Origin of the sequence: Saccharothrix sp. S26, assembly GCF_021390395.1 — a bacterium.
GTDB lineage: Bacteria > Actinomycetota > Actinomycetes > Mycobacteriales > Pseudonocardiaceae > Actinosynnema.
This window is the reverse complement of the sequence record NZ_JAJUWT010000020.1, coordinates 57,672-173,014: the sequence shown is the minus strand read 5'-3', so window position 1 is coordinate 173,014 and position 115,343 is coordinate 57,672. Positions and strand designations below refer to the sequence as shown.

The following is a 115,343-nucleotide window of genomic DNA, read 5'->3' as shown; positions in this document are numbered from 1 at the left end:
CCGAGTCCTTCGGCCCGGCACCGACCCGTTGCGCCACGTCGTGCAGCACGGGCAGTTCGGGCAGCGCGGCCAGCAGGTCGCCCGCGTGCACCCGTTCACCGGTGGCGACCGGGTGGCCGTCGGACACCAGCTCGGCCAGCGGCCGCAGGTCGATGCCCGCGAACGTGGAGCGCGCCGTGTCGGCGACGGCCCGGCGCAGCAGGTGGACCAGCACCTCCTGCTCGCGGCCCTCCTCCCCGGCCTCGAACTCCAGCTTGCCGCGCAGCACCTCGGGCACCGACTCCAGGTCGACCGGCCGGGCGACGGGCGGGTTCTCGCCGATCAGCGCGCTGCGGCGCAGGGCGCTCGCGGCCACCGTCTCCGCCGCCGCGACCGCGAAGCGGGCCGACACGCCGGAGCGCTGGTCGATCGAGGACGACTCGCGCAGGTGCCGCACGAACCGGGCGATGACCTCCAGCAGGTGGTCGCCGACCTCGGCGACCAGGTGGGCCTCCTGGCGGACCAGGTCGATCTCCGCGCCGATCTCCAGCGGGTAGTGGGTGCGGATCTCCGCGCCGAAGCGGTCCTTGAGCGGCGTGATGATCCGGCCGCGGTTGGTGTAGTCCTCGGGGTTGGCGGTGGCGACGAGCAGGACGTCCAGCGGGAGCCGCAGCGTGTAGCCGCGGATCTGGATGTCGCGCTCCTCCATCACGTTCAGCAGCGCCACCTGGATGCGTTCGGCCAGGTCGGGCAGCTCGTTGACGGCGATGACGCCGCGGTGGGAGCGGGGCAGCAGGCCGTAGTGGATGGTCTCCGGGTCGCCGAGGCTGCGGCCCTGGGCGACCTTGACCGGGTCGACGTCGCCGACCAGGTCGCCGACGCTGGTGTCGGGCGTGGCGAGCTTCTCGGCGAACCGCTCGTCGCGGTGCTTCCACGTGACGGGCAGGTCGTCGCCGAGTTCCTTCGCGCGGCGCTTCGACTCGGGCGTGATGGGGTCGAGCGGGTGCTCGTTCAGCTCGGCGCCCTCGATCACCGGCGTCCACTCGTCCAGCAGGCCGACGATCGTGCGCAGCAGCCGCGTCTTGCCCTGCCCGCGCTCGCCGAGGAGCACCACGTCGTGGCCCGCGAGCAGGGCCCGCTCCAACTGCGGCAGGACGGTCCGGTCGAAGCCGACGATGCCGGGCCACGGGTCGCGCCCGTCGCGGAGGGCGGCCAGGAGGTTCTCCCGGATCTCGGCCTTGACCCCGCGCGGCAGGTAACCGGCCGCGCGGAGGGCGCCTGCGGTGGTGGGAAGGTCAGAGGTCACCCCACCGAAGTTACGCACTGACGGGCCTTCGGTCGACGTGGAGCCACTCCACCTCGCGTTTTCCACCGGAACTCCCCAACGGACCCGGAATTGTCGGACCTCTCTGGGAGAATGAGAACAGGGGTCCCCTGGGGTGTCCCTGGGGACTTGAACCCAGTGGCATCGCCGATGTCGAGCAGTACGCGGGCTGCGGTCGGCGGGCAGGGCTCCGGCAGACCGGGGTGTCAGCGGGCCAGGGTGAGGAGTTCGGTCCGGGCGGCGTCGTGGTCCAGGTGGGCGATGGCGATCATCGGGGCCAGGGCCCGGCACCACTCGTGCAGGCGGTCGGGGTCCAGGGACGCGGCTCGGGCGACGGCGGTGGCGCGGGCGGGTACGCCCTCGTGGCCCGCGGCGGCCAGGGCGTAGTCCACGACGTCGAAGCACGGGTCGCCCACGCACGGCCTGGGGTCGATGGCCACCAGCGTGCGGCCGCCGTCCAGGACGTTGCCCAGGTGGAGGTCGCCGTGCAGCAGGACTTGCGGTTGGGTGTCGAGCAGGGCGCGGCAGCGGTGCTGGGCGCGGGTCCAGGTTTCGGTGGAGATGTGGTCGGCCACCGAGGGCTCCGGAAGGCGGCGGCCGATTCGGGCGTAGGCCTCCTCGCAGCGGGCGCGCAGGGAGCGCCAGGGGTGGTCCGGGGCCGGGGCGGCGTGCAGGGTCCTGACGAGGTCCGCCCACTGCCGCGGTGACGGCGGGGTCGGCAGTTCGTCCGCCGGGGTGCCGGGCTGGACGGCTTCCATCAGCAGGGCGCCGTCGGCTTCGGCCACGACCGCGGGCACGCGACCGGACGGGGCGAAGTGCCGCAGCGCGGACGCCTGCTCGGCCAGGAACACCGGGTCCGGGCTCAGCTTCAGGGCCAACGGCACGCCGCCGCGTGCGCACGCCACCACGACCGACGACGCGCCCGGCGGCATCACGTCGCCCAACACGAGGTCCCAGCGGGCGGCGGCCCCGGCCGCCTGTTGCGGCACCCGCGCGCACCACTCGGCGACCGAAGGGCCGAACCGCCTGGTCAACCGCGCGGTGATCTCGCCGATGTCCACCGGTGTCACGGTAGGGGCGGCCGGATGAACGCCCGTAGGCGGCGTCCGGGGTGGACGCCGCCTACGGGTGTGCAGTGCTGTTCAGTTGTCAGTCACCCGATGTCACAGCGCCGGGTAGGCGTTGCGCATGAGCTCCTGGAACTGGGCCGAGAACCAGTGGCCCGACAGCGGCGCGTCGGGAAGGGCACCCGACGGGTTGTTGCCGTTGCGGACGTTGCCGCCGTAGGTCGGGTCGCACATCTGGTCGAAGCCCTTGCCCTCGTCGTTCGGGATCGCCTTGCTGGCACCGTCGGACTCACCCGGCGGCTTGATCCACACGTAGGCGTCGATACCCGGCTCCGGAGCGGCCTTCGGGCGCTCGCCCAGACCGGCACCGGCCTGGTTGCACCAGTTGCCCTTCTGGTAGCGGCGGTCGATGCGCGACTCGTTCACGTAGGTGTCGGGGTTCGTGGAGGTCGACTTGGCGGTGGGCCGGTTCGGGCCGCCCCAGCCGTTGCGCGAGGTGTCGATCAGCATGCCGATGCCGCTGTCGAAGCCCTGCTTGATGAGCTCGGCGCGCATCGCCGTGGCGAAGCCCAGCTCACCGTTGAAGTCGTTCCAGTCGACCCACTTCGCCTGCTCCTTCACCGGGCGGCCGTTGACGACGTCGTCGACCGTCCAGTACGGCTCCCTCAGCGCGGAGTAGTTCGCCGTGTTGGTGATGAAGCCGTGGACCTTGTCCTTGGTGGCGCCGTTCTTGCCCAGGATGGCCGCGAACTGCTTGGCGGCGGCGTAGAAGTTGTCGTACTCGGGAACCGTGTCACCCCACCCGATCCAGCCGTGGTGGCCGGAGTCGATGTAGTTGTAGACGTTGGAGATGGCACCGAGCTTGCCGACCGCGTAGGACACGCCCTCGACGTAGTTGCCGTTCGCCTTCATCACGTCGCAGTTCGGCACGGCGGTCGGACGCGGCGACACGTTGGTCACCAGGTTCGGCAGCGAGTCGATCTCGATGACCGGGACGATGCGCAGCTTCGCGTACTTCGGGTCGCTGACGATGCTCACGATCTTGTCGATGTACTCGGTCTTGTAGCGACCGATCTCTGTCGGGCCCAGCTCACCGTTCGAGGCCAGCGCGGCGCAGTCGCGGCCGGGCAGGTTGTAGACGACGAACTGGAACACCAACTGACCGTCCGCACGGGCCGCGCGCTGCTTCTCGGCCTCGTTCAGGTGGTCCGCCAGGCCCATGAAGCCGGTGGTCGGCGAGCCGTTGCCGGCGATCGCGCTGATCCGGTCCAGCCACACACCGGTCGGCTGGTTCGCGATCCGCGAGCCACCCGGCTCGGCGGCGGCGCGAGCCGACCACTGCGGGTTGACGTACACGCCCGCGCCCACGTACGGGTTGTCGACCTTCGGGCCACCCGGGTTGTTGCCGGTGGTGGTCGTGGTGGTCGTCGACGTGGTGGTGCTCGTCGTGGTGGTGGTCGTGGTGGTCGTCGTGGTGCTGCTGACGTTACCCGTGCACACCGTGCCGTTCAGGCGGAACGTCGTGGGCGCGGGGTTGGACCCGTTCCACGAGCCGTTGAAGCCGGGCGTGACCGTCGCGCCGGTGCCGAGGCTCGGGCTCCAGGAGGGGTTGCGGACCGTCACGCGGCTCCCGGACTGGGAGAACGTGCCGTTCCAACCCTGCTGGACCGTCTGGCCGGCGGCGAAGTCCCACTCCAGCGTCCATCCGCCGGAAATGGCGTCACCGAGGTTGGTGACCGTGACATTGGCGCCGAATCCGCCTTGCCACTGGCTACTGATCTGGTACGAGACCCGACAACCGGCGGCGGCGTTGGCGGTGGCGGTCGAAGCCACCACCCCGGCGACGGACAGGGCCGCCACCGAGGTCACCGCCAATGCCCCGGTCATTTTCCGGGAACGTACGAACGTGCGCAGACTCATGCATCGCCTCCTTGCGAGCAACCCGCCATCTGGGAGCGCTCCCAGCGAATTCGCCGGACCGGGTTCGACGCGAGACCGAAACGGCTGACTGGGAGCGCTCCCAGACGTACCGTAACGCACGACACCTCGTGTTGACGAGGGGTTGACCTGGACATAATCCGTCGCTATACCCGTGCACGTACCCTGCTCGAGGCCCGTTGACCTGCGGCAACAGTACTTCAGCCACCGATGGGATTGCTGGCGCGGCTTCAGACCGAATCGATTCGGAGCGCGAACGGTGTCCGCTCGGATCACCTGTTCAGCCGAAAGCCGGCACAGCCTCGGAGCAACCTCGCCGTCGAATATTCGACTGCGATTTGCGCAACCCGATCAGCGGCCATTTCGAAGATCACCGAATGCCTGTCGAATATTCGACGGCAGTCACCGCCTAATGGCGGCCGGCCCCCTGGTCCGAAAGGACGCGCACGGCTTCGTCCACGGCCGCGAGCCGAGCCCGCCGCACCGCCTCGGACAACGGCCGCAACGCCTCGTCCCGCGCCCTCGTCGCGGTCGCCGAGACGGCTCCGCCGGGCGCGTCGGACGCCGCCACGGTGAGGATCGCGGCGACCTCGGCGGCACGCTGGAGCACGCGCAGCGCCCGGGACGGCATCCCGGCGGGCCACTCCAGCGCGGCGTGCTCCGCGGACAGGGCGGCGATCTCGGCCCGCACGTTCGGCCGGTGCCGCGCCACGTCCAGCGTCACCAGCGCGGTGGCCGCCTCCCGCATCGCCGACGCCAGGCCGTGCTCGGCCTCGCCGATGGGCACGTGCTCGCCGGCCGGCGCGCCGGGCAGGTCGAACACCGTCCACCGCATCACGCCGTCGGCGACGAGCTTCGGCACCAGCCCCACGCCCACGTCGGGCAGCACGGCGGCCTGGCCCGCGCGCAACGCGGACTTGCCCAGCGGACCGTTGGCGCCCAGGCCGCGCACGTCACCGGGCACGGGGATGACCAACCGGGCCGTCGTGGCGGACGCGCGGCGCAGCGACGCCAGCAGCAGCGCGGGGCCCACCGGGGCTTCGTCGGGGCCGGGCAGGTCGAGCGCCGTCGCGGTGCCGTCGTCGTCGGCCACCACCTCGTGCAGCTCGGCCCAGAACCCCAGGGCGTCGAGGACGTCGTCGGCCGCGGCCGCACCATGCAGCCAGGCTGACGTCCAGACGACCAGCGTCGCACTCGCACAGGACACGACTGCCGAGGGTACGGGGGCCCTGCGGCGGTTCAGGCCGCCGGGCCGACGTGTTCCACCAGCAGGGAGCGGAACTTCCCGACCGCCTCGTCGTCGGCGAACGCGCGGTGCGGCACGGCGTACACGGCGGTCGTGCCGGTCTTCAGCACGAAACCGCGCGCCGTCTCCACCCAGCCGGGCAGCTCGCCCCAGCTCAGCTCGCTGCGGGCGGCCTCGCCGACGGACATCCGCAGCGAGTGCGCGTCCGCCGTGCCGGTCACCGTCTTCGCGGCGAGGGGGTGGTTGTGGAAGTTCACCGCGGTGCCCACCGGCACGAGTGCGATGATGATCACAGCCAGCACGAGCCCGAACACGCCCGCCCACGTCATGCCCATCACCAGCACGACGACGCCCAGCACGCCGAGCACCGCGGCGAACCACGGCGCCCACCGGTACAACGGCACGGCGGTGCGCAGCGCGTCACGCCAGTCAGCGGGCCGGGGCGACCAGCTGAAGTCCACGCTCACCGGCCCGCTCCCGGGCGTTTCGCCGGCTCGCAGCACCGCGTGGCGCAGAACGCGCCGTCGACCGTGCAGCCCAGGGCCGGGAAGTCGGACAGCTTGCGCGCCGGCGCGTCGGACACGTGCTCGGCGACCAGTTCCGCGACGAGCCGGGCGAACCGCGGGTCGTCGTTGGGCGTGGCCGCGCGGGCGTAGCCCATGCCCAGCTCCTGGGCGCGTTCGCGGGCCTCGGTGTCAAGATCCCACACCACTTCCAGGTGATCGCTGACGAACCCGATCGGGCAGACGACCACGTTGCGCACACCCTTGTCGTAGAGGGTGTCGAGGTGGTCCACGATGTCCGGCTCGAGCCACGGGATCTGCGGCGGCCCGGACCGCGACTGCCACACCACGTCGTACTCGGCCACGCCCGCGGCCTCGGCGACCAGGCGGGACGCCTCCGCGACCTGGCGCGAGTAGAGGTGGCCGCCGTCGTCGGGCGGCCCGGCCGCCTTGTCCGCCGACACCGGCACCGAGTGCGCGGTGAACACCACCCGGCGGTCCTCGCCGGGCAACCCGGCCGCCGCGGCGCGCACGGCGTCCGCGAACGACTCCACGAACAGCGGGTGGTCGAAGAACTGCCGCAGCTTGACCAGCTCCGGCGCGTCCGGCACCGCCGCGCGGGCGCGGAGGATGTCCTCGTCGTACTGCCGGCACGCCGAGTAGCCGCCGTAGGCGCTGGTCGGGAAGACGAGGGCGCGCTCGACCCCGTCGGCCTTCATCCGCGCCACCGCGTCCTCGACCATCGGGTGCCAGTTGCGGTTGCCGAAGTAGATCGGCAGGTCCACCAGGCCGCGCACGGCCTCGATCGCGGCCCGGTTGAGCGCGTTGATCGGCGACACGCCACCGAAGTGCTGGTAGTGGCGCTCGACCTCGTCCAACCGCTCGGGCGGGACACCCCGACCCCGGGTCACGTTCTCCAGGAAGGGGCGGACGTCGTCGGGTCCTTCCGGTCCGCCGAAGGACAGCCAGAGCAGCGCGTCGTAACTCACCCGGACATCCTCGCGCCGCCGCGCACCGGCCGCACAACCGGGTCGGCGTGATCGGACCCACGCCGACCCGGTCGTGCCACACCCGGAGCGCACGCCGGCTCGCGTCGATTTGACATGGGGCCCTTACGGGCACTCCAGGCAGGCCAAAGCACCCGAACCCATGTCAAATCGGCGCGAACCGGCTACCAGGCGCGAGCAGCCGCCTCCCGACCCCGACGCGAGCAGCCGCCTGCCCCCGGGCGCAGCAGTCGCCTACAGGCCCAGGAAGTGCACGCCGCCGTCCACGAACACCATGGAGCCGGTGGTGGCGGGGAACCAGTCGGACAGCAGCCCGCACACCGACTTGGCGACCGGCTCCGGGTCGTCCACGTTCCAGCCCAGCGGGGCCTTCTCGCCCCACATGGCCTCCAGCTGCGCGAAGCCGGGGATCGACTTGGCGGCCATGGTGCGCACGGGGCCGGCCGAGACCAGGTTGACCCGGATGCCCTCCGGGCCCAGGTCGCGGGCCAGGTAGCGGTTGATCGCCTCGAACGCGGCCTTCGCCGGGCCCATCCAGTTGTAGGCGGGCCACGCCTGGCGGGCGTCGAAGTCCAGGCCGACGACCGACGCGCCGCGGCCCATCAGCGGCAGGGTGGCCTGGACCAGCGCCTTGTAGGAGTAGGCCGAGATGTGCACGGCCGTGGCGACGTCCTCCCAGGGCGCGTCCATGAACGGCGCGCCCAGGCACGACGGCGGGGCGTAGCCGATCGCGTGCACCACGCCGTCGAGGCCGTCGACGTGTTCGCGCACGCGGTCGGCCAGCGTGTCCAGGTGCTCCTGGTTCTGCACGTCGAGCTCGACCACCGGCGCGGCCTGCGGCAGGCGCTTGGCGATCCGCTCCACGAGGCTCAGCCGGCCGAAGCCGGTGAGCACGACCTGCGCGCCCTGCTCCTGCGCGACCCTGGCCACGTGGAAGGCGATCGACGCGTCCGTGATCACGCCGGTCACGAGCAGCCGCTTGCCTTCGAGCAGTCCCGTCACTGAAACCCGTCCTCCGAGGTGTTGTGCTTGATGGTGGCTCAGTGGCCCATGCCGAGGCCGCCGTCGACCGGCAGCACGGCCCCGGTGATGTAGGCGGCGGCGTCGGAGGCCAGGAACGTGACGGCGGCGGCGATCTCCTCGGTCGTGCCGTACCGGCCCGACGGCACCTGGGCGAGGATCTGCCGGCGACGCTCCTCGGGCAGCGCGTCGGTCATGTCGGTGGTGATGAAGCCGGGCGCGACGACGTTCGCGGTGATGTTGCGCGTGCCCAGCTCGCGGGCGATCGAGCGGGCCACGCCCACCAGGCCCGCCTTGCTGGCCGCGTAGTTGACCTGGCCCGCGCCGCCGGTGAGGCCGACCACGGAGGAGATGAACACGATCCGGCCGTAGCGCTTGCGCAGCATGCCCCTGGACGCGCGCTGCGCCACCCGGAACGCGCCGGTCAGGTTGGCGTCGAGGACGCGGCTGAACTGCTCGTCGGTCATCCTCAGCAGCAGGGTGTCGTCGGTGATGCCCGCGTTGGCCACGACCACCTCGACCGGCCCGTGCGCCGCCTCGACCTCGGCGAACGCCGCGTCGACCTCGGCAGAGCTGGTCACGTCGCACTTGACGCCGAGCAGGCCCTCGGGCGCGCCGGACCCGCGGTGCGTCACGGCGACCTTGTCGCCCTGCGCGGCGAACGCCCGCGCGATCGCCAGACCGATGCCCCGGTTGCCGCCGGTGACCAGAACCGACCTCGACACGCTAGCTCCCATCGCTGCTGGTTGATGCGGGCGAGGCTATCCCGTACCCCCGAGCGCGCCACCATCGGCCGCCGGGTGGATCAGAATCGGGCCGTGACCGGTTTCGTCGAACAACTCCGCGCCGAGGTGGACGGTGACGTGCTCGCCGACCCCGGCGACCGCGCGCTGTACTCCGTCGACGCGTCCAACTACCGCCACGTGCCCGCGGTCGTGGTGCGGCCGAGGTCGGTGGACGGGGTGGTGGCCGCGGTCGGGGTGGCCGTCGCGCACGGCGTGCCGATCACCAACCGCGGCGCGGGCACCTCGATCGCGGGCAACTCGGCGGGCTCCGGGCTGGTGATCGACTTCTCCCGGTACCTCGACCGGGTGATCTCGGTGGACCCGGTGGAGCGGGTCGCGGTGGTGCAGCCGGGGGTGGTGCTCGACCGGCTCAACGACGCCGCCCGGCCGCACGGGCTGCTGTTCGGGCCCGACCCGTCCACCCACTCCCGCTGCACGCTCGGCGGCATGATCGGCAACGACGCGTGCGGCGCGCACTCCGTCGCCTGGGGCAAGACCAGCGACAACGTGCGCGCGCTCGACGTGCTGCTGGCCGACGGGCGCCGGTTCGACACCCGCACTCCCCCGCCGCTGGACCTGCCGGAGGTGGACCTGTCGTGGTTCCCCGCGTTGGACCGGCGGGTGTCGGGCTACCGGCTGGACGCGCTGCCGGACCTGACCCGGGCCCTGGTCGGCTCGGAGGGCACGTGCGTGACCGTGCTCGGGGCGACCGTGGCGCTGGTGGAGGCTCCGCCGCGCCGGGTGCTGGCGGTGCTCGGCTTCGACGGCCCGTACGACGCCGCCGACCTGGCCCCCCAGCTGCGGGAGCTGGACGTGCTCACGATCGAGGGCCTCAACGCCGAGCTGGCGCGGGCGGCCGGTGAGTCGCGGCGGCTGCTGCCCCGCGGCGAGAGCTGGCTGTTCGTGGAGGCGGCGGAGGACTCGGTGGCGCACCGGGCCGCCGCGCTCGCACCGCACTCGGTGGTGGTGACCGATCCGGCACGGCAGCGCGCGCTGTGGCGCGTGAGGGAGGACGGCGCGGGGCTGGCGACCCGGATGCCCGACGGCGGCGAGGCGTGGTCGGGGTGGGAGGACGCGGCCGTGCCGCCCGAGCGGCTGGGCGCCTACCTGCGGGAGTTCGACGCGCTGCTGGCCGGGCACGGGCGGCGCGGCATCACCTACGGCCACTACGGCGAGGGCTGCCTGCACGTGCGGATCGACTTCGACTTCCGGCGCGGGCACCGGTCGTTCCTTCAGGACGCGGCGGACCTGGTGGTGGCGCACGGCGGGTCGCTGTCCGGCGAGCACGGCGACGGGCAGGCGCGGTCGGAGCTGCTGCCGCGGATGTACCCGCCGGCCGCGATCGAGGCGTTCGGGCGGTTCAAGGCGGCGTTCGACCCGGGCAACCGGATGAACCCGGGCCGGATCGTCGCGCCCGCGAAGCTGGACGAAGACCTGCGCGTGCTGGTCGCGCCGCCGGTGATCCCGACCCGGGCGGCGCTCGCGCTGCGCGCCGACGGCGGCGACCTGGCGGCGGCGACGCGGCGGTGCGTGGGCGTGGGCAAGTGCCTGAACACCTCGGGCGGGGTGATGTGCCCGAGCTACCGGGTGACGAGGGAGGAGAAGCACTCGACGCGGGGCCGGGCGCGGCTGCTGTTCGAGATGCTGGGCGGTCAGGTGGTGCGCGGCGGATGGCGGTCGGAGGAGGTCCGGGACGCGCTGGACCTGTGCCTGGGCTGCAAGGGGTGCAAGCGGGACTGCCCGGTGGACGTGGACATGGCCACCTACAAGGCCGAGTTCCTGCACCACCACTACCGGCGGCGGGTGCGGCCTGCGGCGCACTACTCGATGGGGTGGCTGCCGCTGTGGCTGCGGTTGCGCCTGGTCAACCGGGTGACGGCGCGGTGGGGGCGGTTCGCCGGCGTGGCGCCGCAACGGCCGCTGCCCAAGCCCGTGCGGTCGTTCCAGTCGCGGTTCACGCCGGTCGGCGCGGGCGAGCGGGTGCTGTTGTTCCCCGACACGTTCACCAACTACTTCGAGCCGGGGATCGGGTTCGACGCGGCGGCGGTGCTCGGTCACGTGGGGCAGGCGGTCGAGGTGCCGCGGGGCGCGGTGTGCTGCGGGTTGACGTGGTTCTCGACCGGTCAGCTGGGCGTGGCGCGGCGGGTGGTGCGGCGGACGGCTCGCGTGCTGCGGCCGTGGACGCGCGACGGGGTGCCGGTGGTGGGGTTGGAGCCGAGCTGCACGGCGTTCCTGAAGTCCGACGCGCTGGAGGTGGCGGGCGACGACCCGGACGTGGTGCGGCTGGCGGAGTCGGTGCGCACGTTCGCCGAGCACGTGTCGCCGCTGGTGGAGCCGGTCGCGGGGGACGGGCGGGCGGTCGTGCAGCCGCACTGCCACCAGTACGCGGAGCTGGGCCTGGACGCCGACCGCGAGCTGCTGGCCAAGGCCGGGGTGCGGGCGTCGGTGCTGGAGGGCTGCTGCGGCCTGGCGGGCAACTTCGGGTTCGAGCGCGGGCACTACGACGTGTCGATGGCGGTGGGTGAGCAGGCGTTGTTCCCGGCGGTGCGGTCGGCCGACGAGGGCACGGCGATCGTGGCGGACGGCTTCAGCTGCCGCACCCAGGTCCGCCACGGCTCGTCGGCCGACCCGATCCACACCGCCACCCTGCTCCGCCGCCGCCTGGCCCTCTGACCCGCGAGAGTCCTACGCCCACGCCGCGTGAGTCCTACGCTCGCGACCCCCGAGTTCAACGCTCACGGGGGTGCAGGCCGGTCAGCGCCAGGGTGAGGAGGCGGTCGGCTTCGGCGGCCGGCGAGACGGCGTTCGCGAGGGTGGGCAGGTCCACGGTGGGCACGTCGTCCCGCACGTCGCCGCTCGCGCGGGCCACCCGCCTGGCCGGCCGCCACGGGTGCCGCGCTGATCACGGCGTTCCTCAGCGGCGGGTCTCGTCGGTGACCCAGGCCAGGTAGTCGGGGTTGCCGCCGAGGACCGGCAGGGCGAGCACCTCGGGCACGTCGTAGCCGTGGCGCGCCTTGACGAACTCGGTCAGCTCGTCCACCCGGTCGTAGGCGGTCTTGACCCACAGCTGCCACTCGCGGTCGTCGTGCACCTCGCCGTCCCAGCGGTAGACGCTGCGGACCGGGCCGCCGATCTGCACGCAGGCCGCCAGCCGCGCCTCCACGATGGCCTTCGCCAGTGCCGCGGCCGCGTCCTCGCTGTCGGTGGTGGTGATGACCACGACGTGGTTGTCGCTCATCCACCGGAGCGTAGCGCCGCCCGCGGGTGCGCGGCCGGTCGGCGGTTCGCGGACCGTCGAGCGGATCGAGGGTCGACGCCTACCGCTCGCCGGGAGCCTGACCGACCGCCGGGGCGAGGGCCGCGACGCCGAACCTCCCCAGCACGACGGAGTCGGTCACGGTCGCGCCGGTCAGCAGGTCGACGTGCGCGCCCGGCACGTCCAGCCGCACGTCGGCGACGCCGTGGTTGACCAGGAACAGCACGTCGCCCCGGCGCACCGCCTCCACCCCGCGCGGCGGGCGGAGCACCGGTTCGACGCCCGCCTCCGCGACCACGCGGGACAGCAGGCGCCCCATCGCGTCGGCGGACGGCCGGGTGCCCACGTACCAGGCCGTGCCCGCGCCGAACGCGTTGCGCAGCACCACGGGCACACCGTCGGCCAGCGACGCGACGACCTCCGCGCCCTCGGCCCGCAGGTCGTCGTACCAGAAGTCGGCGGTGAACTCACCCAGAGACGCCGACGTGCACGTCAGCACCTCGTCCGGGCCGAGCGGCACCATCTCCTCGACCCGCAGCCCGAGCATCCGCCGGAACGGCGCCGGGTACCCGCCCAGCAGCACGCGGTCGTGCTCGTCGACCACGCCGGAGAAGAAGCCCATCACCACCGTGCCGCCGCCTGCCACGTAGGACACCAGCGGTTCCGGGTCGCGCACCAGGTACAGGTTCGGCACGACCACCAGCCGGTACGCCGAGAGGTCCGCCGACGGGTGCGCGAAGTCCACCGTCACGCCGAGGTCGAACAGCGGCTCGTAGAAGTCGCGCAGCCGGGAGAGCAGGTCGAAGTCGCCCGACGGGTGCGCGTCGAGCTGCGCGGCCCACCAGCTCTCCCAGTCCAGCACCACGGCCACCGAGGCGGTCACCGACGCGCCCGTCACCGGGGCCAGCGCCCGCAGGTCCGCGCCGAGGGACACCACCTCGCGGAACACCCGGCTGTCGGGTCCGGCGTGCGGCACCATCCCCGAGTGGTACTTCTCCGCGCCGCCGCGCGAGGCGCGCCACTGGAAGAAGCACACCGCGTCCGCGCCGCGCGCCACCGCCTGCACGGACTGCGCGCGCAGCTGACCGGCGGGCTTGGGCGGGTTGACGCGCCGCCAGTTCACGGCGCTCGCCGCCTGCTCCATCAGCACCCACGGCCCGCCCGCCAGCGACCGCATCAGGTCGTAGCTCAACGCGCTCATCACGTGCCCCGTCGGGTCGAACGGGTCGGGGTACCAGTCGTGCGACACGACGTCCTCGTGCCGGGCCAGCTCCCAGTAGTCCATCGGCTGTTGCAGGCCCATGAAGTTCGTGGTCACCGGCACGTCCGGGGTGAACCGCCGCAGCACGTCCCGTTCGGCGAGGAAGCACTCCAGCAACGCGTCGGAGCAGAACCGGGCGAAGTCCAGCCGCTGGCCCGGGTTGATCAGGTACGGCGCCCGGCGCGGCGGGATCACCTCGTCCCACTCGCCGTAGCGCTGGCTCCAGAACGCGGTGTGCCAGGCCGCGTTCAGCTCCTCCAGCGAGCCGTAGCGCTCGCGCAGCCAGGACCGGAAGTGCTCGGCGGTCACGTCGCAGTGGCACACCTGGCCCAGCTCGTTGCCCACGTGCCACATCACCACCGCCGGGTGGTCGGCGTACCGCTGGGCCAGGTCGGACACCAGCGACAACGCGTGCTCCCGGTACACCGGGGACGAGGGGCAGAACTGGTTGCGCGAGCCGTAGGCCAGCCGGTGGCCGTCGAAGTCCACCGGCAGCGTCTCGGGGTGGCGGCGCCCGAGCCACGGCGGCGGCGACGCGGTCGGCGTGGCCAGGAAGACGTCGATCCCGCCGTCGTGCAGCAGGTCGAGCACCCGGTCCAGCCAGCCGAAGTCGCGCTCACCCGGTCGCGGCTCGAGGCGCGCCCACGAGAACACGCCGACGGTGGCGGTGTTCACCCCGGCCCGGCGCATCAGCTCGACGTCCTCGGCCCACACCTCCTCCGGCCACTGCTCCGGGTTGTAGTCGCCGCCGTAGCGCAGGCCCGTCATCCCTTGATCGCCCCCACGATCACTCCCTTGGTGAAGTGCTTCTGCACGAACGGGTAGACCACCAGCACGGGCACCAGCGCGAGCACGATCACCGCCATCTTGATCGCGAGCGAGGCGACGGGCCCGCCCGTGTGGTCCAGGGTGGAGTCGACCGCGCTCGCCCCCGGGATCGACTGGCCCTGCAACACGTACGTGCGCAGCACCATCTGCAACGGCCACTTCTCGTTGGAGTTGAGGTACAGGAAGGCGTTGAAGAACGCGTTCCAGTAGCCCACGCCGTAGAACAGCGCGATGACCGCCGTGACGCCCTTGGACAGCGGCAGCACGATCCGGGTCAGCACGCCGAACTCGCTCGCCCCGTCGATGCGGGCGCTGTCGATGACCTCCTGCGGCAGGTTCATGAAGAACGACCGCAGCACCACCAGGTTGAACGCCGCCACCGCGCCCGGCAGCACCAGCGCCGCGTAGGTGTCGAGCAGGCCCAGCGAGTTCACCAGCAGGTAGGTCGGGATCAGGCCCGGCCCGAACAGGAACGTCAGCAGCACCAGGAACAGCAGCGGCCGGTGCGCGAACGACCCGGGCCGCGACAGCCCGTAGGCGGCCAGCAGCGTCACCACCGTGCTGAACAGCGTGCCGATGATCGTCACGCCGGTGCTGACCAGCACCGACCTGGTCACCACGCCGCCGGAGAGCAGTTCGGCGTACGCGCCGAGGCTGAACCCGTCCGGCACGATCACCAGGCCGCCCGCCTCGGTGATGGCCGACGCGGGCGACACGCTGGTGACCACCACCACCCACAGCGGGAACAGCACCGCCAGCAGCACCAGCCCGACCAGCACGCCCTTGGCGGTCTGGCCGATCCGAGTGGGCGGCTCGTCCCAAGCCGGGCGGTTGCGCGCGGCCCCCGTGCGCCGCGCCGGAGCGGTCGTCGTCATCGCGAGTACACCCCCTGCTCGCCCACCATGTGCGCCACCTTGTTCGCCGCCAGCACCAGCAGCAGCCCGATCACGCCCTTGATCAGGCCCGCCGCGGCCGCGTAGGAGAAGTCGGCGTTCACCACGCCGGTGAAGTAGACGTAGGTGTCCAGCACCTCCGCCGCTTCCTGGCCGACCGCGTCGCGTTGCAGCAGGAACTGCTCGAAGCCGACGGTCAGCGCCTCGCCCAGGCGCAGGATCAGCAGCAGCACGATCACCGGGATCAACGCGGGCAGCGTCACGTGCCACATGCGCCGCCACCGGCCCGCGCCGTCCACCGCCGCGGCCTCGTACAGGCTCGTGTCGACGGTGGCCAGGGCCGCCAGGAACACGATCGCGCCCCAGCCCGCGTCCTTCCACACGCCCTGGGCCGTGACCAGCGCGATGAACAGGTCCGGGTCGGTCATGATGTCGAACGTCGCCGCGCCGTTGGCCCTCAGCACCTGGTTGAGCACGCCCGCGCCGCCGAGCATCTGCTGGAACAGCGTGATCACCAGCACCCACGAGAAGAAGTGCGGCAGGTAGACCACGCTCTGCACGAACATCCGCAGCCGCGGGCTGAGCAGGCTGTGCACCAGCAGCGCCAGGCCGATCGGGATCGGGAAGTAGAACACCAGCTGGAACGCGGTGATCACCAGGGTGTTGACCGTGGCGGACCAGAACTCCGGGTCCTCCATGATGCGGACGAAGTTCGAGAAGCCCACCCACGGGCTGTAGGCCATGCCCACGAACGGCGAGTAGTCCTGGAACGCCACGACGTTGCCCAGCAGCGGCACGTAGTGGAACACGGTGAGCAGCCCGATGGCGGGCGCCACCATGACCAGCAGCACCCAGTCGCGTCGCAGCCTGCGCCGCCACCCCGCACGCCGGCCGGCGGCTGCCGGCGTGCGGGTCCCGACCGTCGGTCGGTCCAACAGGTCAGCGCCCGGCATCGGAGAGGGCCTTGTCGTAGAACTCGCGCAGCTTGTCGCCGCCGGCCTTGCGCCAGTCCGCCGCGAGCTGGTCCACCTCGGACACCGGCTTGCGGCCGCGCAGGATGTCGGCCGTGCGGTCCTCGAACTCCTTGGGCAGCTTCGTGTACTCGGCGGGCTCCTCGATGCGCAGGCCGAACGTCGGCGGGCGCACCTGGTGCTCGTAGGCGTCGGCCAGCCAGGCGTGCTTGGCCTTGACGAAGTCGGGGTACTGCGCGTCGATGATCGTCTCCGGCGGGGCCGACATGAACCCGTAGGTCAGCGTGACCTCCTTGCGGCCCAGGTCGTTCAGGCCCGGTGCGCCGTTGGCGTCACGGGTGCTGTGCTTGCCCTCCACGCCGTAGTTGATCAGGTAGTGCTCGGTGGTGCCGACGGGCGCGGCGACGAAGTTCATCAGCCGCAGCAGCTCCTTGATCCGGTCGGGCGAGAGATCCTTGCGGAACAGCGTGACCATGGCCGTCGGGGCCGTGACGACGTAGCGGGGCTTGCCGCCGTCATGTGCGAACAGGGGCATGGCCTCCAGGCCGAACGCCGGGTTGCTCGGCCGCTGCCGCCGCATCGCCTCGCCCCAGTAGCCCATGCCGGCCAGGTGGATCAGCATCTGGCCGCCCTCGAACAGCTCGTTGATGCCGGTGTTGTTGCCGGCCACGATGGTCGGGTGCACGAACCCGGCCTCGAACAGCGAGCGGGTGAACTTGACGGCTTCCTTGTAGGCGTCGGTCTCGATCTTGTTGACGAGCTTGCCGGACGAGTCGCGGCTCCAGTCGCCGGGGTCGCCGAAGACCCGGACCATGGACCGGAACACGTCGCCGACCGCCCACCGGTTCGCGCCCGGGTCGTTGATCTTCTTGCACAGCGCGAAGAACTCGTCGACGTTCTTCGGCGCGGCCCCGCCGAGCGGCTCGACGATGTCCTTGCGCCACATGATCGTCTCGGGGAACAGCTCGCCGCGGAACGGCACGCCGTAGAGCTTGCCGCCGTAGACGCACGCGTGCCACGTCTCGCTCGGGATGTTGGCCAGCAGCGGGTAGTCCTTGACCTTGTCGCCGCTGAGGAAGTCGGTGAGGTCGGCGAACACCTGGCCCACGCCCTCGCTGAACCGCGGCGGGATGGTGAACGTCGGCATGACGGTGATCTCGGGCACCTGCCTGGCCGCCACCATCGCGCCCAGCTTGGCCTGGTAGTCCTGGCCCTGCACCTGCTCGAACTTGACCACGCCGCCGATGCGCTGGTTCACCGCGTCCCAGTAGGAGTTCTCGCCCAGGCCCGGCGGCAGGGGCCAGAACGCGGGCGTCATCGCGGTGACCTCGCCGCCGTTGAGGACCTTGTCCTTGACCGCGTCGACGAGGTCGGTGGGGAACTTCAGGTAGCCGGCCGTCGAGCCGTTCACCCCGGGCAGGTCGGGCTTGGCGAAGTCCACCGGCACGTAGGACGGCAGCACCTTGGCCAGCGCGTCCTCGCCCAGCGCGGTGCCGGTGTGCTGCGTGGCGGGACCGCCGCAACCCACCAGCAGCGTGCCGCCGGCCGCCGCCGTGAAGGTCAGGAAGCCCCTGCGGTTGAGAATCATCGGAAGAACGCCCCTTTGTGTCGGATCAGGGAAGTTGCGCGCCTTGGCGCACGAAGAGGGGGATGCGGTCGAGCGGTGCGTCGACCACGAGCGTCGGGCCGCCCTCGTGGAGCACGCCGGTCGCGCGGTCGGTCCACCGCGCGACCGTCGGCAGGTGGACCTCGCGGGATCGCCGGCCGAGCCGGTGGGCCGGGGCGACGAGGAGGTCCGGGCCGAGCTGGAACTGGTCGTCCACCTGCCAGGCGAGCAGGTCGTCTCGGAAGTCCGCGAGCGACGGGCGCGTGGCCGGCAGGCCGGTGCCGGGTCGCTCGTCGGGCACGTCGAACACGTCATCGCCGACACCGGTCGGAGCCGCGTGCACCCGGTTCGCGTCCGGCCCCCACGCCCCGGCGCGCGCCACCTGGTGGCCGTCGCGCCAGTGGAAGCCGTCGGCGAACCCACGCGCACCCATCGGTGTCCTCTCTGACATGTCGAAGCGCTTCGAATCCGGGCGCGAACGCGCTCCGGACGGGGGCGGTGGGTGGTCAGCGGGTCGTGCTGGCCCGTTCGGTGAGCCGGGGCGGCAACAGCGTCAGCGGAGGGGTGGGGGTGCGGTCGAGCTTGGCCATCAGCAGCGCCACGGCGTGGTGGCCCAACTGCTCGGCCGGCACCGCCACCGAGGTCAGCGGCGGCATCAGCCGTTCGGCCTGGTCGTCCGGGCAGATCGCGATCACCGCGACGTCGTCGGGCACCTTGCGGCCCAACGACCGCAGCACCTCGACCACGGACGGCAGCGCGGCCTCGTTGTGCACCACCAGGCCCGTGACGGCCGGGTGCCGTTCCAGCAGGCCGGTGATCGCGACCCGGACCGACTCGTGGTCGGGCTCGGTCGGCAGGGTGGTCGACGAGACGCCGCGCCGCATCGCCGCCGCGCTGAACCCGGCCATGGTGCGGTGCGCGAAACCGGTGTCGCGCTGGTAGACCGCGCGCGGCGCGCCGACCAGCGCCACGTAGGTGTGCCCGAGGTCGGCCAGGTGGTCCACGCACCGCGAGCCCGCCTCGGCGAAGTCGAGGTCGACGCAGGTCAGGCCGGCCGCGTCGGCGGGGAACCCGATGAGCACCGACGGGCGGTCCAGCTCGCGCAGCACGGGCACGCGCTCGTCGTGCATCTCCACGTCCATCACCAGCAGCCCGTCGACCTGGGCGCTGCCCGCCACCCGGCGCAGGCCCGCCGCGCCCTGGTCGGCGGTCACCAGGAGCACGTCGTGGTCGTGCCGGCGGGCGGCGTTGGCGACCGCGACGACGAACTGCATCAGCACCGGCATGTGCATGCCCTCGCGCATCGGCAGCACGAGCGCCAGCACGTTGGCGCGGTTGCTGGCCAGCGACCTGGCCCCCGCGTGCGGGTGGTAGCCCAGGGCGCGCACGCTCGCCTCGACCCTGGCCTTGGTGGCCGAGGAGATCGAGCGGCGGCCGGTGAGCACGTACGACACGGTGCTGGGCGCGACCCCGGCGTGCCGGGCGACGTCGGCGATGGTGACCACGTCAGCGCACCTCCCGCACGCGCACGCCGGCGGTCTCGGCGGTCAGCACGAGCGTCGTGCCGTCGACCTCGACCCGGGTGCCCGGTGGCGCGGACCACGACCCCGGTGTCACGTCGTGGAAGGAGATCCACGCGCCCTCGCGGGTGAACACGACCTCGTCGTCCACCAGCCGCACGCCGTCGCAGTCGTCGAAGTCCGGCGCGGGCAGCGCGCCCACGCGGGGCGCGATCGTCTCCCCCGGCACGTCCACCACCAGCCGGGACCGGATGTCGCGCGACGACGAGCCCGCGCACAGCTCGTAGCGCCCGGCCTCCACGACCCGGCGACCGGTGGTCACGTCCCAGTGCCACAACTGGTCGGTCCGCAGCCGCGCCACGGCCGTCTCGCCCGGCGCGAGGCGCACCCGCTGGAACGACTGGAGCTTGCGCACCGGCTGGCGCACCCGCGAGTCCAGCGCCGACGAGTACAGCTGCACGACCTCCGCGCCCGCCACGTCGCCGGTGTTGGTCACCGACACCTCGGCCACGCCGTCGGCCCACGTCAGCTCGGAGTACTCGAACGTGGTGTAGCTCAGGCCGTGGCCGAACGGGAACAGCGGCTCGCCGGTGAAGTACAGGTACGTGCCGCCCGCGCGGATGATGTCGTAGTCGAAGATGTCGGGCAGGTCGTCGTCGGAGCGGTACCAGGTCTGGGTGAGCTTGCCCGACGGGCAGAACGCGCCGAACAACGCCTCGGCGACCGCCCGGCCCTGCTCCTGCCCGCCGTGCGCGGTCCACACGACGGCCGGGAGGTGCTCCTCCTCGCCGTCCAACGCGTACGGGTAGCTGCTCACCAGCACCAGCACCGTGTTCGGGTTGGCCTCGCGCACCGCCCGCACCAGGTCCAGCGACGGCAGTCGCAGCGTCGTGCGGTCCTGGGTCTCGCGGCCGTTGATGTGGGGGTCGTTGCCCAGCACCAGCACGACGGTCTCGGCCCGCTTCGCCACCTCGGCGGCGGCCGCGATCCCGTCCACCACGCGTTCCATCTCGAAGGGCTCGGTGTCGGTGCCCTGCACCTTGTTGCGCAGCACGACACCGCCGTCGGTGAGCCGGGGTTCGAACAGCTCGCGCACGTCCCAGCCGCCGGGCGCGGCCGCGGTGGCGACCAGCGAGCCGTCCTCCGCCACGCCGAGGTAGCGGCGGGAGCCCACGTCGCGCAACGTCCACACGCCGTCGCCCCAGTCGAAGCGGTCGAACAGCGCCCGCTCCCCCAGTCCCACCACGCCGCCGCGCACGCCGAGGTAGCGGCCGTCCGCCGCGCGCAGCGCGATCCGGTCGGCGCCCTCGGCCCAGTCCACGGAGGACGTGAACTCCTCCAGTCCCCTCCGGACGGTCACCTGGTAGGGCAGGGTGCCGCTGTACCAGTCCTCGAACAGCGCGTCGGCGTGCGTGCCGATCACGGCGAGCTTCGCGCCGCGCCGCAACGGCAGCACGGAGTCGTTGCGCAGCACCACGACCGCCTGCCGCGCCGCCTCCAGCGCCAGCTCGCCGTGCGTGCCGATCACGTCGGACGTGATCGAGGCGTACGGGTTGTCGTCGGCGGGGTCGAACTCGCCGAGCCGGATCCGCAGCGCCAGCACGTTGCCGACCGCGCGGTCCACCACCGACCAGTCCAGCAGGCCGTCCTTGATCGCGGTGGTGACGCTCTCGATCATCAGCGTCGGGTCGGCGTCCTGGTCGGTGAAGCTGTCCAGGCCCGCGTTGAGCAGCGCCGCGTGCCCCTCGGCCTGCGTCGGCAGGTAGGCCTGGAGCCCGGCCACGTTCGACGGCGCGTAGGCGTCGCTGACGATCGCGAGCCCGTCCGGCGCCCACGTCCGCAGCTCCTGTTCGATCAACGGGCTCAGGTGCGCGGGCCGGCCGTTGACCAGGTTGTACGACGGCATCACGGCCACCGCCGCGCCCGCCTCGACCGGACCGCGGAAGCACGGCAGCTCGTACTCGTGCAACACCCGCGGCCGCAGGTCGGACGACGTGACGCAGCGGTCGTCCTCGTTGTTGTAGCCCAGGAAGTGCTTCAACGTCGGCGCGGTCCGCAGGTAACGCGGGTGGTCGCCGCGCAACCCCGTCGCGTACGCCGTGCCCATCGCCGCGGTGAGCGTCGGGTCCTCGGAATAGCCCTCCTCGTTGCGGCCCCACCTCGGGTCGCGCAACGGGTTGACCACCGGGGCCCACACGTTCAGCCCGTGCGCGACCGGGTCGCGGTGGTGGAATCCCCGCGCCTCCACGCCGACGGCCTCTCCGACCCGCCGCACGAGGTCGAGGTCCCACGAGGACGCCAGCCCCACGGCTTGCGGGAACACGGTGGCCGGGCCCAGCCACGCGACCCCGTGCAGGACCTCCATGCCGGTGTGGAACCCGGCCAGGCCCAGGCGCGGCACGGCGGGCTGGTGCTGGTGCAGCAGCGCCACCTTCTCCTCGTCGGTCAGCCGGCCGAGCAGGTCGGTCACCCTGTCCTCGACCGGCAGACCCGGATCGCGGAACGGCAGCGGGTCCACGGCACACCTCTCGCGCTCGTCGAATTGTTCGAAAGTGCAGCTCACTGAATCGAATCGTTTCGATCGCTGCGACAACGTCGCCGACCGGAGTCAGCGGGGCGGGGTGCCAGAAATGTGGCACAGCTCTCTCACCGGAGTCAACACCGAAGTTTCAAGGTTGTTTCATCCGCGATGTTCGCGTCGAACGCATTCGACATTTGAGACGGTGCGGGACACGCCGAACACCCCCCTCACCACGTCGTGAGGGGGGTGCCGGCGACCTTCTCAGGTCTACCCGAACAGCTCCACGTGCAGCTGGAACGCCGTGGCGATCTCAGCTTGCGCCCAGAACCGGTGGTAGGTGAAGGTCGGCGCGGGGCCGCCGTCCAGGTACGCCTGGACCTTCGGCCAGTCCTTGTCCTGCTTGAACATCGAGCGGATGTCCACGAAGGACACGCCCGGCTTGATCTGGTCGCCGTTGGGCATGGTGCCCGACCAGCCCGACGGAACGTACGGACCCTCACGCGTCGTCGAGTTGTAGACGTCGTCGAAGCGGTTGTAGTCCTTGCGCTCCTCCGGCACCGAGATGCCCTTGTCGTCCTTGTGCGCCAGCAGCGCCGTCAAGAGGCCCTCACCGACGGTCTTCGCCTGGGCGTTGCCCGACTCGGCCGCGTAGTTGAGCAGCGTCTTGGCGTAGGACGCGGCGATGCCGACGTCCTGGCTGTGGTTGAGCACCTTGACCCGCAGGTTCGCGTTCGAGCCCGGGTTGGTGGCGTTCCAGTTGTCCGGAGCGCCCGTCCACTCGAGGTCGTTCGGGATCTGGAACTGGCCGCCGGTGCCGACGGTGGTGTTCGCGATGGCCCAGGGGACCCACTTGTCGAGGATCTTCTTGGCCGCCGCGTTGCCCGTCTTCTCGTACAGGGCGGCGGTGCGCTCCATCTGCCACGCCTGGAAGCCGAACCAGCGGTTCGACGGCGGGTCGCGCCACACCGGGTGGGCGTCGTAGAACATGCCGTAGAAGGTCGGCGTGCCGGCGGGCGGCGCGCTGTAGGAACCCTCCCAGCTGTTCGTGACACCACCGGCGATGGCGCCGTCGGCCGACTGGAGCCACTGGAGCAGCTCCAGCTGGCGGGTCATCGACGTGGCCCAGTCCTGCTGGCCGGTCGCCGACTTCGGCTTCAGGGCCGGCACGTTCGCCAGCGCGTAGGCCGCGAGCGGGTTCTGGTAACCCTGGTGCGACGCGCCGTCACCGATGCGCCACGCCCAACCGGCCGACGTGTCCGTCGCGCCACCCCACGCGTAGTACCAGGACATCAGGTAGTGCGCGCTGTCCTTGCCGGAGCCGGCCGCGCAGCTGGGGCTGGTGCAGTTGCCGATCTTCTTGAAGTACTTGTCGAACATGGCGTAGCGGAGGTAGTCGCCCATCTTGGCGGCCTTCTCCAGCTCGGACGCGATCTCGCTCGCCTTGCCCTGCTCGGTCGCCCACTCGTTGGCCAGCATGGCCACCTGCACCGCACGCGCGTCGGCGTCCGGGGCGTTGGTGTACTTCCACTGCTTGGCGTAGCTGGCGTCCTTGGTGAACAGGTCGAGGAAGCCGTTGGGGCCACCGTGCTTGAACGTGTCGCAGGACGGCTGCGGGATGGTCTCCCACACCGACTCCGACGAGCCGCGCTGGTAGGTGTTGATGTACGCGGGCGCCGCGCTGGAGCCGTCACCGCACCGGCCGAAGCCGTAGGTGTTGTCGACGTCGAGCAGCCAGTGCATGCCGTAGATGTCGCTGGTGCCGTACGCCGACTTCAGCTCGGCCGCGATCGGGTCGCGACCCACCGGCACGCCGGAGTCCAGCACGGACGGGTACTGGTCCATCCGCGGGTGCTCGGGCGCGTACGTCGCGGGCTTGGACGCGTCGTACTTGTCGTTGGTCGGCTGGTCCGCCTTGGCCGGGATGATGTACTTCTCCATCGACGCCCAGGCCTTCTTGAACGGCGCCCAGTCGCCCACGATCTTGCCGTAGCTGGCCTCGAGCCACAGGTAGTAGCTGAACGCCTCGGACGTGGTCTGGTGACCGTGGTCCGGCGCCTCGACCATCAGCGTCTCGATCGAGTGGTACGGCACCTTCAGCCCGTCGGAGAAGGTGCGGAAGTAGCCGCTCGCCGGGTCGTTGATCTTGGCGTACTGGTCGAGGAACGCCTGCTCGAACGGCGAGGTGTCGGCGCTGGTCTCGCGGACCTCGACCGTCGCCGCGCTCGCGCCGGTGGCGCTCGCGGTGAACGTGGCCGTGGCGAGCGTGCCGCCGTTGGCCGCCGAGGTGACCGTGACGTTCTGCTTGGTCGACCAGTTGGTCGGCGTGAACGTCAGCGTCGTCGGGGCGGCGGTGAGGTCGGTGCTGCCGGCCGACCGGGCCACGGTGACCGTGACGTTCGAGGTCGGCGCGGTGGCCAGCGAGACGCCGAAGGTGCCGGTGGCGCCCTGCCGCACGGTCAGCGACGCCGGGCTGGCCTGGACCGCCTGGCCCGCGATGACGCGGATGCTGGCGATGCTGGAGTTGCCGATGCCGCCCTTGTCATCGGTGGCACGGGCCACGATCGCGTGCTCGCCCACGGCCGCGCCGGTCCACGAACCCGTGTACGGGGACGAGGTGTCGGTCGCGACGACGACGCCGTCGGCCAGGAACTCGACCTTGGACACGGTGCCGTCGCTGTCGGCCGCGGTGGCCGCCAGCGGGATCGCCTGGCCGGACTGGAACGTCTGCGCGGTCGTCGGCGACGTCAGCGTCACCGTCGGGTCGACGTTGACGTTCGGGCCGGTGCAGCGGGTGCCGTTGAGGGCGAAGTCCGTCGGCGGCCGGTTCTGGCCGGTCCACGAGCCGTTGAAGCCCGGCGTCACGGTGGCCCCGGTGCCGAGGTTGGGCGACCAGCTCGGCGCGGCGACGGTCACCGCGGAGCCGCTCTGCGTGAACGTGCCGTTCCAGCCCTGCTGCACGCGCTGGCCGTCCGGGAAGGTCCACGTGAGGCGCCAGTTGTTGACCGGGTCGCCCTCGTTGCGAATGGACACGTTGGCGCCGAAGCCACCCTGCCACTGGTTGGTGACCTGGTAGTTGACCGTACACGCGACGGCCGCGTTCGCCACCGGCGCGACGAACGGCATAACACCCGCGGCGGTCGCCGCCGCGGCTATCAGCGCGAGCGGTCCGGTGCGCAACCGTCCCGCTCTGGTGCGGTACCTCATGCGTCCTCCTCCTGCACGGATCAGCCATTGACCCGCGAGCTTCGAAGCGGCGTGGCGGAGAGTGGAGTCGGCACGGGGCGCCTGGGCGCGCAGAACGCCCCGTGCCGAGTCTGGGTCGCTCAGGGCTCGATGCCCCAGGCGAGGGTTCCGCCGGTGTAGGCGGTCACCCGGTCGAAGTCGGTCAGCGACGCGCTGACCCGGTAGCTGTGGTCGTCGGCCTGGTTGAAGGTCGACCAGTCGGACTTGGCCACCCGCAGCTGGATGTCGCCGGTGCTCGCGCCCGCGGCCAGCGTGCCCGCGGTGAACGTCACCTGGAGGTAGGCGTCCGCGCCCGGTCGGGCGTTGGGCAGCTTCACCACGGTGGCGCGCACGTTGGCGCAGCCGACCACCGCCCAGTCGCAGAACACCTGGTAGTTGGCGTTGGCCGTGTCACCGGTGAACCAGTACCGGAGCGTGACGGTGGACCGGTCGACCGCCGTCGTGCCGCGGTTGACCACCGTGAGCGTCGTGCCGATCTGGTTGGCCGTGGCCGCGCTGCTCCCGCGCTGCTGCACGGCGACCGGTCCGGTCGCGCCGGCCGGCGCGGTGCGGAACGTGACCGCCGTGCTGGGCGAGGAGATGTTGCCGGAGGTGTCCTTGGCCCGCACGGAGAAGGTGTACGCGGTGTCCGCGGCCAGACCGGTCAGCTGGTGGCTCAGCCCGGTCGTGGTGGCCGCGACCGTGCCGTCCGGGCGCAGGACCTCGTAGCCCGCCACGGCCTCGTTGTCCGTGGAGGCGGTCCAGGTGAGCGTCGCGCCGGTGCTCGTGATCGCGGACACCGACAGTCCACCCGGGACGGTCGGCGACTCCCGGTCGCCGTTGGTGTCGGTGGTGACCACGGTGATCGCGTCGCTCGCGGCGGACCGGTTGCCCGCGGCGTCCCTGGCCCGCACGGTGAACGTGTGGCTGGTGGCCGGGGCCAGACCGGTGAGCTGGAACGTCGGGGTGACCGGGGCACCTGCGACCGTGCCGTCCGCCCGCAGCACGTCGTAGCCGGTCACCCCGACGTTGTCGGTGGACGCGGTCCAGGTCAGCGTCGCGCTCGTGGCGCCGACGTTGGACGCGCGCAGTCCGGTCGGGACGGTGGGGGCCTCGCGGTCCACCACGGCCGGGCCGGGTTCCTTGCCCCACTGCACCTGGCCGTCCTGCACCAGCACCAGGCGGTCGGTCAGCGCGACCGTGTTGCCCGTGCCCAGGCCCTCGTACGACCAGTCGTTGGACGGGTCCCAGGAGCCGGAGCTGGTGATGCGGAACTGCACCTCGTGCTTGTGCGCGGACTGGCCGCCGGGGTACACGCCGGGGCACGGCACGTCCACGTAGTACACCGAGCCGCTGTGCTGCTTGGGTGCGCTGGGCGTGCCGCACTGGTTGTAGTTCGTGGTGACGGTGACCTGGTTCGGCGTGGTGGAACCGTCGAGGGTGAAGTAGTAGCGCAGCGAGCCGTTGAACATCCGGGCGGGCCACGCGGTCTTGTTCAGGACGAACGCCTTGATCTCGGTGAAGCCGGCCGCGCTCTGGTTGACCGAGGCCTGCACGGTCAGCTCGGGGCCGTCGGTGGCCTCGGCGACCGGGAAGTTCGCCAGCGGCGTGCCGCCGTACTCCTTGTACAGCCGGGCGAGCGCGCCGGTGAACGCGGCGTTGTAGTCCAGCGCGACCTCGTTGGCGACGAAGTCGGTGCGGTCGTCCTTGTACGCGTCGTTGTTCGTGCCGGGGCCGCCGACCAGCGCGCCGTACAGGACGTGCCTGCTGGTCACCGGGTCCTGCATGGTGTCGGCCCACGCGCCGTGCGCGGTGCGGTGGTGCGGGTTGCGCGGCGGGTTGGCGCCGAAGCCGACGACGTAGCTGGCGTTGCGCGGGTTGTCGCCCAGCGCGTAGTTGATCTGCCGCACGCCGAAGTCGTGGTAGGTGGCGGCCTTCGCGGCGTCGCGCTCGCGCAGCCAGTCGCTGTAGACCAGCGCGACGAACGCGGTGTTGGCCGCGTAGCGCAGGGAGCCCCAGGTGTCCAGGTGCGCCTGGCCGCCCGGCGAGTACCGCACCCGGTTTCCGTTGTAGCCGGTGGTCCAGTAGTCCAGCCACCGGTTGGCGTCGGCGACGTACTCGGCCTCGCCGGTCAGCTTGGCCAGCAGCGCGTAGGAGCCGTAGGACTTGTCGTCCCACGCGATCGTCCAGCGGTAGGAGCGGGTCGTGGTCTGCGGCTCGGTGGACAGCTTCGGGTACTCCGCCTTGGCCTTGGCCAGGTAGCTCGCGTCACCGGTGGCGCGGTACAGCCAGATCGCGCCCCAGACGAGCTCGTCCTGGTAGCCGCTCCAGGAGTTGTAGAAGTTCGCCGCGTCGGTGATGCAGGAGCTGTACTTGCCGCGGTAGGTGTCGGCGAAGCTGTAGAGCTGCTTGGCGTGGGTCAGCAGGGTCGCCGCGTAGGTCGGGTCGGTCTGCTTGAACACCATCGAGGCCGACGCCATCGCCGCGGCGTACTCGCCCGCGAGGTCGGAGCCGGGGCAGGAGGCGTCCACTTTGTACGCCGGCCGCGCCATCTGCATGACCTCGGCCGCGCCCCACCACTTGTGGTCGTCGTCGCCCTTGCCGACCTGCCCGTACACCACGTTCGGGGACGGGTGCGCCTTGATGATCCAGTCGGTGCCCCACTTGAGGTTGGCCATCAGGTGGCGCAGCTGGCCCGATGCCTCGTAGGCGTCGCGGTTCTCCACCGCGCCCCACGCCAGCATGGTCATCGTGGCGCCGAACGGGAGGCCGAACTTGACGTGGTCGCCCGCGTCGTAGAAGCCGCCCGACAGGTCCAGCCCCACGTCGCTGCCGTCGCGCAGCGCCGAGTCGCCGCGCCAGTTCACCCGGTTGTCCGCGGGCAGGTCGCCCGACCGCTGGGCGTCGTAGAACCAGATCGACTTCTGCAGGGCTTCGCCGTAGTTGAACGCGGGCGCGGCCGTGGCGGACGGTTGGAACGGCGTCAGCGTCAAGGCGCTGACCAGCACAGCGAGCGTGCCGGCCAGTGCTCCGGACATGCGTCGTCGCATGCGGTGCCTCCGAGGGGCAGGGCGGTGGAGGTTTCTGGGAGCGCTCCCAGTCGGGGACTGTAACGGCATCGAAACACCGTGAAAAGAGGGTTCAGCCACAAAGCCTTGACAAGTTCGGCTCGGCAGCCCCTGCCCTCTGGGCCGAACGTCGGCGCGCGATGAGCCGAATGACCCAGCGTGGGGGAGCGCTCCCAGAACGTGACCACGGTGCGGCGCTACCTCGCCCGGCAGGTCGGCTGGGGCAGGACCGCCTGGCCGCTCGCGGTGTACCCGAAGGATCCCGAAGCCCCCGGTGCGAGCGTGCCGTTCCAGCCGACGTCGTCCACGGACACCGAGGTGCCGGTCTGGGTGAGCTTGCCGTTCCACAGGGAGTTGATCGTCTGGTCGCCCGGCCGCGTCCAGGTGACCGTCCAGCCGTTCAGCCGGGCGGAGCCGGTGTTGGTGACGGTGACCTCGGCCTGGAAGCCGCCCTGCCAGGTGCTCGCGAAGCGGGCGGTGGCCGTGCAGCCGCCCGGCGGCGGCGCGGTCGTTGTGGTGCTGGTCGTCGTGGTGGTGCTCGTGGTTGTGGTGCTGGTCGTCGTTGTGGTGCTGGTGGTTGCCGTCGTGCTGGTGGTGATGGGGAGGTAGCTCAGGCCGTGCCCGAGCGGGTAGAGGGCCGCCTTGCCGTCACCGGCGTTGATCGGCTGTTGCGAGCCGCTGGTCATCCAGGTCACGGGCAGCTTGCCGGTCGGGTTGTAGTCGCCGAACAGCACGTCGGCCACGCCGCGCCCCTCCGTGCCGGGCAGCCAGGAGGCCAGCAGCGCGTCCCAGTCGTCGACCTGGCCCGCGATGTCCAGCGGCCGGCCCGACACCAGCACCACGACCACCGGGATGCCCGCCGACCGCAGCCGGTTGATCGTCTCCAGGTCCTCGCGGTCCAGCCCCAGGCCGTACGGCCGGTCGCCCTGGCCCTCGGCGTACGGGGTCTCCCCCACCACCGCGATCGCCGCGGTGTACGAGCCGTCCACCCCCGCGCCGTACCGGTCGTGGGTGATCGTCGCGCCCGAGCCGACCAGGTCGCGGATGCCCTGCAGGATCGTGGTGCCGGGGGTGACGTTGCCGCTGCCGCCCTGCCAGGAGATCGTCCAGCCGCCGCTCTGGTTGCCGATGTCGTCGGCCGACTTGCCCGCCACGAAGTACCTGCCGGACTTGGCCAGCGGCAGCACGCCGTCGTTGCGCAGCAGCACCTGGGACTGCCGCACCGCCTGGCGGGCCAGGTCGCGGTGCGCGGCCGAGCCGACCGTCGAGGTCAGCGACCGGTCGGTGAGCGGGCGCTCGAACAGGCCCAGCTCGAACTTCTTGGTCAGGATGCGGCGGTTGGCGTCGTCGATGCGGGCCGTGCTCACCCGCCCGGCCTGCACCTCGGCCTTGAGCAGGCTGGTGAACCGCTGGTAGTCGGTCGGCACCATGACCATGTCGATGCCCGCGTTGACGGCGGCGGCGACCTCCGCGCCGGTGAACCCGGTCGCGCCGTCGATCTGGTCGATGCCCGCCCAGTCCGAGACCACGAACCCGGTGAAGCCCAGCTCGGTCTTGAGCAGGTCGGTGATCAGGTAGCGGTGGCCGTGCGCCTTCACGCCGTTCCAGCTGCTGTAGGAGATCATCACCGAGCCGACGCCCCGGTCCACGGCGGCTTTGAACGGCGGCAGGTGCACCGAGCGCAGCTCCTGCTCGGTGATCCGCGCGTCGCCCTGGTCGACGCCGCCCGCGGTGCCGCCGTCGCCGATGAAGTGCTTGGCGGTGGCGAGCACGGAGCTGGGCGTGCCGCCGAGGGTCGTGCCCTGGAGGCCGTCGATGTAGGTGGTCATCGCGGTGGGGATCTCCGGCACCTCGCCGAACGACTCGTAGGTGCGGCCCCACCGGTCGTCGCGCGCCACGCACAGGCACGGCGCGAAGTTCCAGTCGATGCCGGTGCCCGCGACCTCCTTCGCGGTGGCCTCGCCGATGCGCTTGACCAGGGCCGGGTCACGCGTCGCGCCCAGGCCGATGTTGTGCGGGAAGATCGTCGCGCCGCGCACGTTGTTGTGCCCGTGCACCGCGTCGACGCCGTAGATCAGCGGGATGCCCAGGGGCGTGGACAGGGCCGTGCGCTGGAAGTTGTCGTACATGTCGGCCCAGGACTGGGGCGTGTTCGGGCTCGGCGCGGAGCCGCCGCCCGACAGCAGCGAGCCGATCCGGTAGGTGGCCAGGTCCGAGGTCGACTTGAGCGCGCCGCGGTCGACCTGGGTCATCTGGCCGACCTTGTCGTCCAGCGACATCCGGGCGAGCAACTGCTCGACCCTCGGGTCGGCCTGGGCCGCCACCTGGGCGGTCGCGACCGGGCGCAGGTGGGGCACCAGCACGGTGGCCGCGAGGGCGACGGCGGCCAGCAGCGCCGTCGTCGCGGCCACCGCGACCGGGCGGGAGGGAGTGCGCGTCATTGCGTTGCCTCCGGGGACGGGAGCAGGGGGTGAAGTCACGGCTGGGAGCGTTCCCAGACTAGGAATGTCCGGTTTAAAGCACCAGACTTGAGCTTTTCGGACCACTGCCCGCACCGCCGCACGGCGTAATTCGACAACTTTTTCGACATCAACTTCGAGCGCGCCGTGACGCGGATCTCACTCACCCGATCGGGCCAGTGCCGGGTCAAAAAGATGACTGACGGTGGCAAACACCCTGTTCATCGGCAGGCGACGGGTGTCAGGTGCGGTTCGTCCGGCGTTTTCTTCACGGACCGTATAAAGCGGTGCGGGTCACCGGCCGATCACGGCCTCTTTTCTTCACCGTTTCCCAGTGGCTACAGTCCTGCCACCTGGGAGCGCTCCCAGGTGGAGCCAGCCCCCGTTCAGCACCGACGCTGCGAGGACCTTCCGATGCGAGCACACAACACCCGCGACACCGGCCACGACGTCCCGCGTCCCCGGCACCGGGCCAGGCTGGCCACGGCCGGCGCGCTGTCCAGCGCGTTGGTGGCCAGTGCGGTGGCCCTGGTCCTCGGCGGCGGCGCCACGACCGCGCAGGCGGCCGACTCGGCGTTCTACGTCGACCCGAACACCTCGGCCGCGAGGTGGGTGGCCGCCAACCCCGGCGACTCGCGGGCGGCGGTGATCCGCGATCGGATCGTCTCGGTGCCGCAGGCTCGGTGGTTCACCACCACCAACACCTCGACGGTCCGCTCGGAGATCAACTCCTTCGTCGGCGCGGCGGCGTCGGCCGGGAAGATCCCGATCCTGGTGGTCTACAACATCCCCAACCGCGACTGCGGCGGTGCCAGCGGCGGCGGCGCGCCCTCGCACTCGGCCTACCGGGCCTGGGTGGACGAGGTCGCGGCCGGGCTGGCCGGTCGTCCGGCGACGATCGTGCTGGAACCGGACGTGCTGCCGATCATGAGCAACTGCCAGAGCGCGAGCCAGCAGGAGGAGACCCGGGCGTCGATGGCGTACGCGGGCAAGAAGCTCAAGTCCGGCTCCGCGCAGGCCAAGGTGTACTTCGACATCGGCAACTCCGCGTGGCTGAGCCCGTCGGAGGCGGCCAACCGGCTGCGCGCCGCCGACATCTTCAACAGCGCCGACGGCATCGCGTCGAACGTGTCGAACTACCGCAGCACGCCCGACGAGGTCGCCTACACCAAGAACATCCTCAACGCGCTGGGCGACGGCAGGCTCACCGCCGTGATCGACACCAGCCGCAACGGCAACGGTCCGCTGGGCACGGAGTGGTGCGACCCGGCCGGGCGCGCGATCGGCACGCCCAGCACCACCAACACGGGCGACTCCCGGATCGCCGCGTTCCTGTGGGTCAAGCTGCCGGGCGAGGCCGACGGCTGCATCGCGCAGGCCGGGCAGTTCGTACCGCAGCGCGCGTACGACCTGGCCATCGCGGCCGGACCGACCTCGACCACCACCACTACTACGACGTCGACCACCACTTCCACCACCACTACTACTTCCACGACCACGACCACCACGACCACCTCGTCGCCTCCAGGGGGCTGCCGGGTGACGCACCGCGTGGTGAGCCAGTGGTCGGGCGGTTACACCGGCGAGATCGTCATCGAGAACCGGGGCGCTGCGCTCAACGGCTGGACCCTGACGTTCTCCGCGCCCGGTGTGACCGTTTCCCAGGGCTGGAACGGCACGTGGACCGACAGCGGCGACATCGTCCGCGTCGGTAACGCGGCCTGGAACGGCGGACTCGCGACCGGTGGTACCGCGACCATCGGTTACAACGCGAGCTTCAGCGGCGGTACCCCACCGTTCACTTCTCCCACTCTGAACGGTGTGGCGTGCGGCTGACGCCGTAGTTCCGGCCCCGAAGCGGCCCCCCTCCCCGACTGGCAGTCAACGGGAGGGGGGCCGCTTCCCTTATATCCTGGTTCCGTGACCGAACCGATGACCGCGGCCGTGCGCGAGGCGCTGTCGACCGACCCGTCCGCGCCCGCCGAGGCGTTGGCGGCGCTGGCCGACGACCCGAGCCCGGTGGTCCGCGCGAACCTGCTCGCCAACCCGGCCGTGCCCGCCGAGCTGCGCTACCAGGTGCACGCGTCGCTGTCGGCGCAGGCCGCGGCCGGTGACCGTGAAGCGGAGAACGCGCTGGCGTGGGTGCGCTACGACCGTTCCGGCCGCACCGCCTGCGACCGGCCGGAATGAGCGTCCCCGGGATGGGCGCGAACGGCCGGTGCCCGTGCGGCCGGGGTGAGCCGTACGACGAGTGCTGCGGGCCGTTGCACGAGGGGCGGCGCAAGGCGCCGACCGCCGAGGCGCTCATGCGCTCCCGGTACAGCGCGTTCGCGGTGGGCGACGAGGACTACCTGCTGGCCACCTGGCACCCCAGCACCCGCCCGACCTCGCTGGACCTCGACCCGGACCAGCGCTGGACCCACCTGGAAGTCCTCGCGCACACCGGCGGCACCCCGTTCCAGACGACGGGCACGGTCGAGTTCCGCGCGCACTTCCGCTGGCGGGGTGAGCGTGACGTGCTGCACGAGAACAGCCGCTTCGTGCGCGAGGACGGCGTCTGGTTCTACGTCTCCCCCGCCTGAAACGCGGGCCGTCCGCCCGACGATCTACCCGACATGGTCGAGCACGCAGACGGCGACTTGGGGATCTACGACGCCTTCCCCGGTTACCGGCGTCCCTCCGAGGAGGAGCTGGCGGACGCGCTCCGGTCCGCGTTGGTCGTGGTGGACGCCAACGTGCTGCTCAACCTCTACCGGTACAACGAGTCGACGCGGGACGACCTGCTCGGCCTGCTGCGCCGGGTGGGCGAGCGGCTGTGGGTGCCGCACCAGGTCATGCGGGAGTTCTGGCGCAACCGGCTGACGGTCCTGGCCGGGCGTGCGGCGGCGACCGACCAGGTGCTCGCCGCGCTGGCCAAGCAGCAGCGGGCCGCCGACGACGCGCTGCACCAGTGGGCGAAGACCACGGCCGTGCCCGACGAGGTCCGCGACGACCTCGTGCGCAGGGTCGCCGCGCTGCACCGCGACCTGGTGCACGCCATCGGGTCGCACACCCCGCCGTCACCCGACTCGCCGGGTGCGCCGGGCCGTGAGCCGGTGCTCGACCAGCTCGAAGCGCTCCTGCGCGGCAAGGTGGGCGCGAGGCCCGCCCCGGACCGGTGGAACGCGCTGGTCAAGGAGGGCAAGCGGCGTGCCGCGGCCAAGGAGCCGCCCGGCTACCTGGACGCGGGCAAGGACGACTCGGCGCTGCCCGAGGGCGCGGCGGGCGACTACCTGGTCTGGGCCCAGGCGGTCGGCGAGGCGGCGCGGCGCGAGACCGACCTGCTCTTCGTGACCGGCGATGAGAAGGAGGACTGGTGGTGGCGCTACCGGTCGGACTTCCTCGGCCCGCGGGTCGAGCTGGTGGAGGAGTTCGCCACCACGGCCGGCAAGCAGCTCTACATGATGCGGCCCGTCGACGTGCTCCGGCGCGCGTCCGCCCTGGAAGTCGAGGTGCGCACCGAATCGGTGGACGACGTGGCCCGGGTGAGCGAGAGCCAGGAGACCCCGACCTGGTCGACCGAGGGTGTGGCGGAGCTGCTCCGGCACCTCGACTTCGAGGAGCGGCCGCACGCGGAGGTCATCCGTGAGGCGGCCCGACGGGGCGGGTTCATCGACAACGAGGCGGCCTACCGGATCGGCGGGCTCGACGACCGCACTCCGCCGGGCGGGTTCCTGAACCCGATCGTGCGCATCACCCGCATGTTGCAGGCCCGCGGTGTCGTCGCGCGGGGTGTCGAACAGGCGCTGACACCTGTTCCCGGCGAGGGGTTCACGATCCCGGACGAAGTGGTCCTCATCCTGGACGACGTTCCCGACTAGCGCGGGACGTTCTGGGAGCCCCGGACGCCGGTGGCGGAGCCGCGTGGGAGGGTGCAGCCGGCGGCGGTGTTGAACGGGCCGTCGGTGGGGTCGAGGCCGCTCTTGCGCGGTGTGCCCTCGTAGCCCGCGGTGCACGGCGGCGGTTCGAAGAACGTCAGGGCCAGGCCGAACCGCGCCTGCCCGGACCCGATGGTCGAGGCGGCCACCGACACCGCGTCCGGGGCCGTCACGAGCACTTCCTCCAGCGCGCCCTGCCGGGTGACCAGCACGTCCGCCGTCGTCAGCAGGTTGGCCAGGACGATGCCGAGGTTGGGCCCGGACTCCCGCAGCAGGGCGCTGACCTCCGCCGACGCGCCCGGCGCGGCCCCGATCAGCCGCCGCAGGTCGCCGTCGGACTCGCGCAGCCGCGACGCCACCAGCACGGCGCTGTCGGCGAACGAGTTGATCGCCGCCGAGTGGTCCAGCTGCGTCCGCAGCACGGTCACGGACTCGTTCAGCAGCCGCGTGGTCTGCGGCAGGTGCGCGCCGGCCGTCCCGATGAACTGCGCCGTGGCGTCCAGCAGCACCTGCAGGTCGGGCCCGGTGCCCCGCAACGCCTGGTCCAGCTCGTCCACCACGATCCGCAGCGACTCCACCGGCACCGAGCGCGCCAGGTCGTCCAGGCTGGTCAGCACCTTCTCCACCGGCAACGGCAGCGTCGTCCGCGCCCGCGGGATCACCGAGCCGTCACCGAGGTACGGCCCGCTGCCGCCGCGCGGCCGCAGGTCGACGTACTGCTCACCGACCGCCGAGCGGTTGGCCACCACCGCCTCCAGGTCCGCCGGGATCGGCGGCGCGCCCGCCGCGATGCGCAGCTCGACCTCGACCTGGCCGTCACCCAGCCGGATCGGCCCGACCCGCCCCACCGGCACGCCCCGGTAGGTCACCTCACCGCCGGTGAACAGCCCGCCCGTGCGGGCCAGCTCCAGCCGGACCGCGTACCCGTCGTCCACCACGACGAGCCCCGCGTACTTCGCGCTGACGTAGGTGACGCCGAGCAGCGCGACGACCGCGAACAGCGCGATCTGCGCCTTGATCCGCCGAGTGATCATCACCGCGCTCCGGGCTTCAGGGTCAGGTACGTGTTGAGGTAGTCGCCCTTGATGCCGTCCAGGACGGCGTCGGTGAACGGGAAGGTCAGCAGCATCTCCAACGACTGCGGCAGGTTCTGCCCGGACTCCGCGAGCCGCCGCAACGTCGGCTCCAACGCCCGCAGGTCGGCCACCAGGTCGTCCCGGCCGCGGTCCACCGTGCTCACCGCGACGTCGGACAGCGCGCGCAGCCCGTCGAGCAGCCCGACCAGTTGCCCGCGCTGCTCGTGCAGCACCCGCAGCCCCGGTTCCAGCCCGTCCAGCACCTCGCCGATGTCGCCCCTGCGGGCCTCCAACGACGACGCGAGCTTGTCCAGCCCGTCCAGAGCACGCGTGATCTCACCCTTGTGGGAGTCCAGCGCGCCCACGAACGAGTCCACAGTGGACAGCAGGGACTTCACCGCGGCCTCGTTGCCGGACAGCGCCGCGCTCAGCTCCCGCGAGATGTCCTGGATCTGCGCGATGCCGCCGCCGTTGAGCAGCATCGACATCGCGCCGAACACCTCCTCCACCTCGGGGTTGCGGTTGGTCCGCGTCACGGGGATCACCGCGCCGTCCGCCAACGGCGACGCCGACCGCTCCTCGGGCACGGCCAGCTCCACGTACTTCTCCCCCAGCAGGCTCGACTGCCGCAGCCGGGCCAGGGCGTTGGACGGCAGCAGCACGTCACCGCGCACCGCGACCCGCACCAACGCCGTCGAGCCGTCCTCGGACAACGCGATGTCCTCGACCTTGCCCACCGCCACGTCGTCCACCTTCACCCCGGCGTGCGGCACGAGGTCGAGCACGTCGTCGAACTCGACGGTCACCCGGTACGGCCGGTCGCCGAGGTCCGCGCCACCGGGCAGCGGCAGGTCGTACGCGCTCGGCATCGCCGAGCACCCGGTCAGCACCAGCACCAGCCCGACCGCCGCCGGCCGCTTCACCGCACACCGCCGGGCACGCTGAGCAGGTCGGTCACGAACTCGTTCAGGTTGGCCCGCGCGGTCAACGTCCCGGTCGCGGGGTCGTAGGCGTCGACCACGTTGTGCAGGGCGACCGGCGCGACCTCCAGCATCTCGGTCAACGAAGCCTGTTGCTGCACCAGAGTTCCCGTCAGCACCGCGAGATCCTCCACACTGGACTTCACCCGGTCCCGGTTGTCGTGCACGAACCCCCGCACCTGTTCCAGCGCGGTGGCCAGCTCGCCCAGCGCCGCGCCGAGGTCGTCGCGCTCGGCGGCGAAGAACCCGGACACGTCGGCCAACTGGTCCGCCAACCGCCCCACCTGCTCGTCGTTCGCGGCGAGCATCGACGTGAACGACTGGAGGTTGTCCACGGTGCCGAACAGGTCGTCGCGCGACCCGGCCAACGTCCTCGCCGCGTCCGCGAGCTGCCGGATCGACTCGCCCAACGCCGTGCCGGACCCGTCGAGGTTCGCCGCGCCGGTGTCCAGCAGGTCCGACAACGCGCCCTCGCGGTTCGCGCCGTTCGGGCCGAGCGCGGTCAGCAGCGAGTCGAGGCTGGCGTACAGCTCGTCCAGCTCGACCGTGCCCGCCGTGCGGGCGCTGGTGATCACCGCGCCGGGCGCGATCCTGTCCCCTCCGGTGTACACGGGCGTGAGCTGCACGTACCGGTCGGCCACGATGTTGGGCGACACGACCACCGCGCGGGCGTCCGCGGGCACGTCCACGCCGTGGTCGAGCTCCAGGTCCACCCGCACCGCACCGCCCTCGGGCAGCACGCCGACCACCCGGCCGACCTTCACCCCGAGCACGCGCACGTCTGAGCCCTCGTACACGCCGACGGCGGCGGTGAAGTAGGCGGCGACCCGCGTCGGCGAGGGCCGCAGGAAGATCCACCACACCGCCGCGGTGGCGACCAAGACCAGCACGAACACCTGGGCGAGCGCCACCACCAGCCGGCGGCGGCCGTGCGTCCGGACGAACATCAGCGGCCTCCCGTCGGGCAGTCGCGCCGCGCGCCGGGGTCGACCACGAGCCCGCACAGGTAGGTGTCCACCCACTGGCCGTTGCCCAGGGCGTTGTTGAGCACCCGGTAGTACGGCCCGGCCAGCGCGAGGCCGCGGTTGAGCGCGTCCTGGTTGGCGCGCAGCACGTCGGTGACGCGTTCGAGCTGTTCCAAGGCGGGCCTCAGCTGCTCGTCGTTGTCCGCGACCAGGCCCGAGAGCTGCCGGGACAGCTCACGCGTGCCGTCGAGCAGCCGGGCGATCGCGTCACGGCGGTGCCCGATCTCCTCCAGCAGCAGGTTGCCGTCGGTGATGAGCGCGGCGAAGTCCTTGTTCCGCTCGGCCAGCGCCCCGCTGACCTGGTTCGCGCCCTTGATCAGCGACGCGAGCTGGTCGTCGCGCGAGGAGATCGTCTTCGACAGCGACGACAGCCCGTCCAACGCCTGCTTCACGTGCTGGGGCGAGTCGCGGAAGGTGTCCGACAGCACCTCGAAGCTGTGCGCCAACTGGTCGGTGTCGATCGCGCCGACCGTGGTCGACAGCCCGTTGAACGCCTCGACCACGTCGTAGGGCGACGTGGTCCGCTCGACCGGGATGGTGTCGGTGAGCGGGTCGCGGCCCTCGTCGTCCAGCGCCAGGTACTTCTGCCCGAGCAGGGTCTTGATCCGGATCTCGGCGCGGGTGCGGTCGCCCAGCTCGACGCCGTCGACCCGGAACGTCACCCGCACCCGGCCCTCGTGCAGCCCGACGTCGGTCACCGCGCCGACCTTCAGGCCCGAGACGCGGACCTCGTCGTCCACGCGCAGGCCGGCGGCCTCGGTGAAGTCGGCGGTGTGCGTGACGCCGCCGCCGAAGAACGGCAGGTCCTCCAGGAAGAAGGTGAGCACGGCGGTGACCGCGATGACCAGGAGGCCGACGGCCCCCAGCAGCACCGGTCCGCGCGGCACCCGTCCGGTCGTCATCGGTGGCACCTCGATTCGGTGACGGGGATGCCGACGGGTGGTCCGCCGGGCGCGGGCGGCGCCTGCGAGGAGGCGAAGCACAGGTAGAAGTTGAGCCAGGAGCCGTAGGACGCGGTGCGGCCGATGGCCTCGAACTTCACCGGCAGGGTGCGGATGAACGGTTCCAGCTCCGGTGCGTTGCCCAGGTTGCCCGCGAGCAACCCGAGCGCGGCGATGTCGTCCTTGAGCGGTTGGCGCCCCTGTTCCAGCAACGACGCCGTGCTGTCGCTCAACGCGGCCAGGCCCGTGATGGCGTTGCCGATCGGCTGCCGGTCGGCGGCGAACCCGGACACCAGCCGACGCATCGAGGTCAGCAGCTCGCCGAACCGGTCGTCGCGCGAGTTCACCGTCTCCAGCACCGCGTTCAGGTTCGTCACGACCTTGCCGATCACGTCGTCCTTGGCGGCCAGCGCCGAGGTGAGCGAGGCGGTGTGCGCGAGCAGGCTCTCCACGGTCCCGCCCTCGCCTTGCAGCACCTGCACGATCTCGTGCGACAGCTTGTTGACGTCCTCCGGGTCCAGCGCCTGGAACAGCGGCTTGAACCCGTTGAACAACGTGGTCAGGTCCAGCGCCGGGGTGGTCCGCTCCACCGGGATGAGCCCGCCGTGCGGCAGCTTCTCGGCCATCCGCCCGGCGGGTTGCTCCAGCGCGAGGTACCGCTGGCCGACCAGGTTGCGGTACTTGATGGTCGCGGTGACGTCGGCCGACAGCGACCGACCGTCGACGAGGGAGAAGCCGACGTCCACCAGCTCGTCGTCCACCAGCTCCAACGACTCGACCTCGCCGACCTTCACCCCGGACATGCGCACGTCGTCGCCCTCGGCCAGCGCCGTGACGTCGGTGAACCGGGCGGTGTAGGCGGCCGTGCCGCCGGCCTGGCCGCCCGCGATGGTCGCGGCGAGGAACCCGGTGGCGGCGACCGTGACGACGACGAACACCAGGAACTTGGTCAACGGCGCGGCGACGTTGTTCATCGGACTCCCATCAGCAGGCCGGCCCAGTCGGGCACCCGGTCGGGCGCGACGGCGTTGGCCGGGGCCGCCGGGCAGTGCGGCCCACCGCCCCGGCGGTGCGCCGGGTCGTCCCGACCGGGCACGTACGCCTGCCCCGGCGGCACGACGGTGACCTCGGCGTGCACGCCCGGCTGGTCGGTGCCCTCGCCCAGCACCCGGTCCATCCGCGGCCGGATCGCGTTGACCGCGCTCAGCACGCACCCGAACTCGGGCGAGTAGGTGGCGAACAGCTCGAACGTCGGCCGCGACCGGTCCGCCAGCGCCACGACCGTCTCGCCGTTGTCCCGGAGGAACCCCGTCAGGTCGGCGGACGCGGTGGTGAGGCTGGAGTACACCGCGTCGAGGTCCGCGCGCTGCTCGGCGATCGTGCGGCTGACCGAGGTGGCGTCCGCCAGCGCCCGCACCAGGTCCGGTCCCGCGTCGGCGTACACGCCGGTGACGTCGGCGAACCTGCTGATGTCCTCCCGGAGCACCGGCAGCTGCGGGTTCAGCTCGCGCAGGTAGGCGTCCAGCTCCACGATGGTCCGCCCCAGGGTCGCGCCGCGCCCGTCCAGCGCCCGCGCCACCGACGTGAGCGCGGAGGACAGCTTGTCCGGCCGCACGGCCTGCAACGTGGGCAGCAGGTCGGCGAGCACCCGTTCCAGCTCGACCGCGCCGGACGTGCGGTCCTGCTCGATCACCGCGCCCTCGTCGAGCGCGCCGACCGGGTCGTCGGGCAGTTCGAGGCTGACGAACCGCTCGCCGAACAGCGTCTTGGGCAGCAGCCGGGCCGAGACGTTCGCCGGGATGCGGTCCACCTGGTCCGGGCGCAGTCCCAGCTCCACCTCGGCCCCGTCACCGCGCGACCGGATGGCCCGCACCTCGCCGACCAGCACCCCGAGCAGCTTCACGTCCGACTCGGCCTGGAGCTGGTTGCCGACGTGGTCGGTGCGCAGCAGCACGGTCACGCGGGAGGTGAACACCTTCTGGTACGCCGCGACGGACAAACCGCACAGCGCGACCAGGAGGGCGGCGAACAGCAGCCCCAGCAGGCGACGGCGCAATGCCACGGGTATTCTCCGGAAGGGTGGTGTGAATAAACCGAAATGACGTTACCGACGAGTACGTTACTAACGCGCGGCACACCGCACAAGGCATCCAAAAGGCTTGTCAACCACGTGACAAAACCTGTCCGCGGAACACTCACGCTCCTACAGGAACCCGATCGGAGCCTGGCGCGCCGCACGCGTTGCGGCTACCAATGATTGGCGTTGCCGAGCTTCGGGGGGTGCACGCGTGGCACGTTCGACGCACTGCGTCCGGGCGCTTCTCCGCGCCGGAACGGCCCAAGCACACCGGTCCGATCGGGCGTTGCGCCGGGAAGGCGACCCCGGTGCACTCCCACCGCCGGATTCCCGAACCCGGCGCGGTGGACCGGATGCCCGTCGGCAGCCCGCGGCCCGCCGTCGACGGACGCACCCCGCGCCCCGCGAGGGCCGACTCGCCGCGCGGGCGGCCCCGCCGACACCGTTTTTGTCACCCGGCGCACAACAACACTGGCGACTTTGTCATGCGAGTGCGCGCGGGTTGACAACTTTTCTTGATCAAAAATACAGTGTTCGGAATCACACCCGACCGTTTGGTGGTGGGCGAACAGTATGAACAGAACCGGAGAACTCCGCGCCTCCGAGTTACCGCTCATCGGGAACGCGGACCTGTGGGAGCAACTGCCCGCCGACCTCGCGCCGAAGTTCCGCGCCCGGGCCGGCGACGTCGCCGTGGACATGGTCCGGGAAATCCAGAACCAGATCTCCGAGTATTCGCAGAAGCTGGAGGGGATGTTCGGCCAAGTGGTGGTCGAGGGGGTGGAACAGGCGATCCACCAGTTCATCGACCGGATGGTCGACCCGACCGCGCAGCGCGAGGACCGGGCCAAGCTGTTCCGGCTGCTGGGCAAGCTGGAGGTCAGCGCGGGGCGCAGCCTGGACCTGCTGCAGACCGCCTACCGGATCGGCGCGCGGGTGGCGTGGCGGCGGATCTCCGAGTTCGGGCAGACCGAACGCGTGCCGCTGGCCACCATGTGCCTGATCGCCGAGGCGATCTTCGCCTACATCGACGAGCTGTCGCTGCGGTCCATGGAGGGCTACGCCGAGGCGCAGGCCCGGCACGCGGGCGCGGTGCAGCGGCGGCGCAAGCGGCTGCTGGAGCTGCTGCTGGGCGAGCCGGGCTACCACCCCAACACGCTCGCGGAGCTGGCCGAGGCCGCGCACTGGCCGTTGCCGGAGAAGGTGCTGGTGGTGGCGCTGGAACGGCGCACCGACCAGCACCAGCTACCGATACCGGCCCTGCACGAGGACATCCTGATGGACCTGGAGGGCAGCGAGCCGTGCCTGCTGCTCACCGACCCCGAACGGCAGCTCGTCGCACTGGAGCACAAGCTCGGCGGGTGGCGCGCGGCCGTGGGCCCGGTCGTGCCGCTGGCCTCGGCGCGGCAGTCGCTGCGCTGGGCGCGCCGCACCATCACGCTGATCCAGTCGGGCGTGATCGCGGACCGGCCGATGGTGGACACCACCGAGCACCTGTCGACGTTGCTGCTGCTGGGTGACGAAGACCTGCTGCGCGAGCTGGTGAAGCGGACGCTGGCCCCGTTGGAGGGGCTGACGCCGAAGCAGCAGCAGCGGATGCGGGAGACGATGACGGCGTGGGTGGAGACGCGGGGCAGCGCACCGGAGGTCGCGTCGAGCCTGGCCGTGCACCCGCAGACGGTCCGCTACCGGTTGCGGCAGTTGGAGGAGCTGTTCGGGGCCAAGCTGCACGACCCGGACGCGTTGTTCGACATGGGCATCGCGCTGCGGGCGTTGCGGCTGCTCAACGGTTCGGCCGAGCGGACCGGGCGGCTCGGGCCGGCGAACCCACCGGGGTTCACGGGATCCCCGGGAGCAAGGTCAGCGTGAGGTCGATCGCGTTGCCGGGCCCGGAGATCAGTCCGGTCAGCAGCGGGTCCAACCGTTCCCGGCCCTGGCAGCCGCCGAACGGCGGGATCGGGTAGACGCCCGTCATCCGCATCTTGGCCAGCTCGAACGGCCCTTCGAGGTCGATCGAGGCCGGTTCGACGGTCCGGCACGCCGGGCCGACGTCCAACGGCTGCTCGTTGACCGCGACCTCGCCGAGCCCGATGTCGAGCCGGGCGTTGGTCCGGACCTGGCCGTCCTTGATCGTCCCGGTCACCTTGGCCACCGGGACGAGGTCGGTGCGCGCGGTGGTGGGCATGAAGCCGAACACGATGAAGTAGCCGTGGCTGGGCGGCAGCCACAGGTCGCCCGTGATGGTGCCGCTGACGAGGTCGATCTCGGCTTCGAGCGTGCCCGGACCGATGACGAGGTCGGACTGGAGCTTGTGGATCCGGCTGACCCCGTCGACCTGGTAGTGGACCTTGATACCGGCCGTCCGCACCGGCGCGCGGACCTCGGCGTGGCGCACCACCCACGTCGGCGTCAGCGCCGCGCCCAGCAGCGCGGCGACGGCGGCGAGCACCGCCGCGATCCTCACCGCCCACCTCCGCTCATTCTTCGAAACTACTTTCCCGACCCAAGGCGGACAAGCGCCGGACGGCGATTTGTCATGCGGGTGACAACTCTTTCCGACGCTTTTGTCGCACCTCTGACACAGTCGGGGAAAACGTGAAAGAAATACTTGCCCGGACCGCGCGACAAAGCTACTTTACTGACGAGTAGCCTTCCGCCGCACACCGAACACCCTGCTTTCCGCACTGCTCTCGACGAGGAGACGCACATGCTGAAACTCACTGGTCGCACGGTCATCGGCGCACTCGCGGTCGCGACCGCCGTCGTCGGATCGGTGGCGTTCGCCGGCGCGGGCACCGGCATGGCCGCCACCAAGAGCCTGACCCTGGCGTACAGCTGCCCGTTCCCGTTGATCGGCACGCAGGACATGACGGTCCGCATCACCGTGGCCGACCTGGCCGACTCCGCGGTGGTCGGCCAGCCGGTCCCGCCGACGAGGGTGACCGCCATCGCCACCGTGCCGTCGAGCGCGACCCTCGGGCTCAGGCTGGTCGGCGCGACGACCGTGGAGGGCACCGCCGTCGCGAGCACCGCGGTGGACAACGCGGGCGCGGTGCAGGACGTCGTGGCCAACCTCGTGGTGGCCAAGACGAACATCCCCGCCTCCGGCTCGTTCAACACCATCGCCACGGGCGGCACGGCACCGGTCACCTTCACCAGGGCGGGCACGACCACCGTCCGGGTCGGCGCCTTCAGCACCACGTTGACGCCGCGCCGGGCCGACGGCAGCTTGACCGGCCTCGGCACCTTCACCGCACCCTGCACGCTCAAGCCGAACCAGAACACGCTGCTCCACACCTTCACCGTGTCGGCGGCCTGACCGTCGTCGACGGCACCGGGCAGTGATCCGACCGCGGGCGGGCCGGCGACGTCGCCGGCCCGCCCCGACGTTTCCGCCAGGAGGGATCTGACATGAGACTGCGGCACCGGGTGGCCGCGCTGGGTGTCACCGCGGTGGTGGTCGGCGCATCGGCCCTGTGGGGCGCGGGCGTCGGCATCGCGGCGACGGCGAGGCTGACCCTGGTCTACAACTGCCCGTTCCCGTTGATCGGCGCGCAGGACATGAGCGTCGAGATCGTGGTCGAGGACCTCCCGGACACCGCGGTGGTCGGCGAACCCGTCCCCGAGGCGCGCGTGACGGCGACCGCCACCGTGCCGGAACTGGCGACGCAGGGCCTGCGACTCGTCGGCGCGGAGACCGTGGAAGGCACCGCGACGGCGCAGACCGTGATCGACAACGCGGGGTTGGTGCTCGACATCGTGCCCGACCTGACCGTGGCCAAGACCGCGGTCCCGGAGTCGGGCGCGTTCGACACGGTGGCCACGGGCACCACGCCGTCGTTGAGCTTCCCCTTCGCGGGCACCACGACCATCGACGTCGGCGATTTCGTGACCACCCTGACCCCGCGCACCGCCGACGGTTCGGAGACGGGGCTGGGCACGTTCACCTCACCGTGCACGCTCAAGCCGGGCCAGTCGACCCGCCTGTACGAGTTCACGGTGCAGCCTGAGGGCACCACCACGACCACGACGACCACCACAACGACCGAGCCCACGACAACGACCACCACCACGGAGCCGACCACCACCACCGACTCCACAACCACAACCACGGAGCCGACCACCACTACGACGTCGCCGACCACCACCACCACCGATCCCACCACGACGACCACGACAAGTCCTACGGCAACCACCACCACAACCACCACCACAACCACCACGACGACCACTCGGCCGACCACCACGACAACCACCACAACCACCACCCAGCCGACCACCACGACAACCACCACAACGAGGTCGACCACAACGGTTCCGACGTCCACCACCACGAGCGCCGCCACCAGCACCACGACGTCGCCCACCACGAGCAGCAGCACCACAACGACGACGACACCGGCCGTCGTCCCGGTCGTGAACCACCCGGACGGCAACGGCAAACTGGCCTACACCGGCTCCTCCGTCAAGGGACCGCTCGTCCTGGGCGGCGCGCTCCTCGCCGTGGGCGCGGGCGTGCTCCTCGCCCTGCGCCGCACCCGCCGCCGCACCTGACGCATCCCTTGCCCACCAACCAGTTCGGCCCCCTCCGGAGGAGTTCCCGGAGGGGGCCGATCGCGTCACGAGCTCAGCCCGGCAGCGCCGGCAGCTCGCTGAGCTGGTCCGGCGCGGGCGGGGTGATGTCGACCGGCTTGCCCCAGTCGCGGTAGTTCGCGACCACCTGCACCGACTCACCGCCCTCGACCGGCGTGCGCACCTCGGTCTTCACCGGCAGGTCCTGGTCGTCCACCCACAGCTTGAGCACCGACGCCCGCCCGGCCGACGTGACGTTCGCGGTGTAGCGGACGGTCCGCTTACCCGACACCGACTCCTCGGCCTTCTCCACGATCGACGCGCCCTCGGGCAGCGCCTTGCGGATGTCGGCGGTGTCGCGGATGTGCACGGCGACCTCCGCCATGGCCCGCGCCAGCGCGTTGTCCGGGTCGTCGGGGTCGACGCGCAGCCACGGCTTGGCCGGCTCCGGGGCCTGGCCCCGCGGTATCCGCACGAAGATGCCGTCCGGCACCATCACGTACGCGACCTCCTCGGCGTCGGCGATCGAGATCCGGCACGACGCGGCGAAGTCGCCGGTGCGGACCCCGCAGCTGCCCTTGCCGTTCGCGGCGAGGTCGACGTCGACCGTGACCGACCCCTGGCCCTCGGCGGCCACCCGGTTCGCCTCGGCCAGCGCCTGCGGCGTGTCGAACGTCCTCATCGTCGACGACGGGTCGTCGGCGCACGCGGAAAGCGCCACGGCGGCCACGGCGGCGAACCCCGCCGCGGCGACACGGTTGGAACGCATGCTCCTCCTCGGGCCAGAATGGGGAAATGAGCTTTCACCCCGCACTCTAACCGCGGGTCGGAGCACCCGCGACGAACAATTCACGCCTGTTGCGGAAACCAAAATCCGAATTCGGGTTTTGTCAGTCGCGTGACAATCACGACCGTCTTCGCACCGACGCGAGCAGGTTGCGGGCGACCTCGCGCAGCTTGGTGTTGCGCTCCTGCGACTCGGTCACCAACCGGCTGAACGCCTCCTCGGCGTCGACGCCGTGCGCGGCCATGAGCACGCCCTTGGCCTGGTCGATCTCGGCCCGCGACTCCAACGCGCGGTGCAGGTGCTCGATCAGCCGCCGGGACCGCTCGTAGCGGCGGAACCCGGTGATCGCGGTGGACGCGGCGGTGACGAACAGCCGCAACAACGCCTCGTCGAACGGGTCGAACGCCCGCTCGTGCGAGCTGTACAGGTTCAGCGAGCCGAGCAGCTCGTCCTCGACCACGATCGGCGCGGACAGGTAGGCCACCACGCCCGCGCGCTCGGCGGCGGCCGCGAACTCCGGCCACTTCTCCCGGCCGTCGGTCACGGTGGCCCGCACCGGCCGCTGGGTCGTGGCCGCCTCCAGGCACGGCCCGTCGCCCGCCGCGTACTGGTCGGCGTCGATGGCGAGGACCTTGTCGTCGGTCGCCGCCACCGTGGACGCCCCGTCGGGGTCGACGGCGGTCACGCTGACGTTCTCCGCGTCCGGGATCACCCGGCAGGCGGACTCCGCCAACTGCTGGAGCGCGTCCCGCAGGGTCTGGCCGTCCGCCAGCACGCCCGCGAGCTCTTCCAACGCCTCGCTGGCCTCGTCCAGCATGACCGCGGGCACGTGCTCGTCAATGCTCACAGCCACTGTCTACACCCCGAACGCCATAATCGCCCCAACCAAAGGGGGTGGACGGGTGCGCGTGCTGCTCGTCGAAGACGACGACGGGGTCGCCGACGCCTTGGTCGAGGCGCTGGAGGCCAACGACCACCGGCCGACCCGGGTGGCCCGCGGCGCGGACGCGCTCCTGGTGCACCGCGACCACGACCTGCTGCTCCTCGACCTGGGCCTGCCCGACACCGACGGGTTGGAGGTGCTGCGCAAGATCCGCAAGGTGTCCCCGGTGCCCGTGCTGGTGCTCACCGCCCGCGGCGACGAGCGCTCGATCGTGCGTGGCCTTCGTCTCGGCGCGGACGACTACCTGGTGAAACCTGTCCGCCTCGGTGAGTTGCTGGCCCGGATGGACGCGGTCGCGCGGCGCAGCGCGGCGGCCACCGGGCCGAAGGACCGCACGGTGCGGGTCGGCGACGTGGAGATCGACCTGGAGGGCAGGCGCGTGGTGGTGGGCGACGCGGAGATCGCGTTGACCACCAAGGAGTTCGACGTGCTCGCGGCGCTGGCCAGCCGCGCGGGCACGGCGGTGAGCCGCCAGCAGCTCATGGACGAGGTGTGGGGCGACGCGTACCTGGCCGTGTCGCGGTCGCTGGACGTGCACCTGGCCGGCCTGCGGGCCAAGCTGGGCCGTCCCGGCCTGCTGACCACCATCCGCGGCTTCGGCTACCGGCTCGCCCCCGGCGGGGCCGAAGAGCGGACGGGGAAGTGAATGCGCCGCCGCCTGCTGCTGGTGCTGCTGCTGTTCTCCGGGGCGGCCGTGACGGCGTTCGCCGTGCCGCTGTTGTCCTCCACGGCGGCCGAGCGCACGCAGCGGTTCGTGCTGACCCGCACCGGCGACCTGGACCGGTTCGCCGCGCTCGCCCAGCAGGCGGAGACGACCGGTGACAAGGCCGCCCTGGAGGACGAGGTGGCCGCGTACGTGCAGCTGTACGGCGATCCGGTGGTCGTGGTCGACGCGCGCCGCCAGCCGGTCGCCCAGGCCGGTCTGACCGCGGCCGACCCGGCGTTGGCCGGCGTGCTGGACGCGGCGCTGCGCAACCAGCCCGCGTCGACGGTCCCGACGCTGGCACCGTGGTCGTCGGGGCACGTGGTGTTCGCCCGGCCGGTCGGCACGGGGACGCGGGTGGCCGGTGCGGTGGTGCTGCGGGCGTCGGTGGACCGTGCGGCGGCGGACGTGACGCGGCGGTGGCTGCTGGTCCTCGGTGGCGCGCTGGCGGCGGCCGTCGTCTCGGTGCTGCTGGTGCTGGCCGTCGCGCGGTGGCTGCTCAAGCCGTTGGCGGAGCTCGCGGTCGGCGTGCGCGCGGTGGCGGCGGGCGAGCGGCGGGCGCACGTGCCGGGCAGCAGCGGGCCGCCGGAGGTGCGGGAGCTGTCGGAGTCGTTCAACCGGATGTCCGACGCGGTCACGGAGGCGGCCGACCAGCAACGGCGGCTCATCGCGGACGCCTCGCACCAGCTGCGCAACCCGATGGCGGCGTTGCGGCTGCGGATGGACACGTTGAACGGGCAGGTCAAGCCGGAGGGCGTGCGGGCGTACGCGGCGGGCGTGGCCGAGATCGAACGGCTGGAGTCACTGCTGGACGGGCTGCTGGCGCTCGCGTCGGCGGAGAGCGCGGCCACCGAGGTCGCGGCGGGCGGGCGTGAACCGGAGCTGGCCGACGTCGGCGCGGTCGCGGTGGAGCGGGCCGGGTTCTGGCAGGTGCCGTTGCCGGAGACCCCCGCGTTGGCGGTGCTCGTGCGCTGCCCGGAGTCGGACCTGGCGCAGGTGCTGGACGTGCTGCTGGACAACGCGGTCAAGTACGGCGGCGCGGTGCGGGTCTCGCTGGGCGCGGACCGCGCGGCGGGCGTCGGCTGGGTCGAGGTGCACGACGACGGGCCCGGGCTGGGCGAGGAGGAGTTGTCGTTGGCCACGGCGAGGTTCTGGCGGGGGCGGACCGGGCAGCCGGGCACGGGCCTGGGGCTCGCGATCGCCGACCAGTTGGTCCGGGCGCGGCACGGCGTGCTGGAGCTGTCGTCGGTCGACGGGTTCACCGCCCGCGTGACGCTGCCGCTGGAGCCCGCGCTGTGAACCGGCGGGTGTTCCTGCTCGGGTTGCTGGCCGCCGGGTGCGGGACCGGCGCGCCGTCGGGTGAGGTGGTCATCGCGGCGGGTGAGCGCGGCGGCATGTACTTCGACTTCGCGACGCTGCTCGCCGAGCAGCTCGTCGACGTGCGCGGGCGCGTGCTGGAGACCGAGGGGAGCCTGGCGAACCTGGCGCTGCTGGCGTCGGGTGAGGTCCAGGTGGCGCTGACCCTGGCCGACTCGGCCCGCGTCGCCGACCCGGGGCTGGAGCTGCGGGCGTTGGGCCGGGTGTACGAGAACTACCTGCAACTGGTCGTGCGGGTGGACGACCCGGCGCGGGTGCCCGCCGACCTGGCCGGGCGGACCGTCTCGCTGGGCGCGGAGGGCTCGGGCGCGTCGCTGTCTGGTGAGCGGATGCTGGTCGCGCTGGGCCTGCGCGACTCCGTTCGGGTGGAGCACCTGCGGCTCGGTGACGCGGCGGAGGCGTTGGCGCGGCGGCGGATCGACGCGCTGCTGTGGTCGGGTGGCGTGCCGACGCCCGCGTTGGACGAGCTGCCCGGCATCCGGCTGCTGCCGCTGGCCGACCTGGTGCCGCGGCTGCGTGCGGCGCACGGCTCGGTCTACGACCAGGTGCCCGTGCCGGTGGGCGTGTACGGCGCGACCCGCGAGGTCCCCACCATCGGCGTGGCCAACCTCCTGGTCTGCCGGGCGTCGCTGCCGGACGACGTGGCCGCCGCCGTCACCCGCACCCTGATCTCCCGCGCCGCCGCCCTCGTGCCCCGGCAGACCTTGGGCACCCAGTTCCTCGACGTGCGCAGCCTGATCGGCACCGCCGGCCTGCCCCTGCACCCCGGCGCCGCCACCACCTACCGCCACCACCACGGCTGACCCGCGCGTGTCCTACCTCCAGAACGCGTGTGTCCTACGTCCAGAACGCGAGAGTCCTACGTTCGGAACGCGAGAGTCCTACGTTCGCGACCCCCGAATTCAACGCTCAGGACGGCCGGGGCTGTTCTGAGCGTTCAACTCGGGTGTTCCGAACGTAGGACACGCGCGTTCCGAACGTAGGACTCGCGCGGTCAGGAGTTGGCGGTGTAGGCGTGGCGGAGGTTGGTCAGGGTGTCGTCGTCGACGTCGTCGGCACTGCCGATGCCGATCCGCAGGGTGATGGTGTCGTTGCCCAGGCAGCCGGCGGGCTCCAGTCGGCCCGTCGGCGGGTGGCCCGCCAGACGCAGGCCCAGGTCCACCCTGGTCCGGGTGCTGGCCTTCACGATCGCGAACGTCCGGCGCGGCGTCACGAGCGCCACGTAGGTCTTGCGCGCCTGGACGTGCATCGGCCCCAGCAACGCCGCCTCGGCCAGCAGCCGGTCGAGGATCGGCCGCAGCTCGGGCCGGTCGGCGTACTGGGCGTCCACCACCTCGTCCGACGACCCCCGCAGCAGGTCCGGGTACCCGAACCGCTCCATCACCAGCAGCATCTGCGGGTACCCGGTCACGCCCTGCTCGCGCAGCCAAACGCGCAGGTCACGCTCGTTGTCGAGGCCGGACGACAGAACCCGCCGGTTCCACTCCGGCACGCCCTCGCCGGTACCGCGGCGCAGCAGCGCCACGGACCAGTCGACCATCTCCCGCCAGTTCTCCGCCACCACCACGGGCGACATACTGCCGCCTCACGGCAGACGTTGCCCGAAGAGCAGCGCGCCCGCCACGGCGATCATCCCCAGCACGGTGCCCAGCGCCACCCACGGCCGCGACGCGTCGGCCTGCTTCTTCTCGTACCCGATCTGCTCGCCCAGCGTGTCGTACACCCGGCGCAACTCCTCGGCGCTCGCGGCCTTGAAGAACTCGCCGCCGGACAGCTTCGCGATCTCCTTCATCGAGTCGTCGTCCACCGGCACCTCCTGCCGCCGGCCCTCGATCTCGACCACGCCCTCCTCGGTGCCGAACGAGATCGTGGAGATCGGCACGCCCGCCTTCTTCGCGTCCTCGGCCGCGTCGAACGCGTCACGCGTGCCGACGGTCTCCTTGCCGTCGGTCATGAGCACGACCCGCGCGGGCGGCGGACCGTCCGCGCCGCCGACGACCTTGCCGAACGAGTCGATCGCCGCCAGCGCGGCCACGATCGCGTCACCGGTCGCGGTGGACTGGGCGAGCTTGAGCCCGTCGATGCTCTGCGTGACCGCGGCACGGTCGGTGGTCGGCGCGACCAGCACGGTGGCCGAGCCCGCGAACGAGATCAGCCCCAGGTTGATGCCCGGCGTGAGCCCGTCGGCGAACGACTTGGCCGCCACCTGCGCGGCCTCCAACCGGGACGGCTGCACGTCGGTGGCCTTCATCGACAGCGACGTGTCGATCACCAGCATCACGGTGGCCCGGTTGCGCGGCACCTTCTGCTCGGCGGTCGGCCCGGCCAGCGCCACGGTCAGCGCGATGAACGCGACCATCAGCACCGCCACCGGCACGTGCCGGTACCAGCCCTGCCGCTTGGGCGCGACCTTCTCCAGCATCGGCAGGTTCGCGAACCGCAACGTCCGCTTGCGCAGCACGCGTTGCAGCACCACGTAGAACGCGGCCAGCGCGGCCACGCCCACCAGCAGCAGGAACCACCACGGCGCGGTGAAACCCGACAGGCTCATCAGGCCACCCCTCCCGACCAGCGGCGCTTGCGCGCGACGACGAACCTGACGGTGTCGGCGATCCAATCCGAGTCGGTGCGCAGGACCAGGTGCCCGGCGTTGGCGCGGCGCAGGCCCGCGGCCACCTCGGCGCGGTGCTCGGCCGCCGCGGCGGCGAACTCGCGGCGCAGCAGCGGTGACGCGACGACCTCGCGCTGCCGGCCCGACTCGGGGTCGGCCAGCACGACCGTGCCGACCTCGGGCAGGTCGATGTCACGCGGGTCGACCACCTCGATGGCCACCAGGTCGTGCCGGGCGGACAACGCGCGCAGCGGGCGCTGCCACTCCGTGCCGCCGAGGAAGTCCGAGATCACCACGACCAGGCCACGTCGTCGCGGCGGGCGGCGCAGCTGCTCGACCACGTCGGCCAGCGAGCCGCGGGTGCCCTCGGGGGCGCGCGGCGTCTCGGCGACCTTGCGGATCAGGCCGCGCGAGTGCGCCAGGCCACCTCGTGCGGGCACGCGGACCAGCTCCGCGCCGGTGGACACCAGCGCGCCGATCCGGTTGCCGCCGCCGCGGGTCAGGTGCGCGACCGCGGCCGTCGCGGCGACCACCAGGTCGCGCTTCTCGCAGACCGCCGTGCCGAAGTCGAGGCTGGGCGACAGGTCGATGGCGAGCCACGTCTCCAGCTCGCGGTCGGCGACGGTCTCGCGGATGTGCGGCACGGTGGTGCGTGCGGTGACCGCCCAGTCCATCCGCCGCACGTCGTCGCCGGGCTGGTAGGGCCGCGCCTCGCCGGGTTCGGAGCCCGGTCCCGGCACCAGGCCCAGGTGGTTGCCCTGGAGCAGCCCGTCGAGCCGGCGGCGGACCTCCAGTTCGAGCGTGCGCAGCGCCGCTTCCATCCGGCCGCCGTGCAGCACGGGCGGTGCCCAGCTCGGCCGGTCGTCACCCGGTTTCGGCTCGGTCACGGCCTGCCCGCGGGCTGCGGCGTCTGCGGACGCGCCGAGACCTGGGGCAGCGGCACGGTCTGGAGCACGCGGGTGATGATGTGGTCCAGCGGCACGCCGTCGGCCAGGGCGTCGTAGGACAGCACGAGGCGGTGGCGCAGCACGTCCGGCACCACGTCCACGATGTCCTGCGGCAGCACGTAGTCGCGCCCGCGCACCAGCGCCAGGGCACGGGCGGCGGCGATGATGCCGAGGCTGGCGCGCGGCGAGGCGCCGTAGGCGACCCACCCGGCCACGTCGGTGAGCTGGTGCTCCTTGGGCGCGCGGGTCGCGATGACCAGCCGCACCACGTAGTCGACCAGCGCGTGGTGCACGAAGACCCGGGAGGCGACGCCCTGCAGGCGCACCAGCTCGTCCGGGCCGAGCACCTGGTTGGGCACCGGCGGCTCGACGCCCATCCGGTAGACGATCTCCCGCTCCTCCTCGGCCGTGGGGTACTCGACCTGGATCTTGAACAGGAACCGGTCGCGCTGCGCCTCGGGCAGGGGGTAGACGCCCTCGTTCTCGATCGGGTTCTGGGTGGCCAGGACCAGGAACGGGGTGGGCATCGGGAACGTCTTGCCGCCGATGGACACGTGCCGCTCGGCCATGACCTCCAGCATCGCCGACTGCACCTTGGCGGGCGCGCGGTTGATCTCGTCGGCGAGCACGAAGTTCGCCACCACGGGGCCGAGCTCGACGTCGAAGCTCTCGCTGCCCTGGCGGTAGATGCGGGTGCCGAGGATGTCGGCGGGCACCAGGTCGGGGGTGAACTGCACGCGGGAGAACGAGCCGCCGACGACGGCTGCGAACGTCTCCACGGCCAGCGTCTTCGCCACGCCGGGCACGCCCTCCAGCAGCAGGTGGCCCTTGGCCAGCAGGCCGACGAGCATCCGCTCGACCAGCCGGTCCTGACCGACGATCACCCGCTTGACCTCGAACACGGTGCGTTCGAGCAACTGGGCGTCACGAGCCGGCGTGTTGGGCGCCTCGGCGGCGGGCTCGGACAAAGGTCCTCCTCGACAGGGTTGTACGACTGTGGCCCAGTCTCCCCTGCCGTCGGTATGGCTCTTGTGAAGGGGGTCGGCCCCGGAATCGGGCCGCGACGCAGCTCACGCCCCGCGCACCCGATCTTGGTCGCGCGTCACGGCATCAGGTCGCGCGGGGTGTCGACATCCCGCGCTTCACCCGGTCGGGCGACCACCGACGCGGGGGCGAGAGGCCCGAGGACCGACCTCATCGAGACGTCCCGCGGGTCGGGGGGCAGTGCCCGGCGCAACGCCTCGGTGCGCCACGCGCCGATGAGCCACTGCGAGCGCCCTTCGTCGTCCACGAGGACCGCGCCGGTGTCGCCGACGGCGGCGAGCAGGCGGTCCACCGTGGACCGGGTGACGCCCGGCTGGTCCACCGCGAGCACCACGACCAGGTCGGTTCCCACGTGCGCGAGACCGGCCGCCACCCCCGCGACGGGTCCGCCGCCGGGCGGGTCCTCCCGCGTCCACGTCACGCCGGGCACGTCGTCCTTGCGCGGGCCGACGACCACGGTCCGCCGGGCGTGCGAGACCGCGTCCAGCACGTGGTCGAGCAGCGTGCGGCCGCCGACCACGACCGACGCCTTGTCGACGCCGCCCAGCCTGCTGCCCCGACCACCCGCGAGGACCACCGCCGTCCAGGACACGCGCCCACGGTAGCGGCTAGACGGGCTCGCCCAGCGCGTCGTCGTCCGCGGTGAAGAGCAGCCACAGCAGCCCCGCCACCACCAACGCGCTCAGCACGAACACCGGGAACACCAGGTCGAACACGGCGGCGCCCTGCGGCGCGGCGATCGTCGGGTCGGTGGTGACCCGCACCGCGGCCATGCCGGTGTAGTGCATGCCGGTGACCGCCACACCCATGATCAACCCGGCCGCGGTGCGGGCCAACGCCGTCTTGACGACGAGCGTGAACCAGAACGCCGCGGTCGCCGCCACCACCGCGATCACGCACGACAGCGCGACGAGCGCGCTGTCGTAGGAGATCTCGCCGCGGAACCGGATCGCGGACATGCCGAGGTAGTGCATGCCCGCCACGCCGAGCCCGGCCAGCAGGCCCGCGAGCAGCAGCCGCATCTTGGTGAACCGGATGAGCGTGACCAGCGACAGCCCGATCCCGACCACACCGATCGCCGCCACGGCGGACAACGCGGTCAGCGGCACGGAGTACTTGATCGTGGTGCCGGGGATGTCGAAGCCGAGCATGGCGATGAAGTGCATGAGCCAGATGGCGACGCCGCCGATGGCGAACGCGCCGAGCACGGTCCAGCGCGCCTTGACGGCGCGGTCGGGCTCGGCTTGGGCGCGGGCCATGCAGGCGAGGCCGATCAGCGAGCCGATGACGGAGACGACGTAGGCGAGCACGAGGGTGGAGAGGCCGTCGGAGAAGTGCTGCATCGAGTCGTGGGGCACGCCCATTACTAACTGGCCGTGACCGCCTTCACCAGAACAGCCCAGGTGAATTCATTGATTCGCAATGCATCTTGCCCATATTTCTACCGTGAGTAGTCATTAGCTAGGCTAAACGGACGACTCGGAGCGCCGTGCGGGTGAGCCGGTGGTCGAGCAGGGCGCGGGCGCCGGAGACCGGTCACCTCCGGGCCGTCCGGCGACAGCCGCCGGGTCGCCAGGCCGATCCGCGACCTGCGCGCACCCGGCTCGGGGTTGCCCGCCATCACCGACGTCCTGGCCGGACGGCGGTCGTCGGCCGACGCGATCGAGGACGCGCCGCTGGACGCGCTCACGGCGTGAGGCCGGCGACGCGGCCGACCACCCGGTTGCGGCCCGCGTCCTTGGCCTCCAGCACCGCCACGCTGGCCTCCTCCACCGCGTCGGTCACCGACGCGCCCGGCACGACCTCCACCGCGCCGATCGACACCGTCACCACACCGCCGGGGTTGCCCCGGTGCTCCAGGCCGAGCCGTTCCACCGCCTGCCTGATCCGCTCCCCCGACGCCAGCGCGCCGTCCAACCGCGTGCCGGGCAGCAGCACGGTGAACTCCTCGCCCCCGTACCGGTACGCGCGGTCACCCGCCCGGGTGGTCCGGTCGATGGCCTCACCGACCTTGCGCAACGTCTCGTGCCCGGCCAGGTACCGGTACAGCGTGTTGTAGCTGTGGAACCGGTCGATGTCGACCAGCAGCAGGCTGTACGGCTCGCCGACGCGGTTGCGGCGGGCGTGGTCGACGTCGAACGTGGCCGGGTTCGGCAGGCCCGTCCGCTGGTCGATGGTCGCCGCCTCGGCCAGCGCCCGGTTCTCGGCGTGCAGCTCCTCCAGCCGCTCGGCGAGCCGGTCGACCTGGTGCTTGCGGGCCAGCGCCCAGTCCTCCAGGTCCTCGTCGTAGACGGCCACGCCCACCGGTCCGATCGTCTTCGCCCGGTACATCGCGAGGTCGGCCTGGTGCAGCAGGTCCTCGGCGCTGTGACCGGGCCGGACGAACGTGATGCCCGCCGAGACCGACACCCGGACCACGCCCTCGTCCAGCGTCACCGGCGTGCCGATCACGGCCAGGATCTCCTGGGCCGCGGCGATCGCCCGCTGCTCGTCCAGCTCGTCGAGCAGCACGGCGAACTCGTCGCCGCCGAGCCGGGCCGCCGTGCCGCGACCGGCCACCACCGCGGCCAGCCGGGACGCCACCAGCCGCAGCACGTGGTCGCCCGCGGCGTGCCCGTGGCGGTCGTTGACGTCCTTGAACTGGTCGAGGTCGAGGAACACCAGCACCGGCCCCGGCGCGCCGCGCACGGCCTGCTCCAGCCGCGGCACGAACCCCGTGCGGCTCGCCAGGCCGGTCAACGCGTCGGTGTTGAGCCTGCTGCCGAGCTCGTCGGCCGTCTCGGCCCAGCCCGTGACGTCGAGCGCCACCACGACCAGGCCGCGCACGTCCGGGTCGGCACTCAGGTCGCGCGCGACGAGGTCCACGCGCCGGTGCGCGGAACCCTCCACCGGCACCGCGCACGTCAGCCGCGACGCCCCCGCGCGGCCCGCCGCCTGCAGGAACGTACCGACCGCGGCCGCGTCACCGTTCGCCACGAGGTCCGGCAACTGGCCGGACGCGCCGCCGAACAACCGCCGGGCCGCCGGGGACGCCCACCGCACGCCCAGGTCGGTCGGGTCGACCACGAGCACGGCGGCGTCGGCCCGTTCCAGCACCGCCTGGTGGAAGCCGCCGGTCATCGCGCGCGCAGGAACCGGAGCAGGGCCCGGTCGAACTCGTCGGGCCGGTCGAGGTCGACCAGGTGGCCCGCGCCCCGCACCACGACCTTCTCCGCGCGGGGCGCGTCCCGCAGCACCGCGTCGGCCACGGCGTGGATGTCGGACGAGTCGAGGTCGCCCACGACCACCAGCGTCCGCGCGCGCAGCTCGTGCAGTCGGTCCACGGCGTGCAGCTCGTCGGGCGGCGTGCCGAACGCGCCGAGCGCGACGGCGTGGGCGGTCAGGCCGCGGCACAGCTCCCGCACCGCCGGGTCCACGTCGTCCGGTGACCGGTGGGGGCCGTCCACCCACATCCGCACCACGTGCTCCGCGGCCTCGTCCACGGTGGTCGACGCCCACAGCCGGGCGTTCAGCCCGACGATGAACGGGTCCTCGAACTTCATGCCGCTGACACCCGGCCCGACCAGCACCAGGCCCGCCACCCGGTCGGGGTGGGCGAGCGCGAAGTCGACCGCGGTGCGCGCGCCCAGCGACACGCCCACCAGCGTGGGCCGGTCCAGGCCCAGCCCGTCCAGCAGGCCGGCCAGGTCGCGGTGGTGCGAGAAGGGGCCGGTGACCGGCGACGACCCGCCGTGGCCGCGCGCGTCGTACCGCACCACCTCGTGGTCGCGGGCGAGCGACGAGAACTGGCGGTCCCACGTGACGCCGCTGAGGCCGCCTCCGTGCAGCAGCACCAGCGGAGGCCCCTCGCCCCGTCTGTCATAGGTCAATTCGCCGTCGGCGAGAATCAAGCGGCCGGCCGTCATGGTCCCCCCTGGACTTGACTTCCTCCCTGTGAACACCGACGCTACCGAATCCGCGCCGCGCATTCGGGTGATCGGAAGCATTTCTCCGCATTTCTGGGGTGCGCATTCCGAGATCGTGCCGAATAGGGGTTCATATCCACCCCTCGGCCTTCTGCGGAGAGACCAGTTGAGACGTCCTGAAATCCGATGGACAGCCACCCGCGACCGTGCCTAGCCTCACCGCCGTCCGTCCTCACCGGTGCGAAGAGGTGCAGTGCATGCCCGTCCGGGTCCCGGCCGCCGAGCGGCCGATCACGCCGACCATTCCCCTGGACGTGAGGACCACCGGAAGTGGACATACCCCGTAGTTTCACCATCCGCGAAAGCACCCACCGCATCCACAACCCGCTCGACGACGCCAAGCTGGCCGTCCTCGGGCGGGCGTTGCGGCCCGATCCCGGGTGGCACGTGCTCGACCTGGCGTGCGGCTCGGGCGAGCTGCTGTGCACCTGGGCCCGTGACCACGGGACGACCGGCACGGGCGTCGACCTCAGCGCGACGTTCCTGGCCTCGGCGCGGGCACGCGCGGCCGAGCTGGGCGTGGCCGACCGGGTGGAGTTCGTGCACGGCGACGCGTCGGGCCACGTCGCGGACGAGCCGGTGGACGTCGCCGCGTGCGTCGGCGCCACCTGGATCGGCGACGGCGTGCCCGGCACGGTGGAGCTGTTGCGGCGCAGCCTGCGCCCCGGCGGCCTGCTGCTGATCGGGCACCCGTTCTGGCGGCAGCACCCGCCCGACCAGGCCGCCGTGGAGGGCAGCGGCGTCCCGGACCGGGACGACTACCTGCCGCTGCCCGAACTCCTGGCGCAGTTCGGGGAGCTGGGCTGCGACGTGGTCGAGATGGTGCTGGCCGACCAGGACAGCTGGGACCGCTACGTCGCGGCGCAGTGGCTCAACACCCGCCGTTGGCTGGACGAGAACCCCGACGACGAGCTGGTGCCCGTGATGCGGGCCGAGCTCACCAGCGCGCCGGTCCGCTACGCGCGCTACGAGCGCGAGTACGTGGGCTGGGGCGTGTTCGCCCTGATGGACCGCTGACGCGGGGCGCGGGTCCCGTCCACCCGGCGGGGCCCGCGCCATCATGGACCCATGGGTGGACCACGGCTGCGCGTCGAGGTGGTGTCCGCACCAGCCGTCGCGGACCGGTTGCGCGCGCTGGACACGACCGGGCTGGTGACCGTGCTCGACCGGCCCGGACCCGCCGCGCTCGTGGTCAGCGGCGTCGAGGACGGGCGCGCGGACGTCGTGGTGGACGACCCGGACCACGCGGACGCGCTCTGGGCGGACCGGGTCGCGCCGTTCGCACGCCGGTTCGCCGGCATCGAGCCGCCACCCCGCACACCACCGGTGCTGGAGGAGCACGACCCGCGGCTGCCGTTCGCCGCCCGCCGGCTGCTGGACCGGCTGCGCACGCACCTCGCCGAACCCTCGTGGAGCTACGAGCACATCGGCTCGACCGCCGTGCCCGGCTTGCGCGCCAAGCGGTTCGTGGACCTCCAGCTCGGCGTGACCGCGCTGCCCGAGCACGCCGACCTCGACCCCGTGTTGGCGGCACTGGGGTTCCGCGTCGCCAAGGGGGCGCGGCCCGACTCCCGGGCGTGACCCATGACTGGCGCAGCGACCCGGACGTGCCGGCGGAGCTGTACCGCAAGCGGCTCTACTTCCGACCGGACCCGGCGGAGCCCGCGATCGTGCACGTGCGGCTGTTCGGCAACCCGTGGCAGCGGGAGACCATCCGCTTCCGGGACCGGCTGCGCGCCTATCCGATCGTGCGCGAGGCGTACGAGACGGCGAAACTGCGTGCGGCGGAAACGCACGCCGGAGACGACGACTACGACGACTACACCCGGGCAAAATCGACATTCTTCCGCTCGACCAGGTGAATTCGCTCAAGCCGTACGATCCGCACGCCGATGGGGCGGTGCTCGATCGAGCGAGATCCCCACCCGTGCAGGAGGAGTTCGGCATGGCTCTGCGCGACCGCGTCCGCGACGTCGTGGACGGCAGGCGCTTCCAGCGGATGGTCATCGCGGTGATCGTGGTCAACGCGATCACCCTCGGCTGCGAGACCTCCACGACCCTCGCCTCGTCCTACGGCGAGGTGTTCGACGCGCTGGACGGCGCCGCCCTGGGGCTCTTCGTCCTCGAACTGGCCGCGCGGCTGTACGCGCACGGGCCGCGGTTCTTCCGCGACCCGTGGAACTGCTTCGACTTCGTCGTCGTCGGCGTCGCCCTGCTGCCCGCGGCCGGTCCGCTGTCCGTGGTCCGGGCGCTGCGCGTCCTGCGGGCGCTGCGGCTGGTCGCGATGGTGCCGAGCATGCGCCGCGTGGTCACCGCGCTGGTGAGGTCGATCCCGGGCCTGCTGTCGCTGTCCGGCCTGCTCCTGCTGATGCTCTACGTCGGCAGCGTGGTCGCCATCAACCTGTTCCGCGCCAGTGGCGACCCCCGGTTCGGCGACCTCGGCGCGACCGTGCTGACGTTGTTCCAGATCACCACCGGCGACGGGTGGTCGGACGTGATGCGCGACCTGATGGCCACGCAGCCGTTCGCCTGGATCTTCTTCCTGGTCTACCTGCTGGTCGGCACGTTCACCATGCTGAACCTGTTCATCGCCGTCGTGTGCAGCGCGATGGAGTCCGAGTCCGCCCCGGTGCGCGGTGACGCGGACGACCGGCTGGCCGAGGAGATCCGGGCGTTGCGCGAGGAGGTCCGGGCCCTGCGCCTGGAGCCGGTGGGCGACCGGGGGTGACGGCTACAGCACCCGCGTGGCGTACGGCATGATCCCGGCGTAGCGGACCGGGGCGATGCGGACGTGCGAGCCGGAGTACGGCGCCTCGACCATCATCCCGCCGCCGAGGTAGAGCGCGACGTGCGTGCCGCCGCCCGGTCCCCAGAACAGCATGTCGCCGCGCTGCGCCTGCGTCAGCGGCACCTTGCGGCCCGCGTTGTACTGGTAGCCGCTGTAGTGCGGCAGGTAGACGCCGGCGCCCGCGAACGCGTACATCATCAGCCCGGAGCAGTCGAAGCCGACGCTGTAGTAGTCGCCGTGCGCGTCGCCCGCGCCGCCGTCGCGGATGCCGACCGTGGGGCCGTCGTAGTTGCCGCCGCCCCACGAGTACCGCACGCCGAGCTGGCTCAGGGCGCGGGAGACGACGGTCTCGACGCTGCCGCCGACGGGCGCGACCACCGGTTGGGGACGGGGCGCCTGCGGTTTCGGCGCGGCGGCGGCGAGCGCGGCCTGACGTGCGGCTTCCTCGTCCTCACGGCGCTTGTCGTCCAGCCACCGGTCGTACTGGGCGCGTTGGCCCTCCAGCCCTTCGACCGCGTGCAACGCCTGGTCCAGCTCGCCTTCGACGCGCGACTTCTCGTCCTGGAGGCCCTGCGCGGCGGCCGCCTGGCCCCGCTGGGCCTGCACGGCCGCGGACTGCGCCGCGTCCGCGTCCCTCTTGGCCTGGTCGGCGGCGGCCTGCTTGCGGTCGGCCAGGTCGAGCGCGGCGCGGGCGGCGGAGTCCTTGTTCGCCTGCTCGGCACGGCTGCGCTCAACGTCGTCCAGCGCGTCGAGGCTCGACTCGCTGACGGCCTGCAACAGCTGTGCGCGGGCGAGCAGGTCCTCCGGGCTGGTCGCGCCGAAGTACGCCGAGACGGAACCGACGACGCTGCCCTGCTCGAAGCTCGCGCCCGCGAACTCGTCCAGCCGGACCCGCGCGTCCTCGACGGCCCGGCCGGCGGCCTCGGCCTCCACCCGCGCGGCGTCCGCGTCCTGGCGCGCCCGGTCGGCCTCGGTGCGGGCGGTGTCCAGGTCGACGCGCGCCTTGTTGGCCAGTTCGAGCTTGAACGCGACGTCGTCGGTCAGCTCGCGCAGCCGGGCCTCGGCGTCGGTGAGCCGGCCGGTCAGCTCACCGACGCGGGCGGCCTTGGCGTCGGCCTCCTGCCGGCCCGCGCTGATCTCGGCGTCGCTGGGGTTGGGCGGCGGTGGCGGCACGGCGTGCGCGGCCGGGCCCATCGCGGTGGTCAACGCGATCACGACCGGGATGATCCAACGAGTCACGACTGCCGCCCTCCCCGCGCACTCGGCCGCACGGCGTTACACCGAACGGCGCTACCCGGGCTGACTCTGCCACTCGTGCCTCACCGTTTCCAATTGACCCGGCATGAACATCAGCCACATGGGCCACACCCGACGCGGGGAAAAGCCCCCGCTCGGGTGAGGGTCGCCACCGTCAGTTGACCTTGCGGTCGAGGTCGGCCCAGTACGGCTCGCGCAGCTTGAACTTCTGCACCTTGCCGGTGGCGGTGCGCGGGATGGCGTCGCGGAACTCGACCGAGGTCGGCGCCTTGTAGCCGGCGAGCCGGGCCTTGCAGTGCGCGATCAGCTCCGCCTCGGTGACCTGCGCGCCCTCGGCCCGCACGACCAGCGCCTTGATCGTCTCGCCCCACTTGTCGTGCGGCACGCCGATGACCGCCGCCTCGGCCACCGCCGGGTGGCTGAACAGGGCGTCCTCGACCTCGATGGACGACACGTTCTCGCCGCCGGTGATGATCACGTCCTTCTTGCGGTCGGAGATCGTCAGGTGGCCCTCGTCGTCCAGCTCGCCGCCGTCGCCGGTGTGGAACCAGCCGCCCTCCAACGCCTCGGCGCTGGCCTCGGGGTTGTCCCAGTAGCCGGCCATGACGACGTTGCCGCGGGCCAGCACCTCGCCGCTCTCGGACACCCGCAACCGCACGCCCAGCCCCGGCGCGCCCGCGCGGGACAGCTTGCGCGCCCGCTCCTCGGCGGGCAGCGCGTTGTCGGCCGGGCGGGTGCGGTTGAACGTCAACAGCGGCGAGGTCTCGGTCAGGCCGTAGAGCTGCAGGAACTCCCAACCCAGCTCCTCGCCCACGCGGGCGATCGTGCGGCTGGGCGGCGGCGCGCCCGCGCAGACGATGCGGACCCGGTCGCGGCCGGGGATCTCGCCGTCCCACTCCTGGGCGGCGTCGAGCACGGCGTTCCACACGGCGGGCGCACCGCACATCAGCGTGACGCCGTGGTCGCGGACCCGCTCGAGGATCTCCGTGCCGTCGACCTTGCGCAGCACGACCTGCGGGACGCCGAGGCCGGCCAAACCGTAGGGCATGCCCCAGCCGTTGCAGTGGAACATCGGCAGCACGTGCATGTAGACGTCGCGCTCCCAGGCGCGGGCGTGCATGGCGAAGGTGACCGCGTTGATCCAGATGTTGCGGTGGGTCATCTGGACGCCCTTGGGCCGGGCGGTCGTGCCGGAGGTGTAGTTGATCGTGGCGGTGGCGTCCTCGTCGGGCTCGCGCCACGGCCGGGGCTCGGTGTCGAAGCGCATCAGCTCGGCCTCGGTCTGCTCGCCGAGCACGAACCGGTGCCGCGCCGTGACGCCGTCCAGCTCCAGCTCGGGGTCCACGAGCAGCACGGACGCGCCGCTGTGCTCGACGATGTAGGACACCTCGTCGGGCCGCAGCCGGAAGTTGACCGGGACCGCGATGCGCCCGGTGGCGGGCACCGCGTGCAGCAGTTCGAGCAGCCGGGCCGAGTTGTGGCTGACCACGGCGACCCGGTCGCCCTCGCCGAGGCCGAGCGCGTCGAACCCGGCCTGCCAGGCCCGGACGCGGGTCGCGAACTGCCCGTAGGTGGTGGTCGGCACGGCCTCTGCGGGCTGCCCGGGCTCGTCCACGCAGGCCGTGGTGTCGGCGAAGACCTGCTCCGCCCGGTAGAGGAAATCGGCGACAGTCAGGGGTACGCGCATACGAGGTGACCTTATTGACCACCACCTCGCCGGGCTACCGTTGCACGCGCCAACGCCGAACCCCGGACGCCGGGGGAGACCGCCAGGAGTGCCGAGTGAGCACGGTCCACCCCAACCGCGTCATCGAGGATCGAGCGCTGAACCGAGTGACCGCCCTGCTCCAGGAACTGGGCCACGTGGTGCACAGGATCGACGGACGCAACGACTTCGGCGAAGACCTGTACGTCACCTTCGTCGCGGACTCGAAGATCACCGGCGACACGATCGCCGTGCAAGTAAAGGGTGGGGCTTCGTATCGCGCCGCGAGCGGGTACCGAGTGCGAGTCAGGCAGCACGAGCGGTCGTGGCTCAACACCAACGTCCCGGTGGCCTGCGTGGTTCACGACCCCGAGACGGACGAACTCCACTGGGCGAACGCCTCGGAGCAGCTTCGGACCGCGAAGATCGCCGGCGAGGAGGTCCGGTCGGTGAAGGTGTCCTCGAACGAGGTGCTCAACGTCGACACCGTCGACGGGTTCGTGACGCGAATGCGCAGGTACATCGCGGAGCGCGGGGAGATCCGGCACGCGCTCAGCAGCAGGAGCGGCCACCGGCTCGACACCACCGACTACGTGTCGTACTTCATGAACACCTACGGCGAAGAACTGGTGTTCCGGCAGCGCCGCGGCGAGTCCACCGCGACCCTGCTGCACAGCGGCTACGGCTGGAAGCCCTTGACCATCACACCGGACGCGTTGACCTGGGGAGCCCAGTTCGTCGCCGCCGGATTCACCAAGGCGAGCCACCTGGCCGAGCACTACGACCGCCCCGAGCTGCGGCAGGTCGTCGCGGAGCTCGGTGACATGGACCTGGGTCCGCTCCTGGACATGATCCCCGTCGTCGGCGGCGAGATGATCGTGAACCAACCGGAGCTCGACTGGCTGCGGGTCTGCGTACACGCCAGTGAGTGGTGGAGGGCCGCGCCGGCGTAGCGGACGCCCACCCCGCACCTCATCCGGTCGTCAGCACGAACCTGCGGTTGATCGGTTGCACGGGGCGGGGGTGGTCGGCGTGGGTGCGGACGAAGGCGCGCAGGGCCGGGTCGTCGACCTGGACCGGGTCGTTCATCACCACCCAGCTCACGATCTCGTCGAACTCGCCCGTGGTCAGCGAGCCCTCGTAGCGGTGGAAGCCGCCGCCCGGGAACAGCGCCGGCAGGTCGATGCCGCTGGGCGGCTTGGCCTCCGACGGGCCCGGCTCGCCCAGGTCCACGAACACCGCCACGACGCACGCCCGCAGCCCGTCCTCCGCCCTGAGGTGGACCGCGTGCATCTCCGCGCCACGCGCCCGGCCGCCCACCCAGTGCTCGCTCGGCCGGTGGAAGTGGAGGTTGTCCAGCCGGAACTCCTGCCCGCCCAGGCACACCAGGTGCTCGCCCCTGGGCCGGAACCGCCAGCCGTGGCCCTCGTCCTGGGCGCTGAACTGGTCGGCCCGCCAGCGCACGGCCAACTCGTCGACCAACCCCGGCACGACCACCGCGTCACGGAGGTTGATCGGTGACTGCTGACTCCCCATGCCGTCACACCCTTCCACCCCTCCCGGTCCACGCACGGGTGGTTGCGCAGCACGATCAGGTGGTCACCAGGTGCTGGGGTCGCCCCACGTGCGGATGGGGCCGGTCGCCACCACGGGCACGGCGGCCAGCTCCGGCAACGCCGACGACGCGGGCTCGCGCACCACGGCCGCCGCCAGCGAGTCGTACGGCGTCGGGTCCAGGGCGCAGATCACCACGGCCGCGCCCGCCTTCGCCGCCAGCGGCACCAGCCCGGCGGCGGGCTCGACCGTGAGCGACGTGCCGACCACCAGCATCACGTCGCAGTCCAGCACGGCCATCCGCGCGGCGCGCACCACGTCGTCGGACAACGGCTCGCCGAACGCGACCGCCGCGGGCCGCAGCACCCCGCCGCACACCGCGCAGTCCGGTGGCACCTCGCCGGCGCGCGCCCGGGCCAGCGCGTCGCTCATCGGGCCGGTGACGCCACAAGAGACGCACACCACACGCGTCATCGACCCGTGCAGCTCCAGCACCGTCGAGCCGGCCCGCTGGTGCAGCCCGTCGACGTTCTGCGTCAGCAGCGACCGCACCCGCCCGGCCCGCTGCAACCGGGCCAACGCCCGGTGCGCGGCGTTCGGCTCGGCCGTCCACAAGGGATCGTCCAGCCAGGACCGCCACACCTCGCGCCGCACGCGCGCCGAGGCCAGGAACGACTCCGCGTCGAACCGGAACCGCACCACGCCCGACTCCAGCGACACCCCCGCGCCGGTGAGCGCGGTGATCCGCCGGGCGAGGGCCATCACGTCCCGTGCACTCATGCCACCACCGTCCCACACGCCTGCGAGCATGGGCGCGTGCGCGGGACACCGTCGGCGGGGCCGACCATCAGACGACGTGCGGGTGCGGTGCTGGGAGTTATCGGTTTGGTCACAGCCGTGGCGGGTTTCTTCCTGCCCTGGCTGCGCTCCGGGACGGTCGCGAGGAACAGTTACGAGGTGCTCGCTCTGCGTGGTTTCGCCGGGTTGGACGGTGTGCCGGGCGAGGTCGTGCGGGGCGCGTGGGTGGCACTCACCCCGTTGGCGGTGTGCTGCGTGGTGCTTTGGGCGGCAGGTTTTCCCCGAATCGCGGCATGGCTCGCACTGGTGTTTGGCACGATTGCGGGAACGGTGGCGGCACTTGCCGCCGTCCAAGGGGGCAACGAGGCGGCACTGGTCGGGATCAGCCTGACCGGACCGGTGGCGACCCTCGGTGGTGCTGTGCTGGGGATCGCCGGGGCGATCACCGTGCTCACCGCGAAATCCCGCACAGCGATCAGCACTCCAGGAGGAGCACCGTGACGTACCCAGGTGGCGGCGGAGGCGAATGGCCACCGCAGAACAACCCGTACGGCCAGCCGCAGGGGGGATACCCGCAGCAGGGTCAGCAGCCGGGGGGTTACCCGCAGCAGCAGGGCGGCTACCCGCAGACCGGACCGCAGCCGCAACAGGGTTACCCGCAGACCGGGCCGCAGGGCTTCGCGCAGCCGCAGCCCCAACCCGGTTACGGGCAGCCCTACGGCCAGCAGCCCTACGGCCAGGCGCCGTACGGCTTCGCGGGTGGTGAGCCGCCGAAGAAGAAGCGCACCGGCCTGATCGTCACCGCGGTCGTCGCCGTCCTGGCGCTGGCCGCGGGCACGGTCGCCACGGTGTGGGCGCTGCGCAGCTCCGACGACGTGGCCGCGGGCTCCGAGAGCCCGTCCACCGCGGCGAACAACCTGCTCAGCGCGCTGGGCAGCGGTGACGTCCTGGGCATCATGAACGGCCTGGCCCCCGCCGAGGCCAAGCTGAGCAAGGACTACACCGAGGCCACGGTCAGCGAGGCCAAGCGGCTGGAGATCCTCAAGCCCGACGCCGACCCGAACAAGCTCACCGGCGTGCAGATCAAGAGCGAGGGCATCAAGTTCGACGACGCCGCCGCGGAGAAGGTCAACGACCACCTGACGATCAACAAGGTGGTCGAGGGCAAGATCACGATCACCTCGGACGTCAAGCAGATCCCGTTGACCGACAAGCTGGTCGACGCGCTCGGCGCGGACCTGCAGAAGGCCGGCACCGAGACCGAGACGCTGGACTTCGCCAAGGAGAAGGCCGACCGCGGCGGCAAGCCGATCGGCATCGCCACCATCAAGGTCGGCGACGAGTGGTACCCGAGCCTCTTCTACACCATCGCGCACGCCGCGCTGGAGGAAGAGGACCTGAAGTGGCCCGCCCAGGGCATCGCGCCGGCGGGCGCGGCCTCGGCGGACGACGCCGCGAAGCAGTTGGTCGAGAAGGCGTTCGAGGGCGACATCGAGGGTGTCATCGCGCTGCTGCCGCCCGACGAGATGGGCGTGCTGCACGACGTCGGCCCGGTCATCCTCGACCAGGTCGGCAAGACGCCCGCCACCGGCGCGAAGCTGGTCGAGCTGGAGACCGACTCGAAGGACGTCAAGGGCGGCACGCAGCTCACCATCCGCAAGCTGGTCGTCGAGGCCGAGGGCGAGACGGTCGAGATCAGCCGGGACGGCGACTGCTACAGCGCCACGGTCCAGGGCCAGTCGCAGCGGCTGTGCGCGGACGAGATCACGCAGCTGGTCGAGCAGCAGGGCGGCGGAGACATCCCGGCGGCCGCGGTCGACGTGATCGCCCGCATCGGCGCCCAGGTGCTCAAGGACGGCGTCGGCGTGGTCGCCACCGAGGTCGACGGCAAGTGGTACGTCAGCCCGTTCCGCACCTACAGCGAGCTGTTCCTGACGCTGATGCGCGGTCTGGAGCCGAAGGACATCGACGAGCTGATCAAGGCGATCAAGTAGGGTCGAGCGCGCGACGCAGGGGTCCCCGCCCGGGGGCCCCTGCTCTCGTTCCGCCAGGCGGACGTCCGCCCTGACCGCGAGGTGACCGAAGCCGTGCCCGACAACCGCCTCCTGCGGATTCACAGCGACGAGTTCCGGGCCATGTCCGAGCGGGTGCTGCGGGTCACCGAACTCACCTCCCGGCTCAACGTGCTGCCGTTCGAGGACGAGGCGGGCAAGGCGGCGCTGTTCGAGCGGATCCTGGGCCGGCCGTTGCCGGACCGGGTCACGATCTACCCGCCCTTCTACACCGACCACGGCCTGCGCCTGGACCTGGCCGAACGCGTGTTCATCAACCAGAACTGCACGTTCCTGGACTACGCGGGCATCCGGCTCGGCGAGCGCACGATGGTCGGGCCCAGGGCCACGTTCATCACCGTCGGCCACCCGGTCGACCCCGAGGAGCGGCGGGGGTGGCTGAGCGGCGGGCCCATCGACGTGGCGGAGAACGTGTGGATCGGCGCGGGCGCCACGATCCTGCCCGGCGTCACCATCGGCCGGGACGCCGTGATCGCGGCGGGCGCGGTCGTGGCCGAGGACGTGCCGCCGTCGACCCTGGTGACCGGCGCCAAGGCCGCGGTCCGCCGGCAGTGGTGAACGGCCGGTCGCGCCGCTAGCCGCGGCGGGGGCCCACCACCGCGCCCAGCCAGGTCGCGCCCGCCACGAACAGCACCGCGACCGCGCCCGAGAGCGCCAACGCCGCCGTGACGCCGTCGTGGTGGGACAGCGCCCACAGCACGTTGCCCACCGGCGGCGTCCGGCCGAACAGGAACACCACCACCACCAGCGCCGTCGCGGCCAGCACGGACCAGCCGGTCTGCGTGACCACCGGACGGCTGCACAGCACACCGACGCCCACGCCGACCAGCGCGCACACCGCCAGCGCCGCGAAGCCCTGCGCCACCGCGGCGGGCGGGTAGGGGCGGGGTTGGGTCAGCACCGGGACCAGCGCGGCGACCAGGGCCAGGCCCAGCGCGGACAGCGCGGACAGCGCGGTCACGGCCGCCTGGGCACGCGCCCAGCCGCCCGCGGTCACCGCGGTGACCGTCCGGCGCACCGGGTCCTCGGCGGTGGCGATGACCACCGTCAGCCACGCCGACACCGGGTAGACCAGCACGCACGTCCCGGCGTACGCGGGCAGCGGTGGGCCGGCGTCGGAGGCGTAGAGCATCCCGAGCACGGCCGCGTGCAGCAGCAACGGCGGCAGCCAGCGCTGCGTGCGCAGCACGTCCGCCAGCAGGTACCGCACCAGCGCCGTCACGACCGCACGCTCCGCACCGAGCAGCCCAGCCGCAGCGCCTCGGCCAGCACGCCGTCGCTGAACCCGGCCCGCACCTCGACCCGCGCGCCGCCGCCGACCTCGTGCGCCGCGAACACCCCCTCCAACGAGCTGATCAGCGCGAACGCCTCCCCCACGCGGTCGAGCTCGATCACCACGCCACCCGGTCGGGCCGCGCCGAGCGCCACCTCGCGCGCGCCCGGCAGGTCGTGCCCGTGGTGGTCGGTCAGCACGACGGCGGCCTCCGACGACGTCACCAGTTCGCCGAGCACGGCGCTCGCGGCGGCGTCCAGCCCGGACCACGGCTCGTCCAGCACCAGCAGGTCGGTGGCGTGCAACGCCTGCGCGAGCGCGACCTTCTGCGTGTTGCCCTTGGACAGGGTGGCCATCGGCGCGTCCGGGTCGCCGACGAAGCCCAGCGCCTCGACCAGCTCCCACCGCACCGGCGTCCCGCGCACGGCGGCGAGGTGGCGCAGGTAGTCGCGGGCGGACAGCTTCACCCCCGTCGGGAACCGCTCCGGCGCGTAGCCGACCGACGCGCCGCGGCTCACCCGGCCGGTGGTCGGCGCGGTGACGCCCGCCGCGATCCGCAGGAGGGTCGACTTGCCCGCGCCGTTGCCGCCGCGCAGCACGACCACCTCGCCGGGCTCCACGGCGAGCGAGACGTCGCGCAGCACCCACGGGCCGCGGCCGTAACGCATGCCGATTCGATCAAGACGCACCACGGGTGTGATGATGCCCCGACCAAGGTAGGGCCGGGTTGAAGCGGAATACAGGACACGCGTACTGTTTGGGGTGAGAGGGCGCCGCACCGGAGGGTGCGGAAGACTCAGCAGTAGTTCCCCAACCGACTTTGCGCGTCACCAGATGGAGTTTCACGTGACTGCACCAGCGAGCAAGGACAGCTTCGGCGCCCGCGGCACGCTCACCGTCGGCGACGCCTCGTACGAGGTGTTCCGGCTGAGCGCGGTCGAGGGCGCCGAGCGCCTGCCGTACAGCTTGAAGATCCTGCTGGAGAACCTGCTGCGGACCGAGGACGGCGCGAACATCACCGCCGACCACGTGCGCGCGCTGGGCAGCTGGGATCCGTCGGCCGAGCCGGACACCGAGATCCAGTTCACGCCGGCCCGCGTGGTGATGCAGGACTTCACCGGCGTGCCGTGCGTGGTGGACCTGGCCACGATGCGCGAGGCGGTGACCCAGCTGGGCGGCGACCCGACCAAGGTCAACCCGCTGGCGCCGGCCGAGCTGGTCATCGACCACTCGGTGATCGCCGACATCTTCGGCCGGCCGGACGCGTTCGAGCTGAACGTCGACCTGGAGTACGAGCGCAACAGGGAGCGCTACCAGTTCCTGCGCTGGGGCCAGACCGCGTTCGACGAGTTCAAGGTCGTCCCGCCCGGCACCGGCATCGTGCACCAGGTGAACATCGAGCACCTGGCGCGCGTGGTCATGGTGCGCGGCGGCCAGGCCTACCCGGACACGCTGGTCGGCACCGACAGCCACACCACCATGGTCAACGGCATCGGCGTGCTCGGCTGGGGCGTGGGCGGCATCGAGGCCGAGGCCGCGATGCTCGGCCAGCCGGTGTCGATGCTGATCCCGCGCGTGGTCGGCTTCAAGCTGCACGGCGAGCTGCCCGCCGGCGCGACCGCGACCGACCTGGTGCTCACGATCACCGAGATGCTGCGCAAGCACGGCGTGGTCGGCAAGTTCGTCGAGTTCTACGGCTCGGGCGTCGGCGCGGTGCCGCTGGCCAACCGCGCCACGATCGGCAACATGAGCCCCGAGTTCGGCTCCACCTGCGCGATCTTCCCGATCGACGGCGAGACCATCGACTACCTGAAGCTGACCGGCCGTTCCGCCGAGCAGCTCGCGCTGGTCGAGGCCTACGCCAAGGAGCAGGGCCTGTGGCACGACCCGGCCGCCGAGCCGGTGTACTCCGAGACGCTGGAGCTGGACCTGTCGACGATCGTGCCGTCGATCGCCGGCCCGAAGCGCCCGCAGGACCGCATCGAGCTGACCAACGCCAAGGAGGCGTTCCGGCAGGCGCTGGGCGCGTACGTCGCGCACACCGACGGCGTGGAGAACTCGCCGGTCGACGAGGCGTCCGAGGAGTCGTTCCCGGCCAGCGACCCGATCGCGGTGTCCGACGGTGACGCGGGCGGCAAGCCGCACGTGTTCCAGTCCGCCGCCGAGGGCGCGGAGGGCCGTCCGTCCAACCCGGTCAAGGTCTCCCTGGACGGCGCGGAGTTCGAGCTGGACCACGGCGCGGTGGCGATCGCGGCCATCACCTCGTGCACCAACACGTCCAACCCGTCGGTGATGATCGGCGCGGCGCTGCTGGCGAAGAAGGCCGTGGAGAAGGGCCTGGAGCGCAAGCCGTGGGTCAAGACGACCCTCGCGCCGGGCTCCAAGGTCGTCATGGACTACTACGAGCGCGCCGGGCTGCTGCCGTACCTGGAGAAGCTGGGCTTCCACCTGGTCGGCTACGGCTGCACCACGTGCATCGGCAACTCCGGCCCGTTGCAGGACGAGATCTCGGCCGGCATCAACTCCGGCGACCTGGCCGCCGTGTCGGTGCTGTCGGGCAACCGGAACTTCGAGGGCCGGATCAACCCGGACATCAAGATGAACTACCTCGCGTCCCCGCCGCTGGTGGTGGCGTACGCGCTGGCCGGCTCGATGGACAAGGACATCACCACCGAGCCGCTGGGCACCGACGCCGAGGGCAAGCCGGTGTACCTGGCCGACATCTGGCCGTCGCCGCAGGAGATCTCGGAGGTCGTCGCGTCGGCGATCTCGCCGGAGGGCTTCACCAAGGGCTACGCCGACGTGTTCGCGGGCGACGAGCGCTGGCAGTCGCTGCCCACGCCGACCGGCAAGACCTTCGAGTGGGACGCGCAGTCGACCTACGTGCGCAAGCCCCCGTACTTCGAGGGCATGCAGATGGAGCCCGCCCCGGTGACGGAGATCGGCGGCGCGCGGGTGCTGGCGCTGCTGGGCGACTCGGTCACCACCGACCACATCTCGCCGGCCGGCGCGATCAAGGCGGACTCGCCCGCGGGCAAGTACCTGACCGAGCACGGCGTCGAGCGCAAGGACTTCAACTCCTACGGTTCCCGCCGGGGCAACCACGAGGTGATGATCCGCGGCACGTTCGCCAACATCCGGCTGCGCAACCTGCTGCTCGCCGACGAGAACAACGGGCAGGGCGTGCAGGGCGGCTTCACCCGCAACTTCCTGGCCGAGGGCGCGCCGCAGACCACGATCTACGACGCGTCGGTGGCCTACGCCGAGGCGGGCGTGCCGCTGGTGGTGCTGGCGGGCAAGGAGTACGGCTCCGGCTCGTCGCGCGACTGGGCCGCGAAGGGCACCTCGCTGCTGGGCGTGCGCGCCGTGATCGCGGAGTCGTTCGAGCGCATCCACCGGTCGAACCTGATCGGCATGGGCGTGCTGCCGCTGCAGTTCCCCGCGGGCGAGTCGGCGGCGTCGCTCGGCCTGGACGGCACGGAGACCTACGACTTCACCGGCATCACCGCGCTGAACGACGGCGAGACGCCGCGCACGGTGCACGTGGTGGCGACGAAGGCGGACGGCGCCAAGGTGGAGTTCGACGCGGTGGTCCGCATCGACACGCCGGGTGAGGCCGACTACTACCGCAACGGCGGCATCATGCAGTACGTGCTGCGCAAGATGGTGCGCAGCTAGTCGTCCCGGGTGAGCAGGGCCGTCCACCTCCGGGTGGGCGGCCCTTTCCCGTGCCAGGACGCGTCACCGCCGCGATGGCGTCACAATCGCAGTTTCGCGCGTAACGATTGACAGATCGAAAACGACGCAGAATTCCGATTGACCCGATCGGGTGAACCGATTGCTCTTCGTGAGAATTCGTGTTTAACCTCTTCATGCCGACGCATCCGAGTCGCACGGCAAGTGTCATTCGGTGCGATCTTCACTGGTCCGCACCTGTTCGGGGACTGACTTACCCGGCTTCACCGGAATGCGCGGACGTGATTCCAGAGGGGAATTGACGTCTCGTCGGCGCGCACAGGGAGGTGCGATACCGAATGAAGCAGAACACCCGAAGACGGGCTTGCGGCGTGACCGCGATCCTGCTGGCCGCGCTCGCGGCCCCGCTCGCCACCACCACCGGCGCGGTGGCCGCGGGCGGCACGGTCACCGGGACCAAGACCCTGGGGGCGACGGACATCGCCTGCGGCGGGTCCGTACCCGTCACCGTGACGCTCGACGCCCAGACCGGCATCGCGGGCAACCCCGTGGACATCGAGCTGGTGCTCGACCGGTCCGGCAGCATGCAGGGCGCCATCGGCGACCTGAAGAACGCCGCCAAGTCCTTCGTGGACATCATCGACGAGGCCACCGACGGCTCGCTGGACGGCGTGGTCGCCAACGGCAGCCGCATCGGCGTCGTCAGCTTCGCCGACGGCGCCACCGTCGACACCCCGCTCTCGTCCGACGCCAACGCCGCCAAGTCCGCCATCGACGCGCTGGTCGCGTCCGGCGGCACGAACCACTCCGCGGCCATCTCGACCGGCCAGGCGCAGCTCGCCGGGTCGGTGCCCGCGAACAAGAAGATCATGATCATCATGACCGACGGCCAGACGACCGTGGGTCCCGACGCGAGCCCCGACGCCCTGGCGGCGCGCAACGCCGGCACCGAGATCTTCGGCATCGGCCTGGGCACGGTCGACGCCGACGAGATCCGCGACTGGACCACCGACCCCGACGGCACGCACTACTACCAGGCCCCGACCCCCGCCCAGTTGCAGGAGGTCTTCGAGGCGATCGGCGCGGCCATCGTGGTGCCCGCCGCGACCGGCGTGACCGTGGTCGACACGGTGGCGCCGCAGTTCTCGGTCAGCGGCGCGGCGGTGTCCAAGGGCGGCGTCGCCCAGAACGGCAACCAGCTCACCTGGACCATCGACGAGCTGAGCACCGAGACGGTGACGCTGACGTTCACCGCGACGCACCTGCCGGCCGCCGGCGGCGGCGCGCTGGCGGTCAACCCGACCGTCGCCTACAGCGACGCCGAGGGTCACGTCGTGGCGTTCGACAACCCGACGGTGAACGTGCGCGGCTGCGCGGCGTTCATCGACGTGGAGCCCGAGCACGCGGTGAACGAGCTGGGCACGCCCGGCCAGACGCACACCGTGACCGCGACCGTCACCGACGACTTCGGTGACCCCGTGCCGAACACCCCGGTCGACTTCTCCGTGCTCAGCGGGCCGAACGCGGGCGCGGCGGGCAACGGCAACACCTCCGCGGCCGGCGCGGTCGACTTCACCTACCCGGGCACCCAGGGCCTCGCGGGCCTGGGCACGGACTCGATCCGCGGCTGCTTCACCCACGCCGCCGGCCACCAGGTGTGCGACGACGTGCTCAAGGACTGGGTCGACACCACTCCCCCGGTCGTGACCTGCAAGCCCACCAACAACCCCGGTGGCGGCACCGTGCCGCCGGCCGACAACGAGGACGGGTTCTTCGTCCTGACCGCGACCGACGCGGTCGACCCGAACCCGCAGGTCTTCGTCTCCGACTCGGCGAGCCCCGCGGTCTTCGGCGGGTTCGGCAGCGGCACGAAGATCAAGCTGGTGCAGGCGCCGGGCGCGACGCCGAACCAGAAGCCCGGCGTCGGTGACATCGACTGGCGCATCACGCTCAAGGGCGACGCCCTCGTCTACGGCGTGGACGCGTCGGGCAACCAGTCGGCTCCGGTGAGCTGCCTGGTCCCGCCGCCGCCGAAGTAGCGTTGTGACCGTGAGGGGCGTCCACACCCGGGGACGCCCCTCACACCCCTGCGGCGGGAGCGATCCCGCCGCATGCGGGGTTCGAGGCCGCTAGGGTTGCGCCCTTGTGGGGGCCGTCGTGTGGGCGTTACCGGTCTTGCTCGGGCTCGTCCTTCCGCTGGGGGAGGGCGGGCCGCCGGTCGAGGCGTCGTTGTCGCTCGTGATCGCCGGGCTGCTGCTGCGGGCACGGCAGGCGCACGCCGAACGGCCGGGCGCCTGGTTCCCGTTGCTGGTCACCGGGTCGGTCCTGTTCGGGGTGGCGGCGACCGACGGGTCTGCGGGCTGGTGGGACCTCATGGTCGACCCCGTCGCGTTCGACCTGGCCCGCGACCTGGTCGGCTTGGCGGTCGCCGTCGGGCTGGGCGCGTGGGCCTGGCGGGTGCGCAGCCCCGTCGTCGCGGTCACGGCCCTGGCGTACCTGGCCGCGGTCTGGCACTCGCGGCAGCCGGTCGAGGACTTCGGCTGGTTCGCCTACACCCCGGTGGTGATCACCGGGGCCCCGGTCGTGCCGGTCGTGCCGTTCGACTTCCCGCCGTACCCGGAGCTGGTCGTGGTCGCCGGAGCCGTGCTGGCGCACACCCGGGTCGACCGGGTGCGGGTGTGGCACGTGGCGGCGATCGCCGGGCTGCTCGGCTCGTTGGTGCACTACGGCGCGCTCGCGCTGGTCGTGGCGGCGGTGGTGATCGCCGGGTACGAGCTGAACGCGCGCCGTCCGGGAGCCTGGTACCCGTTGCTGGTGGTCGGCGCCGGCCTCGCGGTGTGGCCGGTGGTCGAACGGCTGGCCGGGCCGCGGTCCACCCGCGTCGACCCGGCGACGGCGGCCGACGGCTACTACGCCGACGTGACCGCCGTCGCGGTCGCCCACGTGGACCACGACGAGCTGTTCCTGGCGTTCGCCGTCGCGGCGGGCCTCGCCGTGTGGTCCTGGCGGCGCAAGAGCCCGACCGTGCTGCTCACCGCCGTCGCCTACGCGGGTGTCGCCTGGTCGCTCACCCTGCCGGAGGAAGCGGCCCTGGTCGTCCTGGCGGGTGCGGCCGTCGCGTGGGCGACGACCGCACCCGGTGCCACTAAAACGGTTGGGCGTTGGGCTGGAACACCTGGCCGTTGGCCGGGGCCTTGAGGTTGATCAGGTAGTCGGTCACCAGGGTGTCCACCCCGGCGCTGTCGCCGAGGATGCAGTGGCCGAACGAGTCCACGGTCAGCAGCCGCGCGTTGCCCAACTGGCGGGCCATGCGCTTGCTGAACTCGTACTGGGTGGCCGGGTCGTAGTAGTTGCCCACCACGACGATCGGGTTCGGCGTGCGCTTGTTCCAGGGCCCGGCCCAGCGGTCCGGGCGGGGCACCGGCCAGGTCGCGCACGTGAGCAGGTCGGACGCGGCCTGCTGGCGGCCGAACGTCGGCGACTCCCGCTCCCACTTCGCGGCCAGCGCGGGGAACAGCTGCGGCACGCGCAGGAACGGCTTGTCCGTGCAGTTCACGCCGTAGTACGAGTCGTCGTACAGGTACTCCGTGTCACCCGTGAGCCCCGCGCGGACGTCGGCCAGGCCGTGCTTGTTCGCCAGCGGCGGCAGCAGCGGGGCCTGCTCCTGCGCGGAGAACGTGGCGGCGCCCGGGTGCAGCACCGCGTAGACGCCCTGCAACCACGCGGCCAGCGCCTTGAACCGGGTCGGCGCGTACAGGTCGCTCGTGACGCGGCCGATGTAGCCGGCGTAGGTCACGACCTCGTTGTTCGGCAGGGTGATCGACCGCGTGCGCAGGTGGTCGCGCACCTCGTCGAATTTGGCCCTCGGGTCGCCGTCGCTGTAGGCGCACTTGTCGCCTTCGGCGTCGCATCGCTTGAGGAACGCGTCGAGCGCGATCTCGAAGCCCTGCGCGCGCTGCCGGTCGTACTCCGCGCCGTTGGAGGTGCGCAGCGCCGGGTCGACGTTGCCGTCCAGCACCAGGGCGCGGGACTTCGAGGGGAAGATGTTGGCGTAGGTGGCGCCGAGGAGCGTGCCGTAGGAGAAGCCGGCGAACGTCAACTGCCGGTCGCCGACGCCCTGGCGCAGCAGGTCCAGGTCGCGGGCCACGTCCTCGGTGGACATGTGGTCGAGCAACGGGCCGGCGTTGCGCGCGCACGCGTCGGTGTAGTCCTCGGTCGCGTCCATGGTGTCGCGGATCTCGGTGCGGGTGACCGGGATGGCGGACATGCGGCCGAAGACCTCGTTGGCCTCTTCGAGGGTCTTGAAGCAGCGCAACGGCGAGCTGCGGCCGACGCCGCGCGGGTCGAACCCGATCAGGTCGAACCGCTTCATGACCTCGGGCTGGAAGAACGAGCTGCCGTAGGCGGAGTAGATCAGGCCGGCGCCACCGGGGCCGCCGGGGTTGATGAACAGCGAGCCGACCTTGTTGGCCTGGTCGTCGGCGGGGCGCTTCATCAGCGCGACGGTGATCTTGGGGCCGCGGGGCTTGCGGTGGTCCAGCGGCACGGGGTGGTTGGCGCAGCTGACCTTGTCGCGTTGGGCGGCGGGGATCTCGGCGAGGACGTCCTCGGCGCAGGTGGTCCACTGGATCGGGGTGGCGCCCTGTGCTTCCTGGGCGGCGGCGGTGCCGGTTCCCGCGAGGCCGGACACGGCGGTGCCCATGGCCAGCGCGAGAACCAGTGCTCTGCGGAGTTGCATGTGATAGCGCTCCCTCGGTTCACTCGACGTCGCCCCTCAGTGACACCGCGACGCCATCGCGCGAGGCTTTCACTCGATCGTGTCCGGCACTACCCGCAGAACGGAGGATTCGTGCCCTACGGACGGTTCTTGCCGGGCCTGGTGTTGGCCGAACGGTTCTACTGGGATGGCGTCGAACCGCTGGTCAGGGCCCACTTCGGCGAGGTGCCGCACAGCGCGGCCCGGATCGGCCCCGGCTCGGAGGTGCTCGGCTTCGACACCGAACGCTCGGTCGACCACGAGTGGGGGCCGCGCCTGCAACTGTTCCTCGACCCGGACGACACGCGTGCCGACGACATCCGGGAGGCGTTGTCGCAGCACCTGCCGAAGGAGTTCCTCGGGTTCCCCACGCACTTCGAGCCGACGTCGGACGAGGGTGTCGGGCGGATGGCGCGCACGGACGGGCCGGTGTGCCACCGGGTGGAGGTGACCGACGCGGGGACGTGGTTCCGCGAGCGGCTCGGGTTCGACCCGCGGGGCGGCGTCACCGTGCGGGACTGGTTGGGCACGCCGACGCAGCGGCTGGCGGAGACGACGGCCGGCGCGGTGTTCCACGACGGGCTCCGGGTGCTGACGGCGGCGCGTGAGGCGTTGCGGTGGTACCCGGACGACGTGTGGCGGTACGTGCTGGCGTGCCAGTGGACGCGGATCGCGCGGGAGGAGGCGTTCGTCGGGCGGTGCGGCGAGGTCGGTGACGAGCTGGGGTCGGCCATCGTGGCGGCCCGGTTGACCCACGACCTGATGCGGCTGCGCCTGCTGCTGGACCGCCGTTACCCGCCGTACGGCAAGTGGCTGGGCAGCGCGTTCGCCCGGTACGCCGACCTGGTGCCGGTGCTGCGCGCCGTGCTGGCGGCGACCGACTGGCGTGCGCGGGAGGACCACCTGGCCGTGGCGTACGAGCGGGTCGCCGCCGAGTGCAACGCGCTGGGCCTGGCCGACCCGGTGGACCCGACCACCCGCCCGTACCACTCCCGCCCGTTCCGCGTCCTGCGGGCGGACCGCTTCGCTTCCGCCCTGCGTGCCGCGATCACCGACCCGGCGATCGCCGCCCTCCCCCTGCCCCACGCGTGAGTCCTACGTTCACGTCGCGTGTGTCCTACGTTCGGAACACCCGAGTTGAACGCTCAGAACAGCCCCGGCCGTCCTGAGCGTTCAACTCGGGGGTCGCGAACGTAGGACTCTCGCGGTCTGGAGGTAGGACACACGCGTTCTGGAGGTAGGACACGCGCGGTTTGGAGGTAGGACACGCGAGGGTCAGGGGGTGGGGCGGAAGACGGCGAGGCGTTGGCCGTCGGGGGCGGTGAGGATCTCGGAGGTCAGGTCGAAGGTGTGGCCGGTGTCGTCGCGGAACGTGCGGCGCGAGCCCGTCTTGACCTTCACGTCGTAGTGCCGCCACAGGTCGGCGAACTCGGCGCAGGCCGCCGACAGCTCCGCCACCAGCGCCGTCAGGGCGGGCCGGGTCGGGTCGACGGCGGCGACCGTGCGCAGGTGGGCCACGCAGTCGCGGGCCATGTCGCCCCACGCCACGAACACCTCGCGGGCACGGGGGTCGGTGAACACGTAACGGACCAGGTTGTCCCGCTCCGACAGGCCCGGCATCAGCCGCGCGCCCTCCGGGTTCACCGCCAGCACGGTGCTGACCTGGTCCAGCACGTACGCCGCCGTCGGCCGCACGGCCTCCAGCAGGTGCAGCAGGCCGGGACGCGGCGCACCCGACCCCAGCGGTGCCGGACCGGGCACCTGGCCCGCCAACGCGTGCAGGTGCGCCCGTTCGTCGTCACCCAGCCGCAACGCCGACGCCAACGCGTGCAGCACCTCCGCGCCCGGGTTCGTGTCACGGCCCTGTTCCAGCCGCGTGTAGTAGTCCACGCTCACGCCCGCCAGCGTCGCCAGCTCCTCACGACGCAGCCCCGGTGTCTGCCGCCGACCGACCCCCTCCGGCAGACCCACGTCCGCCGGCCGCACGCGTCCACGCCTGCTCCGCAGGAACTCACCCAGCTCACCCACACCGGCGAGTGTCGCACCGACCGCGGGTGGCCCCGCGAGGACCAGGCCCGCGCCGGTCTCCCCGCACCCGCCGCCCACGACGACGCTGGTCGGCATGACACACGTACTCGTCATCGGCGGCAGCTCCGGCATGGGTCTGGCGCTGGCCCGACACCTGCTGACCCAGGACACCGTCGTCACGATCGCCGGCCGGTCCGCCGAACGCCTCGCCGACGCCTCACGCGCCCTCGCCCCGAACGGGACCGACCGGCTGCGCACCGACCAGGTGGACATCACCAGCGAGGACGAGGTGCGACGCCTGGCCGGGCGCACCGGCCCGCTCGACCACGTCGTCGTCACCGCCGTGGACGCGCGCGACGCCTACTTCCCGATCGCCGACTTCGCCCTCGACCACGCCCGCGCCGCGCTGGACACCAAGCTGCTCGGGCCGTGGCTGGTGGCCAAGCACGTGGGACCGCACGTCGTGCCCGGCGGCTCGATCACCTTCACCTCCGGCGTCGCCGCGCACCGCCCGGGCCCGGGCGCGTCCGTGCTCGCCGCCGCCAACGGCGCGCTGGAAGCGCTCGCCCGCGCGCTGGCCCTGGAGCTCGCGCCGGTCCGGGTCAACGCCGTCTCGCCGGGCTGGGTCGACACCCCCGTGTGGGACGTCCTCGACGGCCCCGCCAAGGCCGAACGGCTCGCCGCGATGGCGGACCGCCTCCCGACCGGCCGGGTCGGCACGCCCGACGACCTCGCCGAGGCGTTCACCGCCGTGCAGCGCAACCGCTTCATGACCGGGTCCGTCCTGCACGTCACGGCTACCCGACCGCCCGAGAGAGCGACAGGGCGAAGCGCCCCTCGGAGTCGGTCCACCACCGGTGCAGCTCGAAACCGGCGGCGGTCAGCTCCCGTTCCACGCCCTCCCGACGGAACTTCGCCGACACCTCGGTGCGCAGCTCCTCACCCTCGGCGAACTCGACCTCCAAGCCGAGCGCCGCCACGTGGCTCTTCACCGGGCGCACGGCCCGCAGGCGCATCTCGATCCACTCCTCCTCGGCGTTCCACAGCGCCACGTGCTCGAAGTCCGACGGGTCGAAGTCCGCGTCGAGCTCGCGGTTCACCACCCGCAGCACGTTGCGGTTGAACTCCGCCGTCACGCCCCGCGCGTCGTCGTAGGCGCGCACCAGGGTGTCGGGGTCTTTGACCAGGTCGGTACCGAGCAGCAGCCACTCCCCCGCGTCCAGCACCTCGCGCACCGACGCGAAGAACTTGTCGCGCTCCTCCGGGATCAGGTTGCCGATCGTGCCGCCCAGGAACGCCACCACCCGCGGCGGCACGCCGGGCAGCAGGCCCAGGTGCTCGGTGAAGTCGCCGACCACGCCGTGCACCCGCAGCCCGGGGTACGCGGCCAGGATCGCCCGGGCCGCGTCGGTCAACGCCGTCGGCGACACGTCCAGCGGCACGAACTCCCGCAAGGTGCCGTGCTCCCGGAGGGCGTCCAGGAGCAGCCGGGTCTTCTCCGAGGAGCCGGAACCCAGCTCCACCAACGAACGCGCGCCCGTCAGCGCCGCGATCTCCGCCGCCCGGGCCACCAGGATCTCGCGCTCCGCGCGGGTCGGGTAGTACTCGGGCAGCCGGGTGATCTCCTCGAACAGGTCGCTGCCGACCGCGTCGTAGAACCACTTCGGCGACACCCACTTCGGCCGCGCGGTCAGCCCCGCCCTCGCCTCGGCGCGCAGCGCGATCGCCGCGTCCTCGGGGGTCAGGTGCACGTCCAGCACAGGCTCGGTCATCCTCGTCCAATCCGTTGAACGTCCACAGTAGACACATCTGCCGTGACGACGTGCCCGTCGGGCACCTCCCGCCAGCGCGGGTCGTCGTCCAACGGCTCGGAGGCCAACGTCACCGCGCCGTCACCGGAGCGGACCCACAGCGAGTGGGTCCACGTCGTGCCGGCGAGCACGGTCCCGTCGGTGAGCAGCAGGTTCAGCCGCGAACCGGGCGCGGCGGCGGCCACTTCGGACACCACGTCGGCCAGCGCGGCACCGGGTGCCGCGCCCGCCGCCAGGCGTGACCGCACGAGCGCCCACAGCAGGGCGGCGTCGGTCGGTGCGTCCAGCGTCAGCAGCGCGGCCACGGGCAGCGTCTTGGCGACGTCCACCACGGACTCCGGCCAGTCCGCCACCCGCCCGTTGTGGCTGAACAGCCACCGCCCGTCGGTGAACGGCGCGCAGGCCGTGTCCGCCACGGGCATGCCGACCGTGGCCGACCGCACCGCGGCCAGCACCGCGCCGGACACCGTGACGCGGCTGAGCGCGAGCAGGTTCTCGTCCGACCAGATCGTGCCCGCACGGCGGTAGCGCACCGCCGGGCCGCCCGGCGCGGGGTACCAGCCCACGCCGTAGCCGTCCACGTTGACCGTGCCGCCGCCGCGCATGTCCCGCGGCGCGTACGACTGCCGCACCAACGAGTGCGGCGGGTCGTGCACCAACGCGGCGACGGGCACGGCGGGGCCCAGGTAACCCAGGTGGCGGCACACGGTCAGGCCAGTTCGTCCCGTGACGCGTCCCGCGCGCACCGGAAGCCGGCGAAGATCTGCCGCCGGATCGGGTAGTCCCAGTTCCGGAACGTCGAGCGCACCGCGGCCTGGTCGCTGCCGAACGACCCGCCCCGCAGCACCTTGTAGTCGGGGCCGAAGAACACCTGCGAGTACTCCGCGTACGGGAACACCTCGAACCCGGCGTAGCCGTGGAAGTCCGAGCTGGTCCACTCCCACACGTCGCCGATGAGCTGGTGCACGCCCAACGCCGACGCGCCCGCCGGGTACGCCCCGACCGGCGCGGGCGTCAGGTGCCGCTGGTTCAGGTTCGCGTGCGCCTCGGTGGGCTCCTCGTCGCCCCACGGGTAGCGGCGGGAGCGCCCGGTCACCGGGTCGAACCGGGCCGCCTTCTCCCACTCCACCTCGGTGGGCAGCCTCTTGCCCGCCCACTTCGCGTACGCCTCGGCCTCGTAGTAGCAGACGTGCACCACCGGCTGGTCCGCCACGACCGGCTCGGTGCGGCCGAACGCGGTGCGGTACCACCGGTCGCCGACTCGCTCCCAGAACCGCGGCGCGACCAGCGACGCCTTGCGCACGTGCGCCCAGCCGGCCTCGCTCCACCAGCGCGGGTCGCGGTAGCCGCCGTCGGCGATGAACTCCGCGTACGCGCCGTTGGTCACCGGCGTGGTGTCGATGAAGAACGGCTCGGTGACGACCTGGTGCGCGGGCCGCTCGTTGTCCAGCGCCCACGCCTCGGTCGACGTGCCCATGGTGAACGGCCCGCCGGGCACCAGCACCTCGGCCGGTCCGACGGGGCCGCCGCGCGGCGGCGGTGGCGCGTCCAGCACCGGCTCGCCCACCCGCAGCTGGTGGGTGGCCAGCATGGTCTCGTCGTGCTGCTGCTCGTGCTGCACGATCATGCCGAACGCGAACCCGCCGTCAACGAGCCGGTGACCTTCCAGCGGGGTGCGCTCCAGCACGTCGAAGACCTTCTCCCGGACCTCGCCGACGTACCGGCGCGCCTCGGCGGGCCCCAGCAGCGGCAGTTCCGGCCGGGCCGAGCGGGCGTGCTTGAACGCGTCGTACAGCTCGTCGATGTCGGCCCGGATCGGCTCACGGCCGCCCACGTCGCGGACCAGCCACAGCTCTTCCTGGTTGCCGATGTGCGCGAGGTCCCACACCAGCGGTGACATCAGCTTGGAGTGCTGGCGGACGAGGTCGTGGTCGTCCACCGCGTCGGTGAGCAGCCTGCTGCGGTCGCGGGCCCTGGTGAGCTGGGCGGCGACCCGGTCGCGCAGGTTCTCGGTGCTGGTCATGAACGGCCCCCTCCGGTCTTCTCAGCGAGCGTGCGGTGCAGTTCTTCGGCGATCGCGTCGGCCTGGTCGACCGACAGGTCGGTGTCGGACAGCGACGCGCAGCCCAGTTCGACCACGTCGCGCGCCGCGCGGGCGAGCACGGGGTCGGCCAGGCCGTAGCGCGCGGCGGCGAGCCAGCGGTTGGCGGCGGTCTCGGTCGCGGCGAGCGCCTCGTCCACCGCCTTCGGCGTGCTGAACAGCGCCGCCATCAGCACGACCGGCGGCAGCCACCGCCCGTGCGGCGGGGTGTCGAGGTAGCGGACCTCCACGTACCCGCGCGGCCGCACCGGCGGGAACTGCAGGGTCAGGTGGTAGTCGAGGTCGTCGGAGGTCGCCGGCCGGTCGAGCGCGCCGTCGATCCAGTCGGCGAACGTCAACGGGTGCGGCGGCAGCCAGTTCGGCCCCGGTCTGCGCACCGCGATGACCGGTGTGTCGAGCACGCGCTTGGCCCACGCTTCGGCCGGTCTCGCGCACACCGCCGCCGGGCGGGTGCGCACCGGGTCGGTGGCGTAGAGGGAGCGCATCCGGGCGCTGGCCCAGTCGGTGCGGCGGCCGTTGACGCCCGGGGAGTTGGCGAACAGGGCGCTGACCACGGGTCCGAGCGCGTGCACCGCGGCCCACCGCTTGGGCAGGTCGTCGGCCAGGCCGAAGTCCAGGCAGACCTGGAGGCCCGCGGTGCTGCACATCATCGTGATGCCCTCGGGCCCGAGCGGGGCGAAGGCGTGTTCCATGGCCGCGTAGCGCGGGACCTGGAGCATCCGGCGCGGCGGGCGGAACGGGTCGGCGCCGTGCTGGCCGAGCCGCAGACCGGCCGGCCCGAGCAGGTTCTGGAGGTGGTCGATGTCGGCCGCGACGGTCTTGAGCAGCTCGGTCAACGACTCGCGCGGCGGGGTGGAGATCTCGACCTGGCCACCCGGTTCCACGGTCAGCGGGGTGCCGGAGGGCAACGGCCGCTGAGGGCTGTCGGGGGCGAGGGTCGGTGGCGCGTGATCGCCGAGCGCGGCCGCGAGGGTCTTCGCGTCGAGCGGTCGGGTGGGATCTTCGACGTGGTGGACGGTCCATTCCAGTTCGACTCCGAGCAACCTCGGAGGTCCGTGCTTGAAGCAGACCGAGGCGACGTAGGCCTCGGCCTCCGCTCGATCCCGGAACACCGCCGGGGTGGGCCCCGGAGCCGGGGCATTACGGACAGCAGTCACTTGTCGCACTCCCGGTGATCAAATCTCGTCCGTTCGACGCTACACCGGGGTACCGACACTCGCAGCCACCCGAAACCCTTGCGGATCAAAGACATGCCGGGTGGCGGCCACCTCGGTGACGGCCGGTCGGGTGGCGGTGGACGCCGGACCGGGGGCCCCCGAGCTGCTCCGAGTGGTCGCTTCCCGGCGGCCACTCGGACAATCCGGTCACGAGGTGAACAACTCGTGGCATCCGGGTGACCTCACGACCCAGGGTGCTCGATGTCCACGTGCAGCACGCGGTCGTTGCCGACTTCCTCGTCCAGATCCCACGTCGTGGTCAGCCAGAGGTCGCCCTCGGGATCGACCACCACGGTCCGCAACCGGCCGTACTCGCCGTGGAAGTACACCTGCTGGTCGACCGCGTCCGAGCCGTCGATGCGCAGCCGGTACACGCGCTTGCCGACCGTGGTGCCGATGAACAGGTGGTCGTCGATGATCGCCAACCCGCTGGGGCCACCCGCCGACGTGGGCCAGGTCATCTTCGGCGCGATGCTGTCCTCGCAGTACCCCGCCGTGCCCTCGCAGCCGGGCCAGCCGTAGTTGCCGCCGCGCTCGATCAGGTTCAGCTCGTCCTGCGAGTTGTTGCCGAACTCGGTCGCCCACAGCCTGCCCCGCGAGTCGAACGCCAGGCCCTGCACGTTGCGGTGACCGTAGCTCCAGATCGCCTTGCCCGGGAACGGGTTGTCCGGCGGGATCGAGCCGTCCGGGTTGAGGCGCAGGATCTTGCCCGCGTTGGTCTCCAGGTTCTGCCCGTAGCTGCCGTTCTGCGCGTCCCCGGTGGAGACGAACAGGTACCGCCCGTCCGGGCTGAACCGCAGCCCGCCGCCGTTGTGGTAGCGGTTCTTGGGCATGCCGCCCAGGATCGTGGTCCAGTTGGCGAGCATGTCACCGACCAGCTGGGCCCGCACGACCTGGTTGCCGGCGGCCGCGGTGTGGTAGACGAACACGAAGTGGTCGAAGGTGAACGTCGGCGAGACCGCCACGCCCAGCACCCCACCCTCCCCCTCGGTGGCCTGCGCGCCGGGCACCCGGCCGAGGTCGGTCCGCTTGCCCTCCCGGGTGAGGCGGAAGATCCCGAACCGCTCCCGTTCGGACACCAGCGCCGTGCCGTCGGGCAGGAACGCCACACCCCACGGCACGTCGGCGCCGTCGAGCAGCGTGGTCACCGCGCCGGGCCTGGGCTCGCCCCTGGCCGACGTCACGCCGGGCGTGGCGACCGCGTCGCCCGACGGCGAGGGGCTGCCCGCCGGCTGGTCGCCCGGGGGTGCCGCGTCGGTCCGCACGACGACGTTGTCGCCGGCCTGGGAGACGTTCGGCGCGGCGTCACGGGCGACGACCGTCCAGTCGTAGGCGGTGTCCGGGCGCAGGCCCGTGACGGTGGCCGCCAGGGTCGTGCCCGGCACGCTCGTCATGAGCTGGCCGTGCTGGTAGACGTCGTAGCCGACCACGCCGACGTCGTCGGTGGAGGCGTCCCACGCCAGCGAGACGCTGGTGGCCGACTTGCCGGTGGCGCGCAGTCGGGTCGGCGGGGTGGGCGGCTCGGTGTCGGTGTCGTCCACCACCAGGCGGTCGGCGTTCGGGCCGCCGCGCGCGGTGGCGGCCGTGGCGCGGACCCGGTTCACGCCTTCGCGCAGCCCCACGGTCGTCGTGACCTCGCGCCACGTCGTCCACGAGCCCGTGGCGGGGAAGGAGGCGGTGCCCGCCCGCCCGCCGTCCACGGTCAGGCTCAGCGGCAGGTCGGCGTCGGTCCCGTTGGCGTAGCGGAAGACCAGCGCGTGCCTGCCGGCCCGTGCCGCGGTCACGGCGTACTCGACGTAGCCGCCGGCCGCGTCGCCGTAGTCGACGTACCCGGAGCCGGTGAACCCGGTGTGCTCGGACGCCACCGCGCCGCCCGAGACGTCGGCGGCCTCGGCCTGGTGGTCGGTCAGGCCGTGCGCCGCCCCGGAGGCGGTGAGCAGCGACAGCGCCGTCGCCACCGCGACGGTGGCGGCCGACAGCCGTCGACGTCCGGCGCGCCGCGTCGGACGCGACCGGGTCGCGTTGTGTCCCATGGGTCTCCTCCCCGCCTACCGGTTCCGGTAGTCCGCGGCCCGGTGGCGGAACCGGGCCCGTGACGACGGCACGTCCAGCGCGATCCGCTCCAGCACCTCGACCGGCCGCCGCCCGTCCGGCACGGCGAACGACGACCGCAGCACGCCCACGTGGCCCGCCGAGAACGGCACCAGGCGGACCGGCACGTCGGTCCGGTCCGCGAGCGCGTCCCACTGCTCGGCCATGACCGCGTCGTCGCCGACCCGGACGTGCAGGGCGGCCTCGTGCACGAAGAACCGCGCGCCGACCAGCGGCAGCCGGTCGACGCCCAGGCCGCCGTCCTCGCCGAGGGCCAGGGCGTAGGCGGGCGTGCGCAGCGGTTCGGGCACGCACAGCGGCTCGAACACCACGACGGCGCACCCGGCCGGGCCGTCCGCGACGTCGTTGGGCCGACGGCCGACCAGCCTGATCAGATCGATCAAGTCCGGGCCGTGCCGACTGCGGTCCACCGTGGACGGTCGGTTCGACCAGCCCAATCCCGGCACGAGCCGCAACGGCGGCCGGATGTCCTCACCTGCGGTCACGGTGCGCCACCGTAGTGACCCTGACCTGGGGTTTCGAGCCAGGACGCCGAAGTACACCCCAAAGTGGACGAGGCAAGCCGTACGTACTGATTGGATTTCGTCAGGCGGCCCTGGCAACATCGACAGGTGCCCAGGGTGAGCCAGGACCACCTCGACGCCCGTCGCCGTCAGATCCTCGACGGCGCTCGTGCGTGTTTCGCGCGCTTCGGCTACGAAGGCGCGACCGTGCGCCGCCTGGAAGAGGCTACCGGCCTGTCCAGGGGCGCGATCTTCCACCACTTCCGGGACAAGGAGTCGCTGTTCCTCGCCCTCGCCGAGGACGACGCGCTGCGGATGGCCGAGGTCGTCGCCGAGCAGGGCCTGGTGCAGGTGATGCGCGACCTGCTGCACCCGCCGGACCCCGACGACGTCGAGCACCCCGCGGACTGGCTCGGCACGCGGCTGGAGGTGTCGCGCCGGCTGCGCACCGACCCGGAGTTCCGGGCGCGGTGGGCGGAGCGGTCGCGGCAGCTGACCGACGCGACGCGGCAGCGGCTGGAGCGCCAGCGCGAGGCCGGGAACCTGCGCGACGACGTGGACGTGGACGTGCTGACGTCGTTCCTGGAGCTGGTGCTGGAAGGGCTCGTGTCGCACCTGGCCATGGGCCTGCCCGCGGACGACCTCGAACCGGTGCTGGACCTGGTCGAGGAGAGCGTGCGGCGGCACCGCCGCAAGGGCTGATGGTCCGGTACTTGTGGGCCGCGGGCCTGGCCCGGCTGGCCGACGAGATGGTCGCCGTGGCGGTGGTGGTGCTGGCCTTGTCGCGCAGCGGCTCCACCGTGCTGTCCGGCGCGGTGATCGCGGCGTACACCGTGCCGTCGATCCTGTCCGGGCCGCTGCTCGGCGCGTGGCTGGACCGGACCCGGCGGCCCGTGGCGGCGTTGGCGGCCAACCAGTTCGTGCTGGCCGCGATGGCGGCGGTGATGGTGGTCGCGCCCGCGCCCTGGCTCGTGCCGGCGGCGTTCCTGGCGGGCATCACGTTGCCGATGACCAGCGGCGGGTTCACCAGCCTGGTGCCGCGCCTGGCCGCCGACCTGCCCCGGGCGACGGCGCGGGACGCGTTGCTGTTCAACGCGGCGGCGATCGGCGGACCCGCGCTGGCCGGCGTGCTCGGCACGGCGGTGTCGCCCGCGGTGGCGGTGGCCGCGGTCGCGGTGCTGTCGTTGGCGGGTGCGCTGTGCACGACGACGTTGCGCGTGCCGCCGCGCCCTCCCGCCGAGCACCCGTCGCTGGTCGCGGAGATGAAGCGCGGCCTGCGGCACCTGGCCACGACCGCACCGCTGCGCGGGGCGACCATCGCGTCCTCGGTCGGGTACGGGTCGGTGGGCATGCTCGCCACGGCGTTGCCCGCGCACCTGGGCGCGTTGGGCGTGGGCGAGGACCGCACCGGGCTGGTGTGGGCCGCGTTCGAGGTCGGGTGCGTGATCAGCGTCCTGGCGGTGCGCCGCAGGCTGCCCGGGTGGCGCCCGGAACGGGTCGTGTTCACGGCCGTCGCGCTGTACGGGGTGGCGCTCGCGACGTGGCCGCTCACCCACCACTTCCCCGTGCTGCTCGGCCTGGCGCTGGTCAGCGGCGTGGCGCAGGGTCCGACGCTGGCCGCCACGATCACCGCGCGGCAGCGGTACACGCCCGGCCCGCTGCTCGGGCAGGTCTCCACCACGGGTGCGAGCCTGAAGCTCGGCGCGTTCGCGATCGGCGCGGCGGCCGGCGGGGCGTTGCTGACGACGTGGTCGAGCGCGGCGGTGATCTTGCTGGTCGCGGCGGGGCAACTGGTGGGCGCGTCACTCGGAGCAGCCGCCGCCAGGCCGACGCGCACCGCCCACTCGACCCCATAGGATCGGCGGCATGGCTGACCCGCGACCTGCCCACGTGCACCGGGTTCGGGTGCGCCCGGTCGACTGCGACCGCCAGGGGATCGTGCACGCCTCGCGCTACGCGGTCTTCTTCGAGGCCGCCATGGTGGAGACGCTGCGCTCGGTGCTGGGCTCCTACAAGGAGTTGGAGAAGCACGGCGTGGACTTCGTGATGGCCGAGACCTCCATCCGGTACCTCGCCCCGGCCAGGTTCGACGACCTGCTGCGCATCGCGGTGCGGGTGCGGACGCTCGGCACCACCACGCTGACCATGGGCTTCGACGCGGACGTCGACGGCACGCCGGTGGCCACCGGCTGGAACCGGTACGTCTCCTTCGGCACGCCGGAGCTGCGCAGCACCCCGATCCCCGCCGACTTCCGCAAGCTCCTCGAACGCCGACCGGCGCCCGCCCGACCGGTGACTAGGTCCGCACCCGCGCCCCGGAGCTGACCGCGTGCGCCGCGCCTGACCCCTCGGCCCGCGCCACCACCCGACCGGCCTCGACGCGGATCGCGGTCTCGGTCTCGTCGCTCACCGACGGCACGCCCGCCGCGCCCGCCACCGCACCGCTCTCGTCGCAGACCACCCGCAGCCGGGGCCACGCCCGCGGCGGGAACGCCTGCCGCAGGCTCACGCACAACCGCGCCAGCACCAGCCGCGCCAGCGGGGCCAGCTCGCCCGGCGTGCCGGTCACCATCACGAGCGTCGTCGGCACGTGGTTGCGCACCGCCTCCTCCGCGGCGGCCAGCCGGTTGAGCCCCAGCACGACCACCACGCCGTCCTCGTCCGGCGTCACCTCGCTCCCGCGCACCAGGTCGACCGCCGACGGCGGCGTCCACGGCCGGTCCTGCCCCACCACCACCGCGCCGGGAGGCGGTGCCCACCAGTCGTTGAGCTCCAACCCGGCGAGCTGCTCGCACGCGCTGACCACGTCGAACGGCTCCAGGAACCCGGGCGCGGCGGTGGCCAGCCCGCTCGCGCCGTGCAGGGCGGCCAGCACGACCTCGGCCAGCCGGACCAGCCGGGCGGGCGGCGAGCCGAGCGGCGGCACGGCCGGGTCGAGGGCTTCCAGCGCGAGGCTCAGCAGCAGCGCGTCCAGCTTCAGCAGCTGCGCGAACGGCCGCCGCGTCACCTCCTCGGCGGCCACCTCGGCCAGGAGGTCGCGGGCCAGCGGGTCGTGGCCGGTCGAGGTGACCCAGGCCCGGGCCAGCGCGCCCAGCGCCTCGCGCCGGTCGGTGCCGCGCTGCGGGTTCGACGGCGTCTCGGCGCGTTCGGCCAGGTCGGCCAGCACGGCGAAGTAGAGCGCGCGCTTGCCGGGGAAGTTCGAGTACACCGCGCCCCGGGTCAGCTCGGCGCGCTGCGCGATCGCGTCGACCTTGGCATCGCGGAAGCCGCGGTCGGTGAACTCGGCGCGCGCGGCTTCCAGCACCCGCGCCCGGTTGCGCTCCTGCGCCTGCGCCCTGCTCAGCCGCACCATCACGCTCCCCGTTTGCCAGACGTCGTGCGGCCAAGATACCGTCACCATTCAGATGATGAGAACATCTGATCCGAACATCCGGAGGTTCGCGTTGACCGTCCCCGAGATCGACCCCACCCAGCCCGAGGTGCTGCTCGACCCGTTCACCGCGTACGGCGAGGCTCGCGAGCGCTGCCCGGTGGCGCGGATGCCGTTGCCCGGCATGGGCGACACGTGGGTGCTCACCCGGCACGAGGACGCCAAGGCGATGCTCGCCGACCCGCGCTTCGAGCTGAGCCCGAACAGCTTCCTGGGCCTGCCCGGCGTCCCGGAGCACTGCAAGCCGTACCTGCGCACGATGTCCGAGCTGAACGGCCGCGAGCACGTGCGGTTGCGCCGGCTGGCCGCGCCCGCGTTCACCGCGCGCCGGGCGGAGGAGTTCCGCCGGCGGATCGAGGAGGTCGTGGACGGGTTGCTCGACGCCCTGCCGGAGGGGCCGACCGTGGACCTCCTGGAGCACTTCGCCCGCCCGCTGCCGATGGACGTGATCTGCGAGCTGGTCGGCATCCCGGCGCGGGACCGGCCGCGGTGGCGCGAGTACGGCAGGGCCGTGGTGAGCGGCTACGGGCCGGGGTTCGTCGCGGCGATCCCGGGGATCATCGAGGGCGCGATCGCGGCCGTCGAGCTGCGCCGGACGTCACCGGGCGACGACCTGATCTCCCAACTGCTGCGCGTGCGGGACGACGACGGCGACCGCTTCACCGACGCCGAGCTGGTCACCCTGGTCTGGCAGCTCGTGATCGCCGGGCAGACGCCGACCAACCTCATCGTCAACGGGCTGGAAGCGCTGCTCGCCCACCCGGAGCAGCTGTCGGCGCTGCGGGCCGACCCCGGCCTGATGCCCCGCGCGGTCGAGGAGCTGACCCGGTGGGTCGGCCCGCAGTTGCTCACCGTGCCGCGGTTCCCGCGCGAGGACGTGACCTTCGGGGACGTGGTGATCGGCAAGGGCGAACCGGTGATGACCGCGATCGTGTCGGCCAACCGCGACCCGCGCGTGTACGACGCGCCCGACGAACTGGACGTCACGCGCACGCCGTCGGTCGGCCACCTCGGCTACTCGCACGGCGCGCACTTCTGCCTCGGCGCCGCGTTCGCGCGGGTGCAGACCCAGGTGGCGCTGTCCGCCGTGCTGCGGCGGTTCCCCGACCTCGCGCCGGCCGAGACGCCGCGGCGGACGCCGGACGGCGGCACGTGGCGGCTGGCGTCGCTGGTCGTCAACCGCTGAAGAACCGGTCCAGGAGCTCGTCCGCGATCGCGGTGGCCGTCCGGCCGTCGGTGTCCACGACGAGGTCCGCCGCGGCCGGCGCGGGCGTGGGGACGGCCAGGCGGCGCAACTCCTCCTCGGCCAGCCCGCGCAGGTCGTCACCGGGGATGGGCGGCCCCTGCCCCGCGCCGCGCAGCAGCAGGCGGGCCACGAGCTGGTCGCGGCTCGCGTGCAGCCAGGCCAGCTTCGCACCCGGCACGAGGTCCGCGTGGTCGCCGGTGACGACCAGGTGCCGCGCCCCGGCTTGCCGGTGGACCCGCCGCACCGCGTCGAGCCGCCGCGCCCGGCCCGCCGCGTCCAGCGGCGGCGTGGCGAACGTGACCTGGGCCAGGTCGACGTACCCGGCCTTGGCGCGCGCGGTCAGCCGGCTGAAGAGCGACCAGCCCACCGTCGACTTGCCCGCCGCACGCGGTCCGGCGATCCACAGCACCGTCACGCGGTCCACCTCCCCCGGATCTCCGCCGCGATGTCGGCGGGCGTGCGGCCGTCGGTGTCCACGGTGAGGTCGGCGAAGTCCGCGCGCTCCAACGCGTCGGCGTCGTCGAGCGCCTGGTCGACCAGGTCGAGCAGCCAGCCGCGACCCAGGAACCGGGCGCGCAGCTCGGCGCGCGCGACCCGCAACCGGCACAGCGTGACGTCGGCGCCGGACAGCCGATCGGTGTAGAGGCGGGCCTCCTCGGCGGTGTTGAGGAAGCCCGACACGACGAGCGGGGAACCCTTGTACTCGGGCCACAACGCGCCCAGCGCGCTCGACTTGACCAAGTGGTTCTCCGGGTCGCCGTCGTTCGGCGGGAAGCACAGGCCGAGTTGGTCGGTGTCGACGTACGATCCGCGGTCGAGGGAGCGGTAAACGTGCCAGCCGACCGTCGACTTGCCGACGCCGGACGGGCCGAGGAGCCACAGGACGGTGGTCATCGGGCGGGAGGGTAGCCGCCCCCGGTCCGGCGCGGCGATCGGTTTTCGCGCGCCGGACCAGCGGAGCTTGAACGCTTCTCGCGTTCGCGCCACCGTGGTGCCATGTCGTCCACGGTGAAGAACGCGACGGTGCTGTTCCTGGGGCGCGCCGTCGTCCGGGCCCAGGCCCTGCTCGGCGACCCCGCCGCCCGGCTGCTCGGGCTCAGCCCGACCAGCGACCCCTACCCGGTGTACGAGTCGGTGCGCCGGCAGGGCGTGCTGGTGCCGACCAGGATGGGGCTGTACCTCACCGCCTCGCACGAGCTGTCCTCGCGGCTGCTGCGCGACCCCGGCTTCGGCCCCCTGTCGGCGGGCGCGTTGTCGCCGGTGGACACCTCGGCCCTGCCCGGCGGACGGCGGTTGATCAACCCGGTCGAGGAGTCGTTCCTCGTGCTCAACCCGCCCGACCACACCCGCCTGCGGCGGTTGGTCGCGCCCTGGTTCACCCCGCGCGGGCTGCGGGCGCAGGCCGACACCGTGGAACGGGTGGTCGAGCAGTACCTCGACGAGGTGGCCGACCGGCGGGTGTTCGACCTCGTCGGCGACTTCGCGGCCAAGGTGCCGATCCGGGTGATCGCCGACCTGCTCGGCGTGCCCGGTGCGGACCACGCGACGTTCGCCCGGTGGGGCAGCGCGTTGGTCAACGCGCTCGACGGCGTGCGGGACCTGCGCGGGATGCGGGCGTTGCAGACGGCGTTGCGGGAGTTCGAGTCGTTCGTGGACGACCTGATCGCGCGCCGGCGGCGGCACCCCGGCGGTGACGACATCGTGTCCGTCCTGGCGGCGCACGAGGACCTGTCGCGGGCGGACCTCATCGCCACCACGGAACTGCTGCTCGTGGCCGGCTTCGAAACCACGGTGAACCTGATCGGCAACTCGGTGCTGGAGGTGCTCGGCCACCCCGCGGTGCGCGAGCGCCTGCTCGCCGACCCCGGCTACGCCGACGCCGTCGTGGAGGAGACGCTGCGCCACGACCCGCCCGTGCAGTACACCGTGCGGGTGCCGTTCGAGGCGACCGAGGTCGCGGGCACTCGGATGCCCAAGGGCACGCCGATCATGCTCATGCTGGGCGCGGCCAACCGCGACCCGGCGGTGTTCGCCGACCCGCACCGGTTCGACCCGGACCGCGCGGACGTGCGCGAGCACCTGGCGTTCTCGTCCGGGATCCACTACTGCCTGGGCGCGGGACTGGCCCGGATGGAGGGCGCGGCGGCGTTGCGCGGCCTGTTCCGGCGGTTCCCCGACCTGAAGGCGGCGGGCCGGGTGCACCGCCGCCCGTCGCGGGTCATCCGCGGTCCGGTCCGGCTCCCCGTCGCCACCGAGGTGAAAAAACACCACCCGATCGTGGAAACCCTCAGCTGAGCCACAGCGATGTGGTGCATGCTGGTACCGCGCGTCGACCCGCCGCACCGCCGCCGCGGCGGGTCGTTGCGCCTTCTCCGCATCACTGCGGATTTACGCGTCCACCGGTCCGTGCCGCGGTGTCGTGCTCCCGCCGCGCCCGCTCCACAGTGGCCAGGTTCCGCGCGGACCACTCGGCCAGGTGCGCGAACAACGGCGCGAGGCTGCGCCCGAGCTCGCTGATCTCGTACTCCACCCGCGGCGGCACTTCGGCGTGGTAGGTGCGCACCACGAGCCCGTCGCGCTCCAGTTGCCGCAGCCGCTGGGTCAGCACCTTGGGCGTGATGGTGGTGATGCGGCGCGACAGCTCGCCGAACCGCTGCCGGCCGAACTCGTTGAGCGTCCACAGGATCGGGGTCGTCCAGCGGCTGAACACGAGGTCCACCACCGGCGCGATGGGACAGGCCGACTCCGGGTCGGCCGTGGTGCCGCTGGTCACACTCGACCCCTTCCGCCATTACTTTCCCCTAGGTACCTACTATCACCAGGATAGTAGCGTCCCCCGTCGTACCGAGCACACGGCGAAGACGGGGAGAGACCATGATCGTGGTGACCGGGGCCACCGGGAACGTCGGCCGCACCCTGGTGCGGACGCTGGCCGAGGCGGGCGAACGGGTGACCGCCGTGTCACGCCGGATCGCCGGGCCGGACGTGCCCGAAGGCGTGCGGCACGTGCGGGCGGACCTGGCGCGACCCGAAAGCCTCAAGCCGGCGTTCGACGGCGCCTCCGCGTTGTTCCTGCTGACGTCGGGCGACTTCACGGCCGGCGGCGGCAGCGCCACCGTGCTGCGCGACGTGCTCGACCTCGCCCGCGCCGGCGGCGTCGGCCGGGTCGTGCTGCTGTCGTCGCAGGGCGTCGGCACGGGGCGGCACAAGCCGGACCTCGAAGAGGCCGTCACGGGCGCGGACCTGGAGTGGACCGTGCTGCGGCCGGGCGGCTTCGCCTCGAACAGCTACGCGTGGGCCGCCACGATCCGGGAGCAGCGGCTGGCCGCCGCGCCGTTCGCCGACGTGGCGCTGCCCGTCATCGACCCCGACGACATCGCCGAGGTGGCCGCCGCCGCGTTGCGCGAGGCGGGGCACGGCGGTCGGACCTACGCGCTGACCGGACCGGCGGCGGTCACGCCGCGACAGCAGGTCGCCGCGATCGGGGACGCGCTGGGCGAGCCGGTGCGGTTCGTGGAGCTGAGCCGGGCCGAGGCCAGGGCCGCGATGACCGGGTTCATGCCCGAGGTGATCGCGGACGCGACCCTCGACATCCTCGGCGAGCCGACGGCCGAGGAGCAGCGGGTGAGCCCGGACGTCGAACGGGTGCTGGGCCGCCCCGCGGGCTCCTTCGCCGACTGGGCCGCGCGCAACGCGGCGGCGTTCGAGTGAGGGTCCGGTGAGGGGCGTGCGCCGCGCCCCTCACCGGACCGCCTCACGTCAGTCGACGCCCCGCATCAGCCGGTGGATGGCCTTGGTCCCGACGACCAGCGCGACACCCAGGCCGATCGCCACCGCGCCCAGCACGCCGAAGTACGCCACCGCGTTCTCGTCGCTGTAGAACCGGACCACGATCGCGCCCACGCCGGAGCCCGCCGCCGTGGCCAGGAACCACAGGCCCATGGTCTGCGAGGCGAACGCGCGCGGCGCGAGCTTCGTCGTCACCGACAGGCCCACCGGCGACAGCAGCAGCTCGCCGCACGTCATGACCAGGTACATCAGCACCAGCCACAGGAAGCTCACCCGCACCGCCGGGTCGCCCTGGCTCGCGACCATCATGAGCAGGAACGACAAGCCCACCAGCAGCAGCGCGTAGGCGAACTTGCGCGGCGTCGCGGGCTGGCGCCTGCCCAGCTTCACCCACAGCAGCGCGAACAGCGGCGCCACCGCGATGATCATCACGGGGTTGATCGACTGGATGAACGACGGCGGGAAGCTCAGGCCGAGGAACGAGTTGTCCACCCTGGTGTCGGCGAACGCGGCGATCACCGTGGCGCTCTGCTCGAACAGCAGCCAGAACATCGCCGCCGCGATGAACAGCGGGACGTAGGCGATCACCCGCGACCGCTCGACCTCCGTGGTGCGCTTGCTGCGGATCATCACGGTGAAGTAGCCGATCGGCAGCAGCACCGACACCAGGCTGATCAGGTTGATCACGCCCTCGGCGCCCAGCACGCCGAGCACGACCAGCAGCGCCACCACGGCCACCGCGCCCAGCGCCACGGCGGCGATCCGGCCGATCACCCGGCCGCGCTCCTCGGCGGGCAGCGGGTTGGGCGGCACGGAGGCCCAGTCGCCCAGGCCGCGCCGCCCGACCAGGTACACGACCAGGCCCAGCGCCATGCCGACCGCCGCCGCGCCGAAGCCGAGGTGCCAGTCGTAGGTCTCACCGAGGAACCCGCACACCAGCGGCGCGAGGAAGCTGCCCAGGTTGATCCCCATGTAGAAGATCGTGAAACCGGAGTCGCGGCGCGGGTCGTCCTGGCGGTACAGGCCGCCGACCAGGGTGGAGATGTTCGGCTTGAGCAGGCCGGTGCCCAGCACGATCAGGACCAGGCCGGTGTAGACGCCCGCGAGCCCGATCGGCAGCGCCAGCGCGACGTGCCCGAACATGATCAGCACGCCGCCGTAGAACACGGCGCGCTGCGCGCCCAGCACGCGGTCGGCCAGCCAGCCACCCCCGACGCCGGACATGTACACCGACGCGCCGTAGATGGCGACCAGCGACAACGCGAAGCTCTTGTCGAGCCCGAGCGCGCCTTCGTCGGCCGAGCGGTACAGGTAGTAGGCGAGGATCGCCTTCATCCCGTAGTAGGAGAAGCGCTCCCACAGCTCGGTGAAGAACAGCGTCGACAGTCCTCGGGGGTGACCGAAGAAGCCCCGCTGCGGGGTGGAGACGGCGCTCGTGGCGCTCACGTGGTCCTCCTGGTGTCAACGATGTCACCGTCGGCGTACCGGGTCACGTTACGCCGGACGGGTGTACCGGATGAAATCGCGATACGGCCGAGTGGCCTACTCCACAGCCTCGGGGTGCGCTCCGGTTCAACGTTTGGTGCACTCGTGGGGTGGATCTGATCGAGGCTCACGGACGCGCGATGACGGAGTTCGACTCGCGGGTGCGCCGGGTGCGCCCCGAGCAGTGGGACTGGGGCACACCTTGCAAGGAGTGGTCGGTCCGGGATCTGGTCAACCACCTGGTCCACGAGCAGCTGTGGGCACCGGAGCTGCTGGCCGGCTGCACGGTCGAGCAGGTGGGCGACCGGTTCGACGGCGACCAGCTCGGCGACGACCCCCTGCACTCGTGGGTGCTGGCGGCGGCCGCGGCGCGTGAGGCGTGGATCGCGCCGAAGGCGCTGCTCAAGCCGGTGCACCTGAGCTACGGCAAGGCCACGGCGGTGGAGTACGGCTGGCAGATGACCTCCGACCTCGCGGTGCACGCCTGGGACCTGGCCCGTGGCCTCGGGGTGGACGAGCGGATCGACCCGGACCTCGCCCAGGCGGTGCTGGACTACGTGGAACCGAACGCCGAGGGGTGGGCGGCGAGCGGGCTGTTCGACCCGCCGGTGCCGGTGCCCGCCGACGCGGACGCCCAGACCAGGCTGATCGCCCTGCTGGGCCGGACGCCGTAGCGGCCGGTCCACCGCGGGGAGAGCTCATCGGAAGCTCTCCCCACGGCCCATTCCTTGGCACGGGCGGGGCCCCCGCGGCCAAGCCTGTCGTGCGCTCCGCCCCGCGCGGCTCCCCCACCGCGCGGGGCGGAGCGCACCTCCCCCTCGCACCGTGCGGGGTCCCCGACCTCACCCGCACACCGACAGTGATAGCCCTCACGCGTTGTCCACGGTCGGTGAACCGGTTCCTGACAACATTTCCCGGACAACGGCGTCGGGCCCCGCCGCGTGGCGCGGCGGGGCCCGAGGGGTCGTGGACGGCCGGTCAGGGGCCGGTGACGCCCGGCTCCCAGCTCTCCGGCCGACCGCTCTCGGTGAGCAGCAACTGCCAGTCGCCGAAGCCCATCGGCGCGTCGTGGTGCCACGGGAACCGGCCGTCCGCGGTCGGCAGGATGATCTGCACGGCGGCGAAGTCGCCCTTGCCGTAGAGCAGGAACGCGCTGCCGAAGAACTCCGGGTAGAAGCCCTTGAAGACGCGCTCGAACGTCACCGGCACGCCCTCGAAGAAGTCGTGGTAGAGCCGTCCGGGCACGAACCGCTCACCCCGCCGGGCGCGGTCGACGTAGGCGCGGATGAGCACCTGGGCGTGCTCGGGGGGCAGGCCGAGCACCACCGCCTCGGCCACGCCGAACCGCCGCCACGCGCCGACGGAGAACGAGTAGCCCGCGCCTTCCTCGTCCTCGGGCACGGTGACCACGGCGTGGCCGTGCTGCTCGGCCTGGGTCAGCAGCCAGTTGCGCAGGTTGATGTCCTGGACGGAGGGGCCGGAAGGGTTCGACACCCGGCCATTGTGCCCGTTGCCCGCGTCAACACCGCATGAGCCGGGGAGCGTGAACACACAACAGCCCCGCGCCGGCGGGCCGACGCGGGGCTGGGAGGCGGGGGTCAGCCGACTTCGGCCATCACCTCGTCGGACACGTCGAAGTTCGCGAAGACGTTCTGCACGTCGTCGCAGTCCTCGAGCGCGTCGATGAGCTTGAAGATCTTGCGCGCGCCCTCGGCCTCCAGCTGCACGGTCACCGACGGCAGGAAGTTCGCCTCCGCCGACTCGTAGTCGTAGCCCGCTTCCTGGAGGGCCTTGCGCACCGCGACCAGGTCGCCCGCCTCGGACACGACCTCGTAGCTCTCACCCAGGTCGTTGACCTCCTCCGCGCCCGCGTCGAGGACGGCCATGAGCACGTCGTCCTCGCTCAGCCCGTCGCCCTTGGGCACGATCACCACACCCTTGCGGGTGAACATGTAGGCCACCGAGCCGGGGTCGGCCATCGAGCCGCCGTTGCGGGTCATCGCGGTGCGGACCTCGGACGCGGCCCGGTTGCGGTTGTCGGTCAGGCACTCGACCAGCACCGCCACGCCGTTGGGGCCGTAGCCCTCGTACATGATGGTCTGCCAGTCGGCGCCACCCGCCTCCTCGCCACCGCCGCGCTTGCGGGCGCGCTCGATGTTGTCCAGCGGCACGGAGTTCTTCCGGGCCTTCTGGATGGCGTCGTACAGGGTCGGGTTGCCGTCCGGGTCGCTACCGCCGGTGCGGGCCGCCACCTCGATGTTCTTGATCAGACGCGCGAAGAGCTTGCCGCGCTTGGCGTCGATTGCGGCCTTCTTGTGCTTGGTGGTCGCCCACTTTGAGTGGCCGCTCATTTCTCCTCCGTCGAATACTCAGCCCGCGGCACGGACCATGTCCACGAAAAGGCGGTGCACCCGCCCGTCACCGGTCAGTTCCGGGTGGAACGAGGTGGCGAGCACGTGCCCCTGCCGAACCGCGACGATCCTACCGGCGGCCTGTCCGGCGTCGGCCGTTTCGGGCACCCGGGCGAGCACTTCCACGTCCGACCCCGCCGATTCCACCCACGGGGCGCGGATGAACACCGCGTGCACCTGGCCCACGTCGGTGAAGTCGAGTTCGGCCTCGAAGGAGTCGACCTGCCTGCCGAACGCGTTGCGGCGCACCACGATGTCCAGGCCGCCGAGCTGGTGCTGGTCGGGCCGCCCGTCCAGCACGCGGTCGGCCAGCAGGATCATCCCGGCGCACGACCCGTAGGCGGGCATGCCCTCCTTGATCCGCGCGCGCAGCGGCTCCAGCAGGTCGAACGTGGCCAGCAGCCGGCTGATCGCGGTCGACTCGCCACCGGGCAGCACCACGCCGTCGACCTCGGCCAACTCCTCCGGCCTGCGGATCGGGCGGGCGAGCACGTCGGACTCGGCCAACGCGACGAGGTGCTCACGGACGTCGCCCTGAAGGGCGAGGACACCGACGACGGACACGGCTGGGTTTCCTCCTAGGTGAACTGCCACCAGCCTAGGTGACCGGGCCGGACGGGTGCTCGTGGCACCCGCCCGGCCGTTCGGTCTTCCCGCGGACGCGCTAGTCGCGCTCCGCGACCCGCTCGGCCGCCTGGTGGGCGGTCGAACGACGGGCTCGGACGGCTCGCCAGCCGACGAACAGCAGCACGGCGAGCACGGGGATGGACCAGAACGCGATGCGCTCGGCGGGTCCGGCGAACGCCATCAGCACGATGACGAGCGCGAGGAAGGCCAGCGTCGCCCAGCCGGTGTAGGGCGCGCCGGGCATCCGGTAGGAGGGCCGCTCGACCTCGCCGCGCAACGCGGCCTGGCGCAGCCGCAACTGGCAGAAGATCAGCGTGGCCCAGGTGGCGACCACGCCCAGCGAGGCCACCGCGATGGCGATGTCGAACGCCTCTTTCGGCACGAGGTAGTTGAGGACCACGCCGAACAGGTAGGCGACCGAGGTGAACAGGATGCCGCCGTAGGGGACGTGCCTGCGGTTCATCTTCCCGGTGAACGCGGGCGCCTCGCCCTGCTGCGCGAGCGAGCGCAGGATGCGGCCGGTGGAGTAGAGGCCGGAATTGCACGACGAGAGCGCGGCGGTGAGCACGACCGCGTTCATCACGTCGCCCACCCCGGCCACGCCGAGCGCGGAGAACACCGTCACGAACGGGCTTTCCGCGCCGCTGTAGAGGTTCCACGGCAGCAGCATCGCGAGCAGCAGCACCGAGCCGACGTAGAAGACGCCGATCCGGTACACCACGCCGTTGATGGCCTTCGGCAGCACTTGGCGCGGATTGGCGGTCTCCCCCGCCGCGATGCCGACGAGTTCGATCGCGGAATAGGCGAAGATGACCGCTTGCAGCGTCATCAACGCGATGCCGATGCCCGCCGGGAACATGCCGCCGTGCGCGACCAGGTTGTGCACGCCCGCCTCGCTGCCGCCGACGTCCGCGCCACCGATGACGAGCGCGACACCGGTGAACAGGAACACCACGATCGCGGTCACCTTGATGACGCTGAACCAGAACTCCAGTTCGCCGAACAGCTTCACCGACAGCAGGTTGACCACGACGAGGAACCCGAGCGCGATCAGCGCGGTGACCCATTGCGGCAGGTCCGGCAGCCACCGGTGCACGTAGATCGCCACCGCGGTGATCTCGGCGATGCCGGTCATCGCCCAGTTCACCCAGTACATCCAGCCGGAGGTGAAACCGGCCCACGGTCCGATGAACTCGCGGGCGTATTCCACGAAACTGCCCGCGGTGGGCCGGTGCAGCACCAATTCGCCGAGCGCGCGCATCACGAAGAACGCGGCCAGGCCGCACAGCGCGTAGGAGAACACCAGTGACGGGCCGGCCTGCGCGAGTTTGCCGCCGGCGCCGAGGAACAAGCCGACGCCGATGGCGCCACCGATGGCGATCATCTGCACCTGGCGCTTGGACAGCGCTTTGGTGTAGCCGTCGGCGTCGGGCTCCGCGACCGTCTGCTCCGTCATGGTGGCCGAACGTTAGTGGCTCGCGGCGGGCTCCCGGAAATCGCTTGAGGAAGACTTGATGTAATCCTCTTCACAATGCCCGGAAAGGGCCTGGTCGAGGTCGTCCCAAAGGTCCTCGACGTCCTCCAGGCCCACGCTCAGCCGCAGCAGGTTGGCGGGCACGCCGGACTCCTCGCGCGCGGTGTCGGGCACCAGCCGGTGGGTCAGCGCGGCCGGGTGCTCGATCAGCGTGTCGACCGAGCCGAGGCTGACCGCCGGGGTGACCAGCCGGAGCCTGCGCACGACCGCGGCCGGGTCTTCGCGGGTGGTGAACGCGAGCATCGCGCCCGGTCCGCGTTGCTGCGTGCCGACCAGGCCCGCCGGGTCGGCGCCGGGCAGCGAGGGGTGCCGCACCAGGCCCGTGCCGGGGTGGGCGTCGAGCCGGGCGGCCAGGTCGACGGCGGTGCGCTGGGCCGCCTCGACGCGCAGCGGCAGCGTGGCCAGGCCGCGGTGCATGAGGTAGCCGCCCAGCGGGTGCAGCACCGCCCCGGTGATGATCCGGACCTGGCGCAACGGCCCGGCGTGCTCCTCGGCGCACGCCACCACGCCGCCGAGCACGTCGCCGTGCCCGCCGAGGTACTTGGTGCCCGAGTGCAGCACGTAGGTCGCGCCGAACGCCGCCGGGTTCTGCAGCACGGGCGTGGCGAAGGTGTTGTCCACCATCACCGGCACGTCGCCCGCCTGGGCGACCACGGCGGCGATGTCGAGCAGGTCCAGGTTGGGGTTGGCCGGTGTCTCGACCACGACCAGGCCGGTCTGCGGGGTGACCGCGTCGGCGACCCGGTCCGCCGTCGCGTAGGTGGTGCGCACGCCGAGCAGGCCGGACGACAGCAGGTGGTCGGTGCCGCCGTAGAGGGGGCGCACCGCGACCACGTGCGGCTTGCCGGTCACCACGCACGCCGCTTGCACGACGGCGGTCACCGCGGCCATGCCGCTGCCGAACGCCACGGCGGCCGACGTGCCCTCCAGCGCGGCCAGGGCCTGCTCGAACCGGGCCACGGTGGGGTTGTGCAGCCGGGAGTAGACCGGCGAGGCGGCGTGCGCCGCGCCCTCGGCGAGGTGTTGCAGCGCGTGGCCGCCCTCGGGCTGGTCCGGGATCGGGTAGGTGGTGGACAGGTCGATCGGCGGGGCGTGCACGCCCAGGTCGGCGAGATCGTCGCGCCCACCGTGCACCGCCGTCGTTCGCAACCGCTTCATGGGCGAATCTTGGACGTATCGTCGGCGTCTGCGGGAAACTTCCGCAGGTTCTTCGGCCGCGAGAGGGGTTCGGCGTGTTGGATTCGGTGGACGCGGCGATCGTGCAGGAGTTGCAGAAGGACGCTCGGCTGCCCAACAAGGAGCTGGCCGACCGCGTCAACGTGGCCGCCTCCACGTGCGTGGTCCGGCACCGGTCGCTGCGCGAGCGGGGCGTGATCACCGGCTACCACGCGGAGGTCGACCTGGCCGCGATGGGACGGCCGGTGCAGGCGATCATCGCGGTCCGGGTCCGCCCGCACACGAGGGCGATCGTGGAGCCGTTCATGGACTACGTGCTGACCCTGCCGGAGGTGCTGGCGCTGTCGCACGTGGCCGGCCCGGAAGACTTCCTGGTGCACGTCGCCGTCGCCGACACGGCCCACCTGCAACGCCTGGTGCTGGACCGCTTCACCACCCGCCGCGAGGTCAGCGAGGTGCAGACCAACCTGCTGTTCCAGCACGTCCGCAAGCACACCGTGCCCCCCACCGACACCGACCGCCGTGCGTGACGCGGGCCGTCGGCCCCGCCACCGCCGCACGGTGCCCCAGTCCCGCGACGGCACGGGTCAGCTCGAAGTCGTGGCACTCGGGCGCGGCGGAACGCGGCCTCGAACGCCCCGACGCGGTCGGCGGGCACCCGGCGACCCGTGCACTCGATGATCACGCGGTCAGTCGAACACCCGCGGTCGGAGCCGACCAGTACGTGCTTCGTGGTGCATGAACGTGCGCAGGACGCGGTACCACTGCCCGGTCGAGCCGGCCATGGACGTCATCGGCGCGAAGTGGGCCGTGAGGGGGTGGCCGTCGAGCCGGTGACGTGAGGCTGTGTTAACAATGACCATGGGGACCGAAGCGTTGCGTGAGCTGCTCGACGGCCGGTGGGCGTCGTTGCGCCGCCGCTCCATGGACCTGCTCGGCGAGCTGAAGCCCGCGCCCGACCTCGAGCGCGAGGAGTACCGGGCCTGGGTGCTGGAGCAGCTGCGGGCGTTGGCCGCCGGCGGCCACCCGTTGACCGGGTTCCCCGCCCGGTACGGCGGGCACGACGACGTGGGCGGCTCGGTGGTCGCGTTCGAGGTGCTGGGGTTCGGCGACCTGTCGCTCATGGTCAAGGCGGGCGTGCAGTGGGGCCTGTTCGGCGGCGCGGTGCAGGCGCTGGGCACGGCCGAGCACCACGACCGCTACCTGCCCGCGATCATGAGCCTGGAGCTGCCCGGCTGCTTCGCGATGACCGAGACCGGGCACGGCTCCGACGTGCAGCACCTGCGGACGACGGCGACCTACGACCCGGACACCGAGGAGTTCGTGGTCGACACGCCGGACCCGTCCGCCCGCAAGGACTACATCGGCAACGCCGCGCGTGACGGGCGGATGGCGGTGGTGTTCGCGCAGTTGGTGACCGGTGGCGTCACGCACGGCGTGCACGCGTTGCTGGTGCCGATCCGGGACGACACGGGCGCGCCGATGCCCGGCGTGCGGATCGAGGACTGCGGGCCGAAGGCCGGGCTGAACGGCGTGGACAACGGGCGGCTGTGGTTCGACCACGTGCGCGTGCCCAGGGCGAACCTGCTCAACCGGTACGGCGACGTGGCGGCGGACGGCACGTACTCCAGCCCGGTCGAGGGCGACGGCCGCCGCTTCTTCACCATGCTCGGCACGTTGGTGCGCGGCCGGATCAGCGTGGCGGGCGGCGCGGGCAGCGCGACGAAGAAGGCGTTGGCGCTGGCCATCCGCTACGGCGACGCGCGGCGGCAGTTCACCCGACCCGACACCGGTGAGGAGGTCGTGGTGCTGGACTACCTGGCGCACCAGCGGCGACTGCTGCCCGCGCTGGCGACCACGTACGCGCTGCACTTCGCGCAGGAGGAGATGGTCTCGGCGCTGCACGACGTGGCCGACGACCGGCAGCAGCGGGAGCTGGAGTCGCGGGCGGCCGGGCTCAAGGCGGTGGCCACCTGGCACGCCACGCGGACCATCCAGACGTGCCGCGAGGCGTGCGGCGGGGCCGGGTACCTGTCGGAGAACCTGATCGCCGGGTTGAAGGCGGACACGGACGTGTTCACCACGTTCGAGGGCGACAACACCGTGCTGCTCCAACTGGTCGCGAAGGGGCTGTTGACCAGCTACCGCGACCACGTCGGCGACCTCGACCAGTGGGGCATGATCCGGTTCGTGGCCGATCAGGCGGTGGGCGTGGTGATCGAGCGGACGGCGGCGCGGGCGATCATCGACCGGCTGGTGTCGGGCAGCTCGGACGCGTTGCTGGACCGGGGCTGGCAGGTGCGGCAGTTCGAGGACCGCGAGAAGCACGTGCTGGAGGGGTTGGCGCGGCGGTTGCGGCGCGCCTCGCGGGACGACGCGTTCGACGTGTTCAACGCCGCGCAGGACCACGTGCTGCACGCCGCGCGCGTCCACGTGGACCGGGTCGTGCTGGAGGCGTTCGTGGCGGCGGTGGACCGGTGCGCGGACCCGGAGGCGACGGCGCTGCTGGACCAGGTGTGCGACCTGTACGCGTTGAGCACGATCGAGGCGGACCGGGCGTGGTTCCTGGAGCACGGCCGGCTGTCGCCGCAGCGGTCCAAGGCGGTGTCGCAGGCGGTCAACGAGCTGTGCGGCAGGCTGCGCCCGCACGCGCGCACGTTGGTGGACGCGTTCGGCATCCCGGAGACGTGGCTCACCGCCCCGATCGCCGGATGAGCCCAGGGAGAGGTCGGGGAATGGCGGAGAGCGACGACAGCGCGGTGATCAGCCTCGGGCTGGCCCGGTACGTCCGGGCGGTGGCCGAGGAGGTCGGCGTGCCACCGGAGGGCACCGAGTTCGAGGTCAGCGACACCGCCACCGCCTACCTCGGGCTGGAGGGCCCGGGGCCGGACCTGATGCTGCTGTGGAACGAGCGGCGAGGCTGGTCGATCGCGGTGGAGACGGACCCGGCGGAGAAGCCGATCACGCTGGCGCACTTCGGCCCGCCGCTCGTGCCGCCGCCGGGTGAGGTGGCGCGGTTCGTGCGCGACGTGCTGGCGGGCAAGCCCGGCGGCCCCGAGCCGGACCCCGACGCGAGGCAGGACCGCCATGAGCTCGCCGCCCGGCTGAGGGAGTACTTGTAGGCCGTTACGGCACGCCGACGAACCGCAGGCCGGCCGTGGTCGCCGCGGCCAGCACGACCACCACCACGAACGGCGCCTTGCGCCACGCGGCCACCCCGCCGACCAGCACCCCGAGGGGCAGCGCCAGGCCCGCGAACCCCTGACCCTTGGTCAGCGACGACGTCGCCACCAGGGCGAACAGCAGCACGGTCGCCGAGGTCGACATCAGCAGCTTCACCCGCTCGGACAGCGTCAGGCGGTCGCGCAGCAGCGGCCCGGCCAGGCGGAACGCGTACGTGCCCGCGGCGAGCACCAGGACGGCGGCCAGCGTCACGCCTTCTCCCCCTGTCGTGCGGTGACCAGCAGGCCGCCCAGCGCGACCAGCACCGGGACGCCCGCGGGCAGCAACGGCGTGGTGGCCAGCGCGATGGCCGCGCCGAGCAGCGCGGCGTGCCGGGTGGCCCTGTCCTTGAGCGCGGGCAGCAGCAGCGCGAGCAGTGCCGCCGGGAACGCCGCGTCCAGCCCGAAGGCGGCCGGGTCGCCGATGTTCCGGCCGACCAGCGCGCCCGCGACCACGGCGACGTTCCAGGCGAGGAACAGCGCGACGCCGCACGACCAGTAGGCGGCCTTGGCCTTGCGCGGGTCGCTCTGGGCCAGCGCGAACGCGGTCGTCTCGTCGATCAGCAGGTGGCTGCCGACGAGCCGCTGCACGAGGCCCTTGCCGAGCACGTCGCCGACCGCCAGGCCGAACGGCAGGTGCCGGACGTTGAGCAGCAGCCCCGCCAGCACCGCCGCCGCGGGACTGCCGCCCGCGGCGACCACGCCGACCGCCATGAACTGCGAGCCACCCGCGAAGACCAGCAGCGACATCACCACGGGCAACCACCAGGGCAGGCCCGCGCCGGTCGAGATCGCGCCGAACGAGGCGCCGCTGACCGCGGCGCCGGCGGCCACCGCGGCGACGTCACGCAGCAGCTCGGCATCAAGGGTTCGCCATGTCGAACGCATCGTCTCTTACGATGAACACCAGGGAGAGTGTTCGTCAAGCCGAACGATTGGACTGTCATGTCGAACACAGGCGCGCCGCTCGACGTCATCGCCGCGTCGCTGCGCCGCGAGCGGGAACGCGTCGGGCTGTCGTTGAGCGAGCTGGCCAAGCGCGCGGGCATCGCGAAGTCCACGTTGTCGCAGCTGGAGTCGGGCAGCGGCAACCCCAGCGTGGAGACCCTCTGGGCGCTCGGCGTGGCGCTGGGCGTGCCGTTCTCGCGCCTGGTCGACCCGCCCACGCCCCGCGTCCGGGTGATCCGCGCGGGCGAAGGCCCGGCGATCTACTCCGAACGAGCCCACTACACGGCGACCCTGCTGGCCTCGTGCCCACCGGGCGCGCGCCGGGACATCTACCTGCTCAACCTGGAACCGGGCCCACCGCGCGACTCCGAACCGCACATGCCGGGCACCGTGGAGCACGTGATCGTCAGCAGCGGCCGCATGCTGGCCGGACCGCGGGCCGAACCGGTCGAACTGGGCCCCGGCGACTACCTGCTCTACCCCGGCGACATCCCGCACACCGCCCAGGCACTCGAACCGGGCACGTCCGCCCTGCTGGTCTCGGAGCACGTCTGACCCACGCGTTCGAGCGATCCAGCCAGGCGCCGGTTCGACCGATGCACATCGAGGTCCTGCGCCGGCGCGCGAAGGAGCAGGACATGCCGCTGGCCGGCTACCTGCGCGACCTGCTCGTCCGGGTGGCGGACCAGCCGTCGACGCCCCCGACCCCGTGAACGCCACGACCGCGGCCCGCCGGGAGTCCCCGGTGGGCCGCGGTCGGATGGGCCTTACCAGCCGCGCTCGGCCAGGCGGTGCGGCTCCGGGATCTCGTCGACGTTGATGCCGACCATGGCCTCACCGAGGCCGCGCGACACCTTCGCGATCACGTCCGGGTCGTCGTAGAAGGTCGTCGCCTTCACGATCGCCTCCGCGCGCTGCGCCGGGTTGCCGGACTTGAAGATGCCCGAGCCGACGAACACGCCCTCCGCGCCGAGCTGCATCATCATCGCCGCGTCGGCCGGCGTGGCGATGCCGCCCGCGGTGAACAGCACGACCGGCAGCTTGCCCGCCTCCGCCACCTCGCGGACCAGCTCGTACGGGGCCTGGAGCTCCTTGGCCGCGACGTAGAGCTCGTCGGCGGGCAGGTTCTGCAACCTCAGGATCTCCGCGCGGATCTTGCGCATGTGCGTGGTGGCGTTGGAGACGTCACCCGTGCCGGCCTCACCCTTGGAGCGGATCATCGCCGCGCCCTCGGTGATGCGGCGCAGCGCCTCGCCCAGGTTCGTCGCACCGCACACGAACGGCACGGTGAACTGCCACTTGTCGATGTGGTTGGCGTAGTCGGCCGGGGTCAGCACCTCGGACTCGTCGATGTAGTCCACGCCGAGGGACTGCAGCACCTGCGCCTCGACGAAGTGGCCGATGCGGGCCTTGGCCATCACCGGGATCGACACCGCGTCGATGATGCCGTCGATCATGTCCGGGTCGCTCATCCGGGACACGCCGCCCTGCGCGCGGATGTCGGCGGGCACCCGCTCCAGCGCCATGACGGCCACGGCGCCCGCGTCCTCGGCGATCTTGGCCTGCTCGGCGTTGACCACGTCCATGATCACGCCGCCCTTGAGCATCTCCGCCATGCCCCGCTTGACGCGGGAAGTGCCGGTGACCTGGGTGCCGGCGTCGGGTGAAGTGGTCACGACCAGCCTTTCTCGAAGTAGGGGGCGAACACCGCTCATGGTACGGCCGACGTGGACCGCCGAAGCATGCCAATCCAGCCCGATCTCGGCAGGCCACTTTCCCTCCCTCCGCAGGTAGTGGCGTACGCCACCCGTTGGAACAGCCGGGCGGCCGCCGGTGGCACGGCAACCGGTCACGACGTTCGCCCGGATTCCTCCTGCCGGGTTGGGTGTGGCCGGTTGGGGTTGTCCACCACGGCCGACGGGTGTGAGATCGGACACTAAATACTTGTGGAGGGTGGTCCCGATGGGCAGCAAACACTCCGACAACGGCCACTCGGCAGGCGCGGTCGCTGTGGACGACCCGGCCAAGGTCCGCAACGTCGTGCTGGTCGGCCCGTCCGGCTCCGGCAAGACGACGCTCGCCGAGGCCCTGCTCGCCAGCACCGGCGTGCTGACCCGACCGGGTTCGGTCACCGAGGGCAACACGGTGTGCGACCACGACCCCGCCGCGGTGCGCCAGCAGCGGTCGGTCGGTCTCGCCGTCGCCCCGATCCAGCACGGCGACATCAAGATCAACCTCATCGACACGCCCGGCTACGCGGACTTCGTCGGTGAGCTGCGGGCCGGCCTGCGCGCGGCGGACGCGGCGCTGTTCGTGGTCGGCGCGGCGGAAGGCGTCGACCCGGCCACGGTCGCGCTGTGGGAGGAGTGCGCGGTGGTGGGCATGCCGCGCGCCGTCGTGGTCGCCCGCACCGACCACCAGCGCGCGGACGTGCCCGGTGGGATCGCCTCGTGCCAGGAGGCGTTCGGCGCCGGCGTGGTCCCCCTCTACCTGCCCGACGGCGACGGCCTGGTCAACCTGCTCACCACCGACGACCCCCGCTTCGAGGAGCAGCGCAACGCGCTCATCGAGGGCATCATCGCGGAGAGCGAGGACGAGACCCTGATGGACCGCTACCTCGGCGGCGAGGAGATCGACCAGGCGACGCTCGTCGCGGACCTGGAGACCGCCGTCGCCCGCGGCTCGTTCCACCCCGTGATGCCGGTGTGCGCGTTGACCGGCCTCGGCCTGCCGGAACTGCTCGACGGCATCGCCCGCGCGTTCCCCTCACCCCTGGAACACCCGCTGCCCGAGGTGACGGGCGTCGACGGCATCCCCCAGCCCCGCCTGGAAGCCGACCCGAACGGCCCCCTGGTGGCCGAGGTCGTGCGCACGGCGGTCGACTCGTACGTCGGCCGCGTGTCCCTGGTGCGCGTGTTCTCCGGGACGCTGCGCCCGGAACGGCCGGTGCACGTGTCGGGTCACGGCATGGCCGACCGCGGTCACGAGGACCACGACGTGGACGAACGGGTCGCGCACGTCTACTCGCCGTTGGGTGCGAACCTGCGCGAGGTGCCGTACTGCGTGGCGGGCGACCTGTGCGCGCTGACCAAGCTCGGCTCCGCTGAAACGGGCGACACGGTGTCCGCCCCGGAGAAGCCGCTGCTGGTCGCCCCCTGGGACATGCCGGAACCGCTGCTGCCGGTGGCCGTCGTCCCGCGCAGCCGCAGCGACGAGGACAACCTGGCGCGCAACCTGGCCAAACTGGTGGCCGGCGACCCGACCCTGCGGCTGGAGCGCAACGCCGAGACCCACCAGCTCGTGCTGTGGTGCATGGGCGAGGCCCACGCGGACGTCGTGCTGGCCCGCCTGCGCGCCGGTGGCGCCGAAGTCGACACCGAGCCGGTACGCGTCGCCTTGCGGGAAACCTTCGCGGCCCAGGCCAAGGGCCACGGCCGGCACGTGAAGCAGTCCGGCGGCCACGGCCAGTACGCCGTGTGCGACATCGTCGTCGACCCGCTACCGCGCGGCTCCGGCTTCGAGTTCGTGGACAAGATCGTGGGTGGCGCGATCCCGAACCAGTTCATCCCCAGCGTCGAGAAGGGCGTGCGCGCCCAACTCGAACGCGGCCTGCAAGGCGGCCATCCCGTCGTGGACGTCCGCGTGACACTGGTCGACGGCAAGGCCCACTCGGTCGACTCATCGGACGCCGCCTTCCAAACCGCCGGCGCCCTGGCCCTGAAGGACGCCGCCACCAACGGCGGAACGTGTCTGCTCGAACCAGTGGACGAAGTGACCGTGCGCCTCCCCGACGAGCACCTGGGCACCGTCCTGGGCGACCTCTCCAGCCGCCGAGGCCGCGTCCTGGGAACCGAAGCGGACAGCCAGGGCTACACGATCATCCACGCCGAAGTCCCCGCCACCGAACTGCTGCGCTACGCCGTGGAACTGCGCTCCCTGACCTCGGGCACCGGCACCTACACCCGCCACTTCACCCGCTACGACCCCCTCCCCCAAGCCCTGACCACCCACCACTAACCCCACACCAACAACCACCCACACCCACCCGACCCACCATCCACAACGGACCCGGAACCAGCCCACCGAGGCCCGATTTGACATGGGTTCGGGTGCTTTAGGCTGGTCGAAGCCGGCAGGCCTGGCGGGACGCTTTTCCCCGCCGGGCCTGCCGGCTTTGGCCTGCCTGGAGTGCCCGTACGGGCCCCATGTCAAATCGAGCCGGACTCAACCACCGAGCCGCCCGAACTCAACCCGGAACCGCACCTGAACGTTGAACTCGGGGGTCCCGAACGTAGGACTCACGCGACCTGAACGTAGGACTCTCGCGTTCTGAACGTAGGACACGCGCGGTGGTCAGGTGTTTTCGGGGAAGCCCAGGTTCACGCCACCGTGCGACGGGTCCAGCCACCGACCCGTCACCACCTTCGTCCGGGTGAAGAAGTGCACCCCCTCCGGACCGTACGCGTGCGAATCACCGAACAACGAGTCCTTCCACCCGCCGAACGAGTAGTACGCCACCGGCACCGGGATCGGCACGTTCACGCCCACCATCCCGACCTCCACCTCGTTCTGGAACCGCCGCGCCGCCCCACCGTCGTTGGTGAAGATCGCCGTGCCGTTGCCGTACGGGTTGGCGTTGACGACCTCCAGCGCGTCGTCGTACGTCGCCACCCGCAGCACCGACAGCACCGGCCCGAAGATCTCGTCCCGGTAGAGCGCCATCTCCCGGCCGACGTGGTCGAACAGCGTCGGTCCCAGCCAGAACCCCTCCGCGGCACCGTCGATCGCGTGCAGCCGACCGTCCACGACCAACGACGCGCCCTCGTTCCGCCCGTTGTCCACGTAGGACAACACGCGATCCCGGTGCGCGCCCGTGACCAGCGGCCCCATCTCGCACCCGGGACGACGACCGTCACCCACGTGGAGTTCCCGCATCCGGTCCACGATCTTCGACACCAGCTCGTCGCCCACCGGGTCGACGGCGACCACGACCGAGATCGCCATGCACCGCTCGCCCGCCGAGCCGAACCCGGCCGACACCGCCGCGTCCGCCGCCAGGTCGAGGTCCGCGTCCGGCAGCACGACCATGTGGTTCTTCGCGCCGCCCAACGCCTGCACCCGCTTGCCGTGCCGCGTGCCGGTCTCGTAGACGTACCGCGCGATCGGTGTCGACCCCACGAACGACACCGCTTTCACGTCCGGGTGCTCCAGGATCCGGTCGACCGCGACCTTGTCGCCGTGCACCACGTTCAGCACACCGTCGGGCAACCCGGCCTCGGCGAACAGCTCCGCGATGAAGTTCGCCGCCGACGGGTCCTTCTCCGACGGCTTGAGCACGACCGCGTTGCCGCACGCGATCGCGTTGGGCACGAACCACAGCGGCACCATCGCCGGGAAGTTGAACGGGGAGATCACCCCGACCACGCCCAGCGGCTGCTGGATCGAGTACACGTCGACCCGCGTGGACGCGTTCTCGCTGAACCCGCCCTTGAGCAGGTGCGGGATGCCGCACGCGAACTCCACGGCCTCCAACGCGCGCTGCACCTCCCCCGCCGCGTCGGACAGCACCTTGCCGTGCTCGGCGGTCACGATCGCGGCCAGGTCGCCCTTGCGCGCGTTCAGCAGCTCCCGGAACGCGAACATCACGTTCGACCGCTGCGCCAGCGACGCGGTGCGCCACGACCCGAACGCCTCGCGCGCCACCGCGACCGCCTGGTCCACGGTGGACTCGTCGGCGAAGTCGACCCGGCCCGCCACCTCACCGGTCGCCGGGTCGTACACATCACCCGAACGCGCGCTGTCGCCCTGCCACGGCTTGCCGCCGATCCAGTGCGTGATCGTCTTGGGCGAAGCAGTCACAGCACGTCCTCCAGGATCCCGAGTGCTTCCTCGACCTCGTCCTCGGTCAACGTCATCGGCGGCGCGAGGCGGATGACGTTGCCGTACAGGCCGCCCTTGCCGACCAGCAGCCCCCGCTCCCGCGTGCCCTCCAGCACCGCGACCGCCTTCGCCGGGTCCGGCGCGCCGTCCGGGCCGACCAGCTCGATGCCGATCATCAAGCCCTTGCCGCGCACGTCGCCGACCGCGGGCCGGTCGGCCGCGATGTCGCGCAACCCGTCCAGCAGCCGTTCGCCGAGCTTGGCGGCGTTGGCCTGGAGGTCGTGGTCGAGCAGGTAGTTCACCGTGGCGAGCGCTCCGGCCGTGGCGATCGGGTTGCCGCCGAACGTGGACAGCGAGTTGGCCGTGAGGCAGTCCATCACGTCGCCGCGCGCCACGACCCCGCCGATCGCCAGGCCGTTGCCCAGCCCCTTGGCGAACGTCATCACGTCGGGCGTCACGCCGTGCGCCTGGATGCCCCAGAAGTGCTCCCCGGTGCGCCCCCAGCCGGTCTGCACCTCGTCGGAGACGAACAGGATGCCGTACTTGTCCAGCACTTCCTTGAACGCGCCGAACAGCCCGTCCGGCGGCGAGGTGAAGCCGCCGACGCCCTGGATCGGCTCGGCGATCAGGCACGCCACGTCGCCCGCGGTCGCCGTCTCGATCACCTCGCGCAAATCCGCCACGCACGCCTTGATGTAGTCGGTGTCGGACAGGTCCTTGAACGGGCTGCGGAACTTGTAGCCGCCGTGCACCCAGGCGACCTTCACCGGGCTCAGCGAGGTCGCCGACCAGCCGCGGTTGCCGGTGATGGCGACCGTGGCGAACGCGCGACCGTGGTAGGAGTTGCGCAGCGCCAGGACCTGGTCGCTGCGGCGGTAGCGGGTGGCCAGCATGAGCGCCGTCTCGTTGGCCTCGGTGCCGGAGTTGGTGAAGAACACCTTCGCGTCCGGGATGCCGGACAGCTCGGCGATCTTCTCGGCCAGCTCGACCTGCGAGCGGATCAGGTAGAGCGTGGAGCTGTGCAGCACGCCGGTGTCGAGCTGGGACCGGATCGCGTCGGAGATCTCGGCGACGTCGTAGCCGACCGCGTTGGTCAGGATGCCGGCGAAGAAGTCCAGGTAGGTGCGGCCTTCACGGTCCGTGACGCGGCGTCCGCTCGCGCTCGCGAGCTCGATCGGCTGCTCGTAGTAGAGGGCCATCCAGTCGGGCATCACCGCGCGGTGCCGGGCCAGCAACTCCTCGTGTCCCATCGCGTCCTCCGGTCGTAGTCCCTGAAGGAGGAGTGTGGTCGGCACCGCGAAGGCCCGCCATGGACAACCTGTACCCCTTTCGCGTCGCGCGCATTACGTTGTGTCCATGTACCCCACGGTGGCCGAAGCGCTCGCCCTGCCCGTGGTCCGGCGCGGCGAGCCCGCGGTGGTCGCGGGCGCGGCCGGGATGGGCCGCCGGGTGCGCTGGGTGCACGTCGCCGAGGTGGCCGACATCGCCCACCTGCTGCGCGGCGGCGAGCTGGTGCTGACCACCGGCATCGCGCTGCCCGACGACCCGGACGGGCTGCGCCGCTACGTCGCCGACCTCGCCTCGGTGGGCGCGTCCGGGCTGGTGGTGGAGCTGGTGCGGCGGTGGAGCGACGAGGTGCCGGGCGCGCTGGTGGCCGCCGCCGAGCAGCACGAGCTGCCGCTGGTCACGTTGGCGCGCGAGACCCGGTTCGTGTCGGTGACCGAGGCCGTGGTGTCGCTGATCGTGGACGCGCAGCTCGCCGAGCTGCGGGCGGCCGAGCAGGTGCACGAGGCGTTCACCGCGTTGACCGTGGCCGGCGCGGAGCCCGCCGAGGTGCTGCGCGAGGTGGCCCGGACCGCCGGGCTGCCGGTCGTGCTGGAGACGTTGGGGCACGAGGTGCTGGCCTACGACGCCGCCGGTCAGGATCCCACGGCGGTGCTGGCCGACTGGGGCCAGCGGTCACGGGCGGTGGCCGTGTCGGAGCGCACCGCCTACCACGAGCAGGCCGGGTGGCTGGTGACGGTGGTCGGCGCGCGGGGCGCGGATTGGGGTCGGCTGGTGCTGCTCTCGCCGGAGCCGCCGCCGCACCGGCACGTCGTGGTGGCCGAACGGGCCGCGTCGGCGTTGGCCGTGCACCGGCTGGTGGCGCGGGACCGGGAGTCGTTGGAGCGGCAGACGCACCGCACGCTGCTCACCCAGCTGCTCGGGCAGCCGCCGCCCGACCTGCCGACGCGGGCGGCGGCGCTCGGCGTGCCGCTGGAACGGCGGCAGCTCGTGGGGGTGGCGATCCGGCCGGGCACGGCGAGCGCGCCCGCGCAGGCGTTGGCGTCGCAGGAGGTGCTGCGCGACCTGGCCGAGGCGACGGCGTTGGCGGCCCGGCGGGTGACGGTGCCCGCGCTGGTCGGCGTCGTGGACGACACGAGCGTGCGGGCGTTGCTGTCGTTGCCGCCGCAGGCCGGGTTGGACGGCGTGCTGCGGCGGTTGGC

The 115,343-nt window shown here is 72.1% G+C and carries 102 protein-coding genes and 2 pseudogenes (2 of these 104 cut by a window edge); 37 read left to right on the top strand and 67 right to left on the bottom strand.

The genetic code is table 11. The features are described from left to right. From LZG04_RS29540 to LZG04_RS29505, 8 genes are all read right to left on the bottom strand, one after another. A protein-coding gene (locus tag LZG04_RS29540; protein WP_233822944.1) for a sigma 54-interacting transcriptional regulator crosses the window boundary here: on the bottom strand, positions 1–1,285 show its 5' portion. 101 nt of this gene lie to the left of the window's left edge; only the first 1,285 of its 1,386 coding nucleotides appear in the window; the start codon lies at positions 1,283–1,285; its stop codon lies off the left edge, out of view. A gap of 224 nt (positions 1,286–1,509) precedes the next feature. Continuing rightward, on the bottom strand, positions 1,510–2,364 hold the full coding sequence (locus tag LZG04_RS29535; RefSeq protein ID WP_233822942.1) for an aminoglycoside phosphotransferase family protein: 855 nt from the start codon (positions 2,362–2,364) through the stop codon (positions 1,510–1,512). Between the two features lie 102 nt (positions 2,365–2,466). After that, complete coding sequence (locus tag LZG04_RS29530; RefSeq protein ID WP_233822939.1) at positions 2,467–4,257, bottom strand: glycoside hydrolase family 6 protein; 1,791 nt, start codon at positions 4,255–4,257, stop codon at positions 2,467–2,469. A 460-nt stretch (positions 4,258–4,717) separates the two neighbouring features. Then, positions 4,718–5,515 (bottom strand): hypothetical protein, encoded by a 798-nt coding sequence (locus LZG04_RS29525; protein WP_233822937.1) that lies wholly within the window; start codon positions 5,513–5,515, stop codon positions 4,718–4,720. 32 nt (positions 5,516–5,547) lie between these two features. Next, entirely contained in the window at positions 5,548–6,021 is a 474-nt protein-coding gene (locus LZG04_RS42725; RefSeq protein WP_233822935.1) for a YcxB family protein, read from the bottom strand. Then, the gene (locus tag LZG04_RS29515; protein ID WP_233822933.1) at positions 6,018–7,046 is read right to left on the bottom strand and encodes a ferrochelatase; all 1,029 of its coding nucleotides are present in this window, start codon (positions 7,044–7,046) and stop codon (positions 6,018–6,020) included. The genes LZG04_RS42725 and LZG04_RS29515 overlap by 4 nt, the downstream gene beginning before the upstream one ends. A gap of 252 nt (positions 7,047–7,298) precedes the next feature. Next, entirely contained in the window at positions 7,299–8,066 is a 768-nt protein-coding gene (gene fabI, locus LZG04_RS29510) for an enoyl-ACP reductase FabI (protein ID WP_233822931.1), read from the bottom strand. A gap of 38 nt (positions 8,067–8,104) precedes the next feature. Beyond that, positions 8,105–8,809, bottom strand: coding sequence for a beta-ketoacyl-ACP reductase (locus LZG04_RS29505; protein WP_308199395.1), 705 nt, complete (start codon positions 8,807–8,809; stop codon positions 8,105–8,107). Between the two features lie 24 nt (positions 8,810–8,833). Between LZG04_RS29505 and LZG04_RS29500 the strand changes: the two genes are divergently transcribed. Further along, positions 8,834–11,542, top strand: a complete 2,709-nt coding sequence (locus LZG04_RS29500) for an FAD-binding and (Fe-S)-binding domain-containing protein (RefSeq protein ID WP_374202913.1) — start codon at positions 8,834–8,836, stop codon at positions 11,540–11,542. A gap of 55 nt (positions 11,543–11,597) precedes the next feature. Here LZG04_RS29500 and LZG04_RS29495 read toward each other — a convergent pair whose 3' ends face one another. The 13 genes and pseudogenes from LZG04_RS29495 to LZG04_RS29435 all read right to left on the bottom strand — a co-directional run. Continuing rightward, positions 11,598–11,738, bottom strand: coding sequence for a hypothetical protein (locus tag LZG04_RS29495; protein ID WP_233822924.1), 141 nt, complete (start codon positions 11,736–11,738; stop codon positions 11,598–11,600). A gap of 45 nt (positions 11,739–11,783) precedes the next feature. Then, on the bottom strand, positions 11,784–12,107 hold the full coding sequence (cutA, locus tag LZG04_RS29490; RefSeq protein WP_233822922.1) for a divalent-cation tolerance protein CutA: 324 nt from the start codon (positions 12,105–12,107) through the stop codon (positions 11,784–11,786). A gap of 79 nt (positions 12,108–12,186) precedes the next feature. Beyond that, entirely contained in the window at positions 12,187–14,154 is a 1,968-nt protein-coding gene (locus LZG04_RS29485) for a beta-galactosidase (protein WP_233822920.1), read from the bottom strand. Continuing rightward, a complete protein-coding gene (locus tag LZG04_RS29480; RefSeq protein ID WP_233822918.1) occupies positions 14,151–15,089 on the bottom strand; it encodes a carbohydrate ABC transporter permease in 939 nt (312 codons plus the stop codon). Before LZG04_RS29480 ends, LZG04_RS29485 begins: the two co-directional genes overlap by 4 nt. After that, entirely contained in the window at positions 15,086–16,060 is a 975-nt protein-coding gene (locus LZG04_RS29475; protein ID WP_233822916.1) for a sugar ABC transporter permease, read from the bottom strand. Before LZG04_RS29475 ends, LZG04_RS29480 begins: the two co-directional genes overlap by 4 nt. Continuing rightward, a complete protein-coding gene (locus LZG04_RS29470) occupies positions 16,047–17,666 on the bottom strand; it encodes an extracellular solute-binding protein (RefSeq protein ID WP_233822914.1) in 1,620 nt (539 codons plus the stop codon). Before LZG04_RS29470 ends, LZG04_RS29475 begins: the two co-directional genes overlap by 14 nt. Before the next feature lie 25 nt (positions 17,667–17,691). Then, positions 17,692–18,117 carry a TIM-barrel domain-containing protein gene (locus LZG04_RS29465; RefSeq protein ID WP_233822912.1) on the bottom strand — a complete coding sequence of 142 codons (426 nt, stop codon included), beginning with the start codon at positions 18,115–18,117 and terminating at the stop codon, positions 17,692–17,694. Positions 18,118–18,190: 73 nt separating this feature from the next. Beyond that, positions 18,191–19,189, bottom strand: a complete 999-nt coding sequence (locus tag LZG04_RS29460) for a LacI family DNA-binding transcriptional regulator (RefSeq protein ID WP_233822910.1) — start codon at positions 19,187–19,189, stop codon at positions 18,191–18,193. Between the two features lies 1 nt (position 19,190). After that, a complete protein-coding gene (locus tag LZG04_RS29455) occupies positions 19,191–21,722 on the bottom strand; it encodes a beta-glucosidase (protein WP_233822909.1) in 2,532 nt (843 codons plus the stop codon). 270 nt (positions 21,723–21,992) lie between these two features. Next, positions 21,993–24,929 carry a glycoside hydrolase family 48 protein gene (locus LZG04_RS29450; protein WP_233822907.1) on the bottom strand — a complete coding sequence of 979 codons (2,937 nt, stop codon included), beginning with the start codon at positions 24,927–24,929 and terminating at the stop codon, positions 21,993–21,995. 119 nt (positions 24,930–25,048) lie between these two features. Further along, positions 25,049–27,997 carry a glycoside hydrolase family 9 protein gene (locus LZG04_RS29445; protein ID WP_233822905.1) on the bottom strand — a complete coding sequence of 983 codons (2,949 nt, stop codon included), beginning with the start codon at positions 27,995–27,997 and terminating at the stop codon, positions 25,049–25,051. Between the two features lie 215 nt (positions 27,998–28,212). Continuing rightward, positions 28,213–28,614, bottom strand: a complete 402-nt coding sequence (locus LZG04_RS29440) for a cellulose binding domain-containing protein (protein WP_233823043.1) — start codon at positions 28,612–28,614, stop codon at positions 28,213–28,215. Positions 28,615–28,620: 6 nt separating this feature from the next. Beyond that, positions 28,621–30,456: pseudogene (locus LZG04_RS29435) on the bottom strand (glycoside hydrolase family 3 protein); the annotation flags it as partial. Between the two features lie 432 nt (positions 30,457–30,888). Between LZG04_RS29435 and LZG04_RS29430 the strand changes: the two are divergent. The 4 genes from LZG04_RS29430 to LZG04_RS29415 all read left to right on the top strand — a co-directional run bounded on the left by LZG04_RS29430 (position 30,889) and on the right by LZG04_RS29415 (position 34,334). Continuing rightward, complete coding sequence (locus LZG04_RS29430; protein WP_233822903.1) at positions 30,889–32,310, top strand: glycoside hydrolase family 6 protein; 1,422 nt, start codon at positions 30,889–30,891, stop codon at positions 32,308–32,310. 84 nt (positions 32,311–32,394) lie between these two features. After that, on the top strand, positions 32,395–32,664 hold the full coding sequence (locus LZG04_RS29425; protein ID WP_233822901.1) for a hypothetical protein: 270 nt from the start codon (positions 32,395–32,397) through the stop codon (positions 32,662–32,664). Between the two features lie 11 nt (positions 32,665–32,675). After that, positions 32,676–33,056 (top strand): YchJ family protein, encoded by a 381-nt coding sequence (locus LZG04_RS29420; protein ID WP_233822900.1) that lies wholly within the window; start codon positions 32,676–32,678, stop codon positions 33,054–33,056. A 33-nt stretch (positions 33,057–33,089) separates the two neighbouring features. Next, positions 33,090–34,334, top strand: a complete 1,245-nt coding sequence (locus tag LZG04_RS29415) for a PIN-like domain-containing protein (protein WP_233822898.1) — start codon at positions 33,090–33,092, stop codon at positions 34,332–34,334. Here the strand turns inward: LZG04_RS29415 and LZG04_RS29410 are convergent. The 6 genes from LZG04_RS29410 to LZG04_RS29385 are packed head-to-tail and all read right to left on the bottom strand — an operon-like array spanning position 34,331 to position 40,475. Continuing rightward, entirely contained in the window at positions 34,331–35,425 is a 1,095-nt protein-coding gene (locus tag LZG04_RS29410) for an MCE family protein (RefSeq protein ID WP_233822896.1), read from the bottom strand. The genes LZG04_RS29415 and LZG04_RS29410 overlap by 4 nt on opposite strands. Next, the gene (locus tag LZG04_RS29405) at positions 35,425–36,390 is read right to left on the bottom strand and encodes an MCE family protein (RefSeq protein WP_374202912.1); all 966 of its coding nucleotides are present in this window, start codon (positions 36,388–36,390) and stop codon (positions 35,425–35,427) included. Before LZG04_RS29405 ends, LZG04_RS29410 begins: the two co-directional genes overlap by 1 nt. Next, positions 36,387–37,394, bottom strand: a complete 1,008-nt coding sequence (locus LZG04_RS29400) for an MCE family protein (RefSeq protein WP_233822893.1) — start codon at positions 37,392–37,394, stop codon at positions 36,387–36,389. Before LZG04_RS29400 ends, LZG04_RS29405 begins: the two co-directional genes overlap by 4 nt. After that, positions 37,394–38,374: an MCE family protein gene (locus LZG04_RS29395; RefSeq protein ID WP_233822891.1), complete on the bottom strand. Its 981-nt coding sequence runs from the start codon at positions 38,372–38,374 to the stop codon at positions 37,394–37,396. The genes LZG04_RS29400 and LZG04_RS29395 overlap by 1 nt, the downstream gene beginning before the upstream one ends. Continuing rightward, entirely contained in the window at positions 38,371–39,387 is a 1,017-nt protein-coding gene (locus tag LZG04_RS29390; RefSeq protein WP_233822889.1) for an MCE family protein, read from the bottom strand. Before LZG04_RS29390 ends, LZG04_RS29395 begins: the two co-directional genes overlap by 4 nt. Further along, positions 39,384–40,475 carry an MCE family protein gene (locus LZG04_RS29385; protein WP_233822887.1) on the bottom strand — a complete coding sequence of 364 codons (1,092 nt, stop codon included), beginning with the start codon at positions 40,473–40,475 and terminating at the stop codon, positions 39,384–39,386. Before LZG04_RS29385 ends, LZG04_RS29390 begins: the two co-directional genes overlap by 4 nt. Positions 40,476–41,063: 588 nt before the next feature. Between LZG04_RS29385 and LZG04_RS29380 the strand changes: the two genes are divergently transcribed. Further along, positions 41,064–42,359: a helix-turn-helix domain-containing protein gene (locus LZG04_RS29380; RefSeq protein ID WP_233822885.1), complete on the top strand. Its 1,296-nt coding sequence runs from the start codon at positions 41,064–41,066 to the stop codon at positions 42,357–42,359. Here LZG04_RS29380 and LZG04_RS29375 read toward each other — a convergent pair. Next, a complete protein-coding gene (locus tag LZG04_RS29375; protein ID WP_233822883.1) occupies positions 42,328–42,954 on the bottom strand; it encodes a hypothetical protein in 627 nt (208 codons plus the stop codon). The two genes, LZG04_RS29380 and LZG04_RS29375, sit on opposite strands and share 32 nt — an antisense overlap. A gap of 243 nt (positions 42,955–43,197) precedes the next feature. Between LZG04_RS29375 and LZG04_RS29370 the strand changes: the two genes are divergently transcribed. Together LZG04_RS29370 and LZG04_RS29365 are read left to right on the top strand one after the other, a co-directional pair. After that, on the top strand, positions 43,198–43,809 hold the full coding sequence (locus LZG04_RS29370; protein WP_233822882.1) for a DUF6801 domain-containing protein: 612 nt from the start codon (positions 43,198–43,200) through the stop codon (positions 43,807–43,809). A gap of 92 nt (positions 43,810–43,901) precedes the next feature. Beyond that, a complete protein-coding gene (locus LZG04_RS29365; RefSeq protein ID WP_233822880.1) occupies positions 43,902–45,044 on the top strand; it encodes a DUF6801 domain-containing protein in 1,143 nt (380 codons plus the stop codon). 73 nt (positions 45,045–45,117) lie between these two features. On the opposite strand, the gene LZG04_RS29360 is transcribed toward LZG04_RS29365, so the two are convergent. Both LZG04_RS29360 and LZG04_RS29355 read right to left on the bottom strand, forming a co-directional pair. After that, the gene (locus LZG04_RS29360; protein WP_233822878.1) at positions 45,118–45,831 is read right to left on the bottom strand and encodes a hypothetical protein; all 714 of its coding nucleotides are present in this window, start codon (positions 45,829–45,831) and stop codon (positions 45,118–45,120) included. Between the two features lie 136 nt (positions 45,832–45,967). Next, positions 45,968–46,696, bottom strand: coding sequence for a GAF and ANTAR domain-containing protein (locus tag LZG04_RS29355; protein ID WP_308199386.1), 729 nt, complete (start codon positions 46,694–46,696; stop codon positions 45,968–45,970). Positions 46,697–46,751: 55 nt separating this feature from the next. Between LZG04_RS29355 and LZG04_RS29350 the strand changes: the two genes are divergently transcribed. The 3 genes from LZG04_RS29350 to LZG04_RS29340 are packed head-to-tail and all read left to right on the top strand — an operon-like array spanning position 46,752 to position 49,675. Further along, entirely contained in the window at positions 46,752–47,438 is a 687-nt protein-coding gene (locus tag LZG04_RS29350) for a response regulator transcription factor (protein WP_233822874.1), read from the top strand. Further along, on the top strand, positions 47,439–48,794 hold the full coding sequence (locus LZG04_RS29345) for a HAMP domain-containing sensor histidine kinase (RefSeq protein WP_233822872.1): 1,356 nt from the start codon (positions 47,439–47,441) through the stop codon (positions 48,792–48,794). It begins immediately after the preceding gene. Then, a complete protein-coding gene (locus LZG04_RS29340) occupies positions 48,791–49,675 on the top strand; it encodes a TAXI family TRAP transporter solute-binding subunit (RefSeq protein WP_233822870.1) in 885 nt (294 codons plus the stop codon). Before LZG04_RS29345 ends, LZG04_RS29340 begins: the two co-directional genes overlap by 4 nt. A gap of 191 nt (positions 49,676–49,866) precedes the next feature. Here the strand turns inward: LZG04_RS29340 and LZG04_RS29335 are convergent, their stop codons facing one another. From LZG04_RS29335 to LZG04_RS29300, 8 genes are all read right to left on the bottom strand, one after another. Beyond that, positions 49,867–50,448, bottom strand: coding sequence for a DUF5655 domain-containing protein (locus LZG04_RS29335; RefSeq protein ID WP_233822868.1), 582 nt, complete (start codon positions 50,446–50,448; stop codon positions 49,867–49,869). Positions 50,449–50,457: 9 nt separating this feature from the next. After that, positions 50,458–51,423, bottom strand: coding sequence for a VWA domain-containing protein (locus tag LZG04_RS29330; RefSeq protein ID WP_233822866.1), 966 nt, complete (start codon positions 51,421–51,423; stop codon positions 50,458–50,460). Next, complete coding sequence (locus LZG04_RS29325; protein ID WP_233823025.1) at positions 51,423–52,304, bottom strand: DUF58 domain-containing protein; 882 nt, start codon at positions 52,302–52,304, stop codon at positions 51,423–51,425. Before LZG04_RS29325 ends, LZG04_RS29330 begins: the two co-directional genes overlap by 1 nt. A 62-nt stretch (positions 52,305–52,366) precedes the next feature. After that, positions 52,367–53,398, bottom strand: coding sequence for a MoxR family ATPase (locus LZG04_RS29320; RefSeq protein ID WP_233822864.1), 1,032 nt, complete (start codon positions 53,396–53,398; stop codon positions 52,367–52,369). 134 nt (positions 53,399–53,532) lie between these two features. Beyond that, positions 53,533–54,066 carry a molybdenum cofactor guanylyltransferase gene (locus LZG04_RS29315; RefSeq protein WP_233822862.1) on the bottom strand — a complete coding sequence of 178 codons (534 nt, stop codon included), beginning with the start codon at positions 54,064–54,066 and terminating at the stop codon, positions 53,533–53,535. Positions 54,067–54,082: 16 nt separating this feature from the next. After that, on the bottom strand, positions 54,083–54,832 hold the full coding sequence (locus LZG04_RS29310; RefSeq protein ID WP_233822860.1) for an MHYT domain-containing protein: 750 nt from the start codon (positions 54,830–54,832) through the stop codon (positions 54,083–54,085). A gap of 328 nt (positions 54,833–55,160) precedes the next feature. Further along, positions 55,161–56,594: a diguanylate cyclase domain-containing protein gene (locus LZG04_RS29305; RefSeq protein WP_233822857.1), complete on the bottom strand. Its 1,434-nt coding sequence runs from the start codon at positions 56,592–56,594 to the stop codon at positions 55,161–55,163. Then, a complete protein-coding gene (locus LZG04_RS29300) occupies positions 56,591–57,307 on the bottom strand; it encodes an alpha/beta fold hydrolase (protein WP_233822855.1) in 717 nt (238 codons plus the stop codon). Before LZG04_RS29300 ends, LZG04_RS29305 begins: the two co-directional genes overlap by 4 nt. A 402-nt stretch (positions 57,308–57,709) precedes the next feature. Between LZG04_RS29300 and LZG04_RS29295 the strand changes: the two genes are divergently transcribed. The 4 genes from LZG04_RS29295 to LZG04_RS29285 all read left to right on the top strand — a co-directional run bounded on the left by LZG04_RS29295 (position 57,710) and on the right by LZG04_RS29285 (position 60,167). After that, on the top strand, positions 57,710–58,456 hold the full coding sequence (locus LZG04_RS29295) for a cyclopropane-fatty-acyl-phospholipid synthase family protein (RefSeq protein WP_233822854.1): 747 nt from the start codon (positions 57,710–57,712) through the stop codon (positions 58,454–58,456). Positions 58,457–58,507: 51 nt separating this feature from the next. Beyond that, complete coding sequence (locus LZG04_RS42050; RefSeq protein WP_267938276.1) at positions 58,508–59,020, top strand: GrpB family protein; 513 nt, start codon at positions 58,508–58,510, stop codon at positions 59,018–59,020. Then, a complete protein-coding gene (locus LZG04_RS42045) occupies positions 59,017–59,301 on the top strand; it encodes a GrpB family protein (RefSeq protein WP_308199385.1) in 285 nt (94 codons plus the stop codon). Before LZG04_RS42050 ends, LZG04_RS42045 begins: the two co-directional genes overlap by 4 nt. Before the next feature lie 83 nt (positions 59,302–59,384). Continuing rightward, entirely contained in the window at positions 59,385–60,167 is a 783-nt protein-coding gene (locus LZG04_RS29285; protein WP_233822851.1) for an ion transporter, read from the top strand. A 3-nt stretch (positions 60,168–60,170) separates the two neighbouring features. Here LZG04_RS29285 and LZG04_RS29280 read toward each other — a convergent pair whose 3' ends face one another. Beyond that, complete coding sequence (locus LZG04_RS29280; RefSeq protein ID WP_233822849.1) at positions 60,171–61,466, bottom strand: NlpC/P60 family protein; 1,296 nt, start codon at positions 61,464–61,466, stop codon at positions 60,171–60,173. 172 nt (positions 61,467–61,638) lie between these two features. Further along, entirely contained in the window at positions 61,639–63,171 is a 1,533-nt protein-coding gene (locus LZG04_RS29275) for an AMP-binding protein (RefSeq protein ID WP_233822847.1), read from the bottom strand. A gap of 95 nt (positions 63,172–63,266) precedes the next feature. Here LZG04_RS29275 and LZG04_RS29270 point away from each other — a divergent pair, with 95 nt between their 5' ends. Continuing rightward, positions 63,267–64,142: a DUF4365 domain-containing protein gene (locus LZG04_RS29270; RefSeq protein ID WP_233822845.1), complete on the top strand. Its 876-nt coding sequence runs from the start codon at positions 63,267–63,269 to the stop codon at positions 64,140–64,142. A gap of 19 nt (positions 64,143–64,161) precedes the next feature. Here LZG04_RS29270 and LZG04_RS29265 read toward each other — a convergent pair whose 3' ends face one another. Continuing rightward, on the bottom strand, positions 64,162–64,725 hold the full coding sequence (locus LZG04_RS29265; RefSeq protein WP_233822843.1) for a carbonic anhydrase family protein: 564 nt from the start codon (positions 64,723–64,725) through the stop codon (positions 64,162–64,164). A gap of 63 nt (positions 64,726–64,788) precedes the next feature. Continuing rightward, the gene (locus LZG04_RS29260; RefSeq protein WP_233822841.1) at positions 64,789–65,523 is read right to left on the bottom strand and encodes a Sir2 family NAD-dependent protein deacetylase; all 735 of its coding nucleotides are present in this window, start codon (positions 65,521–65,523) and stop codon (positions 64,789–64,791) included. A 117-nt stretch (positions 65,524–65,640) separates the two neighbouring features. Here LZG04_RS29260 and LZG04_RS29255 point away from each other — a divergent pair, with 117 nt between their 5' ends. The 3 genes from LZG04_RS29255 to LZG04_RS29245 all read left to right on the top strand — a co-directional run bounded on the left by LZG04_RS29255 (position 65,641) and on the right by LZG04_RS29245 (position 68,171). Continuing rightward, positions 65,641–66,042, top strand: coding sequence for a hypothetical protein (locus LZG04_RS29255; RefSeq protein ID WP_233822839.1), 402 nt, complete (start codon positions 65,641–65,643; stop codon positions 66,040–66,042). After that, positions 66,039–67,535 carry a flagellar basal body protein FliL gene (locus tag LZG04_RS29250; protein WP_233822837.1) on the top strand — a complete coding sequence of 499 codons (1,497 nt, stop codon included), beginning with the start codon at positions 66,039–66,041 and terminating at the stop codon, positions 67,533–67,535. The genes LZG04_RS29255 and LZG04_RS29250 overlap by 4 nt, the downstream gene beginning before the upstream one ends. Before the next feature lie 93 nt (positions 67,536–67,628). Further along, the gene (locus LZG04_RS29245; protein ID WP_233822835.1) at positions 67,629–68,171 is read left to right on the top strand and encodes a DapH/DapD/GlmU-related protein; all 543 of its coding nucleotides are present in this window, start codon (positions 67,629–67,631) and stop codon (positions 68,169–68,171) included. Between the two features lie 16 nt (positions 68,172–68,187). Here the strand turns inward: LZG04_RS29245 and LZG04_RS29240 are convergent, their stop codons facing one another. Both LZG04_RS29240 and LZG04_RS29235 read right to left on the bottom strand, forming a co-directional pair. Further along, positions 68,188–68,835, bottom strand: a complete 648-nt coding sequence (locus tag LZG04_RS29240) for a hypothetical protein (protein ID WP_233822833.1) — start codon at positions 68,833–68,835, stop codon at positions 68,188–68,190. Beyond that, positions 68,832–69,575: an ATP-binding cassette domain-containing protein gene (locus tag LZG04_RS29235; protein ID WP_233822831.1), complete on the bottom strand. Its 744-nt coding sequence runs from the start codon at positions 69,573–69,575 to the stop codon at positions 68,832–68,834. The genes LZG04_RS29240 and LZG04_RS29235 overlap by 4 nt, the downstream gene beginning before the upstream one ends. A gap of 157 nt (positions 69,576–69,732) precedes the next feature. Between LZG04_RS29235 and LZG04_RS29230 the strand changes: the two genes are divergently transcribed. The 3 genes from LZG04_RS29230 (at position 69,733) to LZG04_RS29220 (ending at position 75,780) form a co-directional block, all read left to right on the top strand. Further along, a complete protein-coding gene (locus LZG04_RS29230; protein ID WP_233822829.1) occupies positions 69,733–72,564 on the top strand; it encodes an aconitate hydratase in 2,832 nt (943 codons plus the stop codon). A 389-nt stretch (positions 72,565–72,953) separates the two neighbouring features. After that, positions 72,954–74,621 (top strand): VWA domain-containing protein, encoded by a 1,668-nt coding sequence (locus LZG04_RS29225; RefSeq protein WP_233822827.1) that lies wholly within the window; start codon positions 72,954–72,956, stop codon positions 74,619–74,621. 106 nt (positions 74,622–74,727) lie between these two features. Continuing rightward, positions 74,728–75,780 carry a hypothetical protein gene (locus tag LZG04_RS29220; RefSeq protein ID WP_233822825.1) on the top strand — a complete coding sequence of 351 codons (1,053 nt, stop codon included), beginning with the start codon at positions 74,728–74,730 and terminating at the stop codon, positions 75,778–75,780. On the opposite strand, the gene LZG04_RS29215 is transcribed toward LZG04_RS29220, so the two are convergent. Continuing rightward, positions 75,728–77,320: an alpha/beta hydrolase gene (locus LZG04_RS29215; RefSeq protein ID WP_233822823.1), complete on the bottom strand. Its 1,593-nt coding sequence runs from the start codon at positions 77,318–77,320 to the stop codon at positions 75,728–75,730. The genes LZG04_RS29220 and LZG04_RS29215 overlap by 53 nt on opposite strands. A gap of 111 nt (positions 77,321–77,431) precedes the next feature. Between LZG04_RS29215 and LZG04_RS29210 the strand changes: the two genes are divergently transcribed. Beyond that, entirely contained in the window at positions 77,432–78,430 is a 999-nt protein-coding gene (locus LZG04_RS29210) for a DUF4037 domain-containing protein (protein ID WP_233822820.1), read from the top strand. 183 nt (positions 78,431–78,613) lie between these two features. Here the strand turns inward: LZG04_RS29210 and LZG04_RS29205 are convergent, their stop codons facing one another. Continuing rightward, complete coding sequence (locus LZG04_RS29205) at positions 78,614–79,480, bottom strand: helix-turn-helix transcriptional regulator (protein WP_233822818.1); 867 nt, start codon at positions 79,478–79,480, stop codon at positions 78,614–78,616. On the opposite strand from LZG04_RS29205, the pseudogene LZG04_RS43145 reads away from it, so the two are divergent. Beyond that, positions 79,461–80,102: pseudogene (locus tag LZG04_RS43145) on the top strand (SDR family oxidoreductase); the annotation flags it as partial. The gene LZG04_RS29205 and the pseudogene LZG04_RS43145 sit on opposite strands and share 20 nt — an antisense overlap. Before the next feature lie 61 nt (positions 80,103–80,163). On the opposite strand, the gene egtD reads toward LZG04_RS43145, so the two are convergent. The 6 genes from egtD to LZG04_RS29170 all read right to left on the bottom strand — a co-directional run bounded on the left by egtD (position 80,164) and on the right by LZG04_RS29170 (position 87,092). Then, positions 80,164–81,138, bottom strand: coding sequence for an L-histidine N(alpha)-methyltransferase (gene egtD / locus LZG04_RS29195; protein ID WP_233822814.1), 975 nt, complete (start codon positions 81,136–81,138; stop codon positions 80,164–80,166). Beyond that, complete coding sequence (gene egtC, locus LZG04_RS29190) at positions 81,135–81,884, bottom strand: ergothioneine biosynthesis protein EgtC (RefSeq protein WP_233822812.1); 750 nt, start codon at positions 81,882–81,884, stop codon at positions 81,135–81,137. The genes egtD and egtC overlap by 4 nt, the downstream gene beginning before the upstream one ends. A gap of 2 nt (positions 81,885–81,886) precedes the next feature. Next, positions 81,887–83,200 carry an ergothioneine biosynthesis protein EgtB gene (gene egtB / locus LZG04_RS29185; protein WP_233822810.1) on the bottom strand — a complete coding sequence of 438 codons (1,314 nt, stop codon included), beginning with the start codon at positions 83,198–83,200 and terminating at the stop codon, positions 81,887–81,889. After that, positions 83,197–84,321 carry a glutamate-cysteine ligase family protein gene (locus LZG04_RS29180; RefSeq protein ID WP_267938274.1) on the bottom strand — a complete coding sequence of 375 codons (1,125 nt, stop codon included), beginning with the start codon at positions 84,319–84,321 and terminating at the stop codon, positions 83,197–83,199. The genes egtB and LZG04_RS29180 overlap by 4 nt, the downstream gene beginning before the upstream one ends. 356 nt (positions 84,322–84,677) lie before the next feature. Further along, positions 84,678–86,528: a PQQ-dependent sugar dehydrogenase gene (locus LZG04_RS29175; RefSeq protein WP_233822806.1), complete on the bottom strand. Its 1,851-nt coding sequence runs from the start codon at positions 86,526–86,528 to the stop codon at positions 84,678–84,680. Positions 86,529–86,543: 15 nt separating this feature from the next. Beyond that, entirely contained in the window at positions 86,544–87,092 is a 549-nt protein-coding gene (locus LZG04_RS29170) for a Scr1 family TA system antitoxin-like transcriptional regulator (protein ID WP_233822804.1), read from the bottom strand. A gap of 126 nt (positions 87,093–87,218) precedes the next feature. Here LZG04_RS29170 and LZG04_RS29165 point away from each other — a divergent pair, with 126 nt between their 5' ends. From LZG04_RS29165 to LZG04_RS29155, 3 genes are read left to right on the top strand one after another with little or no spacing between them, the layout of a single operon-like run. Next, a complete protein-coding gene (locus tag LZG04_RS29165; RefSeq protein ID WP_233822802.1) occupies positions 87,219–87,812 on the top strand; it encodes a TetR/AcrR family transcriptional regulator in 594 nt (197 codons plus the stop codon). Beyond that, entirely contained in the window at positions 87,812–88,966 is a 1,155-nt protein-coding gene (locus LZG04_RS29160; RefSeq protein ID WP_233822801.1) for an MFS transporter, read from the top strand. The genes LZG04_RS29165 and LZG04_RS29160 overlap by 1 nt, the downstream gene beginning before the upstream one ends. A gap of 10 nt (positions 88,967–88,976) precedes the next feature. After that, entirely contained in the window at positions 88,977–89,435 is a 459-nt protein-coding gene (locus LZG04_RS29155) for a thioesterase family protein (protein WP_233822800.1), read from the top strand. Here the strand turns inward: LZG04_RS29155 and LZG04_RS29150 are convergent. Beyond that, positions 89,407–90,462 (bottom strand): TetR/AcrR family transcriptional regulator, encoded by a 1,056-nt coding sequence (locus LZG04_RS29150; protein ID WP_233823019.1) that lies wholly within the window; start codon positions 90,460–90,462, stop codon positions 89,407–89,409. The two genes, LZG04_RS29155 and LZG04_RS29150, sit on opposite strands and share 29 nt — an antisense overlap. A 55-nt stretch (positions 90,463–90,517) precedes the next feature. Between LZG04_RS29150 and LZG04_RS29145 the strand changes: the two genes are divergently transcribed. Continuing rightward, positions 90,518–91,726 carry a cytochrome P450 gene (locus LZG04_RS29145; RefSeq protein WP_233822799.1) on the top strand — a complete coding sequence of 403 codons (1,209 nt, stop codon included), beginning with the start codon at positions 90,518–90,520 and terminating at the stop codon, positions 91,724–91,726. Here the strand turns inward: LZG04_RS29145 and LZG04_RS29140 are convergent. Both LZG04_RS29140 and LZG04_RS29135 read right to left on the bottom strand, forming a co-directional pair. Then, the gene (locus LZG04_RS29140; protein WP_233822796.1) at positions 91,716–92,201 is read right to left on the bottom strand and encodes an AAA family ATPase; all 486 of its coding nucleotides are present in this window, start codon (positions 92,199–92,201) and stop codon (positions 91,716–91,718) included. The genes LZG04_RS29145 and LZG04_RS29140 overlap by 11 nt on opposite strands. Then, positions 92,198–92,680: a hypothetical protein gene (locus LZG04_RS29135; RefSeq protein ID WP_233822795.1), complete on the bottom strand. Its 483-nt coding sequence runs from the start codon at positions 92,678–92,680 to the stop codon at positions 92,198–92,200. The genes LZG04_RS29140 and LZG04_RS29135 overlap by 4 nt, the downstream gene beginning before the upstream one ends. Before the next feature lie 102 nt (positions 92,681–92,782). On the opposite strand from LZG04_RS29135, the gene LZG04_RS29130 reads away from it, so the two are divergent. Beyond that, on the top strand, positions 92,783–94,081 hold the full coding sequence (locus LZG04_RS29130; RefSeq protein WP_233822793.1) for a cytochrome P450: 1,299 nt from the start codon (positions 92,783–92,785) through the stop codon (positions 94,079–94,081). An 82-nt stretch (positions 94,082–94,163) separates the two neighbouring features. Here the strand turns inward: LZG04_RS29130 and LZG04_RS29125 are convergent, their stop codons facing one another. Then, a complete protein-coding gene (locus LZG04_RS29125; protein ID WP_233822791.1) occupies positions 94,164–94,559 on the bottom strand; it encodes a helix-turn-helix domain-containing protein in 396 nt (131 codons plus the stop codon). A 101-nt stretch (positions 94,560–94,660) separates the two neighbouring features. On the opposite strand from LZG04_RS29125, the gene LZG04_RS29120 reads away from it, so the two are divergent. Further along, entirely contained in the window at positions 94,661–95,497 is an 837-nt protein-coding gene (locus tag LZG04_RS29120; RefSeq protein ID WP_233822788.1) for an NAD(P)H-binding protein, read from the top strand. Positions 95,498–95,545: 48 nt separating this feature from the next. On the opposite strand, the gene LZG04_RS29115 is transcribed toward LZG04_RS29120, so the two are convergent. Then, positions 95,546–97,021, bottom strand: coding sequence for a peptide MFS transporter (locus LZG04_RS29115; protein ID WP_233822786.1), 1,476 nt, complete (start codon positions 97,019–97,021; stop codon positions 95,546–95,548). Between the two features lie 179 nt (positions 97,022–97,200). On the opposite strand from LZG04_RS29115, the gene LZG04_RS29110 reads away from it, so the two are divergent. Then, positions 97,201–97,734, top strand: coding sequence for a TIGR03086 family metal-binding protein (locus tag LZG04_RS29110; RefSeq protein ID WP_233822784.1), 534 nt, complete (start codon positions 97,201–97,203; stop codon positions 97,732–97,734). Between the two features lie 304 nt (positions 97,735–98,038). Here LZG04_RS29110 and LZG04_RS29105 read toward each other — a convergent pair whose 3' ends face one another. The 5 genes from LZG04_RS29105 to LZG04_RS29085 form a co-directional block, all read right to left on the bottom strand. Continuing rightward, positions 98,039–98,554, bottom strand: coding sequence for a DUF4262 domain-containing protein (locus LZG04_RS29105; protein ID WP_233822782.1), 516 nt, complete (start codon positions 98,552–98,554; stop codon positions 98,039–98,041). Between the two features lie 104 nt (positions 98,555–98,658). Further along, positions 98,659–99,411: a YebC/PmpR family DNA-binding transcriptional regulator gene (locus LZG04_RS29100; RefSeq protein WP_233822780.1), complete on the bottom strand. Its 753-nt coding sequence runs from the start codon at positions 99,409–99,411 to the stop codon at positions 98,659–98,661. Between the two features lie 18 nt (positions 99,412–99,429). Next, positions 99,430–100,035, bottom strand: a complete 606-nt coding sequence (gene pdxT, locus LZG04_RS29095; RefSeq protein WP_233822779.1) for a pyridoxal 5'-phosphate synthase glutaminase subunit PdxT — start codon at positions 100,033–100,035, stop codon at positions 99,430–99,432. Positions 100,036–100,135: 100 nt separating this feature from the next. Next, positions 100,136–101,554, bottom strand: a complete 1,419-nt coding sequence (locus LZG04_RS29090; protein ID WP_233822777.1) for an amino acid permease — start codon at positions 101,552–101,554, stop codon at positions 100,136–100,138. A 12-nt stretch (positions 101,555–101,566) separates the two neighbouring features. Continuing rightward, positions 101,567–102,790 (bottom strand): PLP-dependent aspartate aminotransferase family protein, encoded by a 1,224-nt coding sequence (locus LZG04_RS29085; protein ID WP_233822775.1) that lies wholly within the window; start codon positions 102,788–102,790, stop codon positions 101,567–101,569. A gap of 74 nt (positions 102,791–102,864) precedes the next feature. Between LZG04_RS29085 and LZG04_RS29080 the strand changes: the two genes are divergently transcribed. The 3 genes from LZG04_RS29080 (at position 102,865) to LZG04_RS29070 (ending at position 105,930) form a co-directional block, all read left to right on the top strand. After that, complete coding sequence (locus LZG04_RS29080; RefSeq protein WP_233822773.1) at positions 102,865–103,338, top strand: Lrp/AsnC family transcriptional regulator; 474 nt, start codon at positions 102,865–102,867, stop codon at positions 103,336–103,338. 325 nt (positions 103,339–103,663) lie between these two features. Beyond that, a complete protein-coding gene (locus LZG04_RS29075) occupies positions 103,664–105,523 on the top strand; it encodes an acyl-CoA dehydrogenase (RefSeq protein WP_233822771.1) in 1,860 nt (619 codons plus the stop codon). Between the two features lie 20 nt (positions 105,524–105,543). Continuing rightward, positions 105,544–105,930 (top strand): DUF6292 family protein, encoded by a 387-nt coding sequence (locus LZG04_RS29070; protein ID WP_233822768.1) that lies wholly within the window; start codon positions 105,544–105,546, stop codon positions 105,928–105,930. 4 nt (positions 105,931–105,934) lie between these two features. Here LZG04_RS29070 and LZG04_RS29065 read toward each other — a convergent pair whose 3' ends face one another. Together LZG04_RS29065 and LZG04_RS29060 are read right to left on the bottom strand one after the other, a co-directional pair. After that, a complete protein-coding gene (locus LZG04_RS29065; protein WP_233822766.1) occupies positions 105,935–106,243 on the bottom strand; it encodes an AzlD domain-containing protein in 309 nt (102 codons plus the stop codon). Continuing rightward, a complete protein-coding gene (locus LZG04_RS29060; protein ID WP_233822764.1) occupies positions 106,240–106,917 on the bottom strand; it encodes an AzlC family ABC transporter permease in 678 nt (225 codons plus the stop codon). Before LZG04_RS29060 ends, LZG04_RS29065 begins: the two co-directional genes overlap by 4 nt. Before the next feature lie 57 nt (positions 106,918–106,974). Between LZG04_RS29060 and LZG04_RS29055 the strand changes: the two genes are divergently transcribed. After that, complete coding sequence (locus LZG04_RS29055; protein ID WP_233822762.1) at positions 106,975–107,532, top strand: helix-turn-helix domain-containing protein; 558 nt, start codon at positions 106,975–106,977, stop codon at positions 107,530–107,532. A 212-nt stretch (positions 107,533–107,744) separates the two neighbouring features. Here LZG04_RS29055 and pdxS read toward each other — a convergent pair whose 3' ends face one another. Further along, a complete protein-coding gene (gene pdxS / locus LZG04_RS29050; protein ID WP_374202909.1) occupies positions 107,745–108,692 on the bottom strand; it encodes a pyridoxal 5'-phosphate synthase lyase subunit PdxS in 948 nt (315 codons plus the stop codon). 247 nt (positions 108,693–108,939) lie between these two features. Between pdxS and LZG04_RS29045 the strand changes: the two genes are divergently transcribed. After that, a complete protein-coding gene (locus LZG04_RS29045) occupies positions 108,940–110,994 on the top strand; it encodes an elongation factor G-like protein EF-G2 (RefSeq protein WP_233822760.1) in 2,055 nt (684 codons plus the stop codon). A gap of 336 nt (positions 110,995–111,330) precedes the next feature. Here the strand turns inward: LZG04_RS29045 and LZG04_RS29040 are convergent, their stop codons facing one another. Together LZG04_RS29040 and LZG04_RS29035 are read right to left on the bottom strand one after the other, a co-directional pair. Further along, complete coding sequence (locus LZG04_RS29040) at positions 111,331–112,836, bottom strand: CoA-acylating methylmalonate-semialdehyde dehydrogenase (RefSeq protein ID WP_233822758.1); 1,506 nt, start codon at positions 112,834–112,836, stop codon at positions 111,331–111,333. Next, positions 112,833–114,107, bottom strand: coding sequence for an aspartate aminotransferase family protein (locus tag LZG04_RS29035; RefSeq protein WP_233822756.1), 1,275 nt, complete (start codon positions 114,105–114,107; stop codon positions 112,833–112,835). The genes LZG04_RS29040 and LZG04_RS29035 overlap by 4 nt, the downstream gene beginning before the upstream one ends. A 106-nt stretch (positions 114,108–114,213) precedes the next feature. On the opposite strand from LZG04_RS29035, the gene LZG04_RS29030 reads away from it, so the two are divergent. Next, positions 114,214–115,343, top strand: partial view of a PucR family transcriptional regulator gene (locus tag LZG04_RS29030; RefSeq protein WP_233822754.1) — the 5' portion only. 520 nt of this gene lie beyond the right edge of the window; only the first 1,130 of its 1,650 coding nucleotides appear in the window; it begins with the start codon at positions 114,214–114,216; its stop codon lies off the right edge, out of view.

What these genes read in the sequence shown, in the direction of transcription:
- LZG04_RS29395 (WP_233822891.1), bottom strand. Translation starts at nt 38,374, where the DNA reads ATGACGACCGGACGGGTGCCGCGCGGACCGGTGCTGCTGGGGGCCGTC.
- LZG04_RS29100 (WP_233822780.1), bottom strand. Translation starts at nt 99,411, where the DNA reads ATGAGCGGCCACTCAAAGTGGGCGACCACCAAGCACAAGAAGGCCGCA.
- LZG04_RS29135 (WP_233822795.1), bottom strand. Translation starts at nt 92,680, where the DNA reads ATGACCACCGTCCTGTGGCTCCTCGGCCCGTCCGGCGTCGGCAAGTCG.
- LZG04_RS29110 (WP_233822784.1), top strand. Translation starts at nt 97,201, where the DNA reads ATGACGGAGTTCGACTCGCGGGTGCGCCGGGTGCGCCCCGAGCAGTGG.
- LZG04_RS29530 (WP_233822939.1), bottom strand. Translation starts at nt 4,257, where the DNA reads ATGACCGGGGCATTGGCGGTGACCTCGGTGGCGGCCCTGTCCGTCGCC.
- LZG04_RS29260 (WP_233822841.1), bottom strand. Translation starts at nt 65,523, where the DNA reads ATGAGTGCACGGGACGTGATGGCCCTCGCCCGGCGGATCACCGCGCTC.
- egtD (WP_233822814.1), bottom strand. Translation starts at nt 81,138, where the DNA reads ATGACCGAGCCTGTGCTGGACGTGCACCTGACCCCCGAGGACGCGGCG.
- LZG04_RS29070 (WP_233822768.1), top strand. Translation starts at nt 105,544, where the DNA reads ATGGCGGAGAGCGACGACAGCGCGGTGATCAGCCTCGGGCTGGCCCGG.
- LZG04_RS29470 (WP_233822914.1), bottom strand. Translation starts at nt 17,666, where the DNA reads ATGATTCTCAACCGCAGGGGCTTCCTGACCTTCACGGCGGCGGCCGGC.
- LZG04_RS29150 (WP_233823019.1), bottom strand. Translation starts at nt 90,462, where the DNA reads ATGGTGCGGCTGAGCAGGGCGCAGGCGCAGGAGCGCAACCGGGCGCGG.
- LZG04_RS29410 (WP_233822896.1), bottom strand. Translation starts at nt 35,425, where the DNA reads ATGATCACTCGGCGGATCAAGGCGCAGATCGCGCTGTTCGCGGTCGTC.
- LZG04_RS29090 (WP_233822777.1), bottom strand. Translation starts at nt 101,554, where the DNA reads ATGACGGAGCAGACGGTCGCGGAGCCCGACGCCGACGGCTACACCAAA.
- LZG04_RS29485 (WP_233822920.1), bottom strand. Translation starts at nt 14,154, where the DNA reads ATGACGGGCCTGCGCTACGGCGGCGACTACAACCCGGAGCAGTGGCCG.
- LZG04_RS29370 (WP_233822882.1), top strand. Translation starts at nt 43,198, where the DNA reads ATGCTGAAACTCACTGGTCGCACGGTCATCGGCGCACTCGCGGTCGCG.
- cutA (WP_233822922.1), bottom strand. Translation starts at nt 12,107, where the DNA reads ATGAGCGACAACCACGTCGTGGTCATCACCACCACCGACAGCGAGGAC.
- LZG04_RS29060 (WP_233822764.1), bottom strand. Translation starts at nt 106,917, where the DNA reads ATGCGTTCGACATGGCGAACCCTTGATGCCGAGCTGCTGCGTGACGTC.
- egtB (WP_233822810.1), bottom strand. Translation starts at nt 83,200, where the DNA reads ATGACCAGCACCGAGAACCTGCGCGACCGGGTCGCCGCCCAGCTCACC.
- LZG04_RS29475 (WP_233822916.1), bottom strand. Translation starts at nt 16,060, where the DNA reads ATGCCGGGCGCTGACCTGTTGGACCGACCGACGGTCGGGACCCGCACG.
- LZG04_RS29305 (WP_233822857.1), bottom strand. Translation starts at nt 56,594, where the DNA reads ATGACCGGCGGCTTCCACCAGGCGGTGCTGGAACGGGCCGACGCCGCC.
- LZG04_RS29045 (WP_233822760.1), top strand. Translation starts at nt 108,940, where the DNA reads ATGGGCAGCAAACACTCCGACAACGGCCACTCGGCAGGCGCGGTCGCT.
- LZG04_RS29130 (WP_233822793.1), top strand. Translation starts at nt 92,783, where the DNA reads ATGTCGTCCACGGTGAAGAACGCGACGGTGCTGTTCCTGGGGCGCGCC.
- LZG04_RS29275 (WP_233822847.1), bottom strand. Translation starts at nt 63,171, where the DNA reads ATGCGCGTACCCCTGACTGTCGCCGATTTCCTCTACCGGGCGGAGCAG.
- LZG04_RS29075 (WP_233822771.1), top strand. Translation starts at nt 103,664, where the DNA reads ATGACCATGGGGACCGAAGCGTTGCGTGAGCTGCTCGACGGCCGGTGG.
- LZG04_RS29215 (WP_233822823.1), bottom strand. Translation starts at nt 77,320, where the DNA reads ATGCAACTCCGCAGAGCACTGGTTCTCGCGCTGGCCATGGGCACCGCC.
- LZG04_RS29400 (WP_233822893.1), bottom strand. Translation starts at nt 37,394, where the DNA reads ATGTTCGTCCGGACGCACGGCCGCCGCCGGCTGGTGGTGGCGCTCGCC.
- LZG04_RS29265 (WP_233822843.1), bottom strand. Translation starts at nt 64,725, where the DNA reads ATGGGGAGTCAGCAGTCACCGATCAACCTCCGTGACGCGGTGGTCGTG.
- LZG04_RS29360 (WP_233822878.1), bottom strand. Translation starts at nt 45,831, where the DNA reads ATGCGTTCCAACCGTGTCGCCGCGGCGGGGTTCGCCGCCGTGGCCGCC.
- LZG04_RS29450 (WP_233822907.1), bottom strand. Translation starts at nt 24,929, where the DNA reads ATGAGGTACCGCACCAGAGCGGGACGGTTGCGCACCGGACCGCTCGCG.
- LZG04_RS29500 (WP_374202913.1), top strand. Translation starts at nt 8,834, where the DNA reads ATGCGGGCGAGGCTATCCCGTACCCCCGAGCGCGCCACCATCGGCCGC.
- LZG04_RS29380 (WP_233822885.1), top strand. Translation starts at nt 41,064, where the DNA reads ATGAACAGAACCGGAGAACTCCGCGCCTCCGAGTTACCGCTCATCGGG.
- LZG04_RS29325 (WP_233823025.1), bottom strand. Translation starts at nt 52,304, where the DNA reads ATGGAAGCGGCGCTGCGCACGCTCGAACTGGAGGTCCGCCGCCGGCTC.
- LZG04_RS29430 (WP_233822903.1), top strand. Translation starts at nt 30,889, where the DNA reads ATGCGAGCACACAACACCCGCGACACCGGCCACGACGTCCCGCGTCCC.
- LZG04_RS29175 (WP_233822806.1), bottom strand. Translation starts at nt 86,528, where the DNA reads ATGGGACACAACGCGACCCGGTCGCGTCCGACGCGGCGCGCCGGACGT.
- LZG04_RS29480 (WP_233822918.1), bottom strand. Translation starts at nt 15,089, where the DNA reads ATGACGACGACCGCTCCGGCGCGGCGCACGGGGGCCGCGCGCAACCGC.
- LZG04_RS29465 (WP_233822912.1), bottom strand. Translation starts at nt 18,117, where the DNA reads ATGGGTGCGCGTGGGTTCGCCGACGGCTTCCACTGGCGCGACGGCCAC.
- LZG04_RS29155 (WP_233822800.1), top strand. Translation starts at nt 88,977, where the DNA reads ATGGCTGACCCGCGACCTGCCCACGTGCACCGGGTTCGGGTGCGCCCG.
- pdxS (WP_374202909.1), bottom strand. Translation starts at nt 108,692, where the DNA reads ATGAGCGGTGTTCGCCCCCTACTTCGAGAAAGGCTGGTCGTGACCACT.
- LZG04_RS29145 (WP_233822799.1), top strand. Translation starts at nt 90,518, where the DNA reads ATGAGAACATCTGATCCGAACATCCGGAGGTTCGCGTTGACCGTCCCC.
- LZG04_RS29055 (WP_233822762.1), top strand. Translation starts at nt 106,975, where the DNA reads ATGTCGAACACAGGCGCGCCGCTCGACGTCATCGCCGCGTCGCTGCGC.
- LZG04_RS29420 (WP_233822900.1), top strand. Translation starts at nt 32,676, where the DNA reads ATGGGCGCGAACGGCCGGTGCCCGTGCGGCCGGGGTGAGCCGTACGAC.
- LZG04_RS29205 (WP_233822818.1), bottom strand. Translation starts at nt 79,480, where the DNA reads ATGACGAGTACGTGTGTCATGCCGACCAGCGTCGTCGTGGGCGGCGGG.
- LZG04_RS29285 (WP_233822851.1), top strand. Translation starts at nt 59,385, where the DNA reads ATGGCTCTGCGCGACCGCGTCCGCGACGTCGTGGACGGCAGGCGCTTC.
- LZG04_RS29085 (WP_233822775.1), bottom strand. Translation starts at nt 102,790, where the DNA reads ATGAAGCGGTTGCGAACGACGGCGGTGCACGGTGGGCGCGACGATCTC.
- LZG04_RS29035 (WP_233822756.1), bottom strand. Translation starts at nt 114,107, where the DNA reads ATGGGACACGAGGAGTTGCTGGCCCGGCACCGCGCGGTGATGCCCGAC.
- LZG04_RS29445 (WP_233822905.1), bottom strand. Translation starts at nt 27,997, where the DNA reads ATGCGACGACGCATGTCCGGAGCACTGGCCGGCACGCTCGCTGTGCTG.
- LZG04_RS29160 (WP_233822801.1), top strand. Translation starts at nt 87,812, where the DNA reads ATGGTCCGGTACTTGTGGGCCGCGGGCCTGGCCCGGCTGGCCGACGAG.
- LZG04_RS29390 (WP_233822889.1), bottom strand. Translation starts at nt 39,387, where the DNA reads ATGAACAACGTCGCCGCGCCGTTGACCAAGTTCCTGGTGTTCGTCGTC.
- LZG04_RS29415 (WP_233822898.1), top strand. Translation starts at nt 33,090, where the DNA reads ATGGTCGAGCACGCAGACGGCGACTTGGGGATCTACGACGCCTTCCCC.
- LZG04_RS29330 (WP_233822866.1), bottom strand. Translation starts at nt 51,423, where the DNA reads ATGAGCCTGTCGGGTTTCACCGCGCCGTGGTGGTTCCTGCTGCTGGTG.
- LZG04_RS29345 (WP_233822872.1), top strand. Translation starts at nt 47,439, where the DNA reads ATGCGCCGCCGCCTGCTGCTGGTGCTGCTGCTGTTCTCCGGGGCGGCC.
- LZG04_RS42050 (WP_267938276.1), top strand. Translation starts at nt 58,508, where the DNA reads ATGGGTGGACCACGGCTGCGCGTCGAGGTGGTGTCCGCACCAGCCGTC.
- LZG04_RS29335 (WP_233822868.1), bottom strand. Translation starts at nt 50,448, where the DNA reads ATGTCGCCCGTGGTGGTGGCGGAGAACTGGCGGGAGATGGTCGACTGG.
- LZG04_RS29365 (WP_233822880.1), top strand. Translation starts at nt 43,902, where the DNA reads ATGAGACTGCGGCACCGGGTGGCCGCGCTGGGTGTCACCGCGGTGGTG.
- LZG04_RS29120 (WP_233822788.1), top strand. Translation starts at nt 94,661, where the DNA reads ATGATCGTGGTGACCGGGGCCACCGGGAACGTCGGCCGCACCCTGGTG.